The 100859-nt window shown below is 73.0% G+C and carries 69 protein-coding genes, 1 tRNA gene, 1 rRNA gene and 1 pseudogene; 45 read left to right on the top strand and 27 right to left on the bottom strand.

Going from position 1 to position 100859, the window contains the following annotated elements; genetic code table 11:
* The 3 genes from rrf to ACF073_RS32885 all read left to right on the top strand — a co-directional run.
* Nucleotides 1-86: ribosomal RNA gene (gene rrf / locus ACF073_RS32895) — 5S ribosomal RNA — on the top strand; the annotation flags it as partial.
* 114 nt (nucleotides 87-200) lie between these two features.
* Nucleotides 201-863 (top strand): DegT/DnrJ/EryC1/StrS family aminotransferase, encoded by a 663-nt coding sequence (locus tag ACF073_RS32890; RefSeq protein WP_392075097.1) that lies wholly within the window; start codon nucleotides 201-203, stop codon nucleotides 861-863.
* 84 nt (nucleotides 864-947) lie between these two features.
* A tRNA-Thr gene (locus ACF073_RS32885) sits at nucleotides 948-1020 on the top strand.
* Nucleotides 1021-1069: 49 nt separating this feature from the next.
* Here the strand turns inward: ACF073_RS32885 and ACF073_RS32880 are convergent.
* On the bottom strand, nucleotides 1070-3829 hold the full coding sequence (locus ACF073_RS32880; RefSeq protein WP_392075090.1) for a SpoIIE family protein phosphatase: 2760 nt from the start codon (nucleotides 3827-3829) through the stop codon (nucleotides 1070-1072).
* A gap of 410 nt (nucleotides 3830-4239) precedes the next feature.
* On the opposite strand from ACF073_RS32880, the gene ACF073_RS32875 reads away from it, so the two are divergent.
* The 10 genes from ACF073_RS32875 (at nucleotide 4240) to ACF073_RS32830 (ending at nucleotide 19204) form a co-directional block, all read left to right on the top strand.
* Entirely contained in the window at nucleotides 4240-9699 is a 5460-nt protein-coding gene (locus ACF073_RS32875; RefSeq protein ID WP_392075089.1) for a HAMP domain-containing protein, read from the top strand.
* A 292-nt stretch (nucleotides 9700-9991) separates the two neighbouring features.
* Entirely contained in the window at nucleotides 9992-10672 is a 681-nt protein-coding gene (locus ACF073_RS32870) for a two-component system response regulator (protein WP_392075088.1), read from the top strand.
* A gap of 124 nt (nucleotides 10673-10796) precedes the next feature.
* Nucleotides 10797-13574, top strand: coding sequence for a DNA translocase FtsK (locus ACF073_RS32865; protein WP_392075087.1), 2778 nt, complete (start codon nucleotides 10797-10799; stop codon nucleotides 13572-13574).
* 280 nt (nucleotides 13575-13854) lie between these two features.
* On the top strand, nucleotides 13855-14697 hold the full coding sequence (locus ACF073_RS32860) for a helix-turn-helix domain-containing protein (RefSeq protein WP_392075086.1): 843 nt from the start codon (nucleotides 13855-13857) through the stop codon (nucleotides 14695-14697).
* 98 nt (nucleotides 14698-14795) lie between these two features.
* Nucleotides 14796-16268 (top strand): 30S ribosomal protein S12 methylthiotransferase RimO, encoded by a 1473-nt coding sequence (gene rimO / locus ACF073_RS32855; RefSeq protein WP_392075085.1) that lies wholly within the window; start codon nucleotides 14796-14798, stop codon nucleotides 16266-16268.
* A complete protein-coding gene (gene pgsA / locus ACF073_RS32850; RefSeq protein WP_392075084.1) occupies nucleotides 16265-17062 on the top strand; it encodes a CDP-diacylglycerol--glycerol-3-phosphate 3-phosphatidyltransferase in 798 nt (265 codons plus the stop codon). Before rimO ends, pgsA begins: the two co-directional genes overlap by 4 nt.
* Nucleotides 17059-17604: a CinA family protein gene (locus ACF073_RS32845; protein ID WP_392075083.1), complete on the top strand. Its 546-nt coding sequence runs from the start codon at nucleotides 17059-17061 to the stop codon at nucleotides 17602-17604. Before pgsA ends, ACF073_RS32845 begins: the two co-directional genes overlap by 4 nt.
* Before the next feature lie 109 nt (nucleotides 17605-17713).
* The gene (locus ACF073_RS32840; protein ID WP_067133278.1) at nucleotides 17714-18088 is read left to right on the top strand and encodes a helix-turn-helix domain-containing protein; all 375 of its coding nucleotides are present in this window, start codon (nucleotides 17714-17716) and stop codon (nucleotides 18086-18088) included.
* 223 nt (nucleotides 18089-18311) lie between these two features.
* Nucleotides 18312-18782: a Dps family protein gene (locus ACF073_RS32835; RefSeq protein WP_392075082.1), complete on the top strand. Its 471-nt coding sequence runs from the start codon at nucleotides 18312-18314 to the stop codon at nucleotides 18780-18782.
* A gap of 143 nt (nucleotides 18783-18925) precedes the next feature.
* The gene (locus ACF073_RS32830; protein WP_392075081.1) at nucleotides 18926-19204 is read left to right on the top strand and encodes a hypothetical protein; all 279 of its coding nucleotides are present in this window, start codon (nucleotides 18926-18928) and stop codon (nucleotides 19202-19204) included.
* Here ACF073_RS32830 and ACF073_RS32825 read toward each other — a convergent pair.
* The 3 genes from ACF073_RS32825 to ACF073_RS32815 form a co-directional block, all read right to left on the bottom strand.
* Nucleotides 19152-19916, bottom strand: a complete 765-nt coding sequence (locus ACF073_RS32825) for an SDR family NAD(P)-dependent oxidoreductase (protein ID WP_392075080.1) — start codon at nucleotides 19914-19916, stop codon at nucleotides 19152-19154. The two genes, ACF073_RS32830 and ACF073_RS32825, sit on opposite strands and share 53 nt — an antisense overlap.
* 86 nt (nucleotides 19917-20002) lie before the next feature.
* Nucleotides 20003-20848 (bottom strand): Fpg/Nei family DNA glycosylase, encoded by an 846-nt coding sequence (locus ACF073_RS32820; RefSeq protein ID WP_392075079.1) that lies wholly within the window; start codon nucleotides 20846-20848, stop codon nucleotides 20003-20005.
* 263 nt (nucleotides 20849-21111) lie between these two features.
* The gene (locus ACF073_RS32815) at nucleotides 21112-26154 is read right to left on the bottom strand and encodes an ATP-dependent helicase (protein WP_392075078.1); all 5043 of its coding nucleotides are present in this window, start codon (nucleotides 26152-26154) and stop codon (nucleotides 21112-21114) included.
* Between the two features lie 246 nt (nucleotides 26155-26400).
* On the opposite strand from ACF073_RS32815, the pseudogene ACF073_RS32810 reads away from it, so the two are divergent.
* The 3 genes and pseudogenes from ACF073_RS32810 to ACF073_RS32800 all read left to right on the top strand — a co-directional run.
* Nucleotides 26401-27255: pseudogene (locus tag ACF073_RS32810) on the top strand (AraC family transcriptional regulator); the annotation flags it as partial.
* A 26-nt stretch (nucleotides 27256-27281) separates the two neighbouring features.
* Nucleotides 27282-28106: an AzlC family ABC transporter permease gene (locus tag ACF073_RS32805; protein WP_392075077.1), complete on the top strand. Its 825-nt coding sequence runs from the start codon at nucleotides 27282-27284 to the stop codon at nucleotides 28104-28106.
* On the top strand, nucleotides 28103-28411 hold the full coding sequence (locus ACF073_RS32800; protein ID WP_392075076.1) for an AzlD domain-containing protein: 309 nt from the start codon (nucleotides 28103-28105) through the stop codon (nucleotides 28409-28411). Before ACF073_RS32805 ends, ACF073_RS32800 begins: the two co-directional genes overlap by 4 nt.
* A 93-nt stretch (nucleotides 28412-28504) precedes the next feature.
* On the opposite strand, the gene ACF073_RS32795 is transcribed toward ACF073_RS32800, so the two are convergent.
* The gene (locus ACF073_RS32795) at nucleotides 28505-29485 is read right to left on the bottom strand and encodes a hypothetical protein (protein ID WP_392075075.1); all 981 of its coding nucleotides are present in this window, start codon (nucleotides 29483-29485) and stop codon (nucleotides 28505-28507) included.
* Between the two features lie 80 nt (nucleotides 29486-29565).
* On the opposite strand from ACF073_RS32795, the gene ACF073_RS32790 reads away from it, so the two are divergent.
* On the top strand, nucleotides 29566-29760 hold the full coding sequence (locus ACF073_RS32790) for a DUF3046 domain-containing protein (protein WP_392075074.1): 195 nt from the start codon (nucleotides 29566-29568) through the stop codon (nucleotides 29758-29760).
* A gap of 138 nt (nucleotides 29761-29898) precedes the next feature.
* Nucleotides 29899-31149: an AI-2E family transporter gene (locus ACF073_RS32785; RefSeq protein WP_392075096.1), complete on the top strand. Its 1251-nt coding sequence runs from the start codon at nucleotides 29899-29901 to the stop codon at nucleotides 31147-31149.
* A 25-nt stretch (nucleotides 31150-31174) separates the two neighbouring features.
* Here ACF073_RS32785 and ACF073_RS32780 read toward each other — a convergent pair whose 3' ends face one another.
* Nucleotides 31175-32074 (bottom strand): hypothetical protein, encoded by a 900-nt coding sequence (locus ACF073_RS32780; protein ID WP_392075073.1) that lies wholly within the window; start codon nucleotides 32072-32074, stop codon nucleotides 31175-31177.
* 132 nt (nucleotides 32075-32206) lie between these two features.
* Complete coding sequence (locus tag ACF073_RS32775; protein ID WP_392075072.1) at nucleotides 32207-32737, bottom strand: hypothetical protein; 531 nt, start codon at nucleotides 32735-32737, stop codon at nucleotides 32207-32209.
* A 235-nt stretch (nucleotides 32738-32972) separates the two neighbouring features.
* Here ACF073_RS32775 and recA point away from each other — a divergent pair, with 235 nt between their 5' ends.
* The 3 genes from recA (at nucleotide 32973) to ACF073_RS32760 (ending at nucleotide 37900) form a co-directional block, all read left to right on the top strand.
* Nucleotides 32973-34103, top strand: coding sequence for a recombinase RecA (gene recA, locus ACF073_RS32770; RefSeq protein WP_392075071.1), 1131 nt, complete (start codon nucleotides 32973-32975; stop codon nucleotides 34101-34103).
* A 3-nt stretch (nucleotides 34104-34106) separates the two neighbouring features.
* Nucleotides 34107-35027: a recombination regulator RecX gene (recX, locus tag ACF073_RS32765; protein ID WP_392075070.1), complete on the top strand. Its 921-nt coding sequence runs from the start codon at nucleotides 34107-34109 to the stop codon at nucleotides 35025-35027.
* Nucleotides 35028-35371: 344 nt separating this feature from the next.
* Complete coding sequence (locus ACF073_RS32760; RefSeq protein ID WP_392075095.1) at nucleotides 35372-37900, top strand: ABC transporter permease; 2529 nt, start codon at nucleotides 35372-35374, stop codon at nucleotides 37898-37900.
* Between the two features lie 334 nt (nucleotides 37901-38234).
* Here ACF073_RS32760 and ACF073_RS32755 read toward each other — a convergent pair whose 3' ends face one another.
* The 8 genes from ACF073_RS32755 to ACF073_RS32720 form a co-directional block, all read right to left on the bottom strand.
* Nucleotides 38235-38684: a rhodanese-like domain-containing protein gene (locus ACF073_RS32755; protein WP_392075069.1), complete on the bottom strand. Its 450-nt coding sequence runs from the start codon at nucleotides 38682-38684 to the stop codon at nucleotides 38235-38237.
* On the bottom strand, nucleotides 38681-39232 hold the full coding sequence (locus ACF073_RS32750) for a cysteine dioxygenase (protein ID WP_392075068.1): 552 nt from the start codon (nucleotides 39230-39232) through the stop codon (nucleotides 38681-38683). Before ACF073_RS32750 ends, ACF073_RS32755 begins: the two co-directional genes overlap by 4 nt.
* 64 nt (nucleotides 39233-39296) lie before the next feature.
* Nucleotides 39297-39368, bottom strand: coding sequence for a putative leader peptide (locus tag ACF073_RS32745; protein ID WP_309544753.1), 72 nt, complete (start codon nucleotides 39366-39368; stop codon nucleotides 39297-39299).
* A 100-nt stretch (nucleotides 39369-39468) separates the two neighbouring features.
* Nucleotides 39469-41178 carry an FAD-dependent monooxygenase gene (locus ACF073_RS32740; protein WP_392075067.1) on the bottom strand — a complete coding sequence of 570 codons (1710 nt, stop codon included), beginning with the start codon at nucleotides 41176-41178 and terminating at the stop codon, nucleotides 39469-39471.
* Between the two features lie 176 nt (nucleotides 41179-41354).
* Nucleotides 41355-42317: an amino acid ABC transporter permease gene (locus ACF073_RS32735; RefSeq protein ID WP_392075066.1), complete on the bottom strand. Its 963-nt coding sequence runs from the start codon at nucleotides 42315-42317 to the stop codon at nucleotides 41355-41357.
* Nucleotides 42314-42982, bottom strand: a complete 669-nt coding sequence (locus ACF073_RS32730; protein WP_392075065.1) for an amino acid ABC transporter permease — start codon at nucleotides 42980-42982, stop codon at nucleotides 42314-42316. The genes ACF073_RS32735 and ACF073_RS32730 overlap by 4 nt, the downstream gene beginning before the upstream one ends.
* Before the next feature lie 75 nt (nucleotides 42983-43057).
* Nucleotides 43058-43888: a glutamate ABC transporter substrate-binding protein gene (locus ACF073_RS32725; RefSeq protein WP_392075064.1), complete on the bottom strand. Its 831-nt coding sequence runs from the start codon at nucleotides 43886-43888 to the stop codon at nucleotides 43058-43060.
* A gap of 106 nt (nucleotides 43889-43994) precedes the next feature.
* Nucleotides 43995-44771, bottom strand: coding sequence for an amino acid ABC transporter ATP-binding protein (locus ACF073_RS32720; RefSeq protein ID WP_392075063.1), 777 nt, complete (start codon nucleotides 44769-44771; stop codon nucleotides 43995-43997).
* 296 nt (nucleotides 44772-45067) lie between these two features.
* Here ACF073_RS32720 and ACF073_RS32715 point away from each other — a divergent pair, with 296 nt between their 5' ends.
* The gene (locus ACF073_RS32715; RefSeq protein ID WP_392075062.1) at nucleotides 45068-45754 is read left to right on the top strand and encodes a response regulator transcription factor; all 687 of its coding nucleotides are present in this window, start codon (nucleotides 45068-45070) and stop codon (nucleotides 45752-45754) included.
* Between the two features lie 9 nt (nucleotides 45755-45763).
* The gene (locus ACF073_RS32710) at nucleotides 45764-47191 is read left to right on the top strand and encodes a sensor histidine kinase (protein WP_392075061.1); all 1428 of its coding nucleotides are present in this window, start codon (nucleotides 45764-45766) and stop codon (nucleotides 47189-47191) included.
* Nucleotides 47192-47237: 46 nt separating this feature from the next.
* Here the strand turns inward: ACF073_RS32710 and ACF073_RS32705 are convergent, their stop codons facing one another.
* The gene (locus ACF073_RS32705) at nucleotides 47238-48236 is read right to left on the bottom strand and encodes a TAXI family TRAP transporter solute-binding subunit (RefSeq protein ID WP_392075060.1); all 999 of its coding nucleotides are present in this window, start codon (nucleotides 48234-48236) and stop codon (nucleotides 47238-47240) included.
* A gap of 106 nt (nucleotides 48237-48342) precedes the next feature.
* Between ACF073_RS32705 and ACF073_RS32700 the strand changes: the two genes are divergently transcribed.
* Nucleotides 48343-48750 carry a MazG nucleotide pyrophosphohydrolase domain-containing protein gene (locus ACF073_RS32700; RefSeq protein ID WP_392075059.1) on the top strand — a complete coding sequence of 136 codons (408 nt, stop codon included), beginning with the start codon at nucleotides 48343-48345 and terminating at the stop codon, nucleotides 48748-48750.
* 48 nt (nucleotides 48751-48798) lie between these two features.
* On the opposite strand, the gene ACF073_RS32695 is transcribed toward ACF073_RS32700, so the two are convergent.
* From ACF073_RS32695 to ACF073_RS32685, 3 genes are all read right to left on the bottom strand, one after another.
* A complete protein-coding gene (locus ACF073_RS32695; protein WP_392075058.1) occupies nucleotides 48799-50232 on the bottom strand; it encodes a hypothetical protein in 1434 nt (477 codons plus the stop codon).
* A gap of 219 nt (nucleotides 50233-50451) precedes the next feature.
* Nucleotides 50452-50895 (bottom strand): MarR family winged helix-turn-helix transcriptional regulator, encoded by a 444-nt coding sequence (locus ACF073_RS32690; RefSeq protein WP_392075057.1) that lies wholly within the window; start codon nucleotides 50893-50895, stop codon nucleotides 50452-50454.
* Nucleotides 50896-51043: 148 nt separating this feature from the next.
* The gene (locus tag ACF073_RS32685) at nucleotides 51044-51403 is read right to left on the bottom strand and encodes a DUF6204 family protein (protein ID WP_392075056.1); all 360 of its coding nucleotides are present in this window, start codon (nucleotides 51401-51403) and stop codon (nucleotides 51044-51046) included.
* A 176-nt stretch (nucleotides 51404-51579) separates the two neighbouring features.
* On the opposite strand from ACF073_RS32685, the gene ACF073_RS32680 reads away from it, so the two are divergent.
* The 4 genes from ACF073_RS32680 to ACF073_RS32665 all read left to right on the top strand — a co-directional run bounded on the left by ACF073_RS32680 (nucleotide 51580) and on the right by ACF073_RS32665 (nucleotide 54410).
* Complete coding sequence (locus ACF073_RS32680; protein WP_392075055.1) at nucleotides 51580-52122, top strand: hypothetical protein; 543 nt, start codon at nucleotides 51580-51582, stop codon at nucleotides 52120-52122.
* 267 nt (nucleotides 52123-52389) lie between these two features.
* Nucleotides 52390-53079 carry a hypothetical protein gene (locus tag ACF073_RS32675; RefSeq protein ID WP_392075054.1) on the top strand — a complete coding sequence of 230 codons (690 nt, stop codon included), beginning with the start codon at nucleotides 52390-52392 and terminating at the stop codon, nucleotides 53077-53079.
* Nucleotides 53079-53753, top strand: coding sequence for an RES family NAD+ phosphorylase (locus ACF073_RS32670; protein ID WP_392075053.1), 675 nt, complete (start codon nucleotides 53079-53081; stop codon nucleotides 53751-53753). The genes ACF073_RS32675 and ACF073_RS32670 overlap by 1 nt, the downstream gene beginning before the upstream one ends.
* Before the next feature lie 111 nt (nucleotides 53754-53864).
* Nucleotides 53865-54410, top strand: a complete 546-nt coding sequence (locus ACF073_RS32665) for a DUF1697 domain-containing protein (RefSeq protein WP_392075052.1) — start codon at nucleotides 53865-53867, stop codon at nucleotides 54408-54410.
* 48 nt (nucleotides 54411-54458) lie between these two features.
* Here ACF073_RS32665 and ACF073_RS32660 read toward each other — a convergent pair whose 3' ends face one another.
* The gene (locus ACF073_RS32660; RefSeq protein WP_392075051.1) at nucleotides 54459-55718 is read right to left on the bottom strand and encodes a cation:proton antiporter; all 1260 of its coding nucleotides are present in this window, start codon (nucleotides 55716-55718) and stop codon (nucleotides 54459-54461) included.
* Between the two features lie 417 nt (nucleotides 55719-56135).
* On the opposite strand from ACF073_RS32660, the gene ACF073_RS32655 reads away from it, so the two are divergent.
* The 5 genes from ACF073_RS32655 to ACF073_RS32635 all read left to right on the top strand — a co-directional run bounded on the left by ACF073_RS32655 (nucleotide 56136) and on the right by ACF073_RS32635 (nucleotide 75950).
* Entirely contained in the window at nucleotides 56136-56861 is a 726-nt protein-coding gene (locus ACF073_RS32655; RefSeq protein WP_392075050.1) for an IclR family transcriptional regulator, read from the top strand.
* 170 nt (nucleotides 56862-57031) lie between these two features.
* A complete protein-coding gene (locus ACF073_RS32650; RefSeq protein ID WP_392075049.1) occupies nucleotides 57032-64126 on the top strand; it encodes a SpvB/TcaC N-terminal domain-containing protein in 7095 nt (2364 codons plus the stop codon).
* Between the two features lie 16 nt (nucleotides 64127-64142).
* The gene (locus ACF073_RS32645; RefSeq protein WP_392075048.1) at nucleotides 64143-73412 is read left to right on the top strand and encodes a neuraminidase-like domain-containing protein; all 9270 of its coding nucleotides are present in this window, start codon (nucleotides 64143-64145) and stop codon (nucleotides 73410-73412) included.
* Nucleotides 73413-73463: 51 nt separating this feature from the next.
* Nucleotides 73464-74699: a Kelch repeat-containing protein gene (locus ACF073_RS32640; protein WP_392075047.1), complete on the top strand. Its 1236-nt coding sequence runs from the start codon at nucleotides 73464-73466 to the stop codon at nucleotides 74697-74699.
* Between the two features lie 54 nt (nucleotides 74700-74753).
* Nucleotides 74754-75950 (top strand): Kelch repeat-containing protein, encoded by a 1197-nt coding sequence (locus ACF073_RS32635; RefSeq protein ID WP_392075046.1) that lies wholly within the window; start codon nucleotides 74754-74756, stop codon nucleotides 75948-75950.
* Between the two features lie 22 nt (nucleotides 75951-75972).
* Here ACF073_RS32635 and ACF073_RS32630 read toward each other — a convergent pair whose 3' ends face one another.
* The gene (locus tag ACF073_RS32630) at nucleotides 75973-76725 is read right to left on the bottom strand and encodes an SDR family NAD(P)-dependent oxidoreductase (protein WP_392075045.1); all 753 of its coding nucleotides are present in this window, start codon (nucleotides 76723-76725) and stop codon (nucleotides 75973-75975) included.
* Nucleotides 76726-77129: 404 nt separating this feature from the next.
* The gene (locus ACF073_RS32625) at nucleotides 77130-78500 is read right to left on the bottom strand and encodes a lectin (RefSeq protein WP_392075044.1); all 1371 of its coding nucleotides are present in this window, start codon (nucleotides 78498-78500) and stop codon (nucleotides 77130-77132) included.
* 225 nt (nucleotides 78501-78725) lie between these two features.
* Between ACF073_RS32625 and ACF073_RS32620 the strand changes: the two genes are divergently transcribed.
* Nucleotides 78726-79562, top strand: coding sequence for an SDR family NAD(P)-dependent oxidoreductase (locus tag ACF073_RS32620; RefSeq protein WP_392075043.1), 837 nt, complete (start codon nucleotides 78726-78728; stop codon nucleotides 79560-79562).
* 467 nt (nucleotides 79563-80029) lie between these two features.
* Here ACF073_RS32620 and ACF073_RS32615 read toward each other — a convergent pair whose 3' ends face one another.
* On the bottom strand, nucleotides 80030-81217 hold the full coding sequence (locus ACF073_RS32615) for an MAB_1171c family putative transporter (RefSeq protein ID WP_392075042.1): 1188 nt from the start codon (nucleotides 81215-81217) through the stop codon (nucleotides 80030-80032).
* Nucleotides 81210-81665 carry a regulator component gene (locus ACF073_RS32610; protein WP_392075041.1) on the bottom strand — a complete coding sequence of 152 codons (456 nt, stop codon included), beginning with the start codon at nucleotides 81663-81665 and terminating at the stop codon, nucleotides 81210-81212. The genes ACF073_RS32615 and ACF073_RS32610 overlap by 8 nt, the downstream gene beginning before the upstream one ends.
* Nucleotides 81666-82085: 420 nt before the next feature.
* On the opposite strand from ACF073_RS32610, the gene miaB reads away from it, so the two are divergent.
* Entirely contained in the window at nucleotides 82086-83612 is a 1527-nt protein-coding gene (gene miaB / locus ACF073_RS32605; RefSeq protein ID WP_392075040.1) for a tRNA (N6-isopentenyl adenosine(37)-C2)-methylthiotransferase MiaB, read from the top strand.
* Nucleotides 83613-83747: 135 nt separating this feature from the next.
* Nucleotides 83748-84455 carry a class III extradiol dioxygenase subunit B-like domain-containing protein gene (locus ACF073_RS32600; protein ID WP_392075039.1) on the top strand — a complete coding sequence of 236 codons (708 nt, stop codon included), beginning with the start codon at nucleotides 83748-83750 and terminating at the stop codon, nucleotides 84453-84455.
* Between the two features lie 214 nt (nucleotides 84456-84669).
* On the opposite strand, the gene ACF073_RS32595 is transcribed toward ACF073_RS32600, so the two are convergent.
* The gene (locus ACF073_RS32595) at nucleotides 84670-84954 is read right to left on the bottom strand and encodes an antitoxin (protein WP_392075038.1); all 285 of its coding nucleotides are present in this window, start codon (nucleotides 84952-84954) and stop codon (nucleotides 84670-84672) included.
* A 24-nt stretch (nucleotides 84955-84978) separates the two neighbouring features.
* Nucleotides 84979-85290 (bottom strand): hypothetical protein, encoded by a 312-nt coding sequence (locus ACF073_RS32590; protein ID WP_392075037.1) that lies wholly within the window; start codon nucleotides 85288-85290, stop codon nucleotides 84979-84981.
* 183 nt (nucleotides 85291-85473) lie between these two features.
* Between ACF073_RS32590 and miaA the strand changes: the two genes are divergently transcribed.
* The 6 genes from miaA (at nucleotide 85474) to hflX (ending at nucleotide 94081) form a co-directional block, all read left to right on the top strand.
* Nucleotides 85474-86412: a tRNA (adenosine(37)-N6)-dimethylallyltransferase MiaA gene (gene miaA / locus ACF073_RS32585; protein WP_392075036.1), complete on the top strand. Its 939-nt coding sequence runs from the start codon at nucleotides 85474-85476 to the stop codon at nucleotides 86410-86412.
* Nucleotides 86413-86678: 266 nt separating this feature from the next.
* Nucleotides 86679-87185: a hypothetical protein gene (locus ACF073_RS32580; protein WP_392075094.1), complete on the top strand. Its 507-nt coding sequence runs from the start codon at nucleotides 86679-86681 to the stop codon at nucleotides 87183-87185.
* Between the two features lie 62 nt (nucleotides 87186-87247).
* On the top strand, nucleotides 87248-88117 hold the full coding sequence (gene dapF / locus ACF073_RS32575; protein WP_392075035.1) for a diaminopimelate epimerase: 870 nt from the start codon (nucleotides 87248-87250) through the stop codon (nucleotides 88115-88117).
* 307 nt (nucleotides 88118-88424) lie between these two features.
* On the top strand, nucleotides 88425-90731 hold the full coding sequence (locus tag ACF073_RS32570; protein ID WP_392075034.1) for a RelA/SpoT family protein: 2307 nt from the start codon (nucleotides 88425-88427) through the stop codon (nucleotides 90729-90731).
* 82 nt (nucleotides 90732-90813) lie between these two features.
* Nucleotides 90814-92382 carry a M1 family metallopeptidase gene (locus tag ACF073_RS32565; RefSeq protein ID WP_392075033.1) on the top strand — a complete coding sequence of 523 codons (1569 nt, stop codon included), beginning with the start codon at nucleotides 90814-90816 and terminating at the stop codon, nucleotides 92380-92382.
* Nucleotides 92383-92587: 205 nt separating this feature from the next.
* The gene (hflX, locus tag ACF073_RS32560) at nucleotides 92588-94081 is read left to right on the top strand and encodes a GTPase HflX (protein WP_392075032.1); all 1494 of its coding nucleotides are present in this window, start codon (nucleotides 92588-92590) and stop codon (nucleotides 94079-94081) included.
* A gap of 55 nt (nucleotides 94082-94136) precedes the next feature.
* Here hflX and ACF073_RS32555 read toward each other — a convergent pair whose 3' ends face one another.
* Nucleotides 94137-95351, bottom strand: a complete 1215-nt coding sequence (locus ACF073_RS32555) for a trypsin-like serine peptidase (protein ID WP_392075031.1) — start codon at nucleotides 95349-95351, stop codon at nucleotides 94137-94139.
* Nucleotides 95352-95890: 539 nt separating this feature from the next.
* Between ACF073_RS32555 and ACF073_RS32550 the strand changes: the two genes are divergently transcribed.
* The 3 genes from ACF073_RS32550 to ACF073_RS32540 all read left to right on the top strand — a co-directional run bounded on the left by ACF073_RS32550 (nucleotide 95891) and on the right by ACF073_RS32540 (nucleotide 100620).
* Nucleotides 95891-97498: a diaminobutyrate--2-oxoglutarate transaminase family protein gene (locus ACF073_RS32550; RefSeq protein ID WP_392075030.1), complete on the top strand. Its 1608-nt coding sequence runs from the start codon at nucleotides 95891-95893 to the stop codon at nucleotides 97496-97498.
* 273 nt (nucleotides 97499-97771) lie between these two features.
* Nucleotides 97772-99739: an IucA/IucC family protein gene (locus tag ACF073_RS32545; protein WP_392075029.1), complete on the top strand. Its 1968-nt coding sequence runs from the start codon at nucleotides 97772-97774 to the stop codon at nucleotides 99737-99739.
* A 110-nt stretch (nucleotides 99740-99849) separates the two neighbouring features.
* The gene (locus ACF073_RS32540) at nucleotides 99850-100620 is read left to right on the top strand and encodes a GNAT family N-acetyltransferase (RefSeq protein WP_392075028.1); all 771 of its coding nucleotides are present in this window, start codon (nucleotides 99850-99852) and stop codon (nucleotides 100618-100620) included.
* The last annotated feature ends 239 nt before the right edge of the window (nucleotides 100621-100859 follow it).

Below are 100859 nucleotides of genomic sequence, written 5' to 3'. Positions count from 1 at the left end.
GTTACATTCCGAACCCGGAAGCTAAGCCTCACAGCGCCGATGGTACTGCAGGGGGGACCCTGTGGGAGAGTAGGACGCCGCCGAACAAATTTTGAAAAGGTCGGATCCTGAACTTCGGTTCAGGGTCCGACCTTTTTCTGTTGTGCGTAACGTGTCGTTCACGTTGCGAGCACAGCATCCCTGACATGGGAACTGCAGCAATGCTCAGGGCCGCCGGCGTCGGAGTCGGTGACGAGGTCGTCGTACCGGCCTTCGGGAACGTGGAAGTCGCTCAGGCCGTGACCCTGGCCGGCGCGCTGCCGGTCTTCGCCGACATCGATCCGGTGACCTACTGCCTCGACCCCGAGGCGGTCGACGCGGCCGTAACGTCCCGCACCGCCGCCGTCGTTGTCGTCCACCGCTTCGGACGGCGGGCCGACATAGGGCGGTTGCACGCGCTCGGGCAGCGGCACGGACTGCTGGTGCTGGAGCAAGGCGAGTCCGAGGCGCCGTACGACGAGATAGCCCAGCGCAGGCAGCGGGCCGGTTACCTCGATGCCAAGCTGAGGGGCGTACGGACGCCGGACGGCGGTGACGGGCACACCTATCAGCAGTACGTCGTGCGGGTGCCGGGGAACGGCCGGCCGGACCGGGACGCCTTCGCGCGCGCTCTGCGCGCCAGGGGCGTCGAGTGCCGGGTACCGGTGAAGACGCCCGTGCACCGGCTGCCCGAGTTCCGGCGCTGCGTGTCGCTGCCCGAGACCGAACTGGCCGCCGACGAGACGCTCGCGCTCCCCGTGGAAGCGGCGCTCACCAAGCGGGAGATGCACCGGATCGTGTCCGCCTGCAACGCCCTCGGCGGTCTGCTCCAGCCCGCCTTCTGACCGGGCACCGAACGAATTTGGGAACTGAGCCCAGGTCGGGGTACAGTTTCTTCGTCGCCGCGAGGGAAACCTCGAAAGCGACAGGCCCCTATAGCTCAGTCGGTAGAGCGTCTCCATGGTAAGGAGAAGGTCAACGGTTCGATTCCGTTTGGGGGCTCAAGTCAAAAAGGCCCCACCCTTTCGGGTGGGGCCTTTTTCGTGCTTCCTCACGCTTCCTGGTGGATTCCCGGGACCCGCATCGCCAGAATCGCCATGTCGTCCGAGGGAGCGTCCGAGGCGAAACGCTCCACCGCGCGCATGATGCGTGCCGCGACCGCGCCGGCCGTCAGCCCCGTGCACGTCGTGAGGACATCGGCGAGGCCGTCGTCACCCAGCATGCGCGTGCCCTCCCGGCGTTCGGTGACGCCGTCCGTGACACAGAGCAGGACATCGCCCGGATCGAGCGTGACCGTCTCCTCGTACAGGTCCAGGTCCTCGATGACGCCCAGCAGGGGCTGGGGCTCGGCCGCGGGCACCACCGTGCCGTCCTGGCGCAGGCGCAGCGGCAGCGGGTGGCCGGCGCAGACCACCTTCAGCTCGGCGCTGCCGTCCTCCTGCGGTCGCAGCTCGCCGTAGAGGAGGGTCAGGAAGCGGCTGCGGTCGCCCTCGTCCAGGATGGCCGAGTTCAGGCGCTGCAGGACGGCGGGGCCGGACAGGCTCTCCCGGGCCAGCAGGCGCAGGGCGTGCCGGGCCAGGCCGGTGACCGCCGCCGCGTTGGGTCCCGTACCGCAGACGTCGCCGATGGCGAAGCCGTAGGCGCCGTTGCCGATCGGGAAGAGGTCGTAGAAGTCGCCGCCGACCTCATTGCCCTCGCCGGCCGCCCGGTAGATGACCTCGACCTCGACGCCGTCGATGTGCGGCAGGCCCGGCGGGAGCAGGCTGCGCTGGAGGGCCTGGCTGATGGCCGTGCGCTCCGAGTACAGGCGGGCGTTGTCCAGGGCGAGGGCGGCCCGGCGGCTCAGGTCCTCGGCGAGCTCCAGGATCTCCTGGCGGAAGTGCTCGTCGGTGGGCTTGCCGAGGGCCAGCATGCCGATGACGCGGTTGCGGGCCACGAGCGGCAGCACGACCGTCTCGCCGCCCACCGCCGAGGCCGTCGAGAGCGTCGGGCCGATGCCGGGGGAGACCTGGCGCGTGGGACCGCCGGACAGGCCCAGGCTGCGCATGGAGGTACGCAGGGCCGCCTGGTGGGCGACCTCGCCCGGAGTGGTCCAGACGCGGGCGCCGGGTGTCGGTACCGGGTCGGGCGGCGCGATCTTCGACAGCAAGGACTTGATGCCGTCGATGAGTTCCTCGTCCTCGTGCAGGACGTACGACAGATACGGCTCGGAGGCCTGGTCGGCGATGGTGTACACCGCGCACCACGTGGCCAGGGTCGGGACCGTCATCTGGGCCATCAGGGCCAGGGTCTGGTCCCGGTCCAGGGTGCCGGCCAGCAGGTCGGAGGCCTCGACCAGGAAACTCAGGGAGCCGCGGCGCAGCCGCTCCAGCTCGCCGAGCCGGGCCGACTCGACGGCCAGGGCGATCCGGTCGGCTGCGAACTGCAGGCGCAGCGCCTCCTCGTTGGTGTACCGGCCGGGCGCCTCCGCCGCGACGCCGAGGGAGCCGGTGAGGCGGCCCTCGACCTTGAGCGGGACGGTGACGACCGAGCGCATGCCGGTGCCGGCGAGCAGCGGTACGGCTCCGGGGACGGCGCCGAGGTCGTCGTGGACGGCGGGCATGCGGGCGGAGCCGTAGCGGCCGGGGCCCGCCTCGACCGGCACGCGCGCGAAGCGCTGGCGGGCGGAGGGCAGGCCGGTGGAGGCGCGGACCTCCAGTTCGGTCTCGTCGTCGGTGGCGAGCAGCAGGAACGCGGAGTCGCCGTCGAGCATGTCGCGGGCGCGTTCCACCGTGCGCTGGAGCAGGCCGTCGAGGTCGTCCGGGGCGGGCGAGCCGATGAACACCTCGAAGGGGTCGGCGCTCTGCCCGTCGGAGGTCTGGTTCTGGTCGGTGGCCGGGACCCGGGGCGGTGACTGCAGGACGGCGCGCTCGTGGTCGCGGACCAGGAGGCAGACGGTGGACGGCTCGCCGCCGGTGTCGCGGACCCTGAGGTGGGAGGCGTACACCTGGGCCACGCGGCCGTCGGTGCCGCGGATGCCGTACGTGCCCTCCCAGCGGGAGAGCTGGAGGGCCTCGGCGATGCCGGTGCCGGTGCCGGGGGTGTGCGGCCAGGCGGCCAGGTCGGTGAGGGGCTTGCCGATGACCTCGGCCGCCGGGTAGCCGAACAGTTCCTCCGCGTCCTCGTTCCAGGCGCCGATGGAGCCCTTCCGGTCGACCTGGAGCACGGCGACGCGGACCCGGCCGTCGGCCAGCGGCAGCAGGGCGGCGGGCAGGGCGGGGCCGGCGGCGCGGGTGCCGACCGGGCGCTCGGGCAGGTTGAGGTGGAACCAGACGTGCTTGTGGGTGGGGGTGTAGTCGACGCCCCAGCGGGTGGCGAGGGCCGCGCAGAGCTGGAGGCCGCGGCCGCCCTCGCGGTCGGGGCTGCCCATCGAGACGGCGGAGGTCTGGAGGGGGACCTCGCGCTCCGGGTAGCGGTCGGAGACCTCGATGCGCACGCCGTCCTCGGTGCGCAGGCAGAGCACCTCCGCGTGCGTGCCCGCGTGGACGACCGCGTTGGTCACCAGCTCGCTGGTGAGGACGACCGCGTCGTCGACGATGTCGGCGTATCCCCAGCCCTGGAGGGTGTCGCGGACGAAGGACCGGGCGGTCGCGACCGATCGCCCGACGGGCTCGAAACTGGCAGCCGCACGCGCGGTGATCACAAAACTCCTCGGCCGGTTGTCGGCATACAGGGCTGACTGGCCGGCCGGCTCGCGCCGCTGCTGCGGCATCGGCTCGCCCGTCGGCTGCTGCTCCGGGGACTGCTCCCCGGGGATCAGTCCGGTGGTCATGGTGTCCGGCCGCCCCTCCGATGCCCGCTCGTTCTCGTACCACCGCCCAGGCCGGGCGGACCGGTGCGGCTGGACAGCCGCATGCAAGGTTACTTACCTTCGCCGTCCGAGCGGATGCCGGTCGTAGGTGTTTACGCCCCGGGGTGTGCTGACGATGTGCGAAGCTGCCGAACTGTTATGGCCTGGTTCGGCCGGGGTGAAACACTGGGCAAGCTTCTGAGGAAGGTCGGGTCGGGCCGCGTGCGGCCCGTGCCCGCTGGGCAGCAGCCCCTGGTGTGGCCGGATCTCGTCCGGCGGCAATACGCAGCAGTAACGGGTACGCGGAAGTATCCGGTGTGCCGATCACCGGCAGGCCGGGGCCGAAGCGGCCGAGCACGGCAGTAACGGTCTACCCCTCCGGGAGGGACACAGTGGAGTCTGGCGCGGCGACGCGAACCACGAAGACGCGCGCGAAAGGCGAACCGTCCCCTGCCAGGAACGGCGGCACCACCGCCGTGGACACGGCTGCCCTGAACCGGCTGCTGGTGGCGCTCGTGGCGATGCGTGACGGCAACTTCCGCAAGCGGCTCACGGTGTCCGGGGACGGGGTGATCTCGGAGATCGCGGCTGTTTTCAACGAGGTGGCCGACCGGAATCTGCACCTGACCGGCGAGCTGGCGCGGGTGCGGCGCATGGTGGGGCGTGAGGGAAAGCTCACGGAACGGCTGGAGACGGGGGCCTGCGAGGGCTCCTGGGCGGCGGCCGTCGACAACTCCAACGCGCTGGTGGACGATCTCGTCTGGCCCGTGTCGGAGGTCAGCCGGGTGCTCACGGCGGTCGCCGAGGGTGATCTGTCGCCGCGCATGGAGCTGCGGACGCAGGCGCCGGACGGTGGTACGGGGCATCCGCTGCGGGGCGAGTTCCTGAAGGTCGGCCGTACGGTCAACAACCTGGTCGACCAGTTGTCGACGTTCACGGACGAGGTCACGCGCGTGGCCAGCGAGGTCGGTACCGAGGGCAAGCTCGGCGGCCAGGCCCGGGTGCGCGGGATGTCGGGTTCGTGGAAGGACCTGACCGAGTCCGTCAACACGATGGCGTACCGGCTGACGGCGCAGGTGCGGGACATCGCGCTGGTGACCACGGCGGTCGCCAAGGGCGATCTCTCGCGCAAGGTGACCGTGCATGTCGCCGGCGAGATGCTGGAGCTGAAGAACACCGTCAACACGATGGTGGACCAGCTGTCGTCCTTCTCCTCCGAGGTCACGCGGGTGGCCCGTGAGGTCGGTACCGAGGGCATCCTGGGCGGTCAGGCGCAGGTGCCCGGGGTCGCCGGCGTGTGGAAGGAACTCACCGACTCCGTCAACACGATGGCGGGCAACCTGACCGCGCAGGTGCGGGGGATCTCACAGGTCACGACCGCGGTCGCCAATGGTGACCTGTCCCAGAAGGTGACGGTTCCGGCGCGCGGCGAGGTGGCGCAGCTCGCCGAGACGATCAACCAGATGACCGAGACGCTGCGGATCTTCGCGGACGAGGTCACCCGGGTGGCGAACGAGGTCGGCGCGGAGGGGCGGCTGGGCGGGCAGGCGAACGTGCCGGGCGCCGCCGGTACGTGGAAGGACCTGACGGACTCGGTCAACACGGTCTTCCGGAACCTGACCACGCAGGTGCGCGACATCGCCGCCGTGACGACCGCGGTGGCCAGCGGTGATCTGTCGCAGAAGGTCACCGTGGACGTGGCCGGCGAGATGCTGGAGCTGAAGAACACCGTCAACGGCATGGTGGACCAGCTGTCGGCGTTCGGTGCCGAGGTGACGCGGGTCGCGCGGGAGATCGGTGTCGAGGGCGAGCTGGGCGGCCAGGCGCAGGTGTCGGGCGCGGCCGGTACGTGGAAGGACCTGACGGACTCCGTCAACACCGCCTTCCGCAACCTCACCGGGCAGGTGCGCAACATCGCCCAGGTGACCACGGCGGTGGCGAACGGCGACCTGTCGCAGAAGGTCACCGTGGACGTGTCCGGTGAGATGCTCCAGCTGAAGAACACCGTGAACACGATGGTGGACCAGCTGTCGAGCTTCGCCGACCAGGTCACGCGGATGGCCCGGGACGTGGGCACGGAGGGCCGGCTGGGCGGTCAGGCCCGGGTGGACGGCGTCTCCGGCACCTGGAAGGAGTTGACGGACTCCGTCAACTTCATGGCCGGCAACCTGACTTCCCAGGTGCGGCAGATCGCCCAGGTGACGACTGCCGTGGCGCGCGGTGACCTGTCGCAGAAGATCGACGTCGACGCGCGCGGCGAGATCCTCGAGCTGAAGAACACGATCAACACGATGGTCGACCAGCTGTCGGCCTTCGCCGACCAGGTGACCCGGGTCGCGCGCGACGTGGGCACCGAGGGCCGTCTCGGCGGACAGGCGCAGGTGCCCGGGGTCGCCGGTGTGTGGCGGGACCTGACCGACTCCGTGAACGGCATGGCTGGCAACCTCACGGCCCAGGTGCGCAACATCGCGCAGGTCGCCACCGCGGTGGCGCGCGGTGACCTCTCCCAGAAGATCACCGTGGACGCGCGCGGGGAGATCCTGGAGCTGAAGAACACGCTGAACACGATGGTCGACCAGCTGTCGTCGTTCGCCGAGGAGGTCACGCGGGTGGCCCGCGAGGTGGGCACGGAGGGCATGCTCGGCGGTCAGGCCGAGGTCCAGGGCGTCTCCGGCACCTGGAAGGACCTCACGCAGTCCGTGAACTTCATGGCGAACAACCTGACCATCCAGGTGCGCAACATCGCCGAGGTCACGACCGCGGTGGCCAAGGGCGATCTGTCGAAGAAGATCACTGTCGACGCGAAGGGCGAGATCCTCGAACTCGTCACGACGGTCAACACCATGGTCGACCAGCTCTCCAGCTTCGCCGAGCAGGTGACCCGGGTGGCCCGCGAGGTGGGCACCGAGGGCATCCTGGGCGGTCAGGCGCACGTGCCGGGCGTCACCGGTATCTGGAAGGACCTGAGCAACAACGTCAACCTGATGGCCAACAACCTGACCATGCAGGTGCGGAACATCTCCCAGGTGGCCGCCGCCGTCGCCAACGGCGACCTGACCCGGCAGGTGACGATCGAGGCGAGCGGTGAGGTCGCGCAGCTCGCCGACACCATCAACACCATGGTGAAGACGCTGAGTTCGTTCGCCGACCAGGTCACCAAGGTGGCCCGCGAGGTGGGCACGGACGGCATCCTGGGCGGTCAGGCGCACGTGCCGGGCGTGGCCGGCACCTGGAAGGACCTCACCGAGTCGGTGAACGGCATGGCGTCCAACCTGACCGGCCAGGTGCGCAACATCGCCATGGTCACGACGGCCATCGCCAAGGGTGACCTGACGAAGAAGATCGACATTGACGCCCGCGGTGAGATCCTGGAGCTGAAGACGACGATCAACACGATGGTCGACCAGCTGTCGAGCTTCGCCGAGGAGGTCACCCGGGTGGCCCGCGAGGTGGGCACGGAGGGCCAGCTGGGCGGTCAGGCACGCGTGCGTGACGTCGACGGCACCTGGCGCGACCTCACCGAGTCCGTGAACGAGATGGCCGGGAACCTGACCCGGCAGGTGCGTGCCATCGCGCGCGTGGCGACGGCGGTGACCCGCGGCGACCTGAACCTGAAGATCGACGTCGACGCGTCCGGCGAGATCCAGGAGCTCCAGGACTACATCAACAAGATGATCGCCAACCTGCGCGACACCACGATCGCCAACAAGGAGCAGGACTGGCTCAAGGGCAACCTGGCGCGTATCTCCGCCCTGATGCAGGGCCGCCGGGACCTGGCGGACGTCGCCTCGCTGATCATGAGCGAGCTGACGCCGGTGGTATCCGCGCAGCACGGCGCGTTCTTCCTGGCGATGCCGCTGATGGAGGGCAAGGGGGTCGTCAACGGCGAGGACGACTACGAGCTGCGGATGCTCGGCTCGTACGGCTACTCGATGGGCTCCATGCCGACGTCGTTCCGGCCCGGTGAGGCCCTGATCGGCACGGCCGCCGACGAGAAGCGCACGATCCTGGTGGACAACGCGCCCAGCGGCTACCTGAAGATCTCCTCGGGGCTCGGGGAGGCGCCGCCCGCGCAGGTGGTCGTGCTGCCGGTGCTGTTCGAGGGCAAGGTGCTCGGTGTGATCGAGCTGGCGTCCTTCACGCCGTTCACGCAGATCCAGCGGGACTTCCTCAACCAGATCGCCGAGATGATCGCGACCAGCGTCAACACCATCTCGGTCAACACCAAGACCGAGCAGCTGCTCAAGCAGTCGCAGGAGCTGACCGAGCAGCTGCGGGAGCGGTCGGCCGAGCTGGAGAACCGGCAGAAGGCGCTGCAGGCCTCCAACGCCGAGCTGGAGGAGAAGGCCGAGCTGCTGGCCAGGCAGAACCGGGACATCGAGGTGAAGAACACCGAGATCGAGGAGGCCCGGCAGGTTCTGGAGGAGCGGGCCGAGCAGCTCGCGGTGTCGATGCGCTACAAGAGCGAGTTCCTCGCCAACATGTCGCACGAGCTGCGCACCCCGCTGAACTCGCTGCTGATCCTGGCGAAGCTGCTGGCCGACAACGCCGAGGGCAACCTCTCGCCGAAGCAGGTGGAGTTCGCCGAGACCATTCACGGGGCCGGTTCCGATCTGCTCCAGCTGATCAACGACATCCTGGACCTGTCGAAGGTCGAGGCGGGCAAGATGGACGTCTCGCCGACGCGTATCGCGCTCGTCCAGCTCGTGGACTACGTGGAGGCCACCTTCCGGCCGCTGACCGCGGAGAAGGGCCTGGACCTGTCCGTACGGGTCTCCCCGGAGCTGCCGGCGACGCTGCACACCGACGAGCAGCGGCTCCTCCAGGTGCTGCGCAACCTGCTGTCGAACGCGGTGAAGTTCACGGATTCCGGTTCGGTGGAGCTGGTGATCCGGCCGGCGGCGGCGGGTGTGCCGCAGTCCATCCGGGAGCAGCTGCTGGAGGCCGGTTCGCTCACCGATCCGGAGGGCGAGCTGATCGCGTTCTCGGTGACGGACACGGGGATCGGCATCGCGGCCAGCAAGATGCGGGTGATCTTCGAGGCGTTCAAGCAGGCGGACGGCACCACCAGCCGCAAGTACGGCGGCACCGGTCTCGGCCTGTCGATCTCGCGGGAGATCGCGCAGCTGCTCGGCGGTGAGATCCACGCGCAGAGCGAACCGGGCCGCGGCTCGACGTTCACGCTGTACCTGCCGCTGTACCCGAGCGAACTGCCGCCCCAGGGCTACCAGCAGTCCGTGCCGGCCCTGGAGGCCGGCGACCTGGTCGCCTCCGAGGCGCACCTGTCCTCGGAGCTGTCCGCGGTGGAGATCCAGACGCCGGCCGAGGTGAAGTCGTACCAGGAGACGCAGAACGGCGCCGCCGCGCTCTTCCGGCGCCGGCGGCGGAGCCTGCCGGAGGAGACGCACCGGATCGAGCAGTGGACGACCGTCTCCGAGCCGGAGCGGGCGCCGCAGCCGAGCCGTGCGGTGCGGTTCGGCGGCGAGAAGGTGCTCATCGTCGACGACGACATCCGCAATGTGTTCGCGCTCACCAGCGTCCTGGAGCAGCACGGCCTGTCGGTGCTGTACGCCGAGAACGGCCGGGAGGGCATCGAGGTGCTGGAGCAGCACGACGATGTGGCGGTCGTTCTGATGGACATCATGATGCCCGAGATGGACGGGTACGCGACGACCACCGCGATCCGTCGGATGCCGCAGTTCGCGGGGCTGCCGATCATCGCGCTGACCGCGAAGGCGATGAAGGGCGACCGGGAGAAGGCGATCGAGTCGGGTGCCTCGGACTACGTCACCAAGCCGGTCGACCCCGATCATCTGCTGTCGGTGATGCGCCAGTGGATGGGCGCCGAATGACCGCGGCGGGTGTGATGCGCGGCGCGGCCGGGACGGATGTGGCCGCCGCGGTAACCTTCGCGGCCCGCCGGGAGTTGCTCCAGGGCGAGGGCGGGAATCGTGCGGGAATCCCGGATTCCGGGAACCTTCCGGGCTCCTGCGGCGTTTCCGCTACGTGCACAGTGACATCGCGGTGACAGGGTGTGGCGACGGGCGGGGTGCGGCTACGATGACCGGCACAAGGACGGGCGGCGATAGGGAGTCGTCCCCTGGGGCGGCGCCCGGTGTACCGCCGGGGCGAGGAGGGCGGGCCATGGTGCAGAAGGCCAAGATCCTCCTGGTCGATGACCGGCCGGAGAATCTGCTGGCGCTGGAGGCCATCCTCTCTGCGCTCGATCAGACGCTGGTGCGGGCATCGAGCGGGGAGGAAGCGCTCAAAGCACTGCTCACGGACGATTTCGCGGTCATTCTGCTGGATGTCCAGATGCCGGGCATGGATGGATTCGAGACCGCCGCGCACATCAAGCGGCGCGAGCGGACCCGGGACATCCCGATCATCTTCCTCACGGCGATCAACCACGGGCCGCATCACACCTTCCGGGGTTATGCGGCGGGTGCGGTGGACTACATCTCGAAGCCGTTCGACCCGTGGGTGCTGCGTGCGAAGGTCTCGGTCTTCGTCGAGCTGTACATGAAGAACTGCCAGCTGCGCGAGCAGGCGGCGCTGCTGAGGCTGCAGTTGGAAGGCGGTGGCAAGGGCGGGGCGGCCGGCAAGGAACCCGCCGGGCTGCTCGCCGAGCTGTCGGCGCGGCTGGCGGCCGTCGAGGAGCAGGCGGAGGCGCTGTCCAAGCAGCTGGACGACGACTCCGCGGACGCGGCGGCCGTGGCCACGGCCGCGCACCTGGAGCGCAAACTCACCGGACTGCGCCGCGCTCTGGATGCGCTGGAGCCGGGCGCGGGTCCCGGTGGTGCCCCGCTGCCCACGCAGAACTGACGTAGGCCGGGAGCACAGTTGCGGATGAGTGTGCGTCAGTTCCCGTCCTCGGCAGGCACGACACGAACGGGTGAAGCCGTGGGCACGCGTGTCCCCTGTCGTCTCCACCGGTAACCTCACCTCCATGGCCTCACGTCCCTCCGCAGCCAAGAAGCAGCCGGCGAAGAAAGCGGCAGCTCCCGCGAAGGCTCCGGCGAAGAAGGCCGCAGCGAAGAAGGTCCCGGCCAGGAAGGCGCCCGCCAAGAAGGTCGTGAAGAAGGCGGCGCCGCCGAAGCCGGCACCCAGCGCCACAGGCGGCGTGTACCGGCTCGTGCGCGCCGTCTGGCTCGGTCTCGCGCACGCCGTCGGCGCCGTCTTCCGCGGCATAGGGCAAGGTGCGAAGAACCTCGACCCGGCCCACCGCAAGGACGGCGTCGCGCTGCTGCTGTTCGGCATCGCGCTGATCGTCGCCGCCGGCACCTGGGCGGACCTGCGGGGTCCCGTCGGCGACCTGGTGGAGATCCTGGTCACCGGCGCCTTCGGCCGGCTCGACCTGCTGGTGCCGATACTGCTCGCGGTGATCGCCGTACGGTTCATCCGGCACCCGGAGCAGCCGGAGGCCAACGGGCGGATCGTGATCGGGCTGTCCGCGCTCCTCGTCGGTGTGCTCGGGCAGGTCCACATCGCCTGCGGAGCGCCCGCGCGCAGCGCCGGCATGCAGGGCATAAGGGATGCCGGCGGTCTCATCGGCTGGGCGGCGGCCACCCCGCTGACGTACACCATGACCGAGATGCTCGCCGTGCCCCTGCTGGTGCTGCTGACGCTCTTCGGGCTGCTCGTGGTGACCGCCACCCCGGTCAACGCCGTCCCGCAGCGCCTGCGGGCGCTCGGCGTCCGCCTCGGCGTGCTGCACGACCACGAGGCGTACCAGCCCGTCGAGGACGACGGGCACTACGACGAGCAGTGGCGCGAGGCGACGCCGGCGCGCCCGCGCAGGCGCTCCGGCGCCCCACAGGCGTACGACCCCGAGGGCGCCGAGGAAGAGGCCCTCTCGCGGCGCCGCGGGCGCCCCAGGCGCTCCGCGGTGCCTCAGCCGGATCCCCAGCGCCAGATGGACGCCGTGGACGTCGCGGCGGCCGCGGCGGCCGCGCTGGACGGTGCCGTGCTGCACGGCATGCCGCCGTCCCCGCTCGTCGCCGATCTCACCCAGGGGGTGAGCGCGGGCGAGCGCGAGGAGACCACGCCGGTCCCCGCCGCGGAGCCCGCGCCGGCTCCCGAGCCCGAGCTCGACCCCGAGCCGGCGCCGGCGCCGGCGCCGAAGGTGGTTCCGGGCGCCCGGCCGAAGCAGGAGAAGCTCACGGTCGAGGCCGTACCCGACCTGACCAAGAAGGCCCCGCAGCAGCCCCGGGACCTGCCCGCGCGCGCGGAGCAGCTCCAGCTCTCCGGCGACATCACGTACGCGCTGCCCGCCCTCGACCTGCTGGAGCGGGGCGGCCCGGGCAAGACGCGCAGCGCGGCCAACGACGCGATCGTCGCCTCCCTGCGCACGGTCTTCTCCGAGTTCAAGGTGGACGCCGACGTCACCGGATTCACCCGGGGCCCGACGGTCACCCGCTACGAGGTGCAGCTCGGCCCGGCCGTGAAGGTCGAGCGGATCACCGCGCTGACCAAGAACATCGCCTACGCCGTGGCCAGCCCGGACGTGCGGATCATCAGCCCCATCCCCGGCAAGTCCGCCGTCGGCATCGAGATCCCGAACACCGACCGCGAGATGGTCAACCTCGGTGACGTGCTGCGCCTGGCGGAATCCGCCGAGGACGACGATCCGATGCTGGTCGCCTTCGGCAAGGACGTCGAGGGCGGGTACGTCATGCACTCGCTGGCCAAGATGCCGCACATGCTGGTCGCCGGCGCCACCGGCTCCGGCAAGTCGTCCTGCATCAACTGCCTGATCACCTCGGTCATGATGCGGGCGACCCCGGAGGACGTCCGGATGATCCTGGTGGACCCCAAGCGCGTGGAGCTGACCGCGTACGAGGGCATCCCGCACCTGATCACGCCGATCATCACCAACCCCAAGCGGGCCGCCGAGGCGCTGCAGTGGGTGGTCCGCGAGATGGACCTCAGGTATGACGACCTGGCCGCCTACGGGTACCGGCACATCGACGACTTCAACCGCGCGGTCCGCGAGGGCAAGGTCAAGTCGCCCGAAGGCAGTGAGCGGGAGCTGCAGCCGTACCCGTATCTGCTGGTGATCGTGGACGAGCTGGCCGACCTGATGATGGTCGCCCCGCGGGACGTCGAGGACTCGATCGTGCGCATCACGCAGCTCGCGCGCGCGGCCGGCATCCACCTGGTGCTCGCCACCCAGCGGCCGTCGGTCGACGTGGTCACCGGCCTGATCAAGGCCAACGTGCCCTCCCGGCTGGCCTTCGCCACCTCCTCGCTGGCCGACTCCCGGGTCATCCTGGACCAGCCCGGCGCCGAGAAGCTGATCGGCAAGGGCGACGGGCTGTTCCTGCCGATGGGCGCGAACAAGCCGACCCGTATGCAGGGCGCGTTCGTGACCGAGGAGGAGGTCGCGGTCGTCGTCCAGCACTGCAAGGACCAGATGGCGCCGGTCTTCCGGGACGACGTCACCGTGGGCACCAAGCAGAAGAAGGAGATCGACGAGGACATCGGCGACGACCTCGACCTGCTGTGCCAGGCGGCCGAGCTGGTCGTCTCCACCCAGTTCGGGTCGACCTCCATGCTCCAGCGCAAGCTGCGCGTCGGCTTCGCCAAGGCCGGACGGCTGATGGACCTCATGGAGTCCCGCAACATCGTGGGGCCGACCGAGGGGTCCAAGGCGCGTGACGTTCTTGTGAAGGCTGACGAGCTGGACGGCGTGCTCGCGGTGATCCGCGGGGAGTCTGAGGGGTAAGGGCAGAGGGCCGTTCGGCGTAAATCGGTTAATCCGATCGGCGGGGCTCGCCGTGATCCACCCGTTAGGGAGCGGTGGGCAACCGTTTCCCTTTGTCGTACGTCAAGTTGAGCGAGAGGACAGGCAGGGCGTCCATCCTGGGGGTCCGTCTGTCCCGTCCTCGGGATGTCCGGCCATTCCGATGGCGTAAGAACTCCTACCGCCCGGTTGCCCCACCCTTTCGTACCCCCCCTAGACTGAGCTTCCAGCACAGGTGGCTACACGCTCGAAAGGCGCCCCCGTGTCCATCGGCAACTCCCCTGAAGACGAGCGTCCGTTCCGAGACGAGTCCCAGGAAGCCCGACCCTCCGTGGGCCGCGCGCTGCAGCAGGCGCGGATCGCGGCCGGGCTCACCGTGGACGATGTCAGCAGTGCCACTCGTGTCCGCATCGCCATCGTGCACGCCATCGAGGCGGACGACTTCGCCCCCTGTGGCGGCGCCGTGTACGCCCGGGGCCACCTCCGCACGCTGGCCAGAGCCGTCCATCTCGACCCCGAGCCGCTGATCGCCCAGTTCGACGCCGAGCACGGCGGCCGTCCCGCACCGACACCGGCCGCGCCGCTGTTCGAGGCGGAGCGGATCCGGCCCGAGCGGCGGGGCCCGAACTGGACCGCCGCGATGGTCGCGGCGATCGTCGTCGTGATCGGGTTCGTCGGCTTCACCGCGTTCAAGGGCGGCGACGACTCCGGTGACGCGAAGGCGCAGGTCGCCGAGGGCGGCAGCACGCCCGCCACCGCGTCCGCCTCGCCCACCCCCAAGAAGGAGAAGCCGGCCGAGCCGACCGGCGAGCCCTCCGACAGCGCCATCGCCGCGGCACCCCAGGACAAGGTGACCGTGCAGATCAGCGCGCCCAACGGGCGCAGCTGGATCTCCGCCAAGGATCACAACGGCCGGATGCTCTTCGACGGGCTGCTGAAGAAGGGCCAGTCCAAGACCTTCCAGGACAACACCAAGATCAACCTGATCCTGGGCGACGCGGGCGCCATCGAGCTGTACGTCAACGGCAAGAAGATCGACGACACCTTCCGGCCCGGTGCCGTGGAACGCCTCACCTACACCAAGGGCGACCCGGTGGCCGGCTGACGCGGCGGGTACGGCGGGATCCGGCGGAGGCGGCCTCGACCGGCACGGTCCGACCCCGTCGACTTGGGCTGTCAGCGAGACGAAGTAGTCTTGAGCCCATGCCTGAACGCCGTACCGTCGCACTAGTCACTCTCGGCTGCGCCCGTAACGAGGTGGACTCGGAGGAGCTCGCAGGCCGTTTGGAGGCGGACGGCTGGCAGCTCGTCGAGGACGCCGCGGACGCGGATGTCGCCGTGGTCAACACCTGCGGCTTCGTCGAAGCCGCGAAGAAGGACTCCGTCGACGCCTTGCTGGAGGCGAACGACCTCAAGGATCATGGCAGAACCCAGGCCGTCGTGGCGGTGGGCTGCATGGCCGAGCGGTACGGCAAGGAGCTGGCCGAGGCGCTGCCCGAGGCCGACGGCGTGCTCGGCTTCGACGACTACGCCGACATCTCCGGCCGCCTGCAGACCATCCTGTCCGGTGGCATCCACGCCTCCCACACCCCGCGCGACCGGCGCAAGCTGCTGCCGATCAGCCCGGCCGAGCGCCAGGAGTCGGCCGTCTCGGTGGCGCTTCCGGGGCACGCCCCGGCCGACCTCCCCGAGGGCCTCGCGCCCGCCTCCGGGCCGCGCGCGCCGCTGCGCCGCCGCCTGGACGGCGCCCCGGTCGCCTCGGTCAAGCTCGCCTCGGGCTGCGACCGGCGCTGCTCCTTCTGCGCCATCCCGTCCTTCCGCGGCTCCTTCATCTCCCGCCGCCCCAGCGACGTCCTGAACGAGACGCGCTGGCTGGGCGAGCAGGGCGTGAAGGAGATCATGCTGGTCTCCGAGAACAACACCTCCTACGGCAAGGACCTCGGCGACATCCGCCTGCTGGAGTCCCTGCTGCCGGAGCTCGCCGAGGTCGACGGCATCGAGCGGGTGCGGGTGAGCTACCTGCAGCCGGCCGAGATGCGCCCGGGACTCATCGACGTACTGACCTCGACGCCCAAGGTCGCCCCGTACTTCGACCTCTCCTTCCAGCACTCGGCGCCCGACGTGCTGCGCTCCATGCGCCGCTTCGGCGACACCGACCGGTTCCTGGAGCTGCTGGACACCATCCGGAGCAAGGCCCCCGAGGCCGGGGTGCGCTCCAACTTCATCGTCGGCTTCCCCGGTGAGACCGAGTCCGACCTGGCCGAGCTCGAGCGTTTCCTGAACGGCGCCCGGCTGGACGCCATCGGTGTCTTCGGCTACTCCGACGAGGAGGGCACGGAAGCGGCGACGTACGGCAACAAGCTGGACGAGGACGTCGTCGCCGAGCGCCTGGCCCACATCTCCCGGCTCGCCGAGGAACTCGTCTCGCAGCGCTCCGAGGAGCGCGTCGGCGAGACCGTGCGGGTCCTGGTGGAGTCGGTGGACGAGGAGGACGGCGTCCACGGCCGCGGCGCGCACCAGGCTCCGGAGACCGACGGCCAGGTGCTGCTCACGGGCGGCGCGGGCCTGAGCGTCGGACGTATGGTCGAGGCGAAGGTGGTCGGTACGGAGGGTGTCGACCTGATCGCCGAGCCGCTGACCGGCTCGCTCGGGTGTAGTGAGGAGGCGGGCAGATGACCGGAGTCCCGGCATCCGCCGCGGGCGGCTCCTCCGGCGCGCACGGCGCCCGGGGTTCCGCCGCCGCTGCCGACGGCGTTGCGTCCGAGGTCTCCGGTTCTGCTTCGGTCTCCGGTTCCGTTTCGGGTCCGCCCGGTCCTGCTGCCGACCCCGAGGGGGGTGCGCGGCCCGCGCGCGGCGGGAAGATCGCGGCGGCGGCCGTCAACCAGGCCAGTGTCTGGAACGTCGCCAATCTGTTGACGATGCTCCGGCTGGTCCTGGTGCCCGGCTTCGTGGCGCTGATGCTGGCCGACGGCGGCTACGACCCGGCCTGGCGCTCGCTGGCCTGGGCGGCCTTCGCCGTCGCCATGATCACCGACCTGTTCGACGGGCATCTGGCGCGCACCTACAACCTGGTCACCGACTTCGGGAAGATCGCCGACCCCATCGCCGACAAGGCGATCATGGGGGCGGCGCTCATCTGTCTCTCCGCCCTCGGTGATCTGCCCTGGTGGGTGACCGCGGTGATCCTCGGCCGGGAGATCGGCATCACCCTGCTGCGTTTTCTGGTCATTCGCTATGGCGTGATCCCCGCCAGCCGGGGCGGCAAGCTGAAGACGCTCACCCAGGGCGTGGCCGTCGGGATGTATGTCCTGGCACTGACGGGGTGGCTGGCCACCCTGAGGTTCTGGGTGATGGCGGCGGCGGTCGTTCTGACCGTTCTGACCGGCCTCGACTACGTAAGACAAGCCATTGTGCTGCGCCGCCAGGGAATCGCCGAGCGCGCGGCGGCGTTGGAGGAGAAGGAAGCGTGAGTTCCGGGGCCGCCGAAGTCGTGCGACTACTGACGGTGAGAGGCGAGACCCTCGCCGTCGCCGAGTCGCTGACGGGTGGCCTGGTCGCGGCGGAGATCACCGGGGTGCCCGGGGCGTCCCGGATGTTCCGGGGCTCGGTCACCGCCTACGCCACCGAGTTGAAGCATGAGCTGCTCGGTGTCGACGCCACCCTGCTGGCTCAGCGGGGAGCGGTGGATCCGCAGGTCGCGGGCCAGATGGCGGCCGGAGTGCGCAAGGCGCTCGGGGCCGACTGGGGCATCGCGACCACGGGTGTGGCCGGTCCCGATCCGCAGGACGGGAAGCCCGTCGGGACGGTCTTCGTGGCCGTCGACGGACCTCTCATCGACCGCACCGGTTCTGCCGGTGGCGGAAAAGTCGAGGCTCTGCGGTTGAACGGCAGCCGTGCGGAAATCCGTAGGGAGAGTGTACGGAGCGTACTCGCAGTGCTTCTGGAGCAGCTTGCGGGCGAACAGACCGGGAATGAGCGGGCACAGGATACGGAACGGAACGGGGGGTTTTGATGTTTGCAGCCCTGAGTGAACACGACATCGCTCCCCGCACGGCCGCGGCGCAAGGCGGTACGGTGGGGCGAGAAGGATGCGGCTACGCGGTCCGAGGAGGGAGCCACCGATGATTCTGCTCCGTCGCCTGCTGGGTGACGTGCTGCGTCGGCAGCGCCAACGCCAGGGCCGTACTCTGCGCGAAGTCTCCTCGTCCGCCCGAGTCTCACTCGGCTATCTCTCCGAGGTGGAGCGGGGGCAGAAGGAGGCGTCCTCCGAGCTGCTCTCCGCCATCTGCGACGCGCTGGACGTACGGATGTCGGAACTCATGCGAGAGGTGAGCGACGAACTGGCGCTCGCCGAGCTGGCCCAGTCCGCTGCGGCCACCGAGCCCGTGCCCACGCCGGTCCGACCGATGCTGGGCAGTGTGTCGGTGGCTGGTGTGCCACCGGAACGGGTGACCATCAAGGCGCCCGCGGAGGCCGTGGACGTGGTCGCCGCGTGAGGTGCGCGAGCGCGGTCTGACGCCCCGATACGAGTGAAGCCCTGGCCGGCTTCTCCAGGGAGACCTGGGAGAGCCCGGCCGGGGCTTCTTTGCGTTTCCCGCTTCCTCTCGGTGGCGCGGAGCCGGTCACCGAGGGTGTCCGCTCTGCGTCCATTTGCCGGTATTGCCTGGTGCGGTCATGGTGGGAGGGATGTGACGGCGCCCCAAGCACCGGAGGAAGCGGATGTATGTCGTGAAGAGCTCGCTGGCCGACGCGGACCTGAAGACCGTGGCCGAGGCGCTGCAGGGCGCCCTCGTCGATCTGGTGGACCTGTCCCTGGTCGCCAAGCAGATCCACTGGAACATCGTCGGCCCCCGCTTTCGCTCCATCCACCTCCAGCTCGACGAGGTCGTCGCCTCCGCCCGTACCCACTCGGACACGGTGGCCGAGCGGGCCTCGGCGCTGGGCGTACCGCCCGACGGGCGCGCGGCCACGGTGGCCTCCAGCAGCGGCATCAAGGCCACTCCGTCGGGGTGGATCAAGGACGCGGACGGCGTCGGGGCGATGGTGGACGCCCTGGGTTCGGTGATCGTCCGGATGCGGGAGCGGGTGAACGCGACCGGTGAGCCGGACCCGGTGTCCCAGGACATCTTCATCGGGATCACCGCGGATCTGGAGAAGCATCACTGGATGTTCCAGGCGGAGAACGCGTAGCGGTGCGGTCGGCCGCACCAGCCGCACCTGCCTGTCGCGCCCGCCGCACCTGCCGCGGTTCGACGGTGCATCGGTGAGCCCGTGGTGCGCCTCCCGTGCGGGACGGGTGACGGTCTAACGTCCGGCTGGAGGTGATGGCGGGCATGGTGGGACGGATAGTGCGCTGGGGGATGGCGCTCGGGTTCGGGGCGGTCTGGTGGTGGGCCGTGCTGCGGCTCGCCGTCGGGGCGGGCTCGGGCGTGCTGGAAGGCGCCGTGGCGGTCGGCGGCTGGGGGCTGAGCCTGCTGCCCGTGCACTGCGCGCCCGAGGGGCGCGCGATCGGCGCGATGCCCACGGGGCGCTGGGCGGCCGCCTGGCGGACCGGCGAGATCACCAGGGCATCGCGACACCCCCGTTCGGGCGAAGTATCTGGCCCGTCGTGAACGCCGACGCGTCCGAGGCCAGATACAGCACCGCGTGCGCGATGTCGTCCGCCTCGCCGACCCGGCCCAGCGGCGTGATCCGGGTCATCACGGCCTCGGTGTGCGCCTGTGCCGCGCGGTCGTGGCGCTCGGTCATGGGGGTGCGGATCCAGCCCGGCGCGACGGCGTTGACCCGGATGCCCTGCGGGCCCACCTCGGTGGCGAGCGTCTTGGTCAGCTGCACCACGGCCGCCTTGGCCGCGCCGTAGCAGAGCAGGCCGGCGCCGCCGGTGTCGATCGCACCGGACGCCATGGTGACGATGCTGCCGCGGGTCCCGCCGGCGAGCATCAGTCGGGCCGCCTCCTGGCAGGCGTGGAGCGCGCCCTTGAAATTGACGTCCAGCACCCGGTCGAGATCCTCGTCCCGGGTCTCCAGGACCGGGCTGCTGTGCATGATCCCGGCGATCGCCGCCATGACGTCCAGCCGCCCGCAGGACCTGACCGCCTCGCCGAGCCGGGCCCGGTCGGTGACATCGAGGACATGGACACGGGCCGTACCGCCGCGATCCTCGATGAGTGCGGCCGTGCCGTCCAGGCCGTCCGCGTCCCGGTCGGCGCAGTGCACGGTCGCGCCCGCCTCGGCGAGCAGCACGGCGGAGGCCCGGCCGATGCCGCCGGCGGCGCCGGTGACGAAGGCGGTCCGTCCGCTGAGGTCGTACGCGCTGAGGGCCATGCTGGGACGGTACGAGCATTTCTGACGGGTCGTCAATTAGCGTGCTGCGCTCATGGGCAGGGGCGGCCGGCCGGGGTGACGGGCGGTCAGCCGGTGCGGCGGGGGTAGGCGGTCCGCCGGCGGTACGGTGCGCCGGGGGCGGGGGTGGGGCCGGTCTGGCAGACGGGGCACCAGTAGGTGGGGCGCTCCTGGGAGCCGTCGCCCTGGTCGGCCACCCGGACCGGGGTGTTGCAGCGCAGGCACGGGCGGCGTGCGCGACCGTAGACGAACAGGTCGTGCCGGTGCAGACCGGTGGTCTGCCGGACCGGGCGCTCGCGGTTCGCCTCCAGGAGCCGTTTGGCCAGGCCGGGTAGCTTCTCGGCGCGGTCCGCCGGGAGCGCGCCGGCCGGCAGCCAGGGGGTCACGCCGAGCAGGAAGCACAGTTCGCTCTTGTAGACGTTGCCGATGCCGGCCAGATTGCGCTGGTCCAGCAGGGCCTCGCCGAGCTGGCGGGCGGGGTCCGCCAGGAGATTGGCCAGGGCCCGCTCGGGGTCCCAGTCGGGGCCCAGCAGATCGGGGCCGAGGTGGCCGACGACCCGTTCTTCCTCGGTCGTGCGCAGCAACTCCAGGACCTGGAGCCGGTAACCGACGGCCGTGCGGTCGGCGGTGCCGAGGATCGCCCGGATCTGGTGGGCCGGTCCGCCCCGCCAGCGCTCGTCCGGGCCGTACACCCTCCACGCCCCCTCCATGCGCAGATGGGTGTGCAGGGTCAGGCCGCCCTCGAACCGGGTGAGCAGGTGCTTGCCTCGCGGGATCGTGCCGAGCACGCCGCGGCCGGTCAGGTCGGCCGTCGCGTACTTCGGTACGCGGAAGTCGCTGCGGATCAGCATCTTCCCCGCGAGGGCCTCGTGCAGCCGCCGCGCGGCCTGCCAGACGGTGTCACCTTCGGGCATGCGTCAAGGGTGCCATGGCGGGGGGAGGGGGGGCGGGGCATGGGCCGTGTCGGGTGGCGAGCTTGCCGCCGTGCCAGGTGGGGGTGAGGCGGAGCGGGTGAGGATTCCGGTGGCGCTGGCGCTGGCGGTGGCTGTTGCAGTGGCTGTGGTGGTCGTGTCCCCGGTGGCTTGGGCGGTCGTGTGCGTGGGGTTGTGGCAGTCGTGCGGCGGCGGTGGTCGGGTGTGGGGCCGGGTATGGGGTGGGGTGGGCGCCGGGCGGGGCGTCAGGCTCTCAGGCGCAGGCCGCGTGGGGTCGCCACGAATCCGGCCGTCTCCAGGAGGGTGCCCAGGGGGGAGGTCAGGGCCTGGGTGCCGTTGATCCGTTCGACCGTGACCGTGCCGAGGGAGCCCGCGCGGGCAGCGGCGGCCAGTGCCTCGGCGGCCGAGCGCAGGCGGGGGTCGTCCGGCGCGGCGGTGTCCGGGGCGGTGGGCCAGGCTAGGAGCGTCTTGCCGCCGCGCTCCATGTACAGCGTCAGCTCGCCGTCCACCAGAACGACCAGGGAGCCCGCCTTCCGGCCCGGCTTGTGCCCGGCTCCGGTCGGCGGTTCCGGCCAGGGCAGCGCGGAGCCGTACGCGTTCGCCGGGTCGGCCGCGGCGAGGACCACGGCACGGGATCCGGGAGCGGGGGTGCCCGCCCGGCCGGTGCCGTAGCCGCGACGCTGGGCCGTGTCCTGGGCGGCCGGGCCGTAGGAGGATCCCGAGCCGTAGGGGGATCCCGAGCCGTAGGGGGTGGCGCCGCGGGGGCCGCCGTAGCCGGGGGCGGCGAACGGGTCGGCGAGGTCGCGGGAGGAGGTGTGGTCGCCGTCGGTGGTGAGGTGGTCCTCCGGCGGCCAGGTGAAGTCGCCGTCCAGACCGGGGTGGGTGAAACCGCCGTCGGCTCCGTCGGGGGCACCGGGGAGGGCGTGGCCGTGCGGGGTGCCGCCGGGCCTGTCGAACGGGTTCGGGAAGCCCTGTTCGGCGAAGCCGTTCGCGGCTGCCGTTGCGCCGAAGCCGTGCGGCTGGGCGGGGGCGGGCAGCCCCTCGGACCGCTCGCGGGCGTTCGCCACCGCCCGCAGCCGGTCCACCGCGCCGTCCATCGCGAACTGGGCCGCGCCCAGCCCCTCGACCACGTAACCGCGCCGGGCGTGACCGCTCTCCTCGAACGCCGACAGCACCCGGTACACCGCCGAGAAGCCGCCCTCGACGCCCTCCGCCGCGACCGCGCCCCGGGTGACCACGCCGTGCCGGTCAAGGAGCGTGCGGGCCAGCGTGTGCGCGCGCACGGTGGCGTCCGGCTCCGCCGTGGGCAGCAGGGACCAGCGGCCGGCGACGGTCGGCGGGCCGGTGCGGGAGGCGGCGCGCGCGGCAGCGGTCAGGGAGCCGTAGCGCCCGCGCGGGACGGCACGCTTGGCGCGGTGCGCGGTCGAGCCCGCCGTGCGCCCGGAGCCCAGCACGGAGCGCATCGGCGCGAGGGTGTCATTGGTGAGCCGGCCCGACCAGGCCAGATCCCAGAGCGCGTCGGCGAGTTGGGGGTCGGTGGCCTCGGGGTGCGTGGTGGCGCGGACCTGGTCGGCGATCTGCCGGAAGAACAGACCGTAGCCGCCGGAGAGGGCGTCGAGGACGGACTGGTGGAGAGCGGTCAGCTCCAGCGGGTGCGGGGCCGGGAGCAGCAGCGGGGCCGCGTCAGCCAGATAGAGGGAGACCCAGCCGTCCTTGCCGGGCAGGGAGCCGGCGCCGGCCCACACCACCTCGCCCGCCGAGGTCAGCTCGTCGAGCATCGAGGGCGTGTAGCCGGTCACGCGGGACGGCAGGACCAGCTTCTCCAGGGCCGAGGCCGGTACGGAGGCACCCTGCAACTGCTCGATGGCGCGCACCAGTCCGTCGATGCCCCGCAGCCCATGGCCTCTGCCGATGTGCTGCCACTGCGGCAGGAACTGGGCGAGCGCGGCGGGCGGGACGGGCTCCAGCTCGTGCCGCAGGGCCGCGAGGGAGCGGCGGCGCAGCCGGCGCAGCACGGCCGCGTCGCACCACTCCTGGCCGATACCCGCCGGGTGGAACTCGCCCTGGACGACCCGGCCGGCCGCGGCCAGCCGGTGCAGGGCCCCCTCGGTGACCGCGACGCCCAGACCGAACCGGCCCGCCGCGGTGGCCGAGGTGAACGGGCCGTGGGTACGGGCGTACCGCGCGAGGAGGTCGCCCAGCGGATCCTTGACCGGCTCGGTGAACGCCTCGGGGACACCGACCGGCAGCGCCGTGCCGAGCGCGTCGCGCAGCCGGCCCGCGTCCTCGACGGCCGCCCAGTGGTCGGTGCCGGCGATCCGCACCTTGATGGCCCGGCGGGCCCCGGCCAGCTCCCGCGCCCACTGCGGGTCCGCGCCCCGCGCGACCAGCTCGACGTCGGTCAGCGGGCCGAGCAGGCGCAGCACATCGGCTACGCCCTCCACGTCCTTGATCCGGCGGTCCTCGGTGAGCCACTGGAGTTCGCGCTCCAGCTCGGTCAGCACCTCCTCGTCGAGCAGTTCACGCAGCTCCGCCTGGCCCAGCAGCTCGGCCAGCAGCCGCGAGTCGAGGGACAGCGCGGCGGCACGGCGCTCGGCCAGCGGGGAGTCGCCCTCGTAGAGGAACTGGGCGACGTACCCGAAGAGCAGGGAGCGGGCGAAGGGGGACGGCTCCGGGGTGGTGACCTCGACCAGGCGCACCTTGCGGGACTCGATGTCGCCCATCAGCTCGACCAGCCCGGGGACGTCGAAGACGTCCTGGAGGCATTCGCGGACCGCCTCGAGGACGATCGGGAACGAGCCGAACTCGCTCGCCACCTGGAGGAGCTGGGCCGCCCGCTGGCGCTGCTGCCACAGCGGGGTGCGCTTGCCGGGGTTGCGGCGCGGCAGCAGCAGCGCGCGGGCGGCGCACTCGCGGAACCGGGCGGCGAACAGCGCCGAACCGCCGACCTGGTCGGTGACGACCTGGTCGACCTCGCCCTTGTCGAAGGCGACGTCCGCCGCGCCGATCGGGGCCTGCTCGCTGTCGTACTCGGTGCCCGCCTTCCCGGGCTCCTGGTCGAGCAGGTCGAGGCCCATCAGATCGGCGTCGGGCAGGCGTAGCACGATGCCGTCGTCGGCATGCATGACCTGCGCGTCCATGCCGTACCGCTCGGACAGGCGGGCGCCGAGGGCGAGTGCCCAGGGGGCGTGCACTTGCGCGCCGAACGGGGAGTGGACCACGACCCGCCAGTCGCCCAGCTCGTCCCGGAACCGCTCCACGACGATCGTGCGGTCGTCCGGGACGTGGCCGCAGGCCTCGCGCTGCTCGTCCAGGTACGACAGCACGTTGTCCACCGCCCAGGCGTCCAGGCCCGCCGCCAGCAGCCGCAGCCGCGCGTCGTCCCTGGGCAGCGAGCCCACCTCGCGCAGGAAGGCGCCCACCGCACGGCCGAGCTCCAGCGGACGGCCCAGCTGGTCGCCCTTCCAGAACGGCAGCCGGCCCGGCACGCCCGGCGCCGGGGAGACCAGGACGCGGTCGCGCGTGATGTCCTCGATCCGCCAGGAACTCGTGCCCAGCGTGAAGACGTCGCCCACCCGGGACTCGTAGACCATCTCCTCGTCCAGCTCGCCGACCCGGCCGCCGCCCTTCTTGGGGTCGGAACCGGCGAGGAAGACCCCGAACAGGCCGCGGTCCGGGATCGTGCCGCCGGAGGTGACGGCGAGGCGCTGGGCGCCCGGGCGGCCGGTGACCGTGCCGGCCACGCGGTCCCACACCACGCGCGGGCGCAGCTCCGCGAAGGCGTCCGACGGGTAGCGGCCCGCGAGCATGTCCAGGACCGCGGTGAACGCGGACTCCGGCAGGGAGGCGAACGGGGCCGCGCGGCGGACCATGGCCAGCAGGTCGTCGAACTGCCAGGTGTCCAGTGCCGTCATGGCGACCAGCTGCTGGGCGAGTACGTCCAGCGGGTTCGCCGGCACTCTCAGCGACTCGATCGCGCCCGTGCGCATCCGCTCGGTGACCACGGCCGCCTGGACGAGATCGCCGCGGTACTTCGGGAAGACGACACCGGTGGAGACGGCGCCGACCTGGTGGCCCGCGCGGCCCACGCGCTGGAGCCCGGAGGCGACCGAGGGCGGGGACTCGACCTGCACGACGAGGTCCACCGCGCCCATGTCGATGCCGAGTTCGAGGCTGGAGGTGGCCACCACGGCGGGCAGCCGGCCGGCCTTCAGATCCTCCTCCACCAGGGCGCGCTGTTCCTTGGAGACCGAGCCGTGGTGCGCGCGGGCGATCACCGGGGGCGCTCCCGCGGCCGCGCCGGAGCCGCCCATCAGCTCGGCGGGGGAGTGGTGCTCGTCCAGGGTCTCCCCGGTCGCCCGCTCGTACGCGATCTCGTTGAGCCGGTTGCACAGCCGCTCCGCCAGGCGGCGCGAGTTGGCGAAGACGATCGTGGACCGGTGGGCCTGGACCAGGTCGGCGATCCGCTCCTCCACATGCGGCCAGATCGACGGCCGCTCCCCGCCCTGCGCCCCGTCGGCCGCCGGGGCGCCGCCCAGCTCGCCCATGTCCTCGACCGGGACGACCACGGAGAGGTCGAACTCCTTGCCGGACTCCGGCTGGACGATCTCCACCTTGCGGCGCGGGGACAGATACCGGGCCACCTCGTCCACCGGGCGCACGGTCGCCGACAGGCCGATCCGGCGGGCGGGCTTCGGCAGGAGCTCGTCCAGCCGCTCCAGGGAGACGGCGAGGTGCGCGCCGCGCTTGGTGCCGGCGACCGCGTGCACCTCGTCCAGGATCACCGTGTCCACGCCCGTGAGCGCGTCGCGCGTGGCCGACGTCAGCATCAGGAACAGCGACTCGGGGGTGGTGATCAGGATGTCCGGCGGGCGCGTGGACAGGGCGCGGCGCTCGGCGGCGGGGGTGTCGCCGGACCGGATACCGACCCTGACCTCGGGCTCGGGCAGGCCCAGGCGCACGGACTCCTGGCGGATACCGGTCAGCGGGCTGCGGAGATTGCGCTCGACGTCGACGGCCAGGGCCTTCAGCGGTGACACGTACAGCACCCGGCAGCGCTTCTTCGGGTCGGCCGGCGGCGGGGTCGAGGCCAGCTGGTCAAGGGCGGCGAGGAACGCGGCCAGCGTCTTGCCCGAGCCGGTCGGGGCGACCACCAGCACGTCCGAGCCCTCCCGGATGGCTTGCCACGCGCCCGCCTGGGCCGCGGTGGGCGCGGAGAAGGCCCCCGTGAACCAGCCGCGGGTCGCGGGGGAGAAGCCGTCGAGGGCCCGATGTGCGGAGCTGACCATGCGTCCATCCTGCACCCGCCCACTGACAATCGGCCTGACCTGCGCAAACGGTGCGGCGCCCTGCTGCGCCCGGAGGGGGCGGCGCGGGCGGCGGCGCGGGGCAGCGGTGGGCGGTCGGCGGGAAGGCGGGTGGTGCGGGCCGGTGCGCCGGTCGTGCGGAGGCGGTGCGGTGCCGGCGGAACGGGCGCGGTGCCGGGCAGGGCGGGCGCGGTGCGGGCGGACGGGCGCGGGACGGACAATGGCCGTATGGCGGGTTCAGGGGAGCGGGCACGGCACTGGCAGTACACGGAGCTGCCCGGTGTCGACCTGCTGCGTGCGCGGTACATCCGGAAGACCTTCATCCGCCACACCCACGAGAACTTCGTGATCGCGGCCATAGCCGACGGCGTCGAGGTCTTCCACCACCACGGCTCCGACGTCTCCGCCGGCGCCGGAGCGCTGGCGCTGGTCAACCCGGACACCCCGCACACCGGCCGGGCCGGCGTGCCCGAGGGCTGGCGGTACGGGGCGCTCTACCCGGCACCGGACGTGGTCGCCGCGATCGCCGCCGAGACCACCACCCTGCGGGGCGCCCCCGGTTTCGTCAGTCCCGTCCTCGACGACCCCTACACCGTCCGTCTGGTCCACCAGGTGCTGCGCGCCGCCGACGAGGGCAACGCGCTGGCCGCCGACACGCTCCTGCGGGTCGCCGTGACCAGGCTGCTGCGGCTGAACGGCGGCCGGCTGCCGCAGCGGCGCGGCCGGACGGCCGGCGCGCGGATCGCGGCACGCGCGCGTGCCGCGCTGGAGGAGCGGATGGCCGAGCCGCCCACCCTGGAACGGCTCGCCGCCGAGTTCGGGACCAGTCCGTTCGCCCTGCTGCGGGCGTTCCGTGACGCCTACGGCATGCCACCGCACACCTGGCTGACCGACACCCGCGTGCGCCGTGCCCGTCTGCTGCTGGACGGGGGGACGACCCCCGCCGAGGCGGCCGTCGCCGTCGGCTTCACCGACCAGCCCCACCTCAACCGGCACTTCGCCCGCATCGTCGGCGTGCCCCCGGGCGCCTACCAGCGCGAGCGCACGAACCCGGGCGGGCGCAAGAACGTACAAGACGCGGGCTGACGGCCGCCCGTAACGTCCGGGGCGTGGCACAGCACATAGCACTCACGGACCGGACCACCGACAGAACGAACAAACCGGACGCCGCGGTCGTACGGGACGCCCTCGGGGTCGGCGTCGCCGTGGGCCTGTCCGGATTCGCCTTCGGGGTGACCTCGGCAGGCAGCGGCCTCGGGCTGCTCCAGACCTGCGCGCTCAGTCTCCTGGTGTTCACCGGCGCCTCCCAGTTCGCCCTGGTCGGAGCACTCGCCGCCGGGGGCAACCCGTTCACGGCGGCGGCCGGAGCCTTCTTCCTGGGCGTACGCAACGCCTTCTACGGGCTGCGGCTGTCACAGCTGCTCGCCCTCCCGCGCGCGGTACGGCCGTTCGCCGCCCAGTGGGTGATCGACGAGACCACCGCGGCGACCCTGGCGCAGCCGACCCGGCGGGCCGCGCGGATCGGCTTCACGGTCACCGGGCTCACCCTGTACGTGCTGTGGAACCTCACCACGCTGCTCGGCGCGCTGGGCGCCAGGGCGATCGGCGACACGCGCGCGTGGGGCCTCGACGCGGCAGGGCCCGCCGTGTTCCTCGCCCTGCTCGCCCCGATGCTGAAGACGGCCACCGAACGCGCGGTCGCGGGTCTCGCCGTCCTGCTGGGCCTCGGTCTGCTGCCCGTCCTGCCGGCCGGCGTGCCGGTCCTGGCGGCGGCACTGGCGGCCCCGCTCGCGCTCTTCGTCGAGGGCCGGCGCGGTGCTCGTACCCGAGGGGACCGGCGGGACGGAGGGGACCGGCCGGACGGACCGGATGGACCGGACGGACCGGACGCGTCGGGCGCACCGGGATCACATAACGCCGGGGAGGGCCGATGAACATCTGGATCGCGATCGGTGTGACCGTCCTCGGCTGCTACGCCGTCAAGCTGGCCGGGCTGCTCGTACCGGCGCACGCCGTCGAGCGGCCGTACGTGCGGCGGCTCGCCGCCCTGCTGCCGGTCGCCCTGCTCGCCGCGCTCACGGCTCAGCAGGCGTTCGCCGACGGGCACGCGCTGGTGCTGGACGCCCGCGCTGCGGGGCTCGGCGCCGCGGCCGTGGCGCTGCTGCTGCGTGCGCCGTTCCTGCTGGTCGTCGCGGCGGCCGTGGTGGTGACGGCGGGCGTACGGGCCCTCGGCGGCTGAGCCGGCCCGGCCGCGAGTCAGCCTGTCCGTCTGTGGTGGGACGGGCCGGCCGGGTCCGCCCAGGAGGCGGGCCCGGTCCGCGACGGGATCGGCTCAGCCCACGAAACGGCCGTGGGCCCGCAGGGTGCGCAGTGCCTCGATGGTCACCAGGGAGCGCGCCTCGAGCGCCGGTACCGCGGCCCACCGGGGCCGGCTGACCGGCCAGCCGCCGTCCTCCCGCTGCCCGGCGGCGAGGTGGTCCAGCGAGCGCGCCATCTCGGCGTCCGTGAACCACGCGCGCGCGAGCGAGTCCGGTCTGCGCGCGAAGTCGTGCGGGAAGCGGTGCTCGCCCGGGGCGTAGCCGGACGCGACCGGGAACGCGTCGAGACGGTCCGGGTCCAGCGCCACGAGCCGTTGCTCCCGCACCAGGCGGCCCAGCCGGTCGGCGGCGGCCTCCGCGCGCGGGCGGTCGGGAGCGGAGTCCAGAAACGTCACGGCGGCCTCCACCTCGTAGGGGTGGGACTTCCCCAGCGCCTCCACGGCCTGCCAGCAGAAGTCGGTGGCCCGGAACAGCCAGGCGTGCCACACCTCGTTGCGGTGCAGCAACCCGACGACCGGGCCGGTGGTCAGCAGCGAGCCGTGGAGGTCCGCCCGGCCGCGCGCGGGCGAGCCCGGGGACGGATCGCCGCCGACGGGCACGAACGGCGCCGTGGGGTAGCCGCGCTGGCTGGGGTGGACCTCCGGCAGGGCGCCGGCCGGGGTGGAGACGGAGGTCAGATAGCGGCACAGCCGCTCCACCCGCTGTCCGCCGCAGCGCTCGACGGCGTCCAGTACGCGCAGGGCGTGCGTGCTGTGCAGGGGCTGGCTGACCGGTCCGCGCAGGTCGGGGTCCAGCGCGTGTCCGTACCCGCCGTCCTCGTTGCGATAGGCGTCCAGAGCGGCTTCCACCGCCTCCGGACTGCCGTGCAGGAAGTGGTAGGCGAAGAGGCGCTGCTCCAGCACGCGCGCGGTGAGCCACACGAACTGTTCGGCGCGGAAGAGCGGAGAGCGCGCCGGGGGCGTGGAAGGGAGCGGGGGGACTCCTGTTGCGGCCATGCGTCAGACCGTAGGGCGGAAAGCGGTCTCGGCAGGGGCTCCCGGGCGGGGCCCACCCCCAGGGGCGGGATACTGGAGTCATGCGGTTGACGGTCTTCTGGCAGCGGATGGCGGAGCACTTCGGTCCGGGGTACTCCGAAACGTTCGCGCGCGATCACGTCATGGCGGAGCTGGGCGGACGGACGGTGAACGAGGCGCTGGACTCCGGCTGGGCGGCCAAGGATGTGTGGCGCGTGGTCTGCACGGTCATGAACGTGCCGGGAGAGAGGCGCTGACGAGCGGGGCGAAATGCCGGTATTGCCGGTGATGGGGCCCGCCGAACGGCACTGATCGGTCACGAAGATCGCCGACGGGCGACGGTTGTCAGTGGCGTGGGCGAGACTGGGCGCGTGGCACCCACTGACGAGGACTCCCTGGCACCCACCGCCGAGGACGGCGAGCCGTCCGGCCGGCGGGCAGCCCCGGCTGCGGCGCCTCCGCCCGGCCCGCCCCCGGTCTCCGGCGCCGCGGCTCCGGGCGCCCGGATGCCGCGCTGGCTGCCGCGTGCCATGGTGCTCGCGCTCGCCCTGATCGCCGCGTTCCAACTGGGCAGCTGGGCCTTCCACCAGCTGACCGGGCTCCTGATCAATATCTTGATCGCGTTCTTCCTGGCCCTCGCGATCGAGCCCGCGGTGAGCCGGATGGCATCCCGTGGCATGCGCAGGGGGCTGGCCACCTTCCTGGTCTTCCTCGGCCTGACCATCGCCGTCGCCGGGTTCATCACCTTGCTCGGGTCGATGCTGGCGGGCCAGATCATCAAGATGATCGAGGGCTTCCCGGGCTACCTCGACGCGCTCATCAACTGGATCAACGACACCTTCCACACGGAGCTCAGACGTGTGGACATCCAGGAGGGCCTGCTCCATTCCGACTGGCTGCGCAAGTACGTGCAGAGCAGCGCGGCCGGGGTCCTGGACGTGTCCACCCAGGTGCTCGGCGGGCTCTTCCGGCTGCTGACGGTCACCCTGTTCTCGTTCTACTTCGCCGCGGACGGCCCCCGGCTGCGGCGCTCCCTGTGCTCCGTCCTGCCGCCCGCGCGCCAGGCCGAGGTGCTGCGGGCCTGGGAGATCGCCGTCGACAAGACGGGCGGCTATCTGTACTCGCGCGGTCTCATGGCGCTCATCTCCGGGATCGCGCACTACGTCCTGCTCGAGATCATGGGTGTGCCGTACGCGCCCGTGCTCGGCGTCTGGGTGGGCCTGGTCTCGCAGTTCATCCCCACCATCGGGACGTACCTCGCGGGCGCGCTGCCGATGCTGATCGCGTTCACCGTCAATCCCTGGTACGCGGTGTGGGTGCTGGTCTTCGTCGTGATCTACCAGCAGTTCGAGAACTACGTGCTCCAGCCCAAGCTGACCGCGAAGACCGTCGACATCCACCCGGCGGTCGCCTTCGGTTCGGTCGTCGCGGGCACCGCCCTGCTGGGCGCGGTCGGCGCGCTGATCGCCATCCCTGCCGTGGCCACGCTGCAGGCGTTCCTGGGGGCGTACGTGAAGCGGTACGCCGTCACGGACGACCCCCGGGTGCACGGGCACCGGAGCAGAGGCGCGAGCGGTCCCGGGGCGCTCACGCGCCTGAGACGGCTGTGGACTCGCCGCACGCCCGGCGGCGAGGGGCGCTCGTAGGCCGCGGCCGGGTGACGGTGCCGCCTCAGTAGGTCAGCACCGCCCACACCACGGCAGCGACGACGGCCGCCGTGTAACAGCCGACCGCGACGGCGACGATCCGCCGGCGCACCTGTTCGCTCCACGGCGTACGGGACAGCAGCCGGGCCAGCAGCGGCAGGACGAGCACCGCATGCAGGCTCACTCCGTGCAGCGGCTTGAGCGGGGCCGTCGAGTGGTAGGCGGCCTCCTGGTGCCCGGTCCGGGTCAGGAACACCCCGCGCGCGATCATCACCGCGCCGGAGACCAGCGCCACCAGCAGCAGCGCGAAACCGGAACGCACGGCGAGCGGCATACCGGCGGGGCCCGCAGGCCGGTGCCGGAACGACAGGGCGGCGAAGACCGTGAGCAGGACGACCAGGACACCGCCGCCCACCGCGAGGGTCATGGACACCGCCGTGTCGAAGGGCGTCTCCATGTTCAGGTGCGAGGGCACCCGGCGCCATGCCTGGAGGGTGATGCCGCCCACCTCCACCACGCAGTCGGCGGCGAAGACGAGCAACAGAACCGAGCGCAGCCGCTCGGTGGTCCGCGCGGACCGTTCCGCCGGCCCGGGCCGCAGATACGACGTGACCCAGGTGACCGCGATCAGGGTCACACCGAACGAGAGCCCGAACGTGACGGGCTTGCGCCACGAGACCGGACCGTCCCAGGGGCCGCCGTCGGCCGCGAAGACCACCAGGTGCAGGAGACCGGACAGGACGAGGAGCAGCCCCGTCGTGTGACAGAGGCGGTCGACGGCGGGGCGCGAGCCATCTGCGGCGGCCCGCGGAGGAGCGGCGGCGGCCTGTGAAGGAGCGGCGGGGGGCAGCGGGAATGCGGCGGTGGCTCGCGGAGAGGCGGTGGTGGCGCGCGGGCGGTCGTCGGCGGCACGCGGAATCTTCATGGGCCCCAGGCTTCCGGACCGGGCCCGTGCGGTCGTCGTCCGGCCGGAGGCATCCGCGGTACGCCACCGGGAGCAGATCGGCGGCCCGCCCGCCGGCCCCCCCCAGGGGGTCCCCCGGGGGGCGCCCGGACGTCACAGGTGCTCGAAGAAGCGGGTCCACCAGGTCGCGCGGCCCTGGTGCGGACCGTAGGAGAGGAAGCAGGGGGCCTCGTGGGCGAGCCGGGTCACGCCGTCGTACGGCCGGTGGAGCAGCCGTGGGGGGACCAGCCGGTAGCCGAGGGCGGAGAGGGCGGCGGTGAGCCGGACGCGGTCCGCCTCGGACAGTGCCCCGTCGCGCACGGCGTGGTCCAGGTCCGCGTGGCTGTCGGGCGCCGGCGTGGTGACCACCGCCAGGTCGCCGTAGTTGCTGAGCCGAACGGCGAGGGGCACCCCGGCCTCGGTCGCCTCGGCCGGGACGCACAGGGCGAAGGAGTAGCTCGCGTCCTGGACGGCCTCGTCGAGCCGGCAGGGGCGCCCGAATCCCTCGGTCAGCAGGCCCCGCAGTCCGGCCGCCCGGCGCCGGGCCGTGACGCGGTCGAAGCCGTCGGGATGCTCCAGGTGGGGCGGGCCGGGCAGGCGGTCCAGGACGTGGAACAGGGCCTGGATCCGGTTGTCGTCGTTCATCTCCGGCCACCCTACGGACGCCGGGCCCGTGCCGCGTGGTGCGCTTGACACGAAAATCGAACATCCATTCTTATGGACGCTCAGGCGAGGCTCTCGGCTGGGGATTCCGTCCCGGTTCACGGGGAGATGTCCCTCGGTTATCCACAGGCTGGACCTGCGTCGGGGCGCATTGTCAGTGGCAGGCGTTAGCGTCTTTGACGTGAAGCGATCGACTCAAGCAAACCGGGTGGAACCCATGGCAGGAACCGACCGCGAGAAGGCGCTCGACGCCGCGCTCGCACAGATTGAACGGCAATTCGGCAAGGGCGCGGTCATGCGCCTCGGCGAGCGGCCGAACGAGCCCATCGAGGTCATCCCCACCGGGTCGACCGCCCTTGACGTCGCCCTCGGTGTCGGCGGCCTGCCGCGCGGCCGCGTCGTGGAGGTGTACGGCCCGGAGTCCTCCGGCAAGACGACCCTGACCCTGCACGCGGTGGCGAACGCACAGAAGGCCGGCGGCCAGGTCGCCTTCGTCGACGCGGAGCACGCCCTTGACCCCGAGTACGCGAAGAAGCTCGGCGTCGACATCGACAACCTGATCCTGTCGCAGCCGGACAATGGCGAGCAGGCCCTGGAGATCGTGGACATGCTGGTCCGCTCCGGCGCCCTCGACCTCATCGTCATCGACTCCGTCGCCGCGCTCGTCCCGCGCGCGGAGATCGAGGGCGAGATGGGCGACAGCCACGTCGGCCTCCAGGCCCGGCTGATGAGCCAGGCCCTGCGGAAGATCACCAGCGCGCTCAACCAGTCCAAGACCACCGCGATCTTCATCAACCAGCTCCGCGAGAAGATCGGCGTGATGTTCGGCTCCCCGGAGACCACGACCGGTGGCCGCGCGCTGAAGTTCTACGCCTCGGTGCGCATCGACATCCGCCGTATCGAGACCCTCAAGGACGGCACGGAGGCGGTCGGCAACCGCACCCGCTGCAAGGTCGTGAAGAACAAGGTCGCGCCGCCCTTCAAGCAGGCCGAGTTCGACATCCTCTACGGCCAGGGCATCAGCCGCGAGGGCGGTCTGATCGACATGGGCGTGGAGCACGGCTTCGTGCGCAAGGCCGGCGCCTGGTACACGTACGAGGGCGACCAGCTCGGCCAGGGCAAGGAGAACGCGCGCAACTTCCTCAAGGACAACCCCGACCTGGCGAACGAGATCGAGAAGAAGATCAAGGAGAAGCTGGGCGTGGGAGTCCGGCCGGAGGAGCCGGCGGCCGAGCCCGGCGCCGACGCCTCGGCGAGCGGCGCGGCGGCCGACGACGCTGCCAAGCCGGTGGCCGCCCCGGCAGCCGCCAAGGCCGCCAAGCCCAAGGCCACGACTGCCAAGAGCTGACCCGTGACACGACGAACCGACTGGGCCGAGTACGAGTACGCCACCCCCGGTGCCCCACGGGGGAGGGGCACCGGCGGCTACCCGGACTCCGTCCCGGACGGTGAGGACGGGCACGGAGACCGCGGCGACGGGTACGACGAGTACACCCGGCGCGGTGAGTACGGCGGTGAGGGCGCCTACCGCGGCACCGCCGGGTCCGAGAGCGACGGCGGCATGGACCAGGGTGAGGCGGGCGGCGAGCGGTACGGGGGCGGCCCGCGCGCCGGCCGTGGCTCCGGGAGACGCGGCTTCGGGGGACGCGGCGGCGCTCGGGGCGAAGGCCGCGGGCGGGGCCGTCGGCGCGGGTTCGGTGACGCACCCGACGCGCCCGGAGCGGACGAAGAGACCCCTCCCTCGGCGCGGGACGAGCGGGGGGAGTCTTCGGGGGACCCGGCCGAGCGGGCCCGGGCGATCTGCCTGCGCCTGCTCACCGGGACCCCGCGCACCCGCAAGCAGCTCGCGGACGCCCTGCGCAAGCGGGAGATCCCCGAGGACGTGGCCGAGGAGGTGCTGTCGCGGTTCGAGGAGGTCGGGCTCATCGACGACGGCGCCTTCGCGGACGCCTGGGTGGAGTCCCGGCACCATGGGCGGGGACTCGCCCGCCGCGCCCTCGCCCGGGAACTGCGCACCAAGGGCGTCGACTCGGCGCTGATCGAGGACGCCGTCGGCCAGCTCGACTCCGAGCAGGAGGAGACGACCGCCCGCGAACTCGTCGACCGCAAGCTGCGGGCCACCCGGGGGCTCGACCGCGACAAGCGGCTCCGCCGGCTCGCGGGCATGCTCGCCCGTAAGGGCTACCCCGAGGGCATGGCCCTCCGCGTCGTCCGCCAGGCCCTGGAGGAAGAGGGCGAGGACACGGAGTACCTCGGGGACGGGGACTTCTGACGGCCCCTCGGGACGGGAACTTCTGACGGCCCCTCGGGGACAGGTGTCCTGACGGCTTTGCGGGGACAGGTGTCCTGACGGTTTCTCGGGGCGGGGAGCCCGGGGGCCTTCGCGCGTCCTCGGCGGGGGAGGTCCGCGACGGGAACGGGCAGGCCGGGGTGGGGGTAACCCCCGCTCCGGACAGGCGGGTTGGCCCCCGGCGCAAGACGCCGGGCCACCGCAGTGATCTCACCTGCCCGTACGGGCGAGTCTGTACGCACACCCCGGCCCCGGCACAGGCACCGGCCGGAGGCAGACCGCGTACGACACACCCCGTGCACACAGCAGAAGAGAGCCCGTCCCCCATGTTGCTGCGTTACGCCCTGCAGACCGTCCGCGCCCGCAAGGCAGGCTTCCTCGGCGCCTTCCTCGCCCTGATGTGCGCGGCGGCTCTGATCACCGCCTGCGGCACCCTGCTCGACACCGGCCTGCGCGGCACCATCCGTACCGAGCGCTACGCCGCCGCTCCCGTCGTGGTCTCCGCCGACCAGTACGTGCACCGGACCACCGTCAAGCACAAGAAGGGCAAGACCAAGGTCAAGCACAAGGCGAAGCTCCTCGCCGAGCGTGCCTGGCTCTCCGAGCGACTGAGCGGCACCCTCGCCCGCACCCCCGGTGTCGCCCGGGTCGTCCCGGAACTCACCTTCCTCGCCCAGCCGTTGACACCGGCCGGCACCGGCGGCCGTACCGCCTACGGCCACGCCTGGGAGTCCGCCGCGCTGACCCCGTACCGACTGACCGCGGGCCATGCCCCCGGGGCCGCGGGGGACCTCGTCATCGACAGCGAACTCGCCGCGCGGGCCCGGCTGCGGCCCGGCGACCGGCTCACCGTGCAGTCCACGCAGGCCCCGCGCGAGTACCAGATCACCGGTATCGCCACCCCTGCCACCGCCGTACGCCACCAGACGTCCCTGTTCTTCTCCGCCGCCGAGGCCCGCCGGCTGGCCGCGCACCCGGGGCAGGTCACCGCCTTCGGTGTGCTGCCGGCCGAGGGAGCGGACGCCGAGCGGGTGCGCCAGGCCGTGGTGCGGACGCTGCACGGCACCACCGCCCAGGTCAGCACCGGCGACGCCCGCGGACCCGTCGAGTTCCTGGACGCGGCCGCCGCCCGCACGCGGCTGGTCAGCATGGGCGGTGCCATGGGCGGCACCTCGCTGCTGGTGGCGGTGCTCGTGGTCGTCGGCACCTTCGCCCTCACCGTCCAGCAGCGCCACCGTGAACTCGCGCTGCTCCGGGCCATCGCCGCCACCCCGGGGCAGATCCGCAAGCTGCTCGGCCGGGAGGCGCTGATCGTCGGCGCCGCCGCGGGCACGGCCGGTGCCCTGCTGGGGCTGCCGCTGGGCGGCTGGCTGCACGCCAGGTTCGTCGCCCTGGGTGCCGTACCCCCGACGCTCGAACACACCGTCAGTGTCTTCCCGCCCTTCGCCGCTCTCGCCGCAACCCTGCTCGGTGCCTGGGCCGCGGCCCGGATCGCCTCCCGCAGGATCGTCCGGATCCGCCCGGCCGAGGCCCTCGCCGAAGCCAGGAGCGAACGCACTCGGCCCACCTGGGGCCGGATCGCCGCCGGGCTGCTGCTCCTGGCCGGCGGAGTCGTCCTCGTCGTCGTCCTCACCTCCCTGCGCACCGAGCCCGCCTCGACTCCCGTGACCTTCCTCGCCGTCATCGTCCTGTCCACCGCGGTCGCCCTGCTCGGCCCCCTTCTGGTCGAGGCCGCCGCGCTGCTGCTCGCCGGCCCGCTCCGGCTCGTCGGCCACGGCGGCAGGCTCGCCACCGCCAACCTGCGCGGCAACGCCGCCCGCATGGCCTCCGTCGTCACCCCGCTCGTCCTGCTCGTCGGCATGACCTGCACCGTGCTGTTCGTCCAGGCCACCCTCGGTGACGCTGCCCGTACCCAGACGCGCGAAGGCATCCGGGCCGACTGGGTCGTCGCCGCGCAGGGGCCGGGTGTGCCCGGCGAGGCCGCCGAGCGGCTGCGTGCCCGGCACGACACCGTCACCGAGATGGTCCGTACGACCGTCCGTGTCGGCCTCGACAAGTACCCCGCACTGGGCGTCACCCCCGCGGGTCTGACCCGGACCTGGGATCCGGAGGTCACCGCCGGCTCCCTCGACCGGCTCGGCCCCGGCACCGTAGCCGTCAGCGAACTCGCCGCGGACCAGCAGCATCTGAAGCCGGGCAGCACCCTGAAACTCACCCTCGGCGACGGCACGCCCGCCACGCTCACCGTCGCCGCCGTCTACACCCGGGGTCTCGGCTTCGGCGACCTCACCTTCGACCACGACCTCCTGGCCCACCACGTCGACAACCCGCTCGCCTCCTCCGTCCTCGTCAGCACGACCCGTACACAGACACAACTCTCGACTACGCTGCGTGAGTTCCCGGGAGTGCGGGTTCTTTCGCCGGCCGCCGCCGACGCCCTCCAGGCCGACCGGCAGCAGACGAACGCCGAGGTCAACTATCTGGCCATGGGGCTCGTCCTCGCCTTCACCGCCATCGCCGTCGTCAATACGCTCGCCATGTCGGTGGCGGAGCGTGTCCGCGAGTTCGCGCTGCTCCGCCTCGCCGGAGCCACCCGCCGCCAGGTGCTGCGCATGCTGCGCACCGAGGTGCTGTCCATCCTGCTCCTCGCCACCGCGCTCGGTACCGGCATCGCCCTCGCCGTGCTCACCGCGTTCAGCGTGGGCATGACGGGCCGGGCCGCTCCGACGGTCGCCCCGCTGCTCTACACCGGCGTCGTCGCGGTCGCCGGCCTGCTCGCACTGGTCGCCAGTGCCGTGCCGGGGCGCGCGGCGCTCCGGGTGCGGGCGGTGACGGTCGCCACGGCGAAGGAGTAGCACCGGCGCCCGATCGCTGACCGCTGACCGCTGACCGCTGATCGTCGGCCGCAGACCGCAGACCGCAGACCGCAGACCGCAGGAGGCAGAGCGCGGGCCGCCCGGAATCCCGGCCGCCCGCGCTCCCCGCCCGGCGGCCGGCGATCGGCGCCGCCGGCCGGGCATCCGGGCATCCGGACGGCCGGACGGCCGATTGTTCAGGAAGCCGCGAACCCTCCGGCAGCAGGCGGAGGGTTCGCGGCGTTTCTCCTGCCAGGTCTGCCAGGTCTGCCAGGTCCGCCAGGTCCGCTAGGTCTGCCCTGGCTGCCGGGCATGGGCGTGGGCGCGGGCGTGTTCAGGAAGCCGACGGCACCGCCGGGTCCACCGGCAGCCCGGCCGCCCGCCATGCCTGGAAGCCGCCCACCAGGTCCGTCGCCCGGTGCAGGCCCAACTGATGGAGGGAGGCGGCGGCGAGGCTGGAGGCGTAGCCCTCGTTGCAGATCACCACGATGCGCAGGTCGTGTCCGGTGGCCTCGGGAAGACGGTGGCTGCCCTGGGGATCAAGGCGCCACTCCAGCTCGTTGCGCTCGACGACGACCGCGCCGGGGATGAGCCCGTCCCGCTCGCGCAGTGCCGCGTACCGGATGTCTACCAGCAGTCCCGCGCCGGAACGCGCCACCTCGTGCGCCTCCTGGGCCTCGACGCGCCGGTAGCCGGCCCGCACGCGCTCCAGCAACGCGTCGATGCCGAGTGGCCGTTCGTCCGTCGTACCGGCCGCCGCCTGCCGTGCGCCCGCGCCGCTCACTGCCAGTCCTCCGGGCGCTCGACCTGTTCGAGGCGCAGCACCTGGCCGGTGCGACTGAAGCGGCGGATCTGCGGCAGCGGCGGGTAGTAGGCGTGGACGGAGACCGCGTGCCGCTCGCGGGAGGTGTTCAGCACCTCGTGCACATGGTGGTGGCCGAAGGCGCGGCCCTGTCCGGCGGGCAGCCGACGGACCCGGTCCACGTCCTCGCTGAGTTCCAGGGTCTTCCAGCCGTCGGTGGGCAGCCGGACGGCCAGGGAGTGCTCGGTGAGGTCGCCGGAGGCGGTGAGGAAGGCGCCGACGGAGTCGGCGTGGTCGTGCCAGCCGGTGCCGGTGCCGGGCGGCCAGCCGATCAGCCAGGCCTCGCTGCCAGCGGGCCCGTCCAGCCGCACCCAGGTGCGGCCCTCCGGATCGAGCGGCAGGGACGCGATCAGCTCGGCGTCGGCCGCCGTACGCCGGACGAAGTCGAGAAGGTCCGCCTGGGTGGGCGCCGAGCCCGCGGCGGGTGACGCGGACGAGGGCAGAGAAGAGGAAGGGACAGACACGTGCACCGTCCTGAGGAGCGTTCGCGGAGACGGGCGCGCGACGGCGCCCGGAAAGGAAAGGGGTGCGAATTCAGCAGGACGGACGACACACGCAGCCCGCATAGCGGACGAGGTCCATATGGACCCTCCGCCACAGGCGCACACAGGTGTCGGTCACGATCCGGAGTACAGCATGCGGCCGTACTCCGGTCAACCGAGTGTCACTCTGTGGACGGAGGCTACGGGGGCGGGCAGACGCGGGGTCAGCGCGCGCCGGAACGGGCCTCCGCCGCCGACCTCGTCCCCGGCCCCGCCTCCCGCTCCGACTCCGACTCCGACGCCTGATCCGTCTCCCTCCGCGTCCCCGTCCGCGGCTCCGTCTCCTTCTCCCGTTCCGTGTCCGGCGTGACCGTGCCACCGAGCGCGGCCTCGGCCGCCGCGTACAGGTCGGCCGGGCGGACCCCGCTCAGCGCGGTGACCAGATGGCCGTCGGGGCGTACGAGCAGCACGCTGTGCGCCGGCGCACCCGGATAGCTCTCGGCGACCAGCAGCTCGGCGGGGTGCGGCAGCGCGGTCACGGCCGCCGCGAGCCGGGGCATCACCCCGGCGGACACCCAGTGCTTGCGGTCCCAGACACCCGTACCGGGCGCGATCAGGACGACGAGCAGGGCGCCGCGGTGCAGGCGGTCGCGGAGCCGGACGAAGGACCCGTCCTCCGCCGTGACCCGGACATCGGCGACCGGTGCGCCGGGCGGGGTCTCGACGGGGATGTCCGCCTCCAGATGCCTGGGGGCGAGCGGCGAGTCGGCGTACGTCCCCGGTGTGCCCAGCGGACCGCGCCCCAGATGGCCGTCCGTGAGCAGCGTGTCATGGCCCCGGGCCGCGCCCGGGACGATGGTGCGCAGCCCGCCGCCGCCGCGCAGCACCGGCAGCACCTGGTCGGCGGCGCGCAGCCGGGCGGCGACCACCGCGCGCCGCTCGGTCTGATAGCTGTCCAGCAGGGCCTCGTACGGGCCGTGGTGCCAGGCCGTGGCCAGCTTCCAGGCGAGATTGCCGGCGTCCCGCAGCCCCTCGTCGAGCCCCTGGGTGCCGAGGGCGCCGAGCAGATGGGCGGCGTCCCCGGCGAGGAACACCCGGCCGGCACGCCACCGGCGGGCCAGCCGGTGATGCACCGTGTGGACGCCGGTGTCCAGCAGCTCGTACGCCGGTGCGGTGCTGTCCGTCCAGCCCGTGAGGGTCTCGCGGATCCGGGCCACCAGCATCTCGGGTGTGACCAGGTCCTTGCCCGGCGGCAGCAGCCAGTCCAGGCGCCACACGCCGTCCGGGAGGGGGCGGGCGGTCACCTCCCCGGCCGAGGGCCCGGACGACCGCCACGGCGGCATCCGATGGAGCAACGCACGGCCGTCCCACGGAAGTTCCGTGCGCAGGGCGGCGACGGCGTGCCGTTCCACCGCCGTACGGCCGGGGAAGCGGATGTCCTGGAGCTTGCGCACGGTCGAGCGGGGGCCGTCGCAGCCGACCAGATAACTGCCACGCCACCAGGTGCCCTTGGGTCCGCGGGTGTGCGCGGTGACGCCGGACCGTTCCTGCTCGATCGTGTCGAGGCGGCTGTCCGTCGCCAGCCTCACCAGCGGCTCCTCGGCGAGGGCACCGCGCAGGAAGCCGGTGAGGAGGTGCTGGGCGATGTGCAGCGGGCCGGGCTCGGACCCGGTGAAGGCGATCTCGCTCAGCACCTGTTTGCGCCGCAGGGACCGCCATCCGGCCCAGCGCACGCCGTGCTCCGCGAGCGCGACTCCGGTCAGCCGCTCCAGCAGGCCGGCCGTGTCCTCGCGCAGCACGACGGAGCGCGCCGGGCGGGGTTCGTCCTTGCCGGGGCCCTCGTCCAGGACGACGGACGGCACCTGCTGACGCGCCAGCGCCAGGGCGAGCGTGAGCCCTACGGGCCCCGCTCCGACGATGATCACCGGGTCCACGATGTGGCGCCCCCTGCTCGCGGCGATGCCTTGACGGAGACAAGTGAACAGGAAGGTGAAGCGGGGTGCACGATCACACAACGTATGCAACCCATTGGCAGAGTTTGCGTCAAGTGACCGGGGGCAGTGGCGATCATGCCACTGCCCCCGTTTGCTTCACGTCACCTGAATGATCGTCAGTCGTCCTTGCCGACGCCGCGGCGACCGTCGCCGACGAAGAGGCCAGTGAGGTCCAGGCCGCCGCCGGTGCCTCCGGCTCCGGTCGCCGCCGTGCCTGGGATGTCCGCGACGTCCTGGGCGCCGAGGACGGCCCCCGTCGACTTCTTGCGCCGCCGCAGCCGGCCCTCCAGCCAGCTCGCGAAGGAGGTCAGCGAGAAGTTGATGACCAGGTAGATCACGGCGACCACCGTGAAGGACGCGATGGTGTTGGCGCCGTAGTAGCCGCTCATGGTGTTCGCGGCGGAGAGCAGCTCGGGGAAGGTGAGGACGGCGCCGCCGAGCGCGGTGTCCTTCACGATGACCACCAGCTGGCTGACGATCGCGGGGAGCATCGCGGTGACCGCCTGCGGCAGCAGGATGACCCGCATCACCTGGTTCTTGCGCAGTCCGATGGCCATGGCCGCCTCGGCCTGGCCCTTCGGCAGGGAGAGGATGCCCGCGCGGACGATCTCGGCGAGCACCGACGCGTTGTACAGCACCAGGCCGGTCACGACCGCGTAGAGCGGGCGGTCGTCGGAGGGCACGTCGGTGTACTGGGCGTACAGCGCAAGACCGAAGATCATCAGCACCAGCACGGGGATCGCGCGGAAGAACTCCACGACGACCGCCGCCGGTACCCGCACCCACACATGGTCCGAGAGCCGCGCGATACCGAGGACGGCACCCAGGGGCAGGGCGATGACCATCGACAGGGCGGCGGCCTTGAGGGTGTTCTCCAGGCCGGGCCATATGTACGTCGAGTACGCCTCGGTGCCGCTCAGGTACGGCTTCCACAGCACCCAGTCCAGCTGGTGCTTCTCGTCCAGCGACGAGTACAGCCACCAGAGGACGGCCGCGAGCGCGACGACGAAGAGCGCCGTCCAGAGGATGTTGCGCCGTTTGGCGCGCGGCCCCTGGGCGTCGTACAGGACCGAGGTCATCGCTTCACCGCCACTTTCTTGCCCACCCAGCCGAGGATCAGACCGGTCGGCAGCGTCAGGCAGCAGAAGCCGAGCGCGATGACCGCGGAGATCTGCAGCAGCTGGGCCTCCTTCTCGACCATGTCCTTCATCAGGAACGCCGCCTCGGCGACGCCGATCGCCGCCGCCACCGTCGTGTTCTTCGTCAGTGCGATGAGCACGTTGGTCAGCGGGAGGACGGCCGCCCGGAACGCCTGCGGCAGGACGACCAGGAACAGCACCTGGGCGAAGCTCAGCCCGATGGCCCGCGCCGCCTCCGCCTGGCCGACCGGCACGGTGTTGATACCGGCCCGGATCGCCTCGCACACGAAGGCCGACGTGTAGACGATCAGCCCCAGCACGGCCAGCCGGAAGTTGGCCGTGTCCACGATGTCGCCCGCGCCCAGGCTGATGCCCAGCGTGTTGTAGAGGCCGAGCGAGGCGAACAGGATGATCACCGTGAGCGGGATGTTCCGCACGATGTTCACGTAGGCGGTACCGAAACCGCGCATCAGCGGTACGGGGCTCACCCGCATGGCGGCCAGCAGGGTGCCCCAGACCAGGGAGCCCGCGGCGGCCAGCAGCGTCAGCTGCACCGTCGTCCAGAAGGCGCCCAGTACGTCGTAACCGTCAAGAAAGTCGAACACGATCTCCCGCGCTTTCGCGTGTAGGGATGCCCGGATGCGCCGCCCTCACGGGCGGCGCATCCACGGGGCATTGCCTCAGCTCTTGATGTCGCCGATCTTCGGGGCGGGCTCGTTCTTGTAGTTGGCCGGGCCGAAGTTCTTGTCCACGGCCTTCTGCCAGGACCCGTCGGAAACCATCTGCTCGAGCGCCTTGTTGATCTTGGCCTTGAGGTCGCTGCCCTTCTTGACGCCGATGCCGTAGTTCTCGTTGGTCATCTTCAGGCCGCCGAGCTTGAACTTGCCCTTGAACTGGGCCTGGGCGGCGTAACCGGCGAGGATCGAGTCGTCCGTGGTCAGGGCGTCGATCGCCTTGTTCTGCAGACCGGTCAGGCAGGCGGAGTACGTCGGGTACTTCTGGAGCTGCGCCTTGGGGGCGAGCTTGTCCTTGACGTTCTGGGCCGAGGTCGAGCCGGTGACCGAGCACAGCTTGGCCTTGTTGAGGTCCGCGGCCGACTTGATGGAGGCGTCGTCCGCGCGGACCAGCACGTCCTGGTGGGCGAGCAGGTACGGGCCGGCGAAGTCGACCAGCTGCTGGCGCTCCGGGGTGATCGAGTAGGAGGCGGCGATGAAGTCGACGTCGCCGCGCTTCAGCATGGTCTCGCGGTCGGCGCTCTTCGACTCCTTCCACTCGATCTGGTCGGCCTTGTAGCCCAGCTTCCCCGCGACGTAGGTGGCCACGTCGACGTCGAAGCCCGAGTAGCCCTGCGGGGTCTTCTGGCCGATGCCCGGCTGGTCGAACTTGATGCCGATGCTGATCTTCTTGCCGCCGCCCGAGCCCTTGTCGTCCTTGTCGCCGCCGCACGCGGTGGCGGTCACGGACAGGGCGAGCAGGACGGCCGAGGCGGCGGTGACCTTGCGGAGCTTCATGCTGAACATCCTTTGAGTGGTGAGGAACGAGGTCCTGGGGCGCGGGGACGCGACCTGGCGGCGCGGGTGACGCGACCCGGCCGCGCGTGCGGCCGGAGCCGTGCCGTCAGTGGTGCAGGATCTTGGACAGGAAGTCCTTGGCCCGGTCGCTGCGCGGGTTGCTGAAGAACTGGTCCGGCGCGGCCTGTTCGACGATCCGGCCGTCCGCCATGAAGACCACGCGATTGGCAGCCGATCGTGCGAAGCCCATCTCGTGCGTGACGACGATCATCGTCATGCCCTCCTGGGCGAGCTGCTGCATGACTTCCAGGACCTCGTTGATCATTTCGGGGTCGAGGGCCGAGGTCGGCTCGTCGAAGAGCATGACCTTCGGGCCCATCGCCAGCGCCCGCGCGATCGCGACGCGCTGCTGCTGGCCGCCGGACAGCTGGGCGGGGTACTTGTCGGCCTGGGTGCCCACGCCGACCCGGTCCAGCAGGGCCCGCGCCTTCTCCTCGGCCTGCTTCTTGTCCGCCTTGCGGACCTTGAGCTGGCCCAGCATCACGTTCTCGAGCACGGTCTTGTGCGCGAAGAGGTTGAACGACTGGAACACCATCCCGACGTCCGCCCGCAGCCGGGCCAGCTCCCGGCCCTCGTGCGGCAGGGGCTTGCCGTCGATCGTGATGGCGCCCGAATCGATCGTCTCCAGGCGGTTGATGGTGCGGCACAGCGTCGACTTCCCGGACCCGGAGGGCCCGATGACCACGACGACCTCGCCGCGGGCGATCGTCAGGTCGATGTCCTGGAGCACGTGCAACGCGCCGAAGTGCTTGTTGACGCTCTTCAGGACGACCAGTTCGTCGGACGTGGCCACGTCTTCCTTGGCCACCGATACTTTGGTCATCGCTCTCGGGCTCCGTCCTCCTCGGGTATCCGAGGACAGTAGTGATGGGCTGTGACCTGCGTCATCACATCTGAGGGAAACCTGAGCATCACGATCCGATAGCAAGCGGACACATGACGTAGTACTTGTCACCGATGCGCGTATCGGGCGGATAACGGAAGCGGCGGGCAACCCGAACCCTCTTGACGCCGTCCTTGTCCATCAGCGTCACTGCATGGTGCACGCGCGCGTGCGCGTGATCTGACAAGGCCGACGGAAACCGAGACCGTACGACCGCTGAACCGGAGGGGGCCGGGATGAGACTGCTGCTCGTCGAGGACGACAACCACGTCGCCGCGGCCCTGTCGGCCGTCCTCGCACGGCACGGCTTCCATGTCACGCACGCGCGCAGCGGCGAGGAGGCGCTCCAGGCGCTCGTCCCCGAGGGGCCCGGTTTCGGTGTCGTCCTGCTCGACCTCGGCCTGCCCGACCAGGACGGCTACGAGGTCTGCGGCAAGATACGCAAGCGCACCAGCACCCCGGTGATCATGGTGACCGCGCGCGCCGACGTCCGCTCCCGCATCCACGGGCTCAACCTGGGCGCCGACGACTACGTCGTCAAGCCCTACGACACCGGCGAACTGCTCGCCCGGATCCACGCCGTCAGCCGGCGCACCGTCGCCGAGGAGGCCGTGCCCGACGGCGGGAGCGCCCTGCTGCTCGGCCCCGTCCGCATCGAACTGCCCACCCGCCAGGTCAGCGTGGGCGGGGCGGTGATCCAGCTGACCCGCAAGGAGTTCGATCTGCTCGCCCTGCTCGCGCAGCGGCCCGGCGTGGTGTTCCGGCGGGAGCAGATCATCAGCGAGGTCTGGCGCACCAGCTGGGAGGGCACCGGCCGCACCCTGGAGGTGCACGTCGCCTCCCTGCGCGCCAAGCTGCGCATGCCCGCGCTGATCGAGACCGTACGCGGCGTGGGCTACCGGCTCGTCGCCCCGGCCGCCTAGCGGGGACGGGTGCGCACACGCCTCCTTCCGCTGCTCATCGTCCTGCTGGCGGCCGTCCTGCTCGCGCTCGGCATCCCGCTGGCGGTCAGCGTGGCCGCCGCCCAGCAGCAGAAGGTCGTCGTCGACCGCATCGACGACACGGCACGGTTCGCCGCGCTCGCCCAGTTCGTCACCGACGGGCCCAGCGGATCCCGGCGCACCACCACGGACGAGCGCGGACAGACCCTGCGCAGCGAACTGGAGAGCTACTACGGCGTCTACGGCATTCGGGCCGGTGTCTTCTACCGCAACGGCTCGGCCATGGCCAATGCGCCGGGCGACTGGTACGTACCGCGGACGGGGGAGGTCCGCATGGCGTTCGACGAGGCGCTGCTCAGCAGGCGCAGCCACGATCCGCGGCAGGTGTGGCCCTGGCAGCGCGGCCGGCTCATCGTCGCCTCGCCGGTGATCCGGGACGGCGACGTCGTCGCGGTGGTGGTCACCGACTCGCCCACCGGGCAGCTGCGGTCCCGGATCCTGCGCGGCTGGCTGTTCATCGGGGCCGGTGAGATCGCGGCCATGCTGCTCGCCGTCGCGGCGGCGCTGCGGCTGACCGGCTGGGTGCTCAAGCCGGTACGGGTGCTGGACGCCACCACCCACGACATCGCCACCGGGCGCCTGAAGTCCCGGGTGGCCGCCGCCGGCGGACCGCCGGAACTCAGACGGCTCGCCCGGTCGTTCAACGAGATGGCGGACCACGTCGAGGACGTGCTGGAGCAGCAGCGCGCCTTCGTCGCCGACGCCTCGCACCAGCTGCGCAATCCGCTCGCCGCGCTGCTGCTGCGCATCGAACTGCTCGCCCTGGAACTCCCGGAGGGCAACCCGGAGATCGCCTCGGTCCGCACCGAGGGCAAGCGCCTGGCCGAGGTCCTGGACGACCTGCTCGACCTGGCGCTGGCCGAGCACGCCGAGGCCGACCTCCGGCTGACCGACATCGGCGCGCTGGCCGGGGAGCGGGTGGCCGCCTGGGCGCCGGCCGCCCGGGCCAAGGGGGTCCGGCTGACCGGCGACTGCCCGCCCACCACCGCCTGGGCCGACCCGATCACCCTGTCCAGCGCCCTGGACGCGGTGATCGACAACGCCGTGAAGTTCACCCCCGAGGACGGCACGGTCGAGGTGGCCGTCGCCGCCGACGGCGACACCACCACCGTCGTCGTCACGGACACCGGACCCGGCCTGACCGACGAGGAACTCGCGCGCGTGGGCGACCGGTTCTGGCGCAGCGGCCGGCACCAGAACGTGAAGGGTTCGGGGCTCGGCCTGTCCATCACCCGCGCGCTGCTCTCGGCGGGCGGCGGCTCGATCGGCTACGCCCACCACGAGCCGCGGGGGCTGCGGGTGACGGTCGCGGTGCCGAGATACTTGGAGAGGGGCGCGGGCGGCGCGGGCCTCGCGTAGACCGGCCGTCCCGGAGGGGGGACCAGGGTCCTCCCCGAACCTTCCGCTAGGGCTTCATCGACCGGTAGTAGCGCCGGGCGCCCTCCTGGAGGGGCAGCGGGTCGGTGTAGATGGCGGTGCGCAGATCGACCAGCTGGGCGGGGTGCACATGGTTGCCGATCCCGTCGCGGCTCTTGATCACCGTACGGGTCACCCACTCGGTCAGCCGGGGGTCCATGTCCGTACGGGTCACCAGCAGGTTGGACACGGCGATCGTCGGCACCTGCACACCCTGCTGCGCGTTCGGGTACGCCGACTCGGGGATGTTGGCGGCCCGGTAGTAGCCCGCGCCCGCGCCCTCGGTGTGCAGCTCGGTGACGAGCGAGCCGTCGATCGGCACGAACCGGAAGGCGCCCTTCTTCGCCAGCGCGACCAGGCCCTTGGTGGGCAGGCCGCCGGACCAGAAGAAGGCGTCGATCTTCCCCTCCTGCAGCCGCGCGGGACCGATGTCGATACCGTCCGCCACCGCCGAGATGTCCCGCCGCGGATCGATGCCCGCGGCCCGCAGCACCCGGTCGGCTATCAGCCGCACCCCGGAATCGGGCAGTCCTGTCGCCACCCGCTTGTGCCGCAGATCGGCGACGCTCCTGACGTCCGAGCCCCGGGGCACGATGAGGTGCACATAGTCGTCGTAGAGCCGGGCCACACCGCGCAGCCGGTCCGCGCCGCTGCCGTGCCGCAGCTTGTACGTCGCCACCGCGTCGGCCGCCGCGATGGTGAAGTCGGCCTGCCCGGTCGCCACCCGCTGGACGTTCTCCTGGGAACCGGCGCTGGAGAGCAGCTTCACCCTCAGGCCGGGCATGTCCTTGCCCAGCTCGGTGCGCAGCCGCTCCCCGTACTCCTGGTAGACCCCGCGGGAGGTGCCGGTGCTGAACACGATCGTGCCGCTCGGCGGCTTCTCGCCCAGCGGCAGCAGCCACCACAGCAGCAGCCCGAGGGCCACGACACCGACGGCCGTGCCCTGCAGCGCGCGGCGCCTGCCGACCCGGGGGAACACCTTGGACATGCGGCGATCCTGCCAGGCGACACACGGCCCTGACCAGGGCCGGGGTCACGTCGGGGCCGGATGCGGGCGCGGCGGCGCTGTCAGTGGGGGCCGTTAGAGTCGTCGCATGAGCTCCTCGCCCGCCCGCTTCGTCCAAGAGTTCCACCACGCCTTCGGCCTCGATGCCCGCAGCACGCCGACGGAGGTGGCGCCCGAACTGGCCGCGCACCGCGGTGAACTGCTCGCCGAGGAGGCGGCGGAGGTCGCCGAGGTCGCGGTGACGGGACCGCTGGACCGGCTCGCGCACGAGCTGGCCGACGTGGTGTACGTCGCGTACGGCACGGCCCTGGTCCACGGCATCGATCTCGACGAGGTGATCGCCGAGATCCACCGCGCCAACATGAGCAAGATCGGCCCGGACGGGCAGGTCGCCCGCCGGGCCGACGGCAAGGTGCTCAAGGGGGAGCACTACCGGGCGCCGGACGTGTCCGCCGTGCTGCGCGGCCAGGGCTGGATACCGGGCGGCGCGGTCTGACGGTCGCCGCGGCGCCCGCTGCGGCGCTCGCTCCGGCTCCCCTTACGGCTACGACGAGAGCGAACCGCCCGCCAGCTTCCACTCGCGGTGCAGGGCGCCCAGCGGGACGCTCCGCTGGACGACCGGGGTGCCGAAGATCGACAGCTGGAGCCGCAGGGTGCCGGACAGATCGACGCCGCCGAAGACGGCCCAGGTGCCGGCCGCCTTCGGGGTGCTGCCGTCGGAGGCGGCGGTGAGCGTGCCGGCGGCCTCGCCGCGCAGATAAGGGGCCAGGTCGGCGGTGACGCCGACGGCGCCGTAGAGGCCGACCGTGGCCTCGGCGCCGAGGGCCGTCTTCACGTTCCCGGCGGTGGTGACGGAGGCGCGTACGGGGGTGCTGGTCATGTCCGAGGAGCTGACCGGTGTCCAGCCCCTGGCCGGGCCGAAGGTGCCGCCCGCCTTGAAGTCGCCCTTCAGGCTCTGCTCGACGTCGACCGTGACCCGGCCGTCGGCGCTGATCTGGAAGTAGCAGGTCAGATCGAGGTTGACGACGACGGGGACCGGGCCGACCTGGAGGACGGGGTCGGCGTGCAGCTTGGCGAACGGGATCCGCAGCGGGGTGGTGCCGGTGGCCGCGGCGGCCTGTCCCCTGACCGCCCAGCCGGAGGTCCAGTCGCCGGACACACCGAGGTACGCCGATCCGGGCGGCGCGGCGGTGCCGGTGCCGCCGTAGGCGAAGTCGACCTGCGGCGCGACCTGGACGAAGCCGTGCACGGAGGCGCCGGCCGACACGGGGGCGTCCTCGGCGGTGGGCACCTCGGCGCTGACGTCGAGCCGGAGGCTGCCGAGCGGTACGGTCGCGCCCTTGGGGCCCGCGTGCACATCACCGGTCTTCGACCAGGAGACCTTCACGTCGGGCAGCAGCTTGTCGACGTCGAAGGACGAGGGGTCGACCGGCACGTCGCCCTTCGCGGTGCCGTCGCCCAGCAGCGCGTTGAGCGTGGCCGGCTCGGTCTGCACCTCGGTGCCGCCGGCCGTCTCTCCGACCACCTCGGTGACCTTGGCGAGCAGCCCGCGCGGTGCGCCCGGCGCGGGCGCGCTGGCGATCACGTCGCCCACGGCGGTCCGGTGCGGTGCGGCGGAGGATCCCGAGGAAGGAGCGGGCGAGCCGGGGGACTTGTCCTTCCCCCGCGGCTTGTCGGCGATGACCGCGCGCCGGGTGCGGCTGTCGTACGAGCTGACGGTGAGCGAGGTCTTGTGTGCCCGCGGCGCGGAACCGCCCGGACGCGCCGTGGCGGTCGCGGTGGCGGCGGGAGCGGCGGGGGCGGCGGCCACGGTGAGTGAGTGGTCCGGGCCGGCGGCGGCATCGGCGGTGGCCAGGACCTGCCGGTCCTGTCCGGTGGCCGGCTGCCCGGCGGCCGCCGGCGCGGGCGATGAGCAGGCCGCGGCCAGGAACAGCGTGGTCACGGCGAAGGCGGGCAGCAGGGCACGGCTGTGCCTCATGCGTCTGCGCAAGGTGTGGTCCTGTGTGAAGTGGGGGGTGGCAGAGAGGACCGACGCCGGTCCTACTCATGGGTAGAACCGGCCGGTAACTCGTTGACGAGCCATGAGCATGCCACCCCCTGCGCACGGGTCGCGCACAATCCGGCCACAACTCAACGTGACCTGCGCCACGGCGAGTTGCGGCCGGAACGGACCCGGCGTCCCGCCGGAAGGGCGGCCTCAGCGGCCCGTCAGGCCCGTGCCGCCGAGGCGGGTCAGCAGCTCCGCGAGGCGTGCGAGGTCGCCCGCGGGCCATGCCGGGCCGGCGAAGACCTCGGCGGCGGTCTCCTCCGCCGTGGCCCGCATCTCCGCCAGCCGCTCCCGGCCTGTTCCGGTCAGTGCCGCGTACGCCACGCGCGCGTCCCGGGCGTCCGGCTCCCGGGTCACCAGCCCGATCCGCTCCAGCGGGGCCAGTCCCCGGGTGACCCCGGAGGCGGTGAGCCCCAGTGCCTCGGCGAGATCGACCCGGCGCATCCGGCCGCCGGGCGCCTGTCCCAGCCGGAGCAGCAGGGTGAAATCGGCGAGGCTGACGCCGTGCAGTCCGCTCAAGCGGGCGTCGAAGCGCCGTACCAGCGCCGTCTGGGCCCGTACCAGCCGCAGCGACGCGTCCAGGGCCTCACTCATGGCCCGCCTGTCCCGACTTCCCCAAGTGCCTCATGTCCCTCAAGCCCTCACCATGCCCGTGCCATGCCCGTGCCCGTGCCATGTCCGTGCCGTGCCTCTCGGCAGGACGCTCGCCCATATCACTTGCCTCATCCTTGAGTACTCAAGCTTATGTGCCGGAGATGCGGGCGGCGCGGCGCTGCCGCTTGCCGAGGGGCGCCTGGGAGAGGTCCTCGGCGGTGGTCCGCAGGCGCTTGAAGCCGTAGCCCCGCTCGGTCAGCCACCCCGTCGCCGTCGCCTCGGCCAGCTCCGTAGCCTCCAGGATGTCCTCCTCTTCCTCTCCCGTGGCGGAGAAGCGGAAGACGAAGGCGGGCCGGGCGGCGATGTCGTAGGTGAGGTTCCCCTCGGGGGTGAAGGCGGAGCGCAGGACGTCGTGCTCGGCGGCGTCCGCCAGCAGCGCGGCACGCTGGGCGTCGGTGAGGGCGTCGAAGGCACCGCGGACGGTGATGCGGAAGGTTCGTGTACTCATTCGGCGACCTTAGGCACAGCACGGCAGGGCGTTCCAGTGGGTTTCCGGGTGGGCGCCGCCTGCCGGGGCTGGGCGTCGGCGGGGCGAAGGCCGGGCGACGTCCGGGCCGGCCGTTCACCCGGCCGGCCACCGCTGCTTCCCTGATCTCGGGACGGAACTACGGGGATGGAGGCGGGGTGGACATCGGGGATGTGACCGCGCCCGTGGTCGCGGTCGTCGGAGTCGTCGGGACGCTGCTCTCCGCGCTGCTGACCCAGCGCGCGGCCGACCGCAGCCGCCGGCGCGAGCGGGAGCGCGCGGAGGCGGTCCGGGAGCGGCGCCGCCAGGCCCAGGAGCTGCGCGCGTGCTACGTCGCCCTGAACACCTGCGCCCGGCAGTATCTGGCCGCGCTGACCGACCAGGTGCACGCGCTGGGCCGGGGCGAGGAGCTGCGGACCGTACGGCAGCGGCTCACGGAGGCGCGCGACCAGTACCGGGACGTGTACGCCGAGGCCCAGATACGGATGCCGGAGCGGGTCCTCGCACTCGCGGCCGGCCTCAGCCACGACCTCGGGGCGGTCTACGGCATGGTCCGGCGCCTGGACGACGGGGCCCCGCGGGCCGGCGACTCACCGGCCGCCGCGTGGGCGAGCATCGACGAACTGTGGGGCCGGCTGCGCCGGATGCGCCGCGAACTGCGCACCGAACTGGGCGCGTTCCGGGCGGATTCCGGGCGCTGAGGGGGCCGTGCGCGGGATCCGGTCGCCGGGGAGGCGGGGGACGGGCATAGTGACGGTGGTCCCGAGGACGGCGGTGAGTGCGCGGCTGCGGCGAAAACGGGGAGGCGGGCGCGGCGGGGGAGGCCCCGTGGAGGGGAGGCCCCGTGGACGGGAGGCCCCGCGCACCGGGCGGGACGCCGCGAGGGTGCCGGCGTCTTTCCTTCCCCGGGCCATCCGTCCGGCACGACCCGGAACCGCGGAGGCGGCGGACACAGGCAGGAGGGCGGCGTGAACGAGGAGGGGGCGGGGGCGGCGGAGCGGTTGTTCGTCCTGGTCGGCGAGTACCGGGACACCATCCGCGGGGCGCTGTCCGACGAGGAGTACGCGGAACTGCTGACCCGGCTGACGGAGCTCGCCGCGACGGCGCCGGACGACGAGCGGGCGGTCCGCAGGGCACTGCACCTGGTCATAAGGGCGCTGCTGCCACTGCCCTGGCATCACCCGGTGCGCCAGGAACTGGACTCGCCGCGACGGAGTGCGGCGCCGCCCGGACCGGGAGAGGGGACCGTGGCGGGCGCGCGGGAGCTGCTGGCCTGGTTCCGGCTGCCGTCCCCGGCGCGCGAACCGGCGTACCGTCCGGACCCCGAGCGGGACCGGCTGCTCGGCGAACCGGCCCTGTCGGCCGACGAGGCACGCGCCCGGTGCGGCGGGGCGCCGCCCCCCGAGCTGATCCGGCTGCGCGGTCCCGGCGACGGCGACCGCTACCCGGAGTTCCAGTTCACCGCGGCCGGCGGCCCTCCGTACGGGGTCGTCCTCGACGTCAACCGGCTGCTGCTCGCGGACATCGACCCGTGGGGCGCGGCGGCGTGGTGGTTCAGCGGCAACACCTGGCTGGGCGGCACCCCCGCCGCGCTGCTCGGCCGGCTCCCCGACCAGCGGCTGGCCGGCGCGGCCCGCGAACTCGCCGAGGGGGAGTGATGAGCGGCCTCTTCCCGATGATCGACCTGAAACTGCGTCCCAACCGCCGGGTGATCCCGGCCGGTACGGAACTGTGGCGGGTGCATCTGTCCCGGTACGCGCCGGACGAGTTCAATCCACGGCTCGCGGACATCCACTTCGACGGGGGCCGTTTCGACGGCACGGTGCTGGACCAGTACCACTGCCTGTACCTGGCGGAGAGCGCGCTGACGGCGCTGGCGGAGAGCGTGCTGCGCTCCCGGCCCTTCGACCTGCCGGCCGGCGACCGTACGATCCCCTACCGCACCGTCTGGCAGCGGTCGCTGAGCTGTCTGCGCACCCGCTCCGACCTCACCCTGGTCTCCCTGGTCAGCGGCGCGGATCTGGCCGGCGTCTGCCAGGACACCGCCTTCCTGGAGGACGAGAGCAACTACGCGCGGGCGCGGCGCTGGTCGAGCGAGATCCGGGCGCAGGCGTCCGACGCGATGGGGCTGATCTGGGAGTCCCGGCGCAACCGGTCCGAGCACGCGCTGGTGCTCTACCACGACCGCTGCGCGGGCCCGGCGGGCGCACCGCTGGAGGTGCTGCCCGAGCGGGGCGTCGCGGACCTAGGCTCCGCGGCGGGCAGGGAGCGGGCCAACGAGCTGCTCGCGCCGCTGCGGGCGAGGATCGCCGAGCCGGAACGGCCCGGCTGACGGGTCCGCCCGGAGCCGGGGGCGCAGTGTCCGACCCGCGGGCCCGGGGTGCCTGACCGCGAGCCGGGAGGGCCGGGTGCCCGACCGCGGGCCGTGTGAGACGTTGGGGCCATGACGAAGCACATCGCGCTGCTGCGCGGCGTCAATGTCGGCGGCCGTACGAGGATCGCCATGGCGGAGCTGCGCGGCCTGTTCGACGGTATGGGATTCGAGGACGTACGGACCCATCTGCAGAGCGGCAACGTGGTGTTCGCGGTCCCGGACGGCCGGCCCGCCGCGGAGCTGGCCGCCGGCATCGAGCAGCGGATCGCCGACGACCTCGGGGTCACCCTCTCGGTGCTCCTGCGCACCGGGGACTCGCTGGCCCGCACCCTCGCCGCGAACCCGTACCTCGGCGAGGAGGACGACCCGGCCAAGCTGCACGTCACCTTCCTCGCCCGGGAGCCGACCGCCGAGCAGGCCGCCCGCCTCGTGGTGCCGGCCGGTGAGACCGCCCGGTTCACGCTGGCCGGCGACGAGATCCACCTGCACGTCCCCGACGGGTACGGCAGGACCAAGCTCAACAACGCCTTCGTCGAGCGCCGGCTCGGCATCCCCGCCACCACCCGCAACTGGCGGACGGTGGGCGCCCTGCACGGGCTGGCCGCAGACGGCTGACCCGGGCCCCGGCCGCCGCGCGGCCGGGCCCCGGCCGCCCGGCGGGGATCAGCGCTTGGCGGCCGGCCGCCGGGCGTCACGGGCCGGCGGGACGAGGTCGTGGCCCTCGAAGGGGCGCGGACGGAAGAGGGCGAGGAGCGGTCCGGCCATCGCCGTGGTCACCACGGCCATGGCGACCATCAGCGAGTACAGCCGCTCGTCGAGGACGCCGAGTTGGAGACCGGCCGTCAGGATGATCAGCTCGGTCAGGCCCCGGGTGTTCATGAGGGTGGCGAGGACCGCCGACTGCCGTGCCGTGACACCGTGTGCCCGGGCGCTCAGGAACGCGCCGAGGAACTTGCCGCTGACCGCGACGAGCAGGATGAGGGCGAAGTCCCGCCAGCCGGACCGCCCCAGGTCCGACAGATCGACTTTCAGGCCCACGCTGATGAAGAAGACCGGCAGCAGCAGCTGGGCGCTCACCTGGCCGATCCGGTCGGTGATGTCGGCGCGCAGCCGCTCGGTGGATTCCTTCGGCATCACCACCCCGAAGAGGAACGCGCCGAAGATGAAATGCAGGCCGATCCGCTCGGTGGCCGCCCCCGACACCAGCAGCCCGGCGAGAACGGCCGTCAGCAGTACGGGGCTCAGCCGGCCGTCACCGGCGGCCACCAGCCTGCGCAGCAGCGGACGGACCACCCAGAGCATCACAGCGGTGTACGGGACGAGCAGCAGCAGGTACCACTGGTCGGCGCCGCCGCCACCGGCCAGCGCGACCACGGCCGCGAGCATGCACCAGGCGAGCACATCGCCGATCGCCGCACAGGCCAGCGCGAGACCGCCGACCGGGGTGTGCTGCATCTTCCGGTCCGTGAGGATGCGGGCCAGCACCGGGAACGCGGTCACCGACATCGCCGTGCCCATGAAGAGGACGAAACCGAGCCGGTTGTCCGGGGCGTCGGCGTCGGCCAGACCGAGGGCGAGCAGTGCGCCCAGTCCGAACGGCAGCACGATGGAGGAGACGGACACCGTGGCGGCGAGCCTTCCGGTGCCGCGCAGAATGGTCCGGTCGAGTTCCAGGCCGACGATGAACATGAATACGGCCATGCCGACATCGGCGAGAGCCGTGAGCATCGGCCGGATATCCATCGGGAACAGAAAGTCCGACAGCTTATGGCCCAGGAGAGTGGGGCCGAGTAATATGCCCGCGAGTACCTCGCCGATGACCGCGGGCTGGGAAAGTCTCCGTGCCACGGCGCCCAGCGCGTGGGCGAGCACGAGAATGAGGGCGAGGTCGGAAAAGAGCGCGAACAGCTGGTTCGTGGTCACCGGTCCCTGCCTTGATGACGGGCCGCAGGCGCTGCCCGGAATACGGTGAGGTGCCGCCGACGTGCGCAGCCATGCTTCGTTGTACGCGCCCGCTTTGTCAATGGCGGCCTATTCGGTGAAGGTGTCCGATGGCGGCGCTCCAGCAGCTGATTATGTGTATTTACCGGGATGCGCGGTGATCCACAGCAGGGTGGGAAAAGGGCCGGAAATTCCCTTGACCCGTGCCGTTCAGGGGAACGCGCCGGAGGAGGGAGGGCCGCCGTGGCCGCGGTGCCGCCGTGGCCGCACCGCCCGCGTCTGCGGCCCGGCCGGCCGGGGTAGTGACCCGGTGGGAACCGGCGCAGCAGGCGGGTCGACCAGCCCGCCGCTGACACTGCCGCCACTTGGCCACCACGGGGTGAGAACGGGGGACCTGCCATGTCCACTGCCGGGCGGGGGGTGCTGGAAGGGGCGTTCGCCCTGCTGGACTCGATCGAGGAGGCGGGAGAGGCGCGGCTGGCCGCGCTCGCGGCGGCCAGCGGGCTGCCGAAGAGCAGCGCGCACCGGCTGCTGGAGCAGCTGATCCTGCTGGGCGCGGTGGAGCGCACCGGGGGTGTGTACCGGATGGGCCCGCGCGTCTTCCGGCTGGGCAGTACCTGGCAGCCCTATCCGGGGCTGCTGGCCGCGGCGCAGGGCCCGGTGCGGCGGCTGGCGGAGGCCACCGGCACGACCGTGACGATCTGTGTGCTGCACGAGGGCCGCACCATGGCCGCCGCCGGAGTCCAGGGCGAGATCGCCGAGTTGGTGCCCGTACAGCCCGGCATGACCTGGCCGGCGACGACGGCAGCGGGCCGGGTGCTGACGGCCTGGGCCCCGCCCGGCACACCCCTCGGCCCGCTGCCGGGGACGTGGCGGCGGACGGCCAGCGACATCCGCGAGCGCGGCGCCGCGTTCGACCGCGAGGAGGTGCTGCCCGGGGTGTCCTGCGCGGCGGTGCCGTTGCACGGACCGCACGGCCGGGTGATCGCCGCGCTGGCCTCGATCGCGCCGGCCGGCCGCGATCTGAACGCGGCGGCGGACAGCCTCCACCGGACCGCCCGGGCGATCCGCACCGGCCTGTGCCGCACCGTCCCGCGACCGGCGGTGGCACGCCTGGGCGGGTGACGGCGGCACGCCTCGCCGGCTGACGGCGGCCCTCGTCGTCAGCCCCTCCGCCGTCATGTTCACTCCAAAGGCGTATCTGTGTTCCGCTGAGCGGAACTCCGCTCGACAACCCCGTGCGCCACTCGCGACCGTGGAGCCCGGCCCAAGGGCCCACGGGGAAGCGGGTGGCCATGTCCTGGAACAGCGGTGCCGACGACCGCACGGCCGGCTCCGGGAACGGCACGCCGGGGGACGGCTCGGCCGGACCGGACGCGGGGCACGGCGCAGGGCCCCCGCCGGGATCCGACCGAGCGCCCGGCGACGGGGGACCCGCGCCCGAGCAGCCCGTGCTCTCCCTGCCCAGGGCGGGCGGCGCGCTGCGCGGGATGGGGGAGAAGTTCACGACCGGTCCGGCGACCGGCACCGCCGCGCTCACCGTGCCCGTCGCCGTCACCCCGGCCCGCGGCGCCGAGCCCGCGCTCGCCCTCGCCTACGACTCCGGCGCCGGCAACTCCCCCTTCGGCCTCGGCTGGTCGCTCGACGTGCCGTCCGTCTCCCGGGCCACCGACAAGGGGCTGCCGCGCTACACCGACGGCGACGTCTTCCAGCTGACGGGCGCGGAGGACCTCGTCCCGGCCGCGGTGCCCGCGCCCCGCGCCGACGGTGCCTACGACGTCACCGCCTACCGGCCGCGCACCGAGGGCGCGTTCGCCCGGATCGAGCGGTGGCGGCACCGCACCACCGGCGACACGCACTGGCGGGTCACCGACCGGTCCAATGTCACCAGCCTGTTCGGGCGCGACCCCGAGGCCCGCATCGCCGACCCGGCCGACCCCGGGCGCAGGGTCTACCGGTGGCTGCTCCAGCAGACGGCCGACGACCGCGGCAACATCACCGTCTACGAGTACAAGAGCGAGGACCGCGCCGGTGTCGACACCGCGGCCCCCGAGGAACGCAACCGCCCCCAGGCCGCCGGCCGCCATCTGAAGCGGATCCGGTACGGCAACGCCGTACCCGGCAGCGCCGCCGGCTTCTGCTTCGAGGTCGTGTTCGACTACGGCGAGCACGACGAGGAGACGCCCACCCCGGACGAGACGCGCCCCTGGCCCGTGCGCAGCGACCCGTTCTCCACCCGCCGCCCCGGCTTCGAACTGCGCACCCACCGGCTCTGCCGCCGGGTGCTGATGTTCCACTCGCTCCCCGAACTCGGGCCCCGCCCCCAGCTGGTGCACGCCCTGCTGCTCGGCCACGCCGAGCACCCCGCCGCCACGAAGCTCGTCTCCCTCACCCGGCGCGGCTGCCTCCCCGCCGGGCAGGGCTACCGGTACGCCGACCTGCCCGCCCTCACGTTCGGCTACACCGAGCGCACGGTCGCCACGACGACGGGCACACTGACCTCCGCCGAGGGCACCGTACGGCTCGACGGCCGGTACCTGTGGACCGACCTCGACGGCGAGGGCATCGCCGGCATCCTCGCCGAACAGGGCGGCGCCTGGTACTACCGGCGCAACCTCGGCGAGGGCCGGTTCGCCCCGCCGCGCGCCGTCGACCCGCTGCCGGGCGGCGCGGCCGGCCGCGCCCTGCTCGACCTGGACGGCGACGGACGGCCCGCGGTCGCCGACCTCGGCGGCACCCACCCCGGCTACCACGAGCGCACGGCCGACCGCCGCTGGGCGGACTTCAGGACCTTTCGCCGGCTGCCGGCCCTGGACTGGCGGGACCCGAACGTGCGGTTCGCCGACCTCACCGGCGACGGCCTCGCCGACGTCCTCGTCACCGCCGACGACGGCCTCACCTGGTACCCGTCCGCCGGCGCCGAGGGGTTCGGCGACAGCGCGACCCGCGCCGCGCCGCGCAGCGAGGAACACGGCCCCCGGCTGCTCTTCGCCGACACCGAGCACAGCGTCCACCTCGCCGACATGACCGGCGACGGACTGACCGACCTGGTGCGGATCGGCAACGGCGAGATCGCCTACTGGCCGAGCCTCGGCCACGGCCGCTTCGGCCCCAAGGTCACCATGTCCGGCGCCCCGGTCTTCGACCACCCGGACCGCTTCGACCAGCGGCGGATCCGGCTCGCCGACATCGACGGCAGCGCCCCGGCCGACCTCCTCTACCTCGGGCCCGACGGTGTACGCCTGTGGTTCAACCAGGCGGGCAACTCCTTCGGCCCGGCCGAACGGCTCGACGGCGTGCCGCCCGCCGGCGCCCTGGCCGCCGCCTCCGTGACGGACGTGCTGGGCCGGGGCACCGCCTGCCTCGTCGTCGCCGAGCCCCGCCCGGACGGCGAACCGCAGACCCGGTACGTGGACCTGATGGCCGGCGGCAAACCGCACCTGCTGAACCGCGTCGGCAACGGCACCGGCCTGGTCACCACCGTCCGGTACGCCTCCTCGACCAGCTACTTCCTGGCCGACGAGGCGGCCGGCGAACCCTGGCTGACCCGGCTGCCGTTCCCCGTCCAGGTGGTCGCCGCGACCGTCACCCACGACAGCGTCGCCGACACCACGGTGTCCGCCGCCTACCGCTACCGGCACGGCTACTTCGACGGCGTCGAACGGGAGTTCCGCGGCTTCGGCTACGTCGAGCGGCGCGACACCCTCACCGGCGCCACCGGCGAACTCCACCAGCCGCCCGCACTGGTGAAACGCTGGCAGCACACCGGCTGGTACCCCGACCGGAACCGGCTGGCCACCCCCTACGCCGACGAGTACGGCGGCCCCCTGCTGCCGCCCGCCCCGCCGCCCGCCGGCCTCACCCCGGACGAGGAGCGCGAGGCCGCCCGGGCGCTGCGCGGGCAACCGCTGCGCGAGGAGACCTACGCCGAGGACGGCACGGCGGCGGAGCACCGGCCGTACCTGGTCACCGAGTCCAGCCCCCGGGTGCGGCTGGTCCAGCCGCGCGGCGCCGCCGCCCATGCCGTGGTCCTCGTCCACCCCGGCGAGTCCCTGGCCGTGCACACTGAGCGCCAGGCCGACGACCCGCGCACCCTGCACGAGGTCGCCCTGGACGTCGACGCGTGGGGCAACGTCCTGCGCTCGGCGCGGATCGCCTACCCGCGCACGTCGCCCGCCGACCCGGAGCAGGAGCGGCTGCGGCTGACCCTGACCGAGCGGCTCGTCACCAACGACACGGACGCACCGGACCGCTGGCGCGTCGGCGTGCCGGTGGCCACCCGCTCGTACGAGATCGGCGGCCTCGCCCCGCCCCCGCCCGGCGAGCCGCTGGCCGTCGACCGCCTCACCGCCCACCTCACCGAGGCCGCCGGGCACGAGATCCCGTACCACCAGGACCTCTCGGGCCCCGGCCCGCAGCGCCGGCTGATCGCGCACACCTTCACCACCTACACCCGGGACGACCTCGCCGCCGAACTCCCCCTCCACGACCCCGGGTCGCGCGCCCTGCCCTGGCGCACCTACCGGCTCGCCCTCGCCCCCGGCCAGGCCGCCCACCTCTACGGCGACCGGGTCACCGAGGCCGGGCTGCGCGAGGCGGGCTACACCGAGCGCGCCGAGGGCCCCGGCTGGTGGGCGCCCTCGGCCCGGCAGGAAGCCGACGCCGACGCGTTCTGCCTGCCGGTGCGCACCGTCGACCCGTTCGGCTCCGTCTGGCACACCGACTACGACCCGCACCACCTGCTGCCCGTCCGGGTCCGCGACCCGCTGGGCAACACGACCGAGGCCCGCCCGCACTACCGCGTCCTGGCGCCCTGGCTGCTGACCGACGCCAACGGCAACCGCACCGGCGTACGGTTCGACGCGCGCGGCGTGGTCGTCGCCACCGCCGTCCTGGGCAAGGAGGGCGGCGCGGACGGCGACGTCCTGGACACCGCGACCGCGGAGGAGTCCGCAGGCGACGACCCGACCGCCACCCTCACCTACGACCTCGGCCACCTCCCCGTGAGCTTCCACACCTCGGCCCGTGAACGGCACCGCGACCCGGACACGCCCCGCCAGGACACCTGGACGTACCTGGACGGCACCGGCCGCGTCATGCTGACCAAGGCCCGGGCCGAGCCGGAGCTGCCCCAGGGCCCGGACCGCTGGGTCGGCACCGGGCGCACGGTGTACGACAACAAGGGCAACCCCATCCGCAGGTACGAGCCGTACTTCGCGTCCGACAGCGGCTTCGACACCGAGGACGAACTGGTCAGGCGCGGGGTGACGCCCGTACTGCGCTACGACCCGCTCGGCCGCCTGGTCCGCACCGACTTCCCGGACGGCAGCTGGTCCGCAGTCGTCTTCACCGCCTGGACCCGGCAGGACCGGGACCGCAACGACACCGTGCGGGACAGCCGCTGGTACGCCGAACGGGCCGGGCTGCCCGACACCGATCCGCAGGGCCGGGCCGCCCGGCAGGCGCTGGAGCACGCGGGCACGTACACCGAGACCCGCTTCGACACGCTCGGCAACCCGCACCTCACGGTCGAGGACAACGGTGCCGAGGGCACCTACACCACCGAGGCGCTGCGGGACGTCCAGGGCCTCGCGCGGACCGTTCTCGACGCCCGCCGGGTCCGCGTCCTCACCCAGGAGTCCGACATGCTGGGCCGCGTCGCGCACTCGGTCAGCGCGGACGCGGGCGAGCGGCGGTCCCTGGCCGACGCCCAGGGCAGGCCGGTCCGCGGCTGGGACGGACGGGACACCGAACTGCGGTGGACCTACGACGCGTTGGGCCGCCCGGTGCACTGCGCGGCACGGGTCCCGGGCGAGCCGGCCGAACGGCTCCGCGTCCGCTACTACTACGGCGAGGCCCTCGCCGACGGCCGGGCCCGCAACCTGCTCACCCGCCCCTGCCTGGTCTTCGACGGAGCCGGCGTCCTGCGCACCACCGCCGTCGACTTCGAGGGCAACGTCCTGGCCACCGAGCGCCGCCTGGCCGCCGACCCGACGGGCGAGCCCGACTGGACCCCGCTGGCCGGACTCGCCGACCCGGAGGCGGCCCTGAGCCGGGCGGCCCCCCTGCTGGAGACGGCCGCCCACGCCGCCACGACCGCGTACGACGCCCTCGGCCGTGCCACCCTGGCCACCGCCCCCGACGGCAGCCGCACCCGGTACGCCTACAACGTGGCCGGCCTGCCCGAGCGGGTGGAGGTGGCCGTGCGCGGCGCCGGCACCTGGACCGAGATCGTCCGGAACATCGACTACAACGAGCGCGGCCGGCGCACCCTGATCACGTACGGCTGCCGGGCACGCACGGAGTACGCGTACGAGCACGCCACGTTCCGGCTCGCCGGCCTGGCCACGACGGCGGCCGACGGCACGGCCTGGCAGCGGCTCGCGTACGCCTACGACCCCATGGGACACCTGGTCGTGGTCGACGACCCCGCCCAGGACACCGTGTTCTTCCGCAACACGGCCGTCGGCGCGCGCCGCACCTACACCTACGACCCGGTGTACCGGCTGATCGCGGCGACGGGCCGCGAACACATCGGCCAGACCACCCAGCCCGGCCCGTCCGACGCCCCGTTCGCACCGCTCCCGCACGCCAACGACAGCACCGCACTGCGCCCCTACACCGAGACCTACGCGTACGACGAGTGCGGCAACGTCCGCGCCGTCACGCACACCGCGAACGGGGGCGGCTGGACCCGCCGGCACCTCACCGCCGCCGACGGCAACCGCCTTCTCGGCAGCAGCCTGCCCGGCGACCCGGAGGGCACGTACAGCGCGCGCTACCCGCACGATCCGAACGGCAGCATCACCGCCATGCCGCACCTGCCCGCCCTCGACCGGGACGCGGAGGACCGGCTCGTCCGGGTGGACCTCGGGGGCGGTGGCGAGGCCTTCTACCAGTACGACGCCCAGGGCCGGCGGATCCGGGCGACGATCCGGCGGGCCGGCACCACCGAGACGCGGACCTGCCTGGGACCGAGCGAGCGGTACCGGCGCACGGCGGCCGGCCGGACCACCGAGGAGTACGAGACCCTGCACGTCACGGACGGCGGCAGCCCGGTCGCCCTGGTGGAGACGGCCCTGGTCCGCGACGGCCGCGCCGTCCCCGGCCCGCGGCCGGTGATCCGCTACCAGCTCGCCGACCAGCTCGGCAGCCCGGCCCTCGAAGTGGACCAGGACGGCGTGGTCCTGTCGTACGAGGAGTACCACCCCTACGGCACCACGTCCTTCCACACCGAGCCGGGCACGGTCAGCCGCAAGCGGTACCGGTTCACCGGCAAGGAACGGGACGCCGAGACGGGCTTCACGTATCACGGGGCGCGCTTCTACGCGCCCTGGCTGGGGCGGTGGGTGAGCCCGGATCCGGCGGGAATGGTCGACGGGCCGAACCGGTACGTGTACGCGAGCAACCGCCCGACGGTCCTGGTGGACCGCAACGGCATGGAGGACACCCGGCCCGAGAAGTACCCCACCATCCTCCGCGCGGACGACCGGTCCCAGCCCGTGAAGGACTTCCTGAACCGGGTCAGGACCCAGGCCGGAAAGGACCCGGCCCAGTACATCGCGGTCCTGGACATCGTCCGCGACGACTTCTACGTACGCAACGTCCACAACCAGGACCTGGTCACCTACGACATCGACAGGGCGAAGCTGCGGTCGGCGGGCGTCACCGACGACGACATCACCGATCTGGACCGGGTCTTCCACCAGACCGGATTCGCCCCGCTCGGCCGCACGGCGCCCGGCGCCCTGATCGACGACGGCTCCGGCGCCGCCGTGCAGATCCCGGGCGTGACGGCGGAGGAGGCCGACGAGATCGCCGAAGTGGTGCACTTCGCCCACATGGCGAAGGCCATGTACCAGGCCAAGCAGCTGTTCTACTCGCTGGTCGGCGTCGCGGTCGGGGTGGGCGCGGGAGCGCTGCGCAACGCGGCCATCAGCGGTCAGAGCACCCCCGTCGGCTTCGGCCAGGGCAACTCGGTCCAGGGCGACGGCAGCCAGCGGGAGTTCAAGCGCGTCCGGGTGGCCACGCACATGCAGGGCAACCAACGCGACATCGACGCCGCCCGCTACAGCAGCAGGGGCGGCCCGGCCGCTCCGGCCCGCGCCGTCGAACAGCAGAAGTCGGTGAACCTCAACGCCCGCACCTATCTGAATCCGAGGGCGCTGCTGCGCCGGCTGCTCGGCGTCGCGGGTGAGGTCGCCACCCTCAACGGGCTGGTGTCCGGCAACCGCTACCGCGTCGAGGTCGACGACACCACCCGGCGCCAGGTTCCCGTCGCCGTGCCCGCGACCGGGGCCGCACCCGGACAGCAGGACGTGCTCGACGAGGCGGAGGAGAGGGCGGCCACGGACCTCGGCACGGAGATCAAGATCTACCGCATGCACTGACACGGAGGGGAACCGCATGTCCGCCACGCACACCGAGGCCGCCCGGGCCGCCGTCTCCGGCACGGTCACCCGGCACGACGGTTCCGCCGCCGCCGGTGTCCGGGTCGTGGTGGCCGCCCTGCTGCTGCGGTCGCGGCAGCCGCTCGGCGAGACGGTCACCGACGCGGCAGGCCGGTACCGCGTCGAGTACCGCCGGTCCGCACCGCCCCCGGACCTCGTCGTCCAGGCCGTCACCGAGCGCGGCGCGAGCGCCGAGCACACCCTGGAGAGCCCCGGCGGGCACGGCCGCTGCGACCTCGCCCTCCCGCACGACGGCCGCAGCGCCTACGCCCTGCTGCTCGCCGATGTGACCCCGCACCTGGACGGCGCCCGGCTCACCGAACTCACCGAGGAGAGACGGGACTTCAGCCGGCTGTCCCGGGTGACCGGGCGCGAGGCGCAGGAGTGCGGCCGGCTCGCCCTCGCCGCCCGGCACGCGGAGGCGACCGGGCTGTCCGCCGAGGCGTTCTACGGGCTGCTCCGGCAGGGCCTCGGCCCCGGCCTGCCGGCGCTCGCCGCCCGCCCGGTGAGCGACCTGGCCGCCGCGCTGCGCGCCGCCGCCGACACCGGGACCATCGACGCGCCAAAGGACCCGGCCGCGTTCGCCGGCGCCCTGCGCGCCCAGGAGGTCGCCGCCCTGACCGCCGCCGGCACCGACGCCTCGCCGGTCACCGCGCTCTTCGCGCTCGCCGTCCCCGACCCGGCGGACCGCGCGCGGATCTGGCACCTCTGGCTCGACCACACCGCGGACCCCCGGCGCTTCTGGGCCCGCCTCACGGCCGACGAGCCGCTCGCCCGGCACGCCGCACGGCTCCGGCTCACCCTGCGGCTCGGCGCGCTGACCGGCAACAACGTCCCCCTGGTGCGCGAGCTGCTGGCCCGTTTCGACTCCGGCGGCCTGGCCCACCCCCGCGACCTGGCCCGCCTGGACACCGCCGACTGGGCCCGGCTCGTCGAGGCCGCCGGCGGCCCGCCGGCCCACTGCACCGCCCTGCCCGGCGCCGGCCCGGACCCGGCGGCGGACTACGCCCGGCTGATCGCCGCCCAGGTCGCCGAGGCCCACCCCACCGCCCATGTCGCCCACGGGCTGGCCGCCGCCGACCCCGGGGCACCCGCCGCCCGCTTCCTCGCCGCGCACCCCGCGTTCGACCTCGTCGCCACCCCGGTCGACAGCCGCACCGTGCCCGACGCCGAGGCCCGCGCCGAACTCGCCGGCATCCAGCGGCTGATGAAGCTCTCGCCCCGCTTCGACGCCGTACAGGCCGTGCGGGCGGCCGGCTTCGACTCGGCCGCCGCCGTCGCCGAGCTGCCCGCGGCCGAGTTCGCCGCCCGCCTGGACGGCACCCTGGACGCCGGACGGGCCGCCGCTCTGCACGCCCGCGCCGGACAGGTGCACGCCGCCACCGTGAACCTGATCGCCGACCTGCGCACGGCGGGCCAGTTCCGCACCCCCTGGCTGGCGCGTCCGCCGGCCCCCGAGGCACTCGCCGAGAAGCTGCCCACCTGGGAGGACCTCTTCGGCCCCGCCGACTACTGCGCCTGCTCCGAGTGCCGCTCCGTCCACGGCCTCGGCGCCTACTTCGTCGACCTGATGATGTATCTGCGCCGCCTGTCCTACGTCGAGGGCGAACTCGCCGAGGCCCTGCGCGCCCGCCGCCCCGACCTGTGGGACATCCAGCTCTCCTGCGACAACACCGGCACCGAGCTGCCCTACACCGACCTGGTCTGCGAGGTGCTGGAGGCCGCCGTCGCGCACGGCACCACCGCGTACGGCGCCGAGGACCGGCAGACCGGCCGGGACGCCGACCAGCTGCGGGTGCAGCCCCAGCACCTCGACCCCGCCGCCTACGACCGGCTGCGCACCTCCGTGTACCCCTGGAGCCTGCCCTTCGACCTGTGGGGCGAGCAGATCCGCTGCTGCCTCGACCACCTGGGCGTGGCGCGGGCCGAGCTGATGGCCGCGCTGGCCCCCGGCTCGGCGGCGGACACCGGGGTCGCCGTCGAGACGCTCGGCCTGTCCCCGGTCGCGGGCGCGATCGTGGCCGGCGAACCGCTGATCCCGGGCCGCGCCCTCCCGGAGTTCTTCGGCCGGCCCGCGAACACCGCACCGGACAGCCTGGTCGAGGACCTCGGCAACGTACGGAGGCTGCTGGACGCGGCCGGGCTGCGCTACGCCGACCTGGTCGAGGTGCTGGACACCCGGTTCGTCAACCCGGGCGGCGCGATCGCCGTCGTCGACACGGACCCGCACCGCCCGTGCGACACCACCCACATGGCCCTGGACGGCCTGACCGTCTACGCCCTCGACCGGCTGCACCGCTTCGCCCGGCTGCGGCGTGCCCTGGACGTCCCCGCCGCCGGCCTGGACCAGATGCTGTACACCGGCCCCCGGCCCGGCCGGCTGGACGCCGCCTTCCTGCGCGCCCTCGTCGGCGTACGGCGGCTCGCCGCCCGGCTGGACCTCGCCGAGGAGCAGGTGCTCTGCTTCTACGGCCCGCTGCCCACCCACCGCTACCACACCGCCGCCCGGCCCCCGCTGTACGACCGGCTCTTCGCCGACCCCTCCGTCGTCACCGTCGAGCCGGGCCGCACCGGCCCCTTCGAACTGAACGCCGACCGCACCGAGCTGCGGACGACCGGCAGCCTGCTCGACCCGGCCGTCACCGCCGCCCTGCTGGCCGTGCTGGAGGTGACCGACGAGGAACTCGCCGAACTCCTCACCGGCCGCCGCTCGGTGGCCCCCAACCGGCTGCTCGACCTCGCCAACCTCACCGCCCTGTACCGCACGGTCGTCCTGGCCAGGGCGCTCGGCCTGACCGTCGCCGAACTGCTCCGGCTGATCGAGCTGTACGGCGACGGCGGCCCCTTCCCGGGCGGCTTCGACGACTACGACGGCGGCGAACCCGACCTGCACTCCGGCCGCCCCATGCGGCACCCGGCCGCCGCACCCGTGCCGTACGGCGGCCCGGCGCCCGAACTCCTCGGCGGCAGCCCGCCGACGAGGCCCGGACACCCGGACGGCCCCGCCGTCCAGGGCGCACCCGTCGACGTCCTCGTCCCGGCCACCGAGCGGTTCCTGGACGCCGTGGACGAGATGCGGGCCCGGGGGCTGACCGTGCCGGAGGCGGACGCGATCCTCACCTCGGCCGTCCCGGCCCACGACGGGCCGCTGCCCGACGACAGCGTGCTCGCCGCCACCCTCACCGTGCTGCGCTCCGCCCTCCAGGCCGTCTACGAGCAGACCGCGCGGACGGCCGACGACAAGGGCGACCTGACCCGCAAGGGGCTCGCGCTGCTCGGCTGGGACGCCGACCTCGTGGCCGAGGCGCTGAGCACCCTGCTGGGCACCGTCGTCTACGCGGCCCCGCTCGCCGCCCTGCCCGCGGGGACCGCACTGCCGCCCGGCATGAAGTTCGAACCGCCCGACGGCACCCCGGCGGGAGCGGGCCGGCTGCTGATGACCGGCCCCATGAGCAAGTCCGTGCACGACCGGCTCACCGCCCACCCCGACGCCCCCTTCGCCGCCGCCGTACGCGCCCTCCACGCGGCCCCCAGGACCTATGTCACCACCCGGATGAAGGCCCTGCGGCTGCCCCTGTACTCGGCGCCCCTCGACACCCAGCCCGTCGACCTGAAACTCCCCCCGGGACTGGCCGGCAAGGTGTTCTACGACGTCAGCGCGAAGGCGCTGCGCTCCCGTGCCTATCTCTCCGCCGACCAGCTCGACGCACTGGCGCACGCCTCGTCCGACGAGCACTTCACGGCCGCCGTCGGCCTGCTGCGCACGGCCCAGGACGCGCCCCCGGCCCAGGACAACGCGTTCCTCGACGCCGAGGACGCGGCGGCCATGTTCGACCCCGACTCGGTGCCGCCCGCCGCCCGCTTCGCCCGCGTCCTGACCGAACTGAACCCCTATCTGCGCCGCACGCTCAGCGAGACCACCGTGAAGCAGCAGCTCGGCACCGCCGCCGGGCTCGACCAGGCCACCGCCGACGTACTGCTGGGCGCCTGGCTCAGGTCGCCGTCCAAGCCGCTGGCCCTTCAGGACTTCCTCGCTCCCCGGTACGTCGGCAGCGATCCGTCCGTCGTGATCACCCGCGGCGGCTTCCCGGAGCAGTTCACCACGCTGACCCTGCTGCACCGGGTCGCGCTGGCACTGCGCCGGCTGCGGATCACCGCGGAACAGGTCCCCTGGGTGTTCGACTTCGCGGCCGGCGGGGGCTGGCTCGACCTCAACCAGCTGCCGCTCAGGCCGTTCCCCGGCGCCTCCCCGCTCTTCGCCCGCTTCGTCCGCCTCCTCGACCTGGCCCGGCTCCGCGACGGCGTGCCCGGCTCCGCCCGCACCCTGCGCGCGGTGTTCGGCGCGGCCCGGGACCCGGACGCGAGCCTCGACACCGTCCTCGACGAGATCACCGCGCAGACCCGCTGGGACCGCGCCGACCTGCGGACGCTGTGCGGCACCGGGCTGCTGGACCTCACCGGGCCGGCCGCGTTCCGCACCGAGGGCACCCTGCGCGCCCTGCTCGGCGCGGTGGGCGTGCTGCACCGCACGGGCGTGTCGGCCGCGCGCGCGGCGGACTGGCTGGCGGCGGCCCCGACGGCCGACGCGGCACAGGCCGCCTGGCAGGCGGCGAAGGCCCGCCATCCGCTGCGCGACTGGCCCGCGGTCGGCGGCCCGCTGCAGGACCGGCTGCGGGAACGGCGCCGCGCCGCCCTCGTCGCCCACCTCACGGCCCACCCCTTCCAGGTCCGGGGGGAGCCCGCCTGGCACGACCCGGACACGATGTTCGACTTCTTCCTGCTCGACGTGGAGATGGGCGCCTGCCGGCCCACCACCCGGATCGCCCAGGCCGTCTTCGGCGTCCAGCTGTTCATCCAGCGCGTCCGGCTCAACCTGGAGAGCGCGCCGGCGAATCCGTACGACGAACACCTCTGGCGGGACTGGTCGTGGATGAGCCGGTACCGGCTCTGGGAGGCCAACCAGAAGGTCTTCCTGTACCCCGAGAACTACTTCGAGCCCGGTCTGCGCGCCACCAAGTCCAACCTCTTCACCGGCCTGGAGAACGCACTCCTCCAGAAGGAGCTGACCTCCGACAACGCGGTCACCGCCGTGGAGGACTTCGTGGCCGGGCTGGACAAGGTGTCCCGGATGCGGCCGTGCGGGGTGTACACGGACGCCGGCGCGGACGGCTCGACCGTGTACGTCTGCGCCCACACGGTGTCCGCCCCGCGCGAGTACCACCTGCGCACCCGGACCAGGGAGAAGGAGTGGACGCCCTGGCAGCGGATCGACCTGGACATCGAGTCCGACACACTCGTCCCGGTGGTGTGGAACGGCAGGCTGCACCTGTTCTGGCCGACGTACACGATCATGCCGGATCCGGGCCGGGTCACGATGCCGCAGGGCCAGTCCGCGATGGAGCTGCCGGCGAAGTACTGGAAGGTGCAGCTCAACTGGAGCCGACTGGTCAACGGGCGCTGGGAGGGCAAGCGGACGACCAAGGGCTACCTCAAGGTGCTCCAGGACGCCTACGACGAGAGGCCGGAGTTCGTCGCCGAGTTCCCCGTCCACCGCGTCTTCAACCTCCGGCCCCAGATCGATCCCGGCAGTGACGACCTGCTCCTGTGGTGGGTGATGGAGACCGTCACCCGGGAGAGCGACACCGACTTCGGCACCACGTCGGGGTACTTCCGCTTCAGTCCCGGGCTCGGTGACACCATGATCGATCCGCTGAAGAGCCCGCGGATCGCGAGCTACCAGGACAGCGTCTTCCCCATCTACTACAGCCACCGGCCCCGGGACTCGCGCGCCAACGAGAAGGCCGAGGAACTGGACTCGGCGGCCGAGGGCCCGGTCCACGTCTTCGACCCGGCCGGATTCCTCACGGACTCCATCGAGACGCTGCGCCGGCACCCCGGGGCACAGGCGTACCGGCTGCTGTACGCCACCCAGGTGCCCATGGGCTGGGACCAGTTCGCCGTCTTCTTCTCCGACGGCCTGCGCTGCTACCTGATCGAGGGCCGGCCGTCCGCCGGGGCCCTGCCGAGCGGCCCGCGGCCGTCCGGGGCGGCACTCGCCCTGCCCGGCGGGGCCTCGGCCGGCAGCGAACCCGGCGCGGCGGCCGACCCGCCGGCGGCGGCCGCGACCGGCACCCTGGACCTGCGGCGGTTCTACCACCCCCGCTCGCGCCTGCTGGTGACGGAACTGGCCAAGGGCGGCCCGGACGGCCTCTACCGCAGGGGCCTGCAGGTCTATCCCGCCTCCTTCGACTTCGAGAGCACCTACGACCCGCATCCGGGCAACGTCCCGGGCCCCTACCCCGACGAGTCCGTGGAGTTCGCCCGCACCGACGCCTACGGCGACTACAACTGGGAGCTGTTCTTCCACGTACCGCTGCTGATCGCCACCCGGCTCTCGGCCGACCAGCGCTTCGAGGAGGCACAGCGCTGGTTCCACTACATCTTCGACCCCGGCAACCGGGAGACGGACGCCTGGAGCCGGCCGCAGCGGTTCTGGATCACCAAGCCGCTGTTCCAGACCACCGACGACGAATACCCCCTGCAGCGCATCGAGCGGATCCTGGAGTCCCTCGCCGAGGGCGACCAGGAGACCGCGGACCGGGTGACGTACTGGCTCGCCCACCCCTTCGAGCCCGACGCCGTCGCCCGGCTGCGCACCACGGCCTACCAGAAGGCCGTCGTCATGAAGTACCTGGACAACCTCATCGCCTGGGGCGACCAGCTGTTCCGGCAGGACACCCTGGAGTCCGTCAACCAGGCCACCCAGCTCTACGTCCTCGCCCACGAACTGCTGGGCAGGCGGCCGGAGGAGATCACCGACCGGGCCGCCCCCGCCCCGCGGAGCTACCGGCAGCTGCTGGAGACACCGACGGCCGCGGACCCGGTCGTCGCCGCGGAGAACCTGGTCGCCGCCCCGCGCGGAGCCGCCGCCCCCACCGTCCGGCCCGGCGTCAACCTGCGCTGGCTCCAGTACTTCTGCGTTCCCCGCAACGACAGGCTGGTCCGCTACTGGGACGTCGTGGAGGACCGGCTGTCCAAGATCCGGCACTGCCAGGACATCGAGGGAGTGCGGCGCACGACCGCGCTGTTCGGTGCGCCCGTCGACCCCGCCCTGCTGGTGGCCGCCACGGCCGCCGGGGTCGATCCGGGCACCGTACTGGACGACATCAGCGCCCCGCTGCCGCACTACCGCTACCAGCCGATGGCGGCCAAGGCCAGGGAACTCGCCGCCGAGGTGCGGGCGTTCGGCTCCGCGCTGCTCGGCGCGCTGGAGAAGCGCGACACGGAGGCGCTGGCCCGGCTGCGGTCGGGGCACGAGCTGGCGGTACTGGACGCGGCACGTCAGGTGCGCCTCCAGCAGGTGAAGGAGGCCGACGAGACGGTCGCCGCGCTCGACCGGGCCAGGGCGATCGCCGAGGACAAGGACCGCTACTACACCGAGCTGGGACGGGAGCCCCTGAACACCTACGAGCGGGCGCAGACCGTGCTGCACACCTCCGCGCTGGGCGACCAGGACCTGGCCCGGGACCTCAGCATGGCCGCCAACGCGGTCGGGTACATCGCCGACGTCAAGGTCGGCCCGCCCACCACCCTGGGCGCGACCTGGGGCGGCAGCCAGCTCATGGCCATGCTGCGGGCGATGGCGGAGTCGGTCTCCGCCGACGCCTCGCGCAAGAACGCCGAGGGCGGACAGCAGCTCGTCCTCGCCGGCTACCAGCGGCGCGCGAAGGAATGGGCCTTCCAGGCCGGCCAGGCACGCCTGGAACGCGACCAGATCGACAAGCAGACCGCCGCCGCCCGGATCCGGCAGGCCGTCGCCGCGAAGGAACTGGACAACCACGACCTCCAGCGCGCCGACGCCCAGGAGGCCGACCGGTTCATGCGGGAGAAGTTCAGCAGCGCGGAACTCTACGACTGGACGGCCGGGCAGCTGGCCACGACCTACTTCCAGACGTACCAGCTCGCCTACGACGCGGCCAAGCGCGCCGAGCAGTCCTACCGCCACGAACTCGGCGTCAGCGCCTCCTCGTTCGTCAACTTCGGCTACTGGGACAGCCTGCACCGGGGGCTGCTGGCGGGGGAGCGGCTCTCCGCCGACCTGCACCGCATGGACGCGGCCTATCTGGAGAACAACGCCCGCGAACTCGAACTGACCAAGCGGATCTCGCTCGCCCAGCTGGACCCGGTCGCGCTGCTGCGGCTCAAGGAGGGCGGCAGCTGCTTCGTCTCGCTCCCGGAGGCGCTCTTCGACCTGGACGCTCCGGGGCACTACTTCCGGCGGATCAGAAGCGTCGCGCTCACCGTGCCGTGCGTGGCGGGACCGTACTCCTCGGTCAACCTCACCGCCCGGCTGCTGGGCAGCAGCGTGCGCGTGGACCCCGGGGTGCCCGCCGGGGCGAAGTACGCGCGCGGCAAGGCGGACAGCCGGTTCCGCGACTACACCGGTCCCGTCCAGACCGTGGTCACCAGCACCGGACAGGACGACACCGGTCTGTTCGAGACCAGCCTGCGGGACGAGCGGTTCCTGCCGTTCGAGGGCGCCGGGGTGATCAGCGAGTGGCAGCTGTCCCTGCCCCCGGTCTTCCGCCAGTTCGACTACGAGTCGATCAGCGATGTGGTCCTGCAGGTGCGGTACACCGCCCGGGACGGCGGCGAGGAACTCGCCCGGCAGGCGACCGGCGAACTCGGCACGGCCCTGAAGGAGTGGGTGCACGCGGGCGGCGGCCGTGGTCTTCACCGGGTGTTCAGCGCCCGCAGGGAGTTCACCGACCAGTGGCACCGTTTCCTGGCGCCCGCCGGGACCGAGGACCAGGCGGTGGTGTTCTCCCTGGCCGCACACCGCTTCCCGTACGTGTTCGCCGGCTTCCCGGTGCGGATCGCCCGACCCGCCGCCGTCCTCGTCCTCTCCCGCGACCTGCCGCCCGCGGGCGACCTCGGCTATCTGGCCGCCTACGCGGGCACCCCCGGGGTGCACGCCACCCTGACCGGGCCCGACGGGGACCACGGCACGGCGCTGCTGGCCGCCGACAGCACCCTGCGGGGCCAGCCGCTCGGCACGTTCACCGGCGTGGACGAGCCGCTCGGCGGCACCGAGCAGCCGTGGACCGTGTCGCTGTCCCGCGCGGACGTCGGGCAGCTGCCCGAGATCCTCGTCCGGGACGGCCGGCTGAACCCGGACGCCGTCGTCGATCTGCTGCTCGTCTGGGAGTACACCGTGACCCCGTGACGGCAGCCCGGAGGACCCCGAACCCGCCGCCCCGACCCGCAGAGGAAAGCGATGCCACGAATCAACCCCGTCACCGCCGGGCCGGGCACCCCCGGCGCCGCCGAGGCCGCGGCGGCCGTGACCGGCAGCTGGAAGGCGGCCGAGGGCGATCTGCCGGCGCCCGCCTACTTCGCCCCGACCTCGCCCTCGGCCGTGGTGCTCGGCGACCCGTACGCCGACAAGGCGCTGATCGCGGGCGGCGAGGACGCGGCCCGAAACGCCCTCAAGGACGCGCTGCTCTTCGACCCGGCCGCGGGCACCTGGGCGCCGACCGGCTCGCTGAACGTGCCCCGGCGCCTGCACAGCACGACCCTGCTGGGCAACGGCCAGGTCATGGTGGCGGGCGGCCTCACCGGCCCGTTCAGCCTGCCCCTCGCCCCCGTCTCCTCCGTCGAGATCTACGACCCCGTCAGCGAGACGTGGAAGGTCACCGGCGCCCTGCACGAGGCCCGGTTCGCGCACGCCGCGATCCTCCTCGGCGACGGGCGGGTCCTGGTGACCGGCGGCCTCGCGCCCCGGGACAGCGTGACGGACACGGCCCTGTCCTCCGCCGAGATCTACGACCCAGGCACCGAGGAGTGGACGCAGGTCGCGGCCATGCACGACGCCCGCAGCGGCCACCCGCTGGTCCCCCTCGGCCAGAACCGGGTCCTCGCCGTCGGCGGCATGGTCGTCGTCGGCCGCGGGGCGTACGCAGCCCTGGGCTACTGCGAGGTGTACGACCCGGCGCTCGGCCCGGCCGGGACCTGGATCCCCACCGGCAGCCTGCGCATCCCCCGCAAGGGGCACCAGGCCACCCGGCTCGCCGACGGCTCGGTCCTGGTCACCGGCGGCGACAGCACCGGCATGCAGGACGACTGGACCTACAACGGGTACAGCCAGTGGGTCACCGAGCGCTACACCCCGTCGAACGCCGCCCCCGCCGGCGGCCGCTGGAGCGAGGCGGAACCGATGCCGGCGGGCCGCAGCCACCACCGGGCGGTGGCACTGCGCTCCGGCAAGGTGCTGGTGATCGGCGGCACCGACGACGCCACCTTCGACACCGGCTACCAGAACGCGGTGGTCTACGACCCCGGCGCGAACACCTGGACACCGACGGGGGGCATGGTGACCGGCCGCTGGGCCCTGGCCGCCGCCGAACTCAAGGACGGCCGGGTCCTCGCCGCCGGCGGTCTGGTGCGCTCCGGGGCCGCGACCCCGGACGGCTCGGACGTGGCGACCGGCGCGACCGAACTCTTCACCCTCTGACCGCCCGCCGGGACGCGCCGCGCCCCCCGGACCCATGGAATCGGAGCACCCGCCATGACACGTTCCAGCGCCCTGATCGGGGGCGGTCGCCCCGCCGCCGCGGCCGGCCCGGCCACCGGTGCCTGGACGCCCGCCGGCGACCTGCCCACCGCACGGCAGTGGCCGTCGGCGGAGGAGACCGCGGTCCTCCTGGACGACGGCACGGTACTGGCGGCGGGCGGTGCCGTCATCCGCGGCACGGCGACCGCCGAGTGCCTGCTCTTCCGGCCCCGGTCCGGCACCTGGGAGCCGACCGGGAGCCTGGCCGGGCCCCGGTTCCTGCACACCCTGACCCGGCTGGAGAACGGGCACGTCCTCGCGGTGGGCGGCGTGACGCAGACCGACCGGCTGCCCTTCACCTATCTCGACACCGCCGAGATCTACGACCCCGGGGCCCGGGCCTGGACCACCGTCCCCGGGAGGCTGCGCACCGGCCGCGGCACGCACACCGCGACGCCGCTCCCGGACGGCACGGTCCTCGTGGCCGGCGGCGAGGGCGAGCAGAGCCGCGGGGTGGTCAGGCCCCTGCGGTCGGCCGAGCTGTTCCATCCGGACACCGGCCGGTGGACCCCGGCCGAGCCGATGACCGACGCCCGCCTCGATCACCGGGCCGTACGGCTGCCCGACGGCCGGGTGCTCGTCGCCGGCGGCAACGCCGGGGCGGCCGGGCCGACGCCGGCCGGCCTGTCGTTCTGCGAGCTGTACGACCCGGTGACCCGTACCTGGTCGCCCACCGGAAGCCTGCGGCTGCCGCGCAGCGGCCACCAGGCCACGCTGCTGACCGACGGCAGCGTGCTGGTGACCGGGGGAGCCGGCCTCGGCGTGCGCAGGGCCCGGGTCTACAACCCGCAGAGCCAGTGGCGCAGCGAGCTGTACAACCCGGCCTCCGGCACCTGGACGCAGGCCGGGAACATGCCGGTGGGCCGGAACTTCCACCGGGCCCTGCTGCTGCCGTCCGGCCGGGTGCTGGTGCTGGGCGGCGCGAACTCGGCGACCTATGACGCCGGTTACGCCCAGACGGCGCTGTACGACCCGAGGTCCCGGGTCTGGCTCCGCGCGGGCGGCCTGCGCACGGGCCGCTACTACTGCTCGGCCACGCTGCTGGCCGACGGCAGGGTGCTGGCGGCGGGCGGCACCGTCCGGTCCGGCACGGCGGACCCGGAGTACGGCCGGGACACGCTGACCCCGACCTGCGAGGTCTTCACCGAGTAGCCCGGTGGCGCACGGGGGCGGGTCAGACGGCGGTACGGCCGCCGTCGACGGACAGCCGCGCGCCGTGCACGAAGCTCGCCGCGTCGCCGGCCAGGAAGGCGATGGCCGCGGCGATCTCCTCCGGTTCGGCGGCCCGGCCGGCCGGTGCCTGGGCGGCCAGCTCGTCCAGGGCGTCACCCATGACGGCGGTGCCCTGGGTGCGGGTCGGACCGGGGGAGACGGTGTTGACGCGGACCCCGCGCGGCCCGTACTCGGCGGCCCAGGACCGGGTGAGCTGGTCGAGCGCCGCCTTGCTCGACCCGTACAGGGCCATCCCGGCGATGCCGTAGTACGCGGCCTGGGTGGTGACGTTCACGATCGCCCCGCGACCGCGTTCGGCCATCCCCGGAGCCAGCGCCGCGACCAGGTGGAACGGGGCCTTCACATTCACGTCGTAGACGGCGTCCACATCGCTCTGCGGGACCTGCTCCGTCGGGCCGAACGGGTAGATGCCCGCGTTGTTGACGAGGATGTCCACCCGGCCGCCGCCCAGCGCGAGGGCCTCCCGGGCCAGCTGCCGCACCGAGTCAGCGGTGCGGAGGTCGGCGGCGAGGAAGTCCGCCCTGCCGCCGTGCGCCCGGATGCCGGCGACGACACCCTCGCCGCGCGCGGCATCGCGCCCCGCGACCAGTACATGCGCGCCGCGCTCCGCGAGCAGTGCGGCGGTGGCGGCACCGATACCACTGGTCGCGCCGGTCACCAGGGCCACCCGTCCGGCCGGATCGACAGAAGCCATGAGGGTCTTCCTCCATCAGGTACGTGCTTTCGAAGCGCCCGGCCCGTCCGGCGATCCCGGCGTGCCCATGGCCGCTTCCGGGGCCCGTCACACGGGGCCGGAGGTGCCGCGCGGCCGAGTCGGTGACGGCGCGCGCCCTGTCACCAGCGTACGGGTCGGCGCGGGTGCGCGGGCTCCGGGCAGCGCTTGCGGCGAGTCCTGGTGCGCCGTATGGGGGGGGTGGGCTGGGGGCCGCCCAGGGGGCCGGTCTGCGGGCGAGGTGCCGTTCGAGCGGCTGCGGCACGCGGGCGCCTGCTTCCCCGCCGTCAGCGAGATCCGGCTGCTCCTGCTCGCCGCGTACGGGCGCGAGCGCGGCTGGAAGCGCCGGGCCGCTGGGCCGGCCCGGCGCGGTCCAGCGGCCCGGGTCAGCCGGTGTAGCCGGCGAAGACCCGGGTGTAGTCCCAGGCGGACTGGCCGACGCCGGAGCAGCTGTCGGCGGGGCCGCCGGTGCACGGGCGGTCCCGGTTGGCCGACCAGAAGGTCAGCCGCGCCAGGTGGTGCTGCTGGGCGTAGGCGAGGATGGTGCGGAAGTCGGCCACCGTGACCGTCTCGTTCTGGTCGGTGATGCCGTTCATCGACGAGATGCCCATGTCCCGGTAGGCCTGGTCGTCGGTGTAGTGGTAGGCGTTCTTCAGCGCGTTCTTCAGCCCCTCGGCCGCCTGCACCGTCAGATTGCCCATGTTCTGGCCCGCGCCGCCGAAGTCGAACGGCATGATGGCCCAGGCGTCGACGGTCAGCCCGGAGGCGGCGGCCCGGTTGATGAGGCTGGTGTCGGGGCCGCTCTGCCCGGTGCCGATGGTGATGTACACCTTCAGACCGGGGTTGTTGGCCTTCACGGTCTTCAGCGCGTCCACGGTCCGCTGCTGGACGGCCCCGTTGCTGTAGGCGTCGGCCTCCAGGTCGATGTCGATCGCCTTCAGGCCGTAGGCGTTGACGACCTTCTGGTAGGCGGCGGCCAGCTCGCCGGCGCTGGAGCAGGAGCTCTCCAGCTTGTTGCCGCTGTAGCCGCCGAACGACGGGATGACGTCACCGCCGTTGGCCCGCACGGTGGTGACGGTCTGCTGGTCCACTCCGCCGGTCAGCGGACGGCTGCCGTCCCACTGCGGGTTGCAGTAGCCGTTGCTCAGCACGAAGGCGAGGGTGAACCACTTCACGCCGGTGGCCTGGGTGATGGTGCTCGGGCTGGGCGGGCTGCCCCAGCCGTTGTACAGGTACGGCGCCACCGCCATCGGTGCGGACGGGGTCGTGCCGCCGTCGGCGGCGGGCGCGTTCCACTTCTGGTTGGCCGCTCCGGTGCAGCTCCAGATCTGGGCGCGGGTGCCGTTGGCGGAGGAGTTCCCGGTGGCGTCAAGGCACTTGTTCGCCGCCGGGTTGACGATGTCGTGGGCGGCGGTGACGGTCCATTTCTGGTTGGCGCCGCCCGAGCAGGACCACAGCTGCAGCTTGGCGCCGTCGGCGGTGGAGCTGCCGGTGACATCGAGGCACTTGCCGAGGGCGCGCACGGTGCCGTCGCTGCCGACGGTCCACTGCTGGGCGCCGGTGCCGTTGCAGTCGTAGAGCTGTACGGCCGTGCCGTCGGCGGAACTCGCGCCCGCGACATCCAGACACTTGCCGGCGAGGCCGGTGATGGTGCCGGTGGCGGCCTGGGCGGGGGAGGCGGCGAGCAGACCGGTGGCCAGGGACAGCGCGGTGACCGCGAGCGCGGTGGGGACGGAGAGGGATCTGGCTCTTGGCATGGTGGGGGCGGCCTTTCGCGGGGGGGTGGGGACGCCCGGTGAAACTAGAGGTACAGACCACTTCCGTCAAGGTGTGAAGTAAGAAGTGAGGTAAGGGGGTTGACGGCCCGGCACCGCGAGGGGCCCCGCCCGCGCTGGCCGGAAGTCGTCACCGACGGCGCGGCGGGACCTAAGCTCGGATGCGTTTGCGACCTTGATGACCATGGTGAAGGGGCCTGAACCGCAGTGGAGGACAAGCGCGTTGTCGTCGTGACCGGCGGAGGCTCGGGCATCGGCCAGGCCACGGCCCGGCTGCTGAGCGAGTCGGGCCACCAGGTGGTCGTCTCGGGGCGGCGGCCCGAACCCCTGGAACGTCTCGCGCGGGAGACGGGAGCGCTGGCGTACCCGTCCGACGTCGGGGACCCCGACGCGGCCGAGGCTCTGGTCCAGGCGGCCCTGTCCGCGCACGGCCGGCTCGACGGCCTGGTGCTGAACGCCGGCATCGGACGCGGCGGAGCCGTCGGCGACATGTCGCTGCAGGACTGGGACGACGTGATGCGCGTCAACCTGACCGGACCGCTGCTCCTGCTGCGCGCCGCGATCCCGCACCTGCTGGAGTCCCGGGGCTCGGTGGTCGCCGTCGCCTCGGTGTCCGCCCTGCGCAACGGCACGAGCAACGCCCCCTACGCCACGTCCAAGGCGGCCCTGCTCCAGCTGTGCCGCTCCGTCGCCGTCGACTACGGGCGGCAGGGCGTGCGCGCCAACACCGTGTGCCCCGGCTGGGTGCGCACCGAGATGGCCGACCGGCGCATGGCGCGCTTCGCCGCGGAGGCCGGTCTGCCCGGCGGCGACAAGGAGGCCGGCTACGAGGAGGCGACCCGGCTGCTGCCCCAAGGCCGCGCGGGTGAGCCGCGCGAGGTCGCGGAGGCGATCAGCTGGCTGCTGTCCCCGGCGGCCTCGTACGTCAACGGAGCGGTGCTCACCGTCGACGGCGGCACGACCGCGCTGGACCCCGGGACCCTCGCCTTCGACTACCACATCGCGCCACGCGGCCCCGAGGACACGGGCACCGCCGCCGGCTGAACCGCCAGATCCACGACGCCGCCCCAGCCCCGGCCGCACCGATGCCGCCGACTCGGCCCCGCCGGGGCGGACAGATCGGCGCCGGCCGCAGGCGGACAGGTTCGGCGTCGCCGGGGCGGACCGGTTCAGCTCGGCCGGACCAGGTCGGTTCGGCTCGGTCGGATCAGGTCCGTTCAGCCCTGCCGCGGGCGGGCCGGCGCGGGATCCTGCCGGGCCGGAACGGGTCCTGTCGGCCCGGAACGGGGCGGGGCGGTCGGGTGGCTCCGGTCCAGGTCGGCTCCCTGCCGGGCCGGTTCAGCGCGGGCCGTGCTGATGCCGTCGGCTCGGCCCCGCCGGGCGGACAGGTTCGGGCCGGCCGGAGGCGGACAGGTCCGGCGTCGCCAGGGCGGACCGGTTCGGGCCGGCCGGACCAGGTCGGTTCAGCTCGGCCGGACCGGGTCGGTTCGGCTCGGTCGGATCAGGTCCGTTCAGCCCTGCCGCGGGCGGGCCGGCGCGGGATCCTGCCGGGCCGGGGAGGCGGGGTCCTGGTCCTGGCAGGGCAGCGCGTCGGTCATGGCGGGCCACATCCGGGCGATCCCCAGCAGGGTCTCCGCGCTGCCGTGGGTCACCCCGGGCAGCGGGCGCGGTTCGGACGGCGGCACGCCGGCGAGCACGGCCCGCCGCGCCTGGCCTACGGCACCGGCCAGCGCGGCACAGGCGAGCCGCTCCGCCGGTACCCCCGCCCGCAGGGCGTGCCGGTGCGCCCGCTCGTAGGCGTCCGGCCGCATGTACTGCTGGAGCGTCAGCAGCGCGTCGTACGTCTCGATGGTCTGCCGGTGCGCCTGCAGCACCGGCGGGCACCGGGGCAGCAGCACCTCCTGGAGCCGGGTCCGCCGGGGCCTGGCGAGGGCCACCTGGGGCACCGCCGTTACCAGGTCCCGCCACAGCGGCCACAGCCGCCAGGCGGTCCGCAGCGCGGCGGCCGACCGGGCCAGCGCGGTCGCGCTGGGGACCAGCAGGGAGCCGGCCCGCAGAAAACCGTGCACTCCCATGATCACGGACAGCCAGGGGAGCAGGCCGGGGTCGAGGCCGTAGAGATGGCCGAGATAGCCGCACCAGAAGACGAACGCGAGGACGCTGCCCGCCCCGAACAGCCGCAGGGACCACACGAGATCCCGCTCCGTCGTGCGCAGGCTGTACCGCCAGCAGACCACGAGGGCGACGGCGTCACCGAGGAGATGGGCGGCGATGAGGATCAGCCAGTAGGCGGTGGCGGCCGACGCGGGCCCCTGCACGGACGCCGCCGCGGCACGGGACGGATCCCGCAGCAGATCCAGGACCAGCAGCGCGGCCAGGGCCGCCGTCAGCCCCACCGCCACGGAGCGGCGCAGCCCCGGAGTGCGGCCCGTGTCGACCACGAAGAGCAGGACGAGGCCCGCGCTGAGGACGCCGATCAGATTGCGGGCCAGGGACACCGCGTGGACGTCGAGACCGGCGGAGGTCAGCGCGGCGACGATCCCGGGCTGGAAGAGCGTGATGGCGACGGTCGCGGCCAGCACGGTGATCCACAGCCCCCGCTGGTGCGGCTGCCGCAGCGCCGGCCGGGCCCGCCAGACCAGCGCGAACCACAGGGCGAGGACACTGCCGAGCCCGACCCGGTCCGCCAGCTCACTCACCGGCATCGGCCGTGACGCCGAGGAACGCACCGAGACGCCCCAGGGGCCCGGCCACCCGGCCGGTCGTCCCCGCGCTCTGGATCAGGCTGGCGATCATCTCGGCTTCCTGCTCCTCGGTGGTCGTGTAACTGGTCCGCGCCATCAGCCGCCTGACGAGGTGCGGCCGCAGACCGTGCAGCAGGCGGTCGGCCGGCTCGGCGCCGTCCTCCGTGAGACTGCGGTGGTGGTCGCAGAGCACATGACCGATCTCGTGCAGGATGATGTGCTCCCGGTGCAGCGGCGCCGTCCGGGCCTCGTAGAACACGTAGTCGGCGTGGTCCGTGCCCAGCCAGAGCCCGCAGGCCCCGGTGGCCGCCGCCTGCTCGGGCAGCTCTCTGAGCACGAGGGGGCGGCCTCTGAGTTCCTCCACCCGCTCCCGGACCGCGTCCAGGGTGAGCGACCGCTCCACTTTGAGATCACGCAGAATCGCCGTACACCGGCGCCGCAACGCGGCGTACTCGCCCGTTCTCCTCACCTGCCGTGTCACCCCCGTGCGCTGGTCTCACCGGCCGGAACGGCTGGGGCCTCTCCGGCGGCTCACTCGCGCGGAGACCTCCTCGTCGGTGAAGCAGTCCGGTGGTGCGACCCCGAAATGTGTGGCTCAACCTAAGCAGGTCGCCCGCCCTCTTGCACATGGCAGGCCGCCCTTTCGGTCTGCCTTTGGCGAGATTCCTCCCCTGCCCGGCAGGCCGGATCGACAGCATTTGTGACTGCCGTCACAAGGGGTGGGCGGGTGTCCCGCGTCGTCCCCGCCCGCCGTGCCGGGCGGCCTCGCGGCCGATCCGAACACCGCGCCACCGGCCGCCACGGACCGCCTACCCTTGAACCCATGACCAGCAGCAGCGACCGGAGCCCGGCAGTGGACGTTCCCGCCCCCAAGAGTTACGAGATCCGCACCTACGGGTGCCAGATGAACGTCCACGATTCCGAGCGATTGGCCGGGCTGCTCGAAGAGGCCGGATATGTACGGGCCCCCGAGGACGCGGACGGGGACGCGGACGTCGTCGTCTTCAACACCTGCGCGGTCCGGGAGAACGCCGACAACCGGCTGTACGGCAACCTCGGCCGGCTCGCGCCGCGCAAGGCGAGCCGCCCCGGCATGCAGATCGCGGTCGGCGGCTGCCTGGCCCAGAAGGACCGCGACACGATCGTGAAGAGGGCGCCCTGGGTGGACGTCGTCTTCGGCACGCACAACATCGGCAAGCTGCCGGTCCTGCTGGAGCGCGCCCGAGTCCAGGAGGAGGCGCAGGTCGAGATCGCCGAGGCGCTGGAGGCGTTCCCCTCGACGCTGCCGACCCGTCGGGAGAGCGCGTACGCGGCCTGGGTGTCGATCTCCGTCGGCTGCAACAACACCTGCACCTTCTGCATCGTCCCGGCCCTGCGCGGCAAGGAGAAGGACCGCCGCCCCGGTGACATCCTCGCCGAGGTCGAGGCCCTGGTCGGCGAGGGCGTCTCGGAGATCACGCTGCTCGGCCAGAACGTCAACGCGTACGGCTCCGACATCGGCGACCGCGAGGCCTTCAGCAAGCTGCTGCGCGCCTGCGGGAACATCGAGGGCCTTGAGCGGGTCCGCTTCACCTCCCCGCACCCCCGCGACTTCACGGACGACGTCATCGCCGCCATGGCCGAGACGCCGAACGTCATGCCGCAGCTGCACATGCCGATGCAGTCCGGCTCGGACACGGTCCTGAAGGCCATGCGCCGCTCCTACCGCCAGGAGCGCTACCTGGGCATCATCGAGAAGGTCCGCGCCGCCATCCCGCACGCCGCGATCACCACCGACATCATCGTGGGCTTCCCCGGCGAGACCGAGGAGGACTTCGAGCAGACCCTGCACGCGGTCCGCGAGGCCCGCTTCGCGCAGGCCTTCACCTTCCAGTACTCCAAGCGCCCCGGGACCCCGGCCGCCACCATGGAGGGCCAGATCCCCAAGGAGGTCGTCCAGGCGCGCTACGAGCGGCTGGTCGCCCTCCAGGAGGAGATCTCCTGGGAGGAGAACAAGAAGCAGGTCGGCCGCACGCTTGACCTGATGGTCGCCGAGGGCGAGGGCCGCAAGGACGGCGCCACCCACCGCCTCTCCGGCCGCGCCCCCGACAACCGCCTGGTCCACTTCACCAAGCCGGAGCAGGAGGTCCGCCCCGGCGACGTGGTGACCGTCGAGATCACCTACGCCGCCCCGCACCACCTCCTCGCCGAGGGCCCCGCCCTCGCCGTGCGCCGCACGCGCGCGGGTGACGCCTGGGAGAAGCGGACCGCGGAGCAGGCCGCGAAGCCGGCGGGCGTGATGCTGGGGCTGCCGCAGATCGGGGTGCCGGAGGCGCTGCCGGTGATGACGAGCGGCTGCGCCCTCGACTGACGCCCGCGCTCCTGTCACCCGCCCTTCTGACGCTCGCCCTCCTGAGGCCGATCGACGCCTCCGACGTCCCCGACGCACCCGACGTGCTGATCGGGGACTGACACCCGGCCGTCGCACGGCGTTACGCTGCGGATCATGCTTGTCGCCGCCGCAGTCTGCCCCTGCCCGCCCCTCCTCGTCCCCGAGGTCGCCGCGGGTGCCGCCGCCGAGCTGGACGCCGCTCGTGCCGCCTGCACGGACGCCCTCGGGGTGCTCGCCGCCGCCCGGCCCGACCTCCTCGTGGTCGTCGGGCCCGCCGAGCAGTCCGAGCGGGGCCCGTACCCGCAGGGCGCCCGGGGCACCTTCAGCGGCTTCGGCGTGGACGCCGACGCACGGCTGGGCACCGGCGAGCCGGGCGAGCGCGAGCTTCCGGTCTCGCTGGCCGTCGGCGCCTGGCTGCTGGAGCGGACCGCCTGGGCCGACGCCCCGGTCGAGGGACTGGCCGTCGCGCCGACGCTGGAGCCGGAGCGGTGCGCCGAGACCGGGCGGGAACTGGCCGGCCGGGCCGCGCGCGTGGCGCTGCTGGTGATGGGCGACGCCAGCGCCTGCCGCACCCTCAAGGCACCGGGATACCTGGACGACCGGGCGGCGCCCTTCGACGCGGAGGCGGCGCGGGCCCTCGGCGCGGCGGACCTGGCCGCCCTGAAGGCGCTCGACCCGGCACTGGCCCGGGAACTGAAGGCCGCGGGCCGTGCCCCGTGGCAGATCCTGGCCGGCGCGGCCGAGAACGCCGCCCTCACCGGCACCCTGCTGTACGAGGACGCGCCGTACGGCGTGGGATATCTGGTCGCCGCCTGGTCCTGAGCGGACGGCGCCCGGCGGCCCGTACCCCTCACGCGACCGCTCCTTTGCGACCCGCTCCTCCGCGACCGCACTTACGCGACCGCACTTGCGCGACCGCACCTCCGCCCGCGCGGACACACGAAGGACGGCCGGCCGGGAGATGTCGTACTCCCGGCCGGCCGTCCTGCGGCAGGTCAGCCGGCCGCGGCCGGGCCGGCCCGTGCGCGCCGTCGGCTCAGGAAGCCGGTGGCGCGGCCGGCGGCGGGTCCTCCGGGCGGGTCGGGACCGTCGGGTCGCCGGCCTCGGGGCCGGTCTTGTGCGCGAGCCGGTCCACCGCCTCCTTGGCCTTGCCGGTACCCGAGTGGATCTTGTCGCTGTACTTGCCCTTGGTCCGCTCGTCGACGGCCTTCGCGGCCTTGTCGATTCCGTGCTGGACCTTGTCCCCGTGCTGCCGTGCGAGGTCCGACACCTTGTCCTTCGCCGGGCCGAGCCTGGCCTTCATGTTGTCCATCAGACCCATGGTCCACCTTCCCTCGCGGGGCAGTTACCTGCGGGCGCCCTCACCGGTCTCGCCGGCCGCGACCTCCTCGGCGGACTGCTGCCGGGGGATCCCGGCACCCTCGGACGCGCCGTCCGTGCCGGCCTCGGGCCGCACGGTGACATCCTCATGCCCGTTCCCGGCCGCGTCATTCGCGTCCGCCGCGTCCGCCGCTCCGGCTTCCTGCGCCTCCGCCGCCTCCGCCGACTCCGTCCGCGCCACCTCGGCTCCGTCCGGCTCCGTGCCGGCCTCTGCCGTCGCGTCCGACGCCTCCGGAGTCGCCTTCGACCTGCCGAGAAGCCGTGCAAACACGCCCATATCCACTCCATACGGTACTCGTGCGGGCGAATTCCCGCGTCGCCCGGTGCGTACGATTGCGCCGCCCGGGCCTCCGCCTCCGGCAGTCCGGCAGGCGGCCCCTCGCCACGGGCAACGACCCGCGGTACGCGCCGTCACGTAACTCGTTCGAGACCTCGCCGGGAGGTTTGCGAGACTGGTGCGGTGAGCAGTGCACCCCCCGCCCCCCGAGTCATCGCCGTCGTCGGCCCCACCGCGGCCGGAAAGTCCGATCTCGGCGTCTTCCTGGCCCAGCAACTCGGCGGCGAGGTCGTCAACGCCGACTCCATGCAGTTGTACCGAGGGATGGACATCGGCACCGCCAAGCTGACGCCCGACGAACGCGCCGGCGTCCCGCACCACCTGCTGGACATCTGGGATGTCACGGTCACCGCCTCGGTCGCCGAGTACCAGAAGCTGGCCCGCGCCCGGATCGACGCGCTCCTCGCCGAGGGCCGCTGGCCGGTCCTGGTCGGCGGCTCCGGCCTCTACGTCCGCGGCGCGGTCGACAACCTGGAGTTCCCCGGCACCGACCCGGAGGTCCGGGCCCGCCTCGAGGAGGAGCTGGCACTGCGCGGCCCGGGCGCGCTGCACGCCCGGCTGGCCGCCGCCGACCCCGAGGCCGGCCGCGCGATCCTGCCGAGCAACGGCCGCCGTATCGTCCGGGCCCTCGAGGTGATCGAGATCACCGGCCAGCCCTTCACGGCCAATCTGCCGGGCCATGACTCGGTCTACGACACCGTCCAGATCGGTGTCGACGTAGCTCGTCCGGAATTGGACGACCGCATCGCGCGGCGCGTCGACCGCATGTGGGAGGCGGGCCTCGTGGACGAGGTGCGCGCACTGGAGGCGCGGGGCCTGCGCGAGGGGCGCACGGCGTCCCGCGCCCTCGGCTACCAGCAGGTGCTGGCGGCGCTCGCCGGGGAGTGCACCGAAGCGGAAGCGCTGGCGGAGACGGTCCGTGCGACCAAACGCTTCGCGCGCCGCCAGGATTCATGGTTCAGGCGCGACCCCCGCGTGCACTGGTTGAGTGGGGCCGCCGCGGATCGGGCGGAACTTCCGCACCAGGCCCTGGCGTTGGTCGAACGACCGGTCACAGCCTGATCACGTCATGGCATCGGGATGCGCCGCCGGTCATCGCGGCCTTCGGCGCCGTGCCATCATCGAGCTTCGATCGACCAAGTGGAGCCTAGTTGGGAGGGCGCGTGGCGATGGAGGCCGGCCCTCGCGACACCGCACAGAGTGCCGAGCAGGTCAGCACCGAGGGTGACGACCCGGACCCGTGCGCGGGCCGTCCGGACGAGGATCACCCGCCGGCGCACCGCACGGCCGGGAACGGCCTGCCCACGACAGGACCGCCCGAGGGCGAAATGCCCGAGGGCGAGCTGATCGGCGGCCTGGTCCATGACAGTCCGGCCGACGGCCGGCTGCTGGAGGACCCGCTGTCCGCCGGCCGGCTGGCCGACGACGGACCCGACGACACCGTGGGCGGTGTCGTCGCCGACGGGCCGTCGCCCGAGGAGATGTACCAGGGCGGCCCCGAGGTCGAGGTCGAGCTGCGCCCGCAGCGCCGGCTGCGCGTCTGGCAGCTCGCGCCCATCGTGGGTCTCGCCGCCGTCGGCTCCCTGATGTTCGCCTTCCCGCTCGCCTTCGACTTCGGCGACAGCGGCGCGGTCATCGCCATGCTCGGCCTGCTGATCTGCTCCTGCGCGGCGGGCTGGGGCATGATGGCCGCCCGCCGGGTGGGCTACACCTGGCCCGGCCTGCCCCCGCGCGGCTCCGGTCGGCGGCCCGACTGGCGGGTCGTGCTCGGCTACGTCCTGCTGGTCGCCGTGGTCGTCGTCCTCGCGGTCTGGCGCGTGGCCCGGCTGCGCTGACACCGCCCCGGTCCGCCGGCCGCCAGGACCGGCATGTCGTACCCACGCCGTACGATCGAGGAATGAGCACATCGATCGCCTTCCTCAAGGGGCACGGCACCGAGAACGACTTCGTGATCGTCCCGGACCCCGAGAACGCACTCGACCTCTCCCCGGCCGCCGTCGCCGCCCTGTGCGACCGCCGGGCGGGTATCGGTGGCGACGGCGTGCTGCACGTCGTGCGTTCCGCCGCTCACCCGGAGGCCCGGGGGATGGCGGCCGAGGCCGAGTGGTTCATGGACTACCGCAACGGCGACGGCTCGGTCGCCGAGATGTGCGGCAACGGCGTCCGTGTGTTCGCGCGCTACCTCCAGCACGCCGGACATGTGGGCGAAGGCGACCTCGCGATCGCCACGCGCGGGGGCGTGAAGACCGTCCACCTCGCGAAGGACGGTGACATCACCGTCGGCATGGGCCGTGCCCGCCTGCCCGAGGGGGAGGTCACGGTGAGCGTCGGCGAGCACAGCTGGCCCGCGCGCAACGTCAACATGGGCAACCCGCACGCGGTGGCCTTCGTGGCGGACCTGGCGGACGCCGGCAACCTGTTCACCGCGCCGCCGGTCGGCCCGGCCGCCGCGTACCCGGACGGCGTGAACGTCGAGTTCGTGGTCGACCGCGGCCCCCGCCATGTCGCGATGCGTGTGCACGAGCGCGGCTCCGGCGAGACCCGCTCGTGCGGCACGGGCGCGTGCGCGGTCGCCGTGGCCGCCGCCCGGCGCGACGGCGTCGACCCGGCCGTCACCGGCACCCCCGCCTCGTACACCGTCGACCTGCCCGGCGGGCGTCTGATCATCACCGAGCGGCCCGACGGCGAGATCGAGATGACCGGCCCCGCGGTGATCGTCGCCGAAGGCGAACTCGACGCCGACTGGCTGGCCCACGCCCTGGGCTGATCCGGCGGAACGCGAACGACGACGGGGGAGTGCGAACGGCGACGGGGGAACGCGGCCGCCTGGACGGCCGGCCCCCGCGGCCGGGAGCGTTCGAAACCGCGGCCGAGTGCGGGGCACCTGACGCAAACCCTAAACCTCGTTCTCGTCGCTCGAATGGGTGATCCGTTTCACGCTCGGCGAGAGGCGGTCTGTCGCACGTGATGGGCTCGATAGCATCAAGCACCGGCACGGACGGGGGAACGTCGCCAAACCCTGAGCCGCGTACGCCATGGGGCTCCGTCCGCCGGTCCACGAGCCGGAGGTGCCCATGAGTGCGGAGGCCACGAACCCTGCGACCGCTGGCCCGGTAGCGCCCGCAGCGCCACAAGCGCTCACCGCGTCCGCTGCGCCCGCGGCGGCGCGCAGAAAGTCCCGTCCCCGGATCGACCTGCGCCGGCTCGGCCGGGCCGCGCTGCTCGGCCCCGCCGTCCGCGACAAGCTGCCCGACGCGATCAGCCACGTCGTGGAGGCGCACCGCGCCCACCATCCCGACGCCGACCTCGAACCCCTGCGCCGCGCCTACGTCCTTGCGGAGTCCTCGCACCGGGGCCAGATGCGCAAGAGCGGCGAGCCGTACATCACCCACCCCCTCGCCGTCACCCTCATCCTCGCCGAACTCGGCGCCGAGACCACGACCCTGACCGCCTCCCTGCTCCACGACACCGTCGAGGACACCGAGGTGACACTGGATCAGGTGCGGGAGCAGTTCGGCGAGGAGGTCCGCTACCTGGTCGACGGCGTCACGAAACTGGAGAAGGTCGACTACGGGGCCGCCGCCGAGCCGGAGACCTTCCGCAAGATGCTCGTCGCCACCGGCAACGACGTACGCGTGATGTCGATCAAACTCGCCGACCGCCTGCACAACATGCGCACCCTCGGCGTGATGCGCCCGGAGAAACAGGCCCGGATCGCCAAGGTCACCCGGGACGTCCTCATCCCGCTCGCCGAACGCCTCGGCGTACAGGCCCTCAAGACCGAGCTGGAGGACCTGGTCTTCGCCATCCTCCACCCCGAGGAGTACGAGCACACCCGCGAGCTGATCGCGGAGAACGCCGCCCGCCGGACCGACCCGCTCGCCGAGGTCGCCGACGAGATGCGCGGGGTGCTGCGCGAGGCCGACATCCCCGCCGAAGTCCTCATCCGCCCCCGGCACTTCGTCTCCGTCCACCGCGTGTCCCGCAAACGCGGACAGCTGCGCGGCACCGATTTCGGCCGCCTGCTGGTCCTGGTGAACGAGGACGCGGACTGTTACGGCGTCCTCGGCGAGCTGCACACCTGTATGACGCCGGTGGTCTCGGAGTTCAAGGACTTCATCGCCGTACCGAAGTTCAACCTCTACCAGTCCCTGCACACCGCCGTGGCCCGCCCCGACGGCCAGGTCGTCGAAGTCCTCATCCGCACCCACCAGATGCACAAGGTCGCCGAGGCCGGCGTCGTGGCCCTCGGCAATCCGTACGCGCCCGGGTCCGACGTCCCCGCCTGCGATCCCCGCGCCGCCGGCCCCGCCGCGGCCGACGCCCCCGCCGACGGCGAGCGCGCCGACCCCACCCGCCCCGGCTGGCTCTCCCGCCTCCTCGACTGGCAGCAGGGCGCCCCCGACCCCGACACCTTCTGGTCGACCCTGCGCGAGGACCTCGCCCAGGACCGCGAGATCACCGTCTTCCGTCCCGACGGCGGCGCCCTCGGCCTGCCCGAGGGCGCCACCTGCGTGGACGCCGCCTACGCGCAGTACGGCGAGGACGCGCACGCCTGCATCGGCGCCCGCGTCGACGGCCGCCTGGCCACCCTCAGCACCGTCCTGCGCGACGGCGACACGGTCCAGCTCCTGATGGGCCAGGACCCGGCCTCCGAACCCTCCCGCGAGTGGCTGGAGCACGCCCACACGGCGGCCGCCCGCATCGCCATCCAGCGCTGGCTCGCGACCCACCCCGGGGGCGGCGCCGAGCCGGCCGAGCCGTCCTGCGCCGCACCCGACGGCACGGCGGCACGCGACGGCGCACCGGCCCCTGCCCCGGCCCCCGCCGGCCGCCCCGGGACCGCCTCCGCCGCCCGCCCCGGCACCGCCGAGGGCATCCCTTCGGCCCCTCCCGCCCGTCCGGCGGACAGTGCCCCGCGCCCCTGGCGGGCCGACGTCCTCGCGGACCGGCCCGGCGCCACCGTACGGCTCGCCGGGTGCTGCACGCCCGTACCGCCGGACGAGATCACCGGGTTCGCGGTGCGCGGGGGAGTGGTGACCGTGCACCGCGTGGGGTGCGCCGCGGTGGCGCACATGAAGAGCAGGGGGCGCGCTGAGGTCGACGTGCGCTGGGGGGATACCGCCGAATGCCGGGTCACCCTGGTCGCTGAATCGTTCGGCCGCCCCCATCTGCTCGCCGACCTCACCGAGGCGATCGCCCTGGAGGGCGCCGAGATCGTCTCCGCCACCGTCGAACCGCCCAGCCAGCAGCGGGTGCGCCACACCTACACCCTCCAGCTCCCCGACGCGGCCCGCCTCCCCGCCCTGATGCGGGCCATGCGGGACGTGCCGGGGGTGTACGACGTGACCAGGGCGCAGCACCAGGCACCCGCCTCCTGACGACGGTGTCCGGTCTACCCGATCGGGTGGGCCGGTCGCGCGTCGCCGCCGCGGAGCGCGTACGCACTGGTAGCGGTGGTCCATGCCGCTCACCCCCCGCCGCCGCCCGCGCACCCCGGCCGCGCTCCCCACGCCCCCGATCCCCGGCTCCCGGTTCCCCGGGTCCCGCCTCTTGCGGTTCCGGCTCACCCGGCACCGGAAGGCGGCCCTGCTCGCCTCCGCCGTCGCCGTCTGCCTCGTCGCCGCCGCGGCTCCGGCCGAGCCGCTCGGCGTCGGCGACCGGATCTTCCCGAACCTGGGCAACCCGGGCTACGACGTCGCCGCGTACGACCTCTCCTTCACCTACCCCGGCACCAACGACAAGCCGCTCCAGGCCGTCACCACCATCGACGCCTGGACCACCGCCGACCTGGAGCGCGTCAACCTCGACTTCGCGCACGGCACCGTGCGGTCGGTCGAGGTCGACGGCCGTCCCGCCGCCTTCACCAGCGCCGGCGAGGACCTGGTCGTCACCCCGGAGCAGCCCCTGGCCGAGGGCAGCTGGACCCGCATCACCGTGCGGCACACCAGCGACCCCGTCTCCGCGAAGGACCGGCAGGGCGGCTGGGTGCGCACCTCCGACGGCCTCGCCATGGCGAACCAGGCCGACGTCGCCCACCTGGTGTTCCCGTGCAACGACCACCCGTCCGACAAGGCGAGATTCACCTTCCGGATCACCGCGCCGAACGGCTACACCGCCGTCGCCAACGGCCTGCCCGTCCGTAAAGAACGGGTGGGCGGCAACACCACCTGGACCTATCGCACCCAGCACCCCATGGCCACCGAACTCGCCCAGGTGTCCATCGGTCACTCCGCCGTGCTGCACCGCGCGGGACCGCACGGGCTGCCCGTGCGTGACGTCGTGCCCGAGGCCGACCGCAAGGCCCTCGAACCCTGGCTGGCCAAGACGCCCGACCAGATCGCCTGGATGGAGGGCAAGGTCGGCCGGTACCCCTTCGAGACCTACGGCGTGCTCATGGCACAGGCCGCCACCGGCTTCGAACTGGAGACACAGACCCTCTCGCTCTTCGAGAAGCGCCTGTTCACCGAGCCGGCCTTCCCGAAGTGGTACCTCGAATCGATCATGGTGCACGAGCTGTCCCACCAGTGGTTCGGGGACAGCGTCACCCCGCGCAGCTGGTCCGACGTCTGGCTGAACGAGGGGCACGCCACCTGGTACGAGGAGCTGTTCGCCGAGGAGACCGCGCACCGGCCGATGGCGGACCGGATGAAGGCCGCCTACGGCGCCTCCGACCGCTGGCGCGAGGCCGGCGGGCCGCCCGCCCGGCCCAAGCCCCCCGCCGCCGGCCAGAAGATCGGCATCTTCCGGCCCAACATCTACGACGGCGCCGCCCTCGTGCTCTACGCCCTGCGGCAGGAGATCGGCCGGCCGGCCTTCGAGCGGCTGGAGCGGATCTGGGTCAGGGAGCACCGGAACACCACCGCCACCACCACCGACTTCGTCCAGCTGGCCTCGGCCGTCTCCGGCCGGGACCTGACCGGCTTCCTGCAGCCCTGGCTGTACGGCGACAAGACCCCGCCGATGCCCGGCCACCCGGACTGGAAGCCGGTGGCGGCGGCCAAGACCGCCGAGCCCCCCAAGCGGCGATAACCCGGTGACGGGACGTGCCGTACCGTGCGACCATCTATGAGTCGGCGCCCGCACGGGACCAGGCGGGAATCCCCAGGGGTGACCACGGGAATCGCCCGAGGTGGCCACGGGAATCTCCCGGGGTACTCGTACGTTGGACTCTACGGGTGGTCCAGGCGACCGCCCTACCGCGCCGGAACGGCACTCTCATCGACGTAAGGATCCAATGACCTCCTCTTCTTCCCCTTCCCAGGACACCAAGCGCCTCGCGCACGCCTATCCCGAAGGTCTTCGGGCCGATGCCCTGATGGAAGAGGACGTCGCCTGGAGCCACGAGATCGACGGCGAGCGGGACGGCGAGCAGTTCGACCGCTCCGAGCGCGCGGCCCTGCGCCGTGTGGTGGGTCTGTCCACCGAGCTGGAGGACGTCACCGAGGTCGAGTACCGACAGCTCCGCCTGGAGCGGGTCGTACTCGTCGGTGTGTGGACCACCGGCACCGTCCAGGACGCCGACAACTCCCTCGCGGAGCTCGCCGCCCTCGCGGAGACCGCCGGCGCGCTCGTCCTCGACGGCGTCATCCAGCGCCGCGACAAGCCCGACCCGGCCACCTACATCGGCTCGGGCAAGGCCGCCGAGCTGCGCGACGTCGTCATCGAATCGGGCGCGGACACCGTCATCTGCGACGGTGAGCTGAGCCCCGGCCAGCTGATCCAGCTGGAGGACGTGGTCAAGGTCAAGGTCATCGACCGTACGGCCCTGATCCTGGACATCTTCGCCCAGCACGCCAAGTCCCGAGAGGGCAAGGCGCAGGTCGCGCTCGCGCAGATGCAGTACATGCTGCCGAGGCTCCGCGGCTGGGGCCAGTCGCTGTCCCGTCAGATGGGCGGCGGCAAGGGTGGCGGCCTCGCCACCCGCGGTCCCGGTGAGACCAAGATCGAGACGGACCGGCGACGGATCCGCGAGAAGATGGCGAAGATGCGCCGGGAGATCGCGGAGATGAAGACCGGCCGCGAGATCAAGCGCCAGGAGCGCCGGCGCAACAAGGTGCCGTCCGTCGCCATCGCCGGCTACACCAACGCCGGCAAGTCCTCCCTGCTCAACCGCCTCACCGGCGCCGGCGTCCTGGTCGAGAACGCCCTGTTCGCGACCCTGGACCCGACCGTCCGCCGGGCCGAGACCCCGAGCGGCAGGCTGTACACGCTGGCGGACACCGTCGGCTTCGTCCGGCACCTGCCGCACCACCTGGTCGAGGCGTTCCGCTCCACCATGGAGGAGGTCGGCGACGCCGACCTCATCGTGCACGTGGTGGATGGCTCGCACCCGGTACCGGAGGAGCAGCTGGCCGCCGTGCGCGAGGTGATCAGGGAGGTCGGCGCCACCGACGTGCCCGAGATCGTCGTGATCAACAAGGCGGACGCGGCCGACCCGCTGGTCCTCCAGCGCCTGCTGCGGGTCGAGAAGCGCTCGCTCGCCGTCTCGGCGCGCACCGGCCAGGGCATCGACGAACTGCTCGCCCTGATCGACAACGAGCTGCCCCGCCCCTCGGTCGAGATCGAGGCGCTCGTGCCGTACACCCACGGCAAGCTCGTCGCCCGCGCCCACACCGAGGGCGAGGTGATCTCCGAGGAGCACACCGCGGAGGGCACCCTGCTCAAGGTCCGGGTGCACGAGGAACTGGCGGCGGACCTGGCGCCCTACGCACCGGTCTCCGCGACCTGACCCACGCCAGCACGTAGGCCCGCCACCCTCCCCGGGTGACGGGCCTTCGTCATGCTCACCGCCCGGCGAACTGCTTGCTCACCGAGTCATACACACCCTTGGCCACCTCACCCAGCCGGGGACCGGCGAGCCAGCCCGCCCTCACCGGGCCGATGGACGTGTTGGACACCAGCGCCGGCTTTCCGTCCGCGCCGGTCTCCACCCAGCCGCCGCCGGAGGAGCCACCGGTCATCGTGCAGCCGATCCGGTACATCGTCGGGTCGGCCTGCTCGATGGAGAGCCGGCCCGGCCTGTCCTGGCACTGGTACAGCAGCCGCCCGTCGTACGGCGCCGCCGCCGGGTAACCGGACGCGGTGATGCTGTTCACCTTCGGCACGGCCGGCGCGTCGAAGTTCACCGGGAGCGCCCCGCCGACCGTCTCCTCCAGCGACTTGCCGGCGCTGCCCTGCTCCGGCGTCACATGGATGACGGCGAAGTCGTACGACGCACCGTCACCGCCCGTCTCCCCGCCCTTGCTGATCCACTGCTGCGAGGTCTTCGCCGCGTCGGCCCACCACACGCCGTAGGGGGCCACTTCGGACCGGCTGGCGCTCTCCAGCTCGGCCGCCGACTTGGCCTGGTTGTTGTACGACGGCACGAAGGCGAGGTTGCGGTACCAGCCGCCCTTCTTGCCGGCGTGCACACAGTGACCCGCCGTCCAGACGAGGTTGGACTTGCCGGGGTGCGCCGGGTCCTGCACGACCGTGCCCGAGCAGACCATGGTGCCGTCGGGGGCGTCGAAGAGCAGCTTGCCCGAGGTGGCCGCGCTGGTGTGGTACGGCGCCGCGGCGGCCTGCGCCTGTACCGGCTGCGGCGTCGGGTCCGTCACGCCCTGGTCACCGGAGAGGTCGTTGTCGTCGACGCCCTGGTCCGGGTCGTCGGCGTCGCGCATCCGGTCCGGGTCCCACAGGCCCTTGATGATCGGGTTGACGAAGTCGTTGGCCTCGCGCAGCCAGTCGTCCTTGTTCCAGTTCTTCCAGGCGCCGTGCTTCCACTTGTCGATGTCGATCCCGTGCTCCTTGAGCCTCTGCTTGAGGTCTTCCGGGACGTGGATCTTTCCGTCGCCGGCGGTCGCGGTGGCGTTCGGCCTGCCGTCGGCGTTGTCGTCGCTGTCGCAGGCGGTGGCGGTCAGTGCCAGCGTGGCGACGAGGGCGACCGCCGTCAGCGAGGTGGTGGCGCGGCGACCGCTCCTGCCTCGCCGAGCGGTGAACGACGGCCGTATGGATCGCATGGTGGTGACTCCCCCTGCTGTGAAGGAACTCGGCGCTTCGGTCCCGGCACCGGCGGTGAACTCATGGGAGGTTCATGCCGGTCCCGCGACCTTCTGGGAACGGCAACACACACTATGCGGTCGCCGAGGGGGAGTTCTGCCGGGACGGCAACGGTTCCGTCACAGGCTGCCTGAACAGGCCGTTGACTCCGGCGGACCGCGCACCGCATGCCGACGGCCCCGCTCGTCCGCTGCCGGGACGAGGGCGACGGACGCGCTTGACGCGGCTGACGCGGCTGAGTCGGCCGCCCCGGTTGCCGGTGCGGTTGATGCGGCTGACGCGGCATCAACCCCCCCTGTCTCGCCCGAGGGCGGCGCGACCGGCAGCTCCCTCCGCTCCGCAGAACGGCGGGGCCTGCCACCCGCGCCCCCGGCCCAAGGAACTCAACGCGACCCCGTAACCGCCCGATCGGTGTGCGGTTGTAGCCGGTGGGGCCTGCCGCCTGTGTCCGGTCCCCGAGGATCAACTCGCCTTCGGGCAGCGGGGAGGACAGTGCGCCGTGGCCGTTACGGAGTCGATGGCTGGAGGCACACCGGGGGAAGCGCGGGCCGTGCACGAGGGGATCCTCAGACGCCAGTCGGCGCGTGAGTCCTCGGCACGCACCTACGCTCGCGCACTGCCCATCGTGCCCGTCCGTGCGCGAGGGCTCACCATCGAGGGCGCGGACGGCCGCCGTTACCTGGACTGCCTCTCCGGCGCCGGCACCCTCGCCCTCGGCCACAACCACCCGATCGTGCTGGAAGCCATCCGCAAGGTCCTCGACTCCGGCGCCCCCCTCTCCGTCCTCGACCTCGCGACCCCCGTCAAGGACGCCTTCATCACCGAGCTGTTCCGCACCCTGCCACCGGGTCTCGCCGACAGCGCCCGCGTGCAGTTCTGCGGACCGGCCGGCACCGACGCCGTGGAGGCCGCCCTCAAACTGGTGCGGGCCGCGACCGGCCGCACCGGCATCCTCGCCTTCACCGGCGCCTACCACGGCATGACCGCCGGCGCCCTGGCCGCCTCCGGCGGTGCCCACGACGTCCAGGTCGCCCGCCTGCCCTATCCGCAGGACTACCGCTGTCCCTTCGGCGTCGGCGGCCCGCCCGGCGCCGAACTCGGCGCCCGCTGGACCGAGGCGCTCCTCGACGACCCCAAATCCGGTGTGCCGCTGCCCGCCGGGATGATCCTCGAACCCGTCCAGGGCGAGGGCGGGGTGATCCCCGCGCCGGACGACTGGCTGCGCCGTATGCGCCGGATCACGGCGGACCGCTCGATCCCGCTGATCGCCGACGAGGTCCAGACCGGCGTCGGCCGCACCGGCGCCTTCTGGGCGGTCGACCACAGCGGCGTCACCCCCGACGTCATGGTCCTGTCCAAGGCCATCGGCGGCAGTCTCCCGCTGGCCGTGATCGTCTACCGCGACGATCTCGACGCCTGGCAGCCGGGCGCCCACGCCGGCACCTTCCGCGGCAACCAGCTCGCCATGGCCGCGGGCACCGCCACCCTGGCCCACGTCCGTGAGAACGCCCTCGCCGAGCGCGCCGCCGCCCTCGGCTCCCGCATGATGGCCCAGCTCGCGGAACTCACCCACGAGTTCGCCTGCGTGGGCGACGTACGAGGGCGCGGCCTGATGATCGGGATCGAGCTGGTGGACCCGGACACCGACCCGGCCTCCGCCCACGCGGGCTCCCTCGCCGACGAAGCAGACCGCGCGCCGGCCGGGCTGTACGCGACGCCGGGGGAGAGCGAGAGGCCGGGATCGGTCGAGACGGCCGGGACGAGCGGGGTGGCCGGGTCGAGTGGGGTGGCCGGCGCGGCCTGGCCGGCTGGGGCGGCTGTATCGGCTGGGGCGGCCGGCCCGGCGCGTACCCGCCGGCCGCGCCCGGCCGCGCCCGAACTCGCCGCAGCCGTCCAACGCGAGTGCCTCCAACGCGGACTGATCGTTGAACTCGGCGGCCGCCACTCGTCCGTGGTCCGGCTGCTTCCGCCCCTGACGATCAGCGACGAACAGGCGACGGCCGTACTCGACCGCCTGACGGACGCGGTGGCAGCGGTGGCCCGCCACCACGAGACCCACGGCCCGTACCAGCCACGCCAGCCCGGCCCCGCCACGGGCACGAGTTGACAACCGTGCACGCCCCGCCCGGCCCCCCGCACCGGATCCGGCCTTCCCACCGTCACACCACCGCATCCCCGCTCAGCCCCTCTCCCGGACACCCACGCCGACACCGACCGCCGGCGACAACCGCACAGCCCTCTCGTACACACCCCGCTGTCCCGCCCACCCCCGCTCGCCGCCGCCCGGTGACCACTGGCCACGGGGCGTCGGCGACCGGGCGGGCGGCGGAACGAGCCCGCACCACCTGACGCCAGCCCCACAGGAGCCACAGGAGCCGTCATGAACGCCACCCCAGCCCCCGACGGCCGCTCCGGAGCCCCTGACGACCAGGGAGGTTCCGGCACCACACCCTCCGCCGTGCCGCGCGCCGACTCCGTCCCGCAGCAGAAGAAGCGGGAGGCGGACCTCACCCGCCGGACAGTGCCGGGGGCCGACCCGCTGGAGGACCCCGATCCCCGCACAGCGGCTCAGGCCGCCGCCGTGGAGAACCTCCTGCGGTGCTGGGTCCGCGAGACCGGCCTCGCCGCCCCGGCGACCGGCACCCTTCGCATCCCGCTCCCCAACAGCGGCACCGCCCTGATCGCACCGGTCCGCTACTGGTCCCCGACGGGCTGGCACCGCTTCGGCCCGCCGCGCCTCACGTACGCCCCCGACACCGCACCCCCCGTCGACGCGGTCACCCTCGCGGCCCTGCTCACCAGGGAATCAGCCGGCACCCCCCATGACACCCCCCGCAGCCCGGCCCCTTCGGCGGCCGCCGACCCCGCCGACCCCGGTGACGACAGCGATCTCGTGGCACGGGTGGCCGATTCCGTTCGACGCACCGCGAGCTTCATCAGGCACCGGCGCGAACACCCCGCCGACACCCCCGACCTCTTCCTCAGTGCCGAACAGGCGCTCCTCCTCGGCCACCCGCACCACCCGACCCCGAAGAGCCGGGACGGCCTGACCGACGCCGAAGCCGAGCTGTACGCACCGGAACTGCACGGCTCCTTCCCCTTGCACTGGCTGGCTGTCGCCCCCTCTCTCCTCGCGACCGACTCGGCCTGGACCGAGCGCGGCCGTCCCGTTCCCGCCGGTCACCTCATCCGGCGTCTCGCCGGTACCGGGCTGCCGCTGCCCGACGGCTGCACCGCGCTGCCGCTGCACCCCTGGCAGGCGCGCGAGGTACGGCACCGCGCGGCCGTCGCGGCGCTGCTCGACGCCGGACTCCTTCGCGACCTCGGCCCTCTCGGCCCTCCCTGGCACCCCACCTCCTCCGTACGAACCGTCCACCGGTCCGGTGCTCCCGCGATGCTCAAGCTCTCGCTGGCCCTGCGCATCACCAACTCCCGCCGCGAGAACCTGCGCAAGGAACTTCACCGGGGTGTCGAGGTGCACCGGCTGCTGCGTACCGGACTGGCCAAGGAGTGGCAGACGGCCCACTCCGGCTTCGACATCGTCCGCGACCCGGCCTGGATCGCCGTCGACGGCCCTGACGGTCTGCCCGTGCCAGGACTGGACGTGGTGATCCGGCACAACCCGTTCACCCCGGCCGACGACGTCGGCTGCGTCGCCGGACTCGTCTCGCCCCGCCCCGTCGCCAGGCTGTCGGGCGACACCTCACCGCGTGGCACCGGCCGGCCGATGCGGTCCCGTCTGGCCCGGCTACTCGGACGCCTTGCCGCCCGCACCGGCCGGCCCGTCGGCGCCGTCGCCGCGGAGTGGTTCCTGCGCTACCTGGAGCAGATCGTCCGGCCCGTCCTCTGGCTGGACGCCGAGGCCGGTATCGCCCTCGAAGCCCACCAGCAGAACACGCTCGTGCTGCTCGACGGCGACGGCTGGCCCGTCGGCGGACGCTACCGCGACAACCAGGGGTACTACTTCCGAGAGTCCCGGCGGACCGAACTGGACGCCCGGCTACCCGGCATCGGCGCGCGCAGCGACACCTTCGTCCCGGACGAGATCACCGACGAACGCTTCGCCTACTACCTCGCCGTCAACAACGTGTTCGGCCTGATCGGCGCCTTCGGATCGCAGCGCCTCGCGGACGAGCGACTGCTCCTCGCGGCGTTCCGCCGTTTCCTCACCGACGTCGCCTCGGGGCCGGCCGCGCCGCGCACCTCCCTGCCCGGTCGTCTGCTCGACTCACCCGTCCTGCGCTGCAAGGCGAACCTGCTCACCCGATTGCACGGTCTGGACGAACTCGAGGGCCCGGTCGACACCCAGTCCGTCTACGTCACCATCGCCAACCCCCTTCACTGCTGAGCCACGTACTTCCGCGCACCACCCGAGCGGACGCGCATTCCGGCGAGCCGCATCGTCTCCCCGCACATCCGAGGAACATGACCCACCTCGTCTCCTGAGAGGAGCGCGCCGTGCCTCCCACCGACGCAAGCGCCGGAACCGGTCCCGTCCCTGCCCATCCGGACAGCGCCGGTTCCCGCGCGGACACCGCGGGTCCCCGGAACTCTCCGTTCGGCCGGTTCGCCGTCGAGGACGACGACCCGGACGGCGAGGACACGCTCGACATCCGCCTGCCCGTCGAGTTCCTCGCCTTCCGTGCCGGTGCGGCTGCGGGCCTTCTCGACCGGCTCGCCACATGGGGCCCGGCCAAGACGGCCGCGGGCTCCTTCCGACTGGTGCCCGTACGCATCGATCAGGACCTGCCGCTCGTCCACCGCTGGATGAACGACCCCGCCGTCGCGGAGTTCTGGGAACTGGCCGGGCCCCAGAACCGTACGGAGGACCACCTGCGGGCCCAGCTCCACGGCGACGGGCGCAGCGTGCCGTGTCTCGGCGTACTCGACGGCACCCCCATGAGTTACTGGGAGATCTACCGGGCGGACCTGGATCCGCTGGCCCGCCGCTACCCGGCCCGTCCGCACGACACCGGGATCCACGTCCTGATCGGTGACGCCGCCGACCGAGGGCGACGGGTGGGATCCACCCTGCTCCGAGCCGTGGCCGACCTGATCCTCGACCGGCGTCCCGCCTGCGCACGTGTCGTTGCGGAACCCGCTCTTCTCAACACCCCCTCCGTCGCCGCGTTCCTGAGCGCAGGCTTCCGGTTCGCGGCCGAGGTCGACCTGCCCGGCAAGCGGGCCGCCCTCATGATCCGGGACCGCGTCCTGCGCGATGTTCTGTAGCGTCGAGTGATCGGCCGCTCACCATGAGATACGAACGGCGGGCGCGCGGTGTTCCCGCGCCGAAGAAAAAAATCCCGCGATCGCCCCGCACCCCCTCGGGAAGGGCCACCGCCGCAGGTCAGCCGCGTACCGCCCCGGAACAGCCGCAGGCGAGGCCCACACCGGCGGGCCGATGGCGAACCGCATATCGCGGAGCCCGGGAGCCCGGCGGCGAAGCGGTGAGCCCGGCATCCCTGAGC

It is taken from the genome of Streptomyces sp. NPDC015171, assembly GCF_043079545.1.
In the GTDB taxonomy this organism is placed as follows: Bacteria; Actinomycetota; Actinomycetes; order Streptomycetales; family Streptomycetaceae; genus Streptomyces.
Note: the sequence above shows the minus strand (reverse complement) of the source record. Positions and strands in the feature narration are given on the sequence as shown.

Excerpts from the sequence above, each read along its gene's own strand:
- ACF073_RS32890 (WP_392075097.1), top strand. The coding sequence starts at position 201 with ATGCTCAGGGCCGCCGGCGTCGGAGTCGGTGACGAGGTCGTCGTACCG.
- ACF073_RS32880 (WP_392075090.1), bottom strand. The coding sequence starts at position 3,829 with ATGACCACCGGACTGATCCCCGGGGAGCAGTCCCCGGAGCAGCAGCCG.
- ACF073_RS32870 (WP_392075088.1), top strand. The coding sequence starts at position 9,992 with ATGGTGCAGAAGGCCAAGATCCTCCTGGTCGATGACCGGCCGGAGAAT.
- ACF073_RS32865 (WP_392075087.1), top strand. The coding sequence starts at position 10,797 with ATGGCCTCACGTCCCTCCGCAGCCAAGAAGCAGCCGGCGAAGAAAGCG.
- rimO (WP_392075085.1), top strand. The coding sequence starts at position 14,796 with ATGCCTGAACGCCGTACCGTCGCACTAGTCACTCTCGGCTGCGCCCGT.
- pgsA (WP_392075084.1), top strand. The coding sequence starts at position 16,265 with ATGACCGGAGTCCCGGCATCCGCCGCGGGCGGCTCCTCCGGCGCGCAC.
- ACF073_RS32840 (WP_067133278.1), top strand. The coding sequence starts at position 17,714 with ATGATTCTGCTCCGTCGCCTGCTGGGTGACGTGCTGCGTCGGCAGCGC.
- ACF073_RS32835 (WP_392075082.1), top strand. The coding sequence starts at position 18,312 with ATGTATGTCGTGAAGAGCTCGCTGGCCGACGCGGACCTGAAGACCGTG.
- ACF073_RS32830 (WP_392075081.1), top strand. The coding sequence starts at position 18,926 with ATGGTGGGACGGATAGTGCGCTGGGGGATGGCGCTCGGGTTCGGGGCG.
- ACF073_RS32825 (WP_392075080.1), bottom strand. The coding sequence starts at position 19,916 with ATGGCCCTCAGCGCGTACGACCTCAGCGGACGGACCGCCTTCGTCACC.
- ACF073_RS32820 (WP_392075079.1), bottom strand. The coding sequence starts at position 20,848 with ATGCCCGAAGGTGACACCGTCTGGCAGGCCGCGCGGCGGCTGCACGAG.
- ACF073_RS32815 (WP_392075078.1), bottom strand. The coding sequence starts at position 26,154 with ATGGTCAGCTCCGCACATCGGGCCCTCGACGGCTTCTCCCCCGCGACC.
- ACF073_RS32800 (WP_392075076.1), top strand. The coding sequence starts at position 28,103 with ATGAACATCTGGATCGCGATCGGTGTGACCGTCCTCGGCTGCTACGCC.
- ACF073_RS32795 (WP_392075075.1), bottom strand. The coding sequence starts at position 29,485 with ATGGCCGCAACAGGAGTCCCCCCGCTCCCTTCCACGCCCCCGGCGCGC.
- ACF073_RS32790 (WP_392075074.1), top strand. The coding sequence starts at position 29,566 with ATGCGGTTGACGGTCTTCTGGCAGCGGATGGCGGAGCACTTCGGTCCG.
- ACF073_RS32780 (WP_392075073.1), bottom strand. The coding sequence starts at position 32,074 with ATGAAGATTCCGCGTGCCGCCGACGACCGCCCGCGCGCCACCACCGCC.
- ACF073_RS32775 (WP_392075072.1), bottom strand. The coding sequence starts at position 32,737 with ATGAACGACGACAACCGGATCCAGGCCCTGTTCCACGTCCTGGACCGC.
- recA (WP_392075071.1), top strand. The coding sequence starts at position 32,973 with ATGGCAGGAACCGACCGCGAGAAGGCGCTCGACGCCGCGCTCGCACAG.
- ACF073_RS32760 (WP_392075095.1), top strand. The coding sequence starts at position 35,372 with ATGTTGCTGCGTTACGCCCTGCAGACCGTCCGCGCCCGCAAGGCAGGC.
- ACF073_RS32735 (WP_392075066.1), bottom strand. The coding sequence starts at position 42,317 with ATGACCTCGGTCCTGTACGACGCCCAGGGGCCGCGCGCCAAACGGCGC.
- ACF073_RS32725 (WP_392075064.1), bottom strand. The coding sequence starts at position 43,888 with ATGAAGCTCCGCAAGGTCACCGCCGCCTCGGCCGTCCTGCTCGCCCTG.
- ACF073_RS32720 (WP_392075063.1), bottom strand. The coding sequence starts at position 44,771 with ATGACCAAAGTATCGGTGGCCAAGGAAGACGTGGCCACGTCCGACGAA.
- ACF073_RS32715 (WP_392075062.1), top strand. The coding sequence starts at position 45,068 with ATGAGACTGCTGCTCGTCGAGGACGACAACCACGTCGCCGCGGCCCTG.
- ACF073_RS32705 (WP_392075060.1), bottom strand. The coding sequence starts at position 48,236 with ATGTCCAAGGTGTTCCCCCGGGTCGGCAGGCGCCGCGCGCTGCAGGGC.
- ACF073_RS32700 (WP_392075059.1), top strand. The coding sequence starts at position 48,343 with ATGAGCTCCTCGCCCGCCCGCTTCGTCCAAGAGTTCCACCACGCCTTC.
- ACF073_RS32695 (WP_392075058.1), bottom strand. The coding sequence starts at position 50,232 with ATGAGGCACAGCCGTGCCCTGCTGCCCGCCTTCGCCGTGACCACGCTG.
- ACF073_RS32690 (WP_392075057.1), bottom strand. The coding sequence starts at position 50,895 with ATGAGTGAGGCCCTGGACGCGTCGCTGCGGCTGGTACGGGCCCAGACG.
- ACF073_RS32685 (WP_392075056.1), bottom strand. The coding sequence starts at position 51,403 with ATGAGTACACGAACCTTCCGCATCACCGTCCGCGGTGCCTTCGACGCC.
- ACF073_RS32670 (WP_392075053.1), top strand. The coding sequence starts at position 53,079 with ATGAGCGGCCTCTTCCCGATGATCGACCTGAAACTGCGTCCCAACCGC.
- ACF073_RS32665 (WP_392075052.1), top strand. The coding sequence starts at position 53,865 with ATGACGAAGCACATCGCGCTGCTGCGCGGCGTCAATGTCGGCGGCCGT.
- ACF073_RS32655 (WP_392075050.1), top strand. The coding sequence starts at position 56,136 with ATGTCCACTGCCGGGCGGGGGGTGCTGGAAGGGGCGTTCGCCCTGCTG.
- ACF073_RS32650 (WP_392075049.1), top strand. The coding sequence starts at position 57,032 with ATGTCCTGGAACAGCGGTGCCGACGACCGCACGGCCGGCTCCGGGAAC.
- ACF073_RS32645 (WP_392075048.1), top strand. The coding sequence starts at position 64,143 with ATGTCCGCCACGCACACCGAGGCCGCCCGGGCCGCCGTCTCCGGCACG.
- ACF073_RS32640 (WP_392075047.1), top strand. The coding sequence starts at position 73,464 with ATGCCACGAATCAACCCCGTCACCGCCGGGCCGGGCACCCCCGGCGCC.
- ACF073_RS32635 (WP_392075046.1), top strand. The coding sequence starts at position 74,754 with ATGACACGTTCCAGCGCCCTGATCGGGGGCGGTCGCCCCGCCGCCGCG.
- ACF073_RS32630 (WP_392075045.1), bottom strand. The coding sequence starts at position 76,725 with ATGGCTTCTGTCGATCCGGCCGGACGGGTGGCCCTGGTGACCGGCGCG.
- ACF073_RS32625 (WP_392075044.1), bottom strand. The coding sequence starts at position 78,500 with ATGCCAAGAGCCAGATCCCTCTCCGTCCCCACCGCGCTCGCGGTCACC.
- miaB (WP_392075040.1), top strand. The coding sequence starts at position 82,086 with ATGACCAGCAGCAGCGACCGGAGCCCGGCAGTGGACGTTCCCGCCCCC.
- ACF073_RS32600 (WP_392075039.1), top strand. The coding sequence starts at position 83,748 with ATGCTTGTCGCCGCCGCAGTCTGCCCCTGCCCGCCCCTCCTCGTCCCC.
- ACF073_RS32595 (WP_392075038.1), bottom strand. The coding sequence starts at position 84,954 with ATGGGTCTGATGGACAACATGAAGGCCAGGCTCGGCCCGGCGAAGGAC.
- ACF073_RS32590 (WP_392075037.1), bottom strand. The coding sequence starts at position 85,290 with ATGGGCGTGTTTGCACGGCTTCTCGGCAGGTCGAAGGCGACTCCGGAG.
- ACF073_RS32580 (WP_392075094.1), top strand. The coding sequence starts at position 86,679 with ATGCCCGAGGGCGAGCTGATCGGCGGCCTGGTCCATGACAGTCCGGCC.
- dapF (WP_392075035.1), top strand. The coding sequence starts at position 87,248 with ATGAGCACATCGATCGCCTTCCTCAAGGGGCACGGCACCGAGAACGAC.
- ACF073_RS32570 (WP_392075034.1), top strand. The coding sequence starts at position 88,425 with ATGAGTGCGGAGGCCACGAACCCTGCGACCGCTGGCCCGGTAGCGCCC.
- ACF073_RS32565 (WP_392075033.1), top strand. The coding sequence starts at position 90,814 with ATGCCGCTCACCCCCCGCCGCCGCCCGCGCACCCCGGCCGCGCTCCCC.
- hflX (WP_392075032.1), top strand. The coding sequence starts at position 92,588 with ATGACCTCCTCTTCTTCCCCTTCCCAGGACACCAAGCGCCTCGCGCAC.
- ACF073_RS32555 (WP_392075031.1), bottom strand. The coding sequence starts at position 95,351 with ATGCGATCCATACGGCCGTCGTTCACCGCTCGGCGAGGCAGGAGCGGT.
- ACF073_RS32545 (WP_392075029.1), top strand. The coding sequence starts at position 97,772 with ATGAACGCCACCCCAGCCCCCGACGGCCGCTCCGGAGCCCCTGACGAC.